94 protein-coding genes (1 of these 94 running past the window's edge) are annotated in these 115,343 nt (G+C 68.2%); 47 read left to right on the top strand and 47 right to left on the bottom strand.

The features are described from left to right. Together IT359_13730 and IT359_13725 are read left to right on the top strand one after the other, a co-directional pair. Window positions 1-216: the end of an RHS repeat-associated core domain-containing protein gene (locus tag IT359_13730; GenBank protein ID MCC6930038.1), read on the top strand. It extends 1,104 nt beyond the left edge of the window; only the last 216 of its 1,320 coding nucleotides appear in the window; the start codon falls outside the window, past its left edge; the stop codon is at window positions 214-216. Between the two features lie 71 nt (window positions 217-287). Next, window positions 288-701, top strand: a complete 414-nt coding sequence (locus tag IT359_13725; protein MCC6930037.1) for a hypothetical protein — start codon at window positions 288-290, stop codon at window positions 699-701. 137 nt (window positions 702-838) lie between these two features. Here IT359_13725 and IT359_13720 read toward each other — a convergent pair whose 3' ends face one another. Continuing rightward, window positions 839-1,438 carry a helix-turn-helix transcriptional regulator gene (locus IT359_13720; GenBank protein ID MCC6930036.1) on the bottom strand — a complete coding sequence of 200 codons (600 nt, stop codon included), beginning with the start codon at window positions 1,436-1,438 and terminating at the stop codon, window positions 839-841. Between the two features lie 222 nt (window positions 1,439-1,660). On the opposite strand from IT359_13720, the gene IT359_13715 reads away from it, so the two are divergent. The 3 genes from IT359_13715 to IT359_13705 all read left to right on the top strand — a co-directional run bounded on the left by IT359_13715 (window position 1,661) and on the right by IT359_13705 (window position 4,585). After that, window positions 1,661-2,164 (top strand): hypothetical protein, encoded by a 504-nt coding sequence (locus tag IT359_13715; GenBank protein ID MCC6930035.1) that lies wholly within the window; start codon window positions 1,661-1,663, stop codon window positions 2,162-2,164. A gap of 4 nt (window positions 2,165-2,168) precedes the next feature. After that, window positions 2,169-2,486, top strand: a complete 318-nt coding sequence (locus IT359_13710; GenBank protein ID MCC6930034.1) for a hypothetical protein — start codon at window positions 2,169-2,171, stop codon at window positions 2,484-2,486. A 290-nt stretch (window positions 2,487-2,776) separates the two neighbouring features. After that, window positions 2,777-4,585: an ABC transporter ATP-binding protein gene (locus tag IT359_13705; protein MCC6930033.1), complete on the top strand. Its 1,809-nt coding sequence runs from the start codon at window positions 2,777-2,779 to the stop codon at window positions 4,583-4,585. A 188-nt stretch (window positions 4,586-4,773) separates the two neighbouring features. Here the strand turns inward: IT359_13705 and IT359_13700 are convergent, their stop codons facing one another. Then, window positions 4,774-6,369 carry a M20/M25/M40 family metallo-hydrolase gene (locus IT359_13700; GenBank protein ID MCC6930032.1) on the bottom strand — a complete coding sequence of 532 codons (1,596 nt, stop codon included), beginning with the start codon at window positions 6,367-6,369 and terminating at the stop codon, window positions 4,774-4,776. A 27-nt stretch (window positions 6,370-6,396) separates the two neighbouring features. On the opposite strand from IT359_13700, the gene IT359_13695 reads away from it, so the two are divergent. After that, the gene (locus tag IT359_13695; GenBank protein MCC6930031.1) at window positions 6,397-8,052 is read left to right on the top strand and encodes an FAD-binding dehydrogenase; all 1,656 of its coding nucleotides are present in this window, start codon (window positions 6,397-6,399) and stop codon (window positions 8,050-8,052) included. On the opposite strand, the gene IT359_13690 is transcribed toward IT359_13695, so the two are convergent. The 3 genes from IT359_13690 to IT359_13680 all read right to left on the bottom strand — a co-directional run bounded on the left by IT359_13690 (window position 8,049) and on the right by IT359_13680 (window position 10,828). After that, entirely contained in the window at window positions 8,049-9,155 is a 1,107-nt protein-coding gene (locus IT359_13690) for a sulfotransferase domain-containing protein (GenBank protein MCC6930030.1), read from the bottom strand. The two genes, IT359_13695 and IT359_13690, sit on opposite strands and share 4 nt — an antisense overlap. Before the next feature lie 193 nt (window positions 9,156-9,348). Beyond that, window positions 9,349-9,843: a DinB family protein gene (locus tag IT359_13685; GenBank protein ID MCC6930029.1), complete on the bottom strand. Its 495-nt coding sequence runs from the start codon at window positions 9,841-9,843 to the stop codon at window positions 9,349-9,351. 97 nt (window positions 9,844-9,940) lie between these two features. Continuing rightward, complete coding sequence (locus IT359_13680; protein MCC6930028.1) at window positions 9,941-10,828, bottom strand: formamidopyrimidine-DNA glycosylase; 888 nt, start codon at window positions 10,826-10,828, stop codon at window positions 9,941-9,943. 188 nt (window positions 10,829-11,016) lie between these two features. On the opposite strand from IT359_13680, the gene IT359_13675 reads away from it, so the two are divergent. Beyond that, the gene (locus IT359_13675) at window positions 11,017-11,346 is read left to right on the top strand and encodes a hypothetical protein (protein ID MCC6930027.1); all 330 of its coding nucleotides are present in this window, start codon (window positions 11,017-11,019) and stop codon (window positions 11,344-11,346) included. Here the strand turns inward: IT359_13675 and IT359_13670 are convergent. Both IT359_13670 and IT359_13665 read right to left on the bottom strand, forming a co-directional pair. Further along, window positions 11,271-12,401: a hypothetical protein gene (locus IT359_13670; protein MCC6930026.1), complete on the bottom strand. Its 1,131-nt coding sequence runs from the start codon at window positions 12,399-12,401 to the stop codon at window positions 11,271-11,273. The genes IT359_13675 and IT359_13670 overlap by 76 nt on opposite strands. Before the next feature lie 35 nt (window positions 12,402-12,436). After that, window positions 12,437-13,123 carry a thioredoxin domain-containing protein gene (locus tag IT359_13665; GenBank protein ID MCC6930025.1) on the bottom strand — a complete coding sequence of 229 codons (687 nt, stop codon included), beginning with the start codon at window positions 13,121-13,123 and terminating at the stop codon, window positions 12,437-12,439. Window positions 13,124-14,573: 1,450 nt separating this feature from the next. On the opposite strand from IT359_13665, the gene hrpB reads away from it, so the two are divergent. Continuing rightward, complete coding sequence (gene hrpB, locus IT359_13660; protein ID MCC6930024.1) at window positions 14,574-17,159, top strand: ATP-dependent helicase HrpB; 2,586 nt, start codon at window positions 14,574-14,576, stop codon at window positions 17,157-17,159. 180 nt (window positions 17,160-17,339) lie between these two features. Here the strand turns inward: hrpB and IT359_13655 are convergent, their stop codons facing one another. Then, window positions 17,340-18,221 carry a response regulator transcription factor gene (locus IT359_13655; GenBank protein MCC6930023.1) on the bottom strand — a complete coding sequence of 294 codons (882 nt, stop codon included), beginning with the start codon at window positions 18,219-18,221 and terminating at the stop codon, window positions 17,340-17,342. 24 nt (window positions 18,222-18,245) lie between these two features. After that, complete coding sequence (locus IT359_13650; GenBank protein MCC6930022.1) at window positions 18,246-19,520, bottom strand: histidine kinase; 1,275 nt, start codon at window positions 19,518-19,520, stop codon at window positions 18,246-18,248. Between the two features lie 362 nt (window positions 19,521-19,882). Here IT359_13650 and IT359_13645 point away from each other — a divergent pair, with 362 nt between their 5' ends. The 5 genes from IT359_13645 to IT359_13625 all read left to right on the top strand — a co-directional run bounded on the left by IT359_13645 (window position 19,883) and on the right by IT359_13625 (window position 25,450). After that, window positions 19,883-21,238, top strand: coding sequence for an efflux RND transporter periplasmic adaptor subunit (locus IT359_13645; protein MCC6930021.1), 1,356 nt, complete (start codon window positions 19,883-19,885; stop codon window positions 21,236-21,238). A gap of 41 nt (window positions 21,239-21,279) precedes the next feature. Further along, entirely contained in the window at window positions 21,280-22,110 is an 831-nt protein-coding gene (locus IT359_13640) for an ABC transporter ATP-binding protein (protein MCC6930020.1), read from the top strand. Next, window positions 22,107-23,321: an ABC transporter permease gene (locus tag IT359_13635; protein MCC6930019.1), complete on the top strand. Its 1,215-nt coding sequence runs from the start codon at window positions 22,107-22,109 to the stop codon at window positions 23,319-23,321. Before IT359_13640 ends, IT359_13635 begins: the two co-directional genes overlap by 4 nt. 108 nt (window positions 23,322-23,429) lie before the next feature. Continuing rightward, entirely contained in the window at window positions 23,430-24,797 is a 1,368-nt protein-coding gene (locus tag IT359_13630) for a TolC family protein (GenBank protein MCC6930018.1), read from the top strand. A gap of 194 nt (window positions 24,798-24,991) precedes the next feature. Then, window positions 24,992-25,450: a hypothetical protein gene (locus tag IT359_13625; protein MCC6930017.1), complete on the top strand. Its 459-nt coding sequence runs from the start codon at window positions 24,992-24,994 to the stop codon at window positions 25,448-25,450. Between the two features lie 58 nt (window positions 25,451-25,508). On the opposite strand, the gene IT359_13620 is transcribed toward IT359_13625, so the two are convergent. Both IT359_13620 and IT359_13615 read right to left on the bottom strand, forming a co-directional pair. Further along, complete coding sequence (locus tag IT359_13620; protein ID MCC6930016.1) at window positions 25,509-26,765, bottom strand: dipeptidase; 1,257 nt, start codon at window positions 26,763-26,765, stop codon at window positions 25,509-25,511. Between the two features lie 187 nt (window positions 26,766-26,952). Further along, entirely contained in the window at window positions 26,953-28,386 is a 1,434-nt protein-coding gene (locus IT359_13615) for a hypothetical protein (protein ID MCC6930015.1), read from the bottom strand. 43 nt (window positions 28,387-28,429) lie between these two features. On the opposite strand from IT359_13615, the gene IT359_13610 reads away from it, so the two are divergent. From IT359_13610 to IT359_13585, 6 genes are all read left to right on the top strand, one after another. Then, window positions 28,430-28,828 carry a TIGR04076 family protein gene (locus tag IT359_13610; protein MCC6930014.1) on the top strand — a complete coding sequence of 133 codons (399 nt, stop codon included), beginning with the start codon at window positions 28,430-28,432 and terminating at the stop codon, window positions 28,826-28,828. Continuing rightward, a complete protein-coding gene (locus tag IT359_13605) occupies window positions 28,825-29,898 on the top strand; it encodes an aldo/keto reductase (protein MCC6930013.1) in 1,074 nt (357 codons plus the stop codon). The genes IT359_13610 and IT359_13605 overlap by 4 nt, the downstream gene beginning before the upstream one ends. Before the next feature lie 110 nt (window positions 29,899-30,008). Next, window positions 30,009-30,503: a hypothetical protein gene (locus IT359_13600; protein ID MCC6930012.1), complete on the top strand. Its 495-nt coding sequence runs from the start codon at window positions 30,009-30,011 to the stop codon at window positions 30,501-30,503. Then, window positions 30,500-31,789 carry a dipeptidase gene (locus IT359_13595; protein MCC6930011.1) on the top strand — a complete coding sequence of 430 codons (1,290 nt, stop codon included), beginning with the start codon at window positions 30,500-30,502 and terminating at the stop codon, window positions 31,787-31,789. The genes IT359_13600 and IT359_13595 overlap by 4 nt, the downstream gene beginning before the upstream one ends. 72 nt (window positions 31,790-31,861) lie before the next feature. Beyond that, window positions 31,862-32,593: a hypothetical protein gene (locus IT359_13590; protein MCC6930010.1), complete on the top strand. Its 732-nt coding sequence runs from the start codon at window positions 31,862-31,864 to the stop codon at window positions 32,591-32,593. Next, window positions 32,590-33,744, top strand: a complete 1,155-nt coding sequence (locus tag IT359_13585; GenBank protein MCC6930009.1) for a beta-lactamase family protein — start codon at window positions 32,590-32,592, stop codon at window positions 33,742-33,744. Before IT359_13590 ends, IT359_13585 begins: the two co-directional genes overlap by 4 nt. A gap of 378 nt (window positions 33,745-34,122) precedes the next feature. Here the strand turns inward: IT359_13585 and IT359_13580 are convergent, their stop codons facing one another. The 8 genes from IT359_13580 to IT359_13545 all read right to left on the bottom strand — a co-directional run bounded on the left by IT359_13580 (window position 34,123) and on the right by IT359_13545 (window position 44,936). Beyond that, window positions 34,123-35,409, bottom strand: coding sequence for a hypothetical protein (locus IT359_13580; GenBank protein MCC6930008.1), 1,287 nt, complete (start codon window positions 35,407-35,409; stop codon window positions 34,123-34,125). A gap of 200 nt (window positions 35,410-35,609) precedes the next feature. Further along, window positions 35,610-36,473, bottom strand: coding sequence for a PEP-CTERM sorting domain-containing protein (locus tag IT359_13575; protein ID MCC6930007.1), 864 nt, complete (start codon window positions 36,471-36,473; stop codon window positions 35,610-35,612). Window positions 36,474-36,823: 350 nt separating this feature from the next. After that, complete coding sequence (locus IT359_13570) at window positions 36,824-37,936, bottom strand: polymer-forming cytoskeletal protein (protein MCC6930006.1); 1,113 nt, start codon at window positions 37,934-37,936, stop codon at window positions 36,824-36,826. Then, the gene (locus IT359_13565; GenBank protein ID MCC6930005.1) at window positions 37,933-39,246 is read right to left on the bottom strand and encodes a glycosyltransferase family 2 protein; all 1,314 of its coding nucleotides are present in this window, start codon (window positions 39,244-39,246) and stop codon (window positions 37,933-37,935) included. The genes IT359_13570 and IT359_13565 overlap by 4 nt, the downstream gene beginning before the upstream one ends. Then, window positions 39,243-40,181: a hypothetical protein gene (locus IT359_13560; GenBank protein MCC6930004.1), complete on the bottom strand. Its 939-nt coding sequence runs from the start codon at window positions 40,179-40,181 to the stop codon at window positions 39,243-39,245. Before IT359_13560 ends, IT359_13565 begins: the two co-directional genes overlap by 4 nt. Next, on the bottom strand, window positions 40,168-41,079 hold the full coding sequence (locus IT359_13555) for a YaiO family outer membrane beta-barrel protein (protein ID MCC6930003.1): 912 nt from the start codon (window positions 41,077-41,079) through the stop codon (window positions 40,168-40,170). The genes IT359_13560 and IT359_13555 overlap by 14 nt, the downstream gene beginning before the upstream one ends. Further along, a complete protein-coding gene (gene wecB / locus IT359_13550) occupies window positions 41,076-42,320 on the bottom strand; it encodes a UDP-N-acetylglucosamine 2-epimerase (non-hydrolyzing) (protein ID MCC6930002.1) in 1,245 nt (414 codons plus the stop codon). The genes IT359_13555 and wecB overlap by 4 nt, the downstream gene beginning before the upstream one ends. A gap of 1,824 nt (window positions 42,321-44,144) precedes the next feature. Continuing rightward, window positions 44,145-44,936 carry a VOC family protein gene (locus IT359_13545; protein ID MCC6930001.1) on the bottom strand — a complete coding sequence of 264 codons (792 nt, stop codon included), beginning with the start codon at window positions 44,934-44,936 and terminating at the stop codon, window positions 44,145-44,147. A gap of 327 nt (window positions 44,937-45,263) precedes the next feature. Here IT359_13545 and IT359_13540 point away from each other — a divergent pair, with 327 nt between their 5' ends. The 3 genes from IT359_13540 (at window position 45,264) to IT359_13530 (ending at window position 50,821) form a co-directional block, all read left to right on the top strand. Beyond that, the gene (locus IT359_13540; GenBank protein ID MCC6930000.1) at window positions 45,264-46,094 is read left to right on the top strand and encodes a cyanophycinase; all 831 of its coding nucleotides are present in this window, start codon (window positions 45,264-45,266) and stop codon (window positions 46,092-46,094) included. Window positions 46,095-46,209: 115 nt separating this feature from the next. After that, entirely contained in the window at window positions 46,210-49,053 is a 2,844-nt protein-coding gene (gene cphA / locus IT359_13535) for a cyanophycin synthetase (GenBank protein ID MCC6929999.1), read from the top strand. 79 nt (window positions 49,054-49,132) lie between these two features. Beyond that, on the top strand, window positions 49,133-50,821 hold the full coding sequence (locus IT359_13530) for a hypothetical protein (protein ID MCC6929998.1): 1,689 nt from the start codon (window positions 49,133-49,135) through the stop codon (window positions 50,819-50,821). Between the two features lie 43 nt (window positions 50,822-50,864). Here the strand turns inward: IT359_13530 and IT359_13525 are convergent, their stop codons facing one another. Next, window positions 50,865-52,757, bottom strand: coding sequence for a DUF885 domain-containing protein (locus IT359_13525; GenBank protein MCC6929997.1), 1,893 nt, complete (start codon window positions 52,755-52,757; stop codon window positions 50,865-50,867). Between the two features lie 222 nt (window positions 52,758-52,979). On the opposite strand from IT359_13525, the gene IT359_13520 reads away from it, so the two are divergent. The 3 genes from IT359_13520 to IT359_13510 all read left to right on the top strand — a co-directional run bounded on the left by IT359_13520 (window position 52,980) and on the right by IT359_13510 (window position 55,608). Continuing rightward, complete coding sequence (locus IT359_13520; protein MCC6929996.1) at window positions 52,980-54,281, top strand: PQQ-dependent sugar dehydrogenase; 1,302 nt, start codon at window positions 52,980-52,982, stop codon at window positions 54,279-54,281. Window positions 54,282-54,344: 63 nt separating this feature from the next. After that, window positions 54,345-54,971 (top strand): nicotinamide mononucleotide transporter, encoded by a 627-nt coding sequence (locus IT359_13515; GenBank protein MCC6929995.1) that lies wholly within the window; start codon window positions 54,345-54,347, stop codon window positions 54,969-54,971. After that, entirely contained in the window at window positions 54,964-55,608 is a 645-nt protein-coding gene (locus IT359_13510; GenBank protein MCC6929994.1) for an ATP-binding protein, read from the top strand. Before IT359_13515 ends, IT359_13510 begins: the two co-directional genes overlap by 8 nt. Before the next feature lie 55 nt (window positions 55,609-55,663). On the opposite strand, the gene IT359_13505 is transcribed toward IT359_13510, so the two are convergent. Next, window positions 55,664-57,796 (bottom strand): DUF2339 domain-containing protein, encoded by a 2,133-nt coding sequence (locus tag IT359_13505; protein MCC6929993.1) that lies wholly within the window; start codon window positions 57,794-57,796, stop codon window positions 55,664-55,666. A 153-nt stretch (window positions 57,797-57,949) separates the two neighbouring features. Here IT359_13505 and IT359_13500 point away from each other — a divergent pair, with 153 nt between their 5' ends. Continuing rightward, on the top strand, window positions 57,950-58,789 hold the full coding sequence (locus tag IT359_13500; protein ID MCC6929992.1) for a hypothetical protein: 840 nt from the start codon (window positions 57,950-57,952) through the stop codon (window positions 58,787-58,789). A gap of 148 nt (window positions 58,790-58,937) precedes the next feature. Here the strand turns inward: IT359_13500 and IT359_13495 are convergent, their stop codons facing one another. Together IT359_13495 and IT359_13490 are read right to left on the bottom strand one after the other, a co-directional pair. Further along, the gene (locus IT359_13495) at window positions 58,938-60,389 is read right to left on the bottom strand and encodes an adenosylhomocysteinase (protein ID MCC6929991.1); all 1,452 of its coding nucleotides are present in this window, start codon (window positions 60,387-60,389) and stop codon (window positions 58,938-58,940) included. Window positions 60,390-60,511: 122 nt separating this feature from the next. Next, entirely contained in the window at window positions 60,512-61,471 is a 960-nt protein-coding gene (locus IT359_13490) for a metalloregulator ArsR/SmtB family transcription factor (GenBank protein MCC6929990.1), read from the bottom strand. Window positions 61,472-61,733: 262 nt separating this feature from the next. Here IT359_13490 and IT359_13485 point away from each other — a divergent pair, with 262 nt between their 5' ends. Beyond that, complete coding sequence (locus IT359_13485) at window positions 61,734-62,669, top strand: hypothetical protein (GenBank protein MCC6929989.1); 936 nt, start codon at window positions 61,734-61,736, stop codon at window positions 62,667-62,669. A 177-nt stretch (window positions 62,670-62,846) separates the two neighbouring features. Then, window positions 62,847-63,659: a phosphodiester glycosidase family protein gene (locus tag IT359_13480; GenBank protein MCC6929988.1), complete on the top strand. Its 813-nt coding sequence runs from the start codon at window positions 62,847-62,849 to the stop codon at window positions 63,657-63,659. A gap of 30 nt (window positions 63,660-63,689) precedes the next feature. Here IT359_13480 and IT359_13475 read toward each other — a convergent pair whose 3' ends face one another. The 3 genes from IT359_13475 to IT359_13465 all read right to left on the bottom strand — a co-directional run bounded on the left by IT359_13475 (window position 63,690) and on the right by IT359_13465 (window position 65,935). Then, window positions 63,690-63,965, bottom strand: a complete 276-nt coding sequence (locus IT359_13475; GenBank protein ID MCC6929987.1) for a hypothetical protein — start codon at window positions 63,963-63,965, stop codon at window positions 63,690-63,692. A 2-nt stretch (window positions 63,966-63,967) separates the two neighbouring features. Continuing rightward, window positions 63,968-64,588, bottom strand: a complete 621-nt coding sequence (locus IT359_13470) for a hypothetical protein (protein ID MCC6929986.1) — start codon at window positions 64,586-64,588, stop codon at window positions 63,968-63,970. 96 nt (window positions 64,589-64,684) lie between these two features. Next, on the bottom strand, window positions 64,685-65,935 hold the full coding sequence (locus IT359_13465; protein MCC6929985.1) for an aminotransferase class I/II-fold pyridoxal phosphate-dependent enzyme: 1,251 nt from the start codon (window positions 65,933-65,935) through the stop codon (window positions 64,685-64,687). Between the two features lie 405 nt (window positions 65,936-66,340). Here IT359_13465 and IT359_13460 point away from each other — a divergent pair, with 405 nt between their 5' ends. After that, on the top strand, window positions 66,341-66,922 hold the full coding sequence (locus tag IT359_13460) for a hypothetical protein (GenBank protein ID MCC6929984.1): 582 nt from the start codon (window positions 66,341-66,343) through the stop codon (window positions 66,920-66,922). Between the two features lie 15 nt (window positions 66,923-66,937). Here the strand turns inward: IT359_13460 and IT359_13455 are convergent, their stop codons facing one another. The 3 genes from IT359_13455 to IT359_13445 form a co-directional block, all read right to left on the bottom strand. Further along, window positions 66,938-67,654, bottom strand: coding sequence for a cysteine hydrolase (locus IT359_13455; GenBank protein MCC6929983.1), 717 nt, complete (start codon window positions 67,652-67,654; stop codon window positions 66,938-66,940). After that, window positions 67,638-68,861, bottom strand: a complete 1,224-nt coding sequence (locus tag IT359_13450) for a hypothetical protein (GenBank protein ID MCC6929982.1) — start codon at window positions 68,859-68,861, stop codon at window positions 67,638-67,640. Before IT359_13450 ends, IT359_13455 begins: the two co-directional genes overlap by 17 nt. A gap of 127 nt (window positions 68,862-68,988) precedes the next feature. After that, a complete protein-coding gene (locus tag IT359_13445) occupies window positions 68,989-70,614 on the bottom strand; it encodes a PLP-dependent aminotransferase family protein (GenBank protein MCC6929981.1) in 1,626 nt (541 codons plus the stop codon). A 263-nt stretch (window positions 70,615-70,877) separates the two neighbouring features. On the opposite strand from IT359_13445, the gene IT359_13440 reads away from it, so the two are divergent. Both IT359_13440 and IT359_13435 read left to right on the top strand, forming a co-directional pair. Beyond that, complete coding sequence (locus IT359_13440; GenBank protein ID MCC6929980.1) at window positions 70,878-71,435, top strand: pyridoxamine 5'-phosphate oxidase family protein; 558 nt, start codon at window positions 70,878-70,880, stop codon at window positions 71,433-71,435. A gap of 139 nt (window positions 71,436-71,574) precedes the next feature. Beyond that, window positions 71,575-72,033 (top strand): OsmC family protein, encoded by a 459-nt coding sequence (locus IT359_13435; protein MCC6929979.1) that lies wholly within the window; start codon window positions 71,575-71,577, stop codon window positions 72,031-72,033. A gap of 132 nt (window positions 72,034-72,165) precedes the next feature. Here the strand turns inward: IT359_13435 and IT359_13430 are convergent, their stop codons facing one another. Together IT359_13430 and IT359_13425 are read right to left on the bottom strand one after the other, a co-directional pair. Continuing rightward, on the bottom strand, window positions 72,166-72,927 hold the full coding sequence (locus tag IT359_13430; protein ID MCC6929978.1) for a class I SAM-dependent methyltransferase: 762 nt from the start codon (window positions 72,925-72,927) through the stop codon (window positions 72,166-72,168). A gap of 12 nt (window positions 72,928-72,939) precedes the next feature. Next, window positions 72,940-74,409 carry a phosphodiester glycosidase family protein gene (locus tag IT359_13425; protein ID MCC6929977.1) on the bottom strand — a complete coding sequence of 490 codons (1,470 nt, stop codon included), beginning with the start codon at window positions 74,407-74,409 and terminating at the stop codon, window positions 72,940-72,942. A gap of 94 nt (window positions 74,410-74,503) precedes the next feature. On the opposite strand from IT359_13425, the gene IT359_13420 reads away from it, so the two are divergent. Next, window positions 74,504-77,299 carry a TonB-dependent receptor gene (locus tag IT359_13420; protein ID MCC6929976.1) on the top strand — a complete coding sequence of 932 codons (2,796 nt, stop codon included), beginning with the start codon at window positions 74,504-74,506 and terminating at the stop codon, window positions 77,297-77,299. Between the two features lie 138 nt (window positions 77,300-77,437). On the opposite strand, the gene IT359_13415 is transcribed toward IT359_13420, so the two are convergent. After that, on the bottom strand, window positions 77,438-77,722 hold the full coding sequence (locus tag IT359_13415; protein ID MCC6929975.1) for a rhodanese-like domain-containing protein: 285 nt from the start codon (window positions 77,720-77,722) through the stop codon (window positions 77,438-77,440). Between the two features lie 194 nt (window positions 77,723-77,916). Between IT359_13415 and IT359_13410 the strand changes: the two genes are divergently transcribed. Together IT359_13410 and IT359_13405 are read left to right on the top strand one after the other, a co-directional pair. Then, window positions 77,917-79,374, top strand: coding sequence for an NAD(P)/FAD-dependent oxidoreductase (locus tag IT359_13410; protein MCC6929974.1), 1,458 nt, complete (start codon window positions 77,917-77,919; stop codon window positions 79,372-79,374). A gap of 11 nt (window positions 79,375-79,385) precedes the next feature. Further along, window positions 79,386-79,568 (top strand): hypothetical protein, encoded by a 183-nt coding sequence (locus IT359_13405; GenBank protein MCC6929973.1) that lies wholly within the window; start codon window positions 79,386-79,388, stop codon window positions 79,566-79,568. Between the two features lie 99 nt (window positions 79,569-79,667). Here IT359_13405 and IT359_13400 read toward each other — a convergent pair whose 3' ends face one another. The 4 genes from IT359_13400 to IT359_13385 all read right to left on the bottom strand — a co-directional run bounded on the left by IT359_13400 (window position 79,668) and on the right by IT359_13385 (window position 85,188). Then, entirely contained in the window at window positions 79,668-80,102 is a 435-nt protein-coding gene (locus IT359_13400) for a hypothetical protein (GenBank protein ID MCC6929972.1), read from the bottom strand. 116 nt (window positions 80,103-80,218) lie between these two features. Then, window positions 80,219-80,983, bottom strand: a complete 765-nt coding sequence (locus IT359_13395) for a DUF481 domain-containing protein (GenBank protein MCC6929971.1) — start codon at window positions 80,981-80,983, stop codon at window positions 80,219-80,221. A gap of 248 nt (window positions 80,984-81,231) precedes the next feature. Continuing rightward, a complete protein-coding gene (locus tag IT359_13390; GenBank protein MCC6929970.1) occupies window positions 81,232-81,981 on the bottom strand; it encodes a hypothetical protein in 750 nt (249 codons plus the stop codon). 9 nt (window positions 81,982-81,990) lie between these two features. Then, window positions 81,991-85,188 carry a hypothetical protein gene (locus IT359_13385; protein ID MCC6929969.1) on the bottom strand — a complete coding sequence of 1,066 codons (3,198 nt, stop codon included), beginning with the start codon at window positions 85,186-85,188 and terminating at the stop codon, window positions 81,991-81,993. Window positions 85,189-85,487: 299 nt separating this feature from the next. On the opposite strand from IT359_13385, the gene IT359_13380 reads away from it, so the two are divergent. From IT359_13380 to IT359_13370, 3 genes are read left to right on the top strand one after another with little or no spacing between them, the layout of a single operon-like run. Beyond that, on the top strand, window positions 85,488-86,585 hold the full coding sequence (locus tag IT359_13380; GenBank protein ID MCC6929968.1) for a proline iminopeptidase-family hydrolase: 1,098 nt from the start codon (window positions 85,488-85,490) through the stop codon (window positions 86,583-86,585). A gap of 48 nt (window positions 86,586-86,633) precedes the next feature. Next, complete coding sequence (locus IT359_13375) at window positions 86,634-87,809, top strand: membrane dipeptidase (protein MCC6929967.1); 1,176 nt, start codon at window positions 86,634-86,636, stop codon at window positions 87,807-87,809. A 37-nt stretch (window positions 87,810-87,846) separates the two neighbouring features. After that, window positions 87,847-88,593, top strand: coding sequence for an enoyl-CoA hydratase (locus tag IT359_13370; protein ID MCC6929966.1), 747 nt, complete (start codon window positions 87,847-87,849; stop codon window positions 88,591-88,593). A 12-nt stretch (window positions 88,594-88,605) separates the two neighbouring features. Here the strand turns inward: IT359_13370 and IT359_13365 are convergent, their stop codons facing one another. From IT359_13365 to IT359_13335, 7 genes are all read right to left on the bottom strand, one after another. Then, window positions 88,606-90,357: a D-aminoacylase gene (locus tag IT359_13365; GenBank protein ID MCC6929965.1), complete on the bottom strand. Its 1,752-nt coding sequence runs from the start codon at window positions 90,355-90,357 to the stop codon at window positions 88,606-88,608. 45 nt (window positions 90,358-90,402) lie between these two features. After that, window positions 90,403-91,065 (bottom strand): hypothetical protein, encoded by a 663-nt coding sequence (locus tag IT359_13360; protein MCC6929964.1) that lies wholly within the window; start codon window positions 91,063-91,065, stop codon window positions 90,403-90,405. Between the two features lie 165 nt (window positions 91,066-91,230). Further along, entirely contained in the window at window positions 91,231-92,649 is a 1,419-nt protein-coding gene (locus IT359_13355) for a TldD/PmbA family protein (GenBank protein MCC6929963.1), read from the bottom strand. Then, window positions 92,646-94,277: a TldD/PmbA family protein gene (locus IT359_13350; GenBank protein ID MCC6929962.1), complete on the bottom strand. Its 1,632-nt coding sequence runs from the start codon at window positions 94,275-94,277 to the stop codon at window positions 92,646-92,648. The genes IT359_13355 and IT359_13350 overlap by 4 nt, the downstream gene beginning before the upstream one ends. Before the next feature lie 198 nt (window positions 94,278-94,475). Continuing rightward, window positions 94,476-94,796 carry a hypothetical protein gene (locus IT359_13345; protein ID MCC6929961.1) on the bottom strand — a complete coding sequence of 107 codons (321 nt, stop codon included), beginning with the start codon at window positions 94,794-94,796 and terminating at the stop codon, window positions 94,476-94,478. Window positions 94,797-94,876: 80 nt separating this feature from the next. Next, window positions 94,877-95,392, bottom strand: a complete 516-nt coding sequence (locus IT359_13340) for a cytochrome c (protein ID MCC6929960.1) — start codon at window positions 95,390-95,392, stop codon at window positions 94,877-94,879. An 81-nt stretch (window positions 95,393-95,473) separates the two neighbouring features. Further along, window positions 95,474-96,085, bottom strand: coding sequence for a DUF3365 domain-containing protein (locus tag IT359_13335; protein ID MCC6929959.1), 612 nt, complete (start codon window positions 96,083-96,085; stop codon window positions 95,474-95,476). A gap of 344 nt (window positions 96,086-96,429) precedes the next feature. On the opposite strand from IT359_13335, the gene IT359_13330 reads away from it, so the two are divergent. The 7 genes from IT359_13330 to IT359_13300 all read left to right on the top strand — a co-directional run bounded on the left by IT359_13330 (window position 96,430) and on the right by IT359_13300 (window position 106,615). Then, complete coding sequence (locus tag IT359_13330) at window positions 96,430-97,509, top strand: phospholipase D family protein (GenBank protein MCC6929958.1); 1,080 nt, start codon at window positions 96,430-96,432, stop codon at window positions 97,507-97,509. Window positions 97,510-97,534: 25 nt separating this feature from the next. Next, window positions 97,535-100,237, top strand: a complete 2,703-nt coding sequence (locus IT359_13325) for a site-specific DNA-methyltransferase (protein MCC6929957.1) — start codon at window positions 97,535-97,537, stop codon at window positions 100,235-100,237. Between the two features lie 60 nt (window positions 100,238-100,297). Next, the gene (locus IT359_13320; GenBank protein ID MCC6929956.1) at window positions 100,298-101,044 is read left to right on the top strand and encodes a TIGR04255 family protein; all 747 of its coding nucleotides are present in this window, start codon (window positions 100,298-100,300) and stop codon (window positions 101,042-101,044) included. Beyond that, the gene (locus IT359_13315; protein MCC6929955.1) at window positions 101,041-101,469 is read left to right on the top strand and encodes a hypothetical protein; all 429 of its coding nucleotides are present in this window, start codon (window positions 101,041-101,043) and stop codon (window positions 101,467-101,469) included. The genes IT359_13320 and IT359_13315 overlap by 4 nt, the downstream gene beginning before the upstream one ends. Next, the gene (locus tag IT359_13310) at window positions 101,466-101,906 is read left to right on the top strand and encodes a hypothetical protein (protein MCC6929954.1); all 441 of its coding nucleotides are present in this window, start codon (window positions 101,466-101,468) and stop codon (window positions 101,904-101,906) included. The genes IT359_13315 and IT359_13310 overlap by 4 nt, the downstream gene beginning before the upstream one ends. Before the next feature lie 381 nt (window positions 101,907-102,287). Continuing rightward, complete coding sequence (locus IT359_13305; protein ID MCC6929953.1) at window positions 102,288-103,301, top strand: Fic family protein; 1,014 nt, start codon at window positions 102,288-102,290, stop codon at window positions 103,299-103,301. 179 nt (window positions 103,302-103,480) lie between these two features. Continuing rightward, on the top strand, window positions 103,481-106,615 hold the full coding sequence (locus IT359_13300) for a hypothetical protein (GenBank protein ID MCC6929952.1): 3,135 nt from the start codon (window positions 103,481-103,483) through the stop codon (window positions 106,613-106,615). Window positions 106,616-106,699: 84 nt separating this feature from the next. Here the strand turns inward: IT359_13300 and IT359_13295 are convergent, their stop codons facing one another. Both IT359_13295 and IT359_13290 read right to left on the bottom strand, forming a co-directional pair. After that, window positions 106,700-107,872: a hypothetical protein gene (locus IT359_13295; GenBank protein ID MCC6929951.1), complete on the bottom strand. Its 1,173-nt coding sequence runs from the start codon at window positions 107,870-107,872 to the stop codon at window positions 106,700-106,702. Continuing rightward, window positions 107,869-109,422: an acetolactate synthase large subunit gene (locus IT359_13290; GenBank protein MCC6929950.1), complete on the bottom strand. Its 1,554-nt coding sequence runs from the start codon at window positions 109,420-109,422 to the stop codon at window positions 107,869-107,871. The genes IT359_13295 and IT359_13290 overlap by 4 nt, the downstream gene beginning before the upstream one ends. A gap of 563 nt (window positions 109,423-109,985) precedes the next feature. Between IT359_13290 and IT359_13285 the strand changes: the two genes are divergently transcribed. From IT359_13285 to IT359_13275, 3 genes are all read left to right on the top strand, one after another. Then, a complete protein-coding gene (locus tag IT359_13285; GenBank protein MCC6929949.1) occupies window positions 109,986-111,272 on the top strand; it encodes a glycosyltransferase family 4 protein in 1,287 nt (428 codons plus the stop codon). After that, a complete protein-coding gene (locus tag IT359_13280) occupies window positions 111,269-111,970 on the top strand; it encodes a polysaccharide deacetylase family protein (GenBank protein ID MCC6929948.1) in 702 nt (233 codons plus the stop codon). Before IT359_13285 ends, IT359_13280 begins: the two co-directional genes overlap by 4 nt. A gap of 69 nt (window positions 111,971-112,039) precedes the next feature. Continuing rightward, window positions 112,040-112,939 carry a polysaccharide deacetylase family protein gene (locus IT359_13275; GenBank protein MCC6929947.1) on the top strand — a complete coding sequence of 300 codons (900 nt, stop codon included), beginning with the start codon at window positions 112,040-112,042 and terminating at the stop codon, window positions 112,937-112,939. A 167-nt stretch (window positions 112,940-113,106) separates the two neighbouring features. On the opposite strand, the gene IT359_13270 is transcribed toward IT359_13275, so the two are convergent. Continuing rightward, window positions 113,107-114,147 (bottom strand): hypothetical protein, encoded by a 1,041-nt coding sequence (locus IT359_13270; GenBank protein MCC6929946.1) that lies wholly within the window; start codon window positions 114,145-114,147, stop codon window positions 113,107-113,109. A gap of 257 nt (window positions 114,148-114,404) precedes the next feature. Beyond that, window positions 114,405-115,112, bottom strand: coding sequence for an Ig-like domain-containing protein (locus IT359_13265; GenBank protein ID MCC6929945.1), 708 nt, complete (start codon window positions 115,110-115,112; stop codon window positions 114,405-114,407). Between the last annotated feature and the right edge of the window lie 231 nt (window positions 115,113-115,343).

The raw sequence follows: 115,343 nt of genomic DNA, 5'->3' as shown, positions 1-115,343 counted from the left end.
ATCGATCGCGCACAGGGTGCGGAGGTTGCCTTCAGCCAGCTCGGAAAGTTCACGCGGGCTACCTCGGACGTGGCGGGCGACAAGGGTGCTGGCCACGTGAGGTGGAACAGAATTCTCGACGAAAAGGGCAGCACCATGCGACTCTTCAAGGATGTCTATGATCAGGGTGGTAACTACCTCCGGCGTGACTGGTATGTGGGAGGACCACCAAAGTGATGGTGCCAGATCGAACGGCCTTCGCACGAGACCTAGGAGCGGCGCTTGTCGCTCCCGAGCCGGCGCGGCGAGTGAACGACTTGCTTCGCGGTGTGCTGACCATAGATCCAGGCGTGTGGGAGTCAGACGATCAGCGGCTTGTTCGGAGCATCAGCGAGCGGGTGGATGTCGCGAGCGGAGACGACACTCGCCTGCTCACCCTCGCTCGGGATGTGCGGTCGCTGCTGGACGAAGCTTCATCGAACGAAGCGGTAGAGCTGCTGCTCGAACTGATCGCGGAGCGTGAGCGAGTGCTGGGGATCATTCGCAAGTATGCCCAAGGCGAAATCACCCGCACGAGTTTTCTGTCGTTTGTTGCCGAACAGCGCTGGCCTGAGAGTGTGCGTCATCGCATGAGCGCGCTCTCAGCAGCTGGCGTCATGAGCCTAGCGACGGCGCTCGAGGCAGGCGACATCACCCAAATCGAAGCCTCGCTCATCCCTTGAAGACGCGGTCCGACAAACAGGTGGCGTGTCCCCTGGTGTATTCACGCGAGGTAGCGCAGGGGACCTGAATGAGCGAGAGCTCGATCGGGAGCGATCCAGGTCGGGCTCTCTCTTTTCGCTGTGCGTCGTGCGCCTGCTCAGCTCGCCTTCTGTCGGCTCGGTTTTGTGCGGCGGTGGGTCTCTAGGAGGCCGTCGACGATCTTGAGGACGGCGCGCTGGTCGGGGAGCGGGAGCTCTTCGATGCGCTGGAGGCGCTTGAGGAGCTTGGCCGTGCCCGGTCGCGTCGTGAGCCGCGCTGGCGCTAGCCCTCGGAGCGTGTCGGCCGGGACGCCGATCGCCTGGGCGAGCACGGCGAGGAGCGGCCCGGGCGGCTCAGCGTCCTCGCGCTCGTAGTAGGCGATCATGCGGCTCGAGATGCCGGTCGCGGCGCCGAGGGTTTCCTGGGTAAGCCCGGCGGCCCGGCGGAGTCGGGCGAGGCGGGGTCCGAAGCCTTCCTCTGCTGGCGGCAGAGCGCTGGGCGTGCGTTTAGTGCGTTTGGCCATCGGGAGCTCGAGGGCAGCGAGCGGCAAAGCGCTGACGCAGGGACTGAGGCGACGATCATCAGAGACTTCGCCGACACGGACACACTCTACATCGAGTTCAAGGCGGGAACGATCGCCGAGACGCGCGACCTCGACCACAACACGCTCCTCGAGCTCGACCCAGAGGGCCAGATCGTCGCGCTCACGATCGAGCACGCCACCGAGCGCACGGGCATCCCGGCCTTCACCTACGAACAGGTCGTCGCTTAGCGCGGCGCAGCTAAGCAGTCACCCCGAAAAGTGCACGTCATGGCTTCAAGGCTCGAAGTACGACGGAAAACCGAGGAGGCGAGCGGCTAAGAGAAGAAACGTCAGCGACTTCGGAAGCTGCCGTCATAACCACACCGCCAAAGGGATCGCTTCACGCAGGAAGATCCCATCGGGCTCGCGGGCGGGCTCAATCTCTATGGCTACGCCAACGGGGATCCGGTCAACTTCGCGGATCCGTTTGGGCTGTGTCCGCCGTACGACAAGAACCTGGAGGACTGCTCGGCCGAAGTCAGGCGGCTCATGGCGCAGGATCAGCCGCTGGTTGATGTTTCAGCAGGCACCTTTGCTGCCGCGACGGGAGTCTACGGCGCTGTCCGAGGGGCCCTCGCGACTGCAGGCCGCGCGCTTTTTGGCAAAGCGGCGACTGCTGCAGTCGAACAGTCCGTCGCTCCGAGCGCTGGCATGCTTCGGCAGTTCGGACGACAGCTCGAGGAACACGGCAGGGGTTCCGTGGAAAAATCAATCCGGCGCCTCGAAGGCAGGCTAACAGAGCACCTCGGCAAGCTTGAGGCAATACGGGCTCGCGGTGGTGATCCAGGATCGGTCGTGCGGGAGATCTCAAACTTCCGACGGCAGATCGAGGCGGCACGTCGGGTGCTGGGAGACCAATAGCAGCATGAGCACATCACGGATGGACCAAACTGAGAAGCTTGCAGACACTCTACTTCGGAGTGACGTACTCCGAGAGTTTGTCACGCGCCGAGGTAGCGGGTCGGCCAAAGAGGATGCGTGGGAGATCGCCACGGGCCTGTCCGACATCCTTGAGTCCGCGGAGCGCCTCAGAGACCTTGTTGCATCGCTCGCCGCCTCTGACGCTGACCACAGTGACATCGAGGATGCCCTTAACGCGATCGGTGAGGAGTACAGGCACATCCTCTACCACATTCGGAGCACGAAGTACTTCGGTTACGTTCAACCCGTCGAAGAGGAGTGATTCCGCAGCCTAACCCTAGCGTCACCTGCACCGCGGTCGCATGCGCCGTCAGGTGCACCCATGGTTAGGCACATGCAAAGCATGTGACACGGAAGCCCGGCCGCGCGGTCGGGCTTTCTGTCCTTAGGCGCCGGAACTTCGCCCTACTCACGCGACCCGGCGGGCCGTCTTGCCGTGATATGCTCTGGCCACACCGAGGAAATCATCCGTGGCGACCCCGCAAGGGACGACGAGCCCGGGGACGAGCACCACCGGGAGCCGGAGCCCGCCGGCACTACTATACTTGCAGCATGCCCCATCCCCCTCGCGTGGTGCCGCCATCCCCGGGGACCCACCCCCTCCGCCGCCTCTTCGCCTTCGCCGGACCGTACCGCCGCAACGCCATCCTCGCGGCATGCTTCTCGGTCCTCAACAAGTTCTTTGACGTCCTCCCCGAACTGCTCATCGGCGTCGCGGTCGACGTCGTGGTCAACAGGAAGGACTCCTTCCTCGCCCGCTCCGGCATCGCCGAGCCCACCACGCAGCTCGCCGTCCTCGTCGCGATCACGGCGCTGGTCTGGGTGCTGGAGTCGACGTTCGAGTACCTCTACGCCATCAAGTGGCGCGGGCTGGCGCAGGATCTCCAGCACGACCTTCGACAAGCGGCGTACACGCACATCCAGGCCCTTCCCCCCGGCTTCATCGAGCGGCAGCGCAGCGGACGCCTGATGGCGCTCCTCAATGAAGACGTGAACCAGGTCGAGCGCTTCCTCAACACGGGCGCCAACGACCTGATCCAGGTCTTCTGTTCGTCGATCCTCGTGGGGGCGGCCTTCTTCGCGGTGACAGCGTCGCTCGCGGTGCTGGCGCTCCTCCCCATCCCGCTCATCCTCTTTGGCGCCTTCTGGTTCCAGCGGCGCCTGGCCCCTCGTTATGCAGCGGTGCGCGAGTCGGCGGCCACGCTCTCGGCGCGGTTGAGCAACAACCTGTACGGGATGGCGACGATCCAGGCGTACACGGCCGAGTCGTTCGAGGCAGCGCACCTGCAAGCGGCGAGCGATGCCTATCGCCAGCGCAACGCCGAGGCGATTCGCGTCTCGGCGGCCATCACCCCGGTGATCCGCATGGCGATCCTGTGCGGCTTCATCGCCACGCTGCTCTACGGCGGGCTGATGGCGCTGCGCGGCGAGATTGGCGTGGGATCCTACTCGGCGCTGGTGTACCTCACGCAGCGGTTGCTGTGGCCGCTGACGCGGCTGGCCGACATGACCGACCTGTACAATCGGGCGATGGCGTCGGTGAACCGGATCATGGAGCTGCTCGACACGCCGCTCCCGCCACGTGCAACGGCGGCGGTGCCAACGGTGGCGCGCGCGCCGCAGGCGCTCTGTTTCGAGCAGGTGCGCTTCGCCTACGACGGACGCCCCGCGTTGCGCGGGATCACGCTGGACGTGGCCGCCGGTTCGACGGTGGCGCTGGTGGGGGCCACGGGGAGCGGGAAGAGCACGCTGCTCAAGCTCCTGATGCGTTACCTGGATGCAGACGGCGGCCGCATCCTCATCGACGGCGTCGACATCACGACCTACGATCCGTCATCGCTGCGACGGCTCATTGGCTACGTGGCGCAGGATCCCTTCCTCACGGACGGCTCGATCGCCGAGAACATCGCGTATGGGGCGGCGACGGTTGATCGCGCGCGCGTGGAGCGCGCGGCGCAGGCGGCGGAGGTCGACGAGTTCGTCGCCGCGCTGCCTAACGGGTACGACGCGCTGGTGGGGGAGCGGGGGACGCAGCTCTCCGGCGGGCAGCGGCAACGCATCGCGCTGGCGCGCGCCTTCTATCGTGAGCCGTCGATCCTGGTGCTCGACGAGGCAACGTCGGCGGTGGACAACGAGACCGAGGCGGCGATCCAGCACTCGCTGGCACGGGTGACGGCGGCGCACGCGCTGACGACGATCGTGGTGGCGCATCGCTTGTCGACGGTGCGACATGCCGACGCGATCCACGTCTTCGAGGATGGGGCGATTGTCGAGTCGGGGACGCACGAGGCGCTGGTGGCGCGCGGCGGGATCTACGCGGCGTTGTGGCGGTTGCAGACGGGGGAGATCGCGCCGGCGTGAAGGCGGCCCGCTGCGCGGACGCAGGCGCACGAGCGCGCCCTCGAGATCGGTGAACTCGATCCAGCGAGGCGTCTACCAGCGCCCGATCACGGCCGCGACCCGCGCCCCTTCCCGGCGGCTCAGGTAGTACGACCCGTGGCTCGTGCGCACGACGACGAACTCGAGGAAGCTGCGCCCCCAAGCGCACGCTACGGCACGACCTGCGGCCTCGGCGCCGGCATGGCCTTGCGCGGCAACTTCTCGTCCCGCTGCGCCGCGTTGTACGCGAACCACGCCACCACGGTCGCCATCTGCACCATGTCGTCGCGTTGCACCCGGTCCACCACGTCCATGTTGGAATGGTGCGTGCGCGAGTTGTACTCGAGGCGCTCCTGCATGAACTGGAAGCCGGGGATCCCCGCCGCGTCGAAGGCCAGGTGATCGGTGCTGGTCACGCTCCGCGGCCCCAGCGTGCTCACGCCAAGGTCGGCGAGCGGGGTGATCCACTGCTGGAAGATGGGCTGCACGCCGAAGTTCTGCTGGAACCAGATGCCGCGAATGCGCCCGGTCCCGTTGTCGATGTTGAAGTACGCCGAGTGCTTGGCATGCTCGGGCTTGAGCGTGGCGCCGTCGGCAATGTGCTGCTTCACGTACTCGCGCGAACCCAGCAGCCCCTGCTCCTCCGCGCCCCACAACCCGATGCGAATGGTGCGGCGCGGTTGCACGCCTAACGTCTTGAGGATGCGCAACGCCTCGAGCATGGCCGCCGAGCCGGTCGCGTTGTCGGTCGCCCCCGTCCCCGCATGCCACGAGTCGAAGTGCCCGCCAATGAGCACGATCTCGTCCTTGAGCTTGGGGTCGGTTCCCGGGATCTCGGCGACGATGTTGAAGCCGTTCGGCGTTGCACCCTCGTCGTGGAACTTCACGCGCAGGTCGAGTTCGACCTTGACCGGCACCCCCTTCTGGAGGATGCGCACCATGCGGTTGTAGTGCTCCACGGCCAGCGTCACCTGCGGCGGCATCACGGCGTTGGCATCACGGCTCCCCGCCAAGCCGACAAAGATCGTCCCGCCGTCGACGCGTTGCGTTTGCCACGACATGTCGCTCCCGCCGGCCGACATGTCGGAGTCGGTGCCGCGATCGAGCACGGCGACGACCCCCTCGTCGACATAGAACTTGTTGAGCTGCTCCGCTGAGACGGCCGGGCGGGTGAAGCGTGGCCCTCCGGCCGCAGCGGCAATGGGGGTCGACTCGGCTTCCTTGATCTCCTTCTCCCCCATCTTGAGGACGATGGGCCCTTCCAGCATGCGCACCACGCGCTCGGCCTGGGGGAGGACGATCTTCCCCTTGAGCTTCCCGCGGTACTTCTCGAAGTCGGCGGGGGTGGCGATGATGGCCATGACCACGTCGCCCTGCACCACGCCGTTAGTCCCCGGCGACCAGGCCTTGGGGTAGCCGATGAGCGGCTGGATCTGCGGCTCTATCATGTGCGCGCTGAAGCGCTCCAGCGACCAGCCGCGCCCGAAGGCCCACGGCTCGTAGTGGACGTTGGACATTCCCCACTTGCGCAGCGTCTCGATGGTCCAGTCGCCGGCGGCCTTGAAGCCGGGGCTGCCCGTTAGGCGCGGCCCCTTCACGTCGGACAGCCAGGAGATGATGTCCATCACCTGCGAGCGTTGCATCCCCTCCTCACGGATGCGTCCGAGCATCTGGTAGTCGAGGCGCTCCGGCTGCTGCGCCGGGAGGCGCAGCGCGCAGAGGAGGGCGAAGATGGTGACGACGCTACGACGTGCGTTCGCGCGCATGCAGGGCTCCCTTGTAGAATTGACGGCATGAAGACATACGATGCGGACGCGATCGTCGTTGGGGGAGGGCTTGCCGGCCTCGCCGCCACGGCCGAACTGGCCGATGCCGGAAAGCGCGTCATCCTCCTGGACCAGGAACCGGAGTGCTCGCTGGGCGGGCAGGCCTTCTGGTCGTTCGGGGGGCTCTTCCTCGTCGACACGCCGGAGCAGCGTCGCCTGGGGATCCGCGACTCGCGCGAGCTGGCCTGGCAGGACTGGTTAGGCTCGGCGGGGTTCGACCGTCCCGAGGACCAGTGGCCCAGGCGATGGGCCGAGGCGTACGTGCACTTTGCGGCTGGCGAGCAGCACGCCTGGCTCAAGGCGATGGGGCACCGGATCTTCCCGGTGGTCGGGTGGGCGGAGCGTGGCGGGAACATCGCCACCGAGCATGGCAACTCCGTGCCGCGCTTTCACGTCACCTGGGGGACCGGGCCAGCGCTCGTGGAGCTGTTCACGCGGCGCGTGCGTGCGGCGGAGCAGGCGGGAAAGGTGACGCTCTGCTTTCGCCATCGCGTCACCAGCCTCTCCAGGAGTGGCGGGGCCGTGGACGGCGTGCATGGTGAGGTGCTGCAGGCGAGCAGCGTCGCGCGCGGGGAGGCGTCATCGCGCATCCCGGCGGGCGACTTCTCGTTCTACGCCCCGGCCGTCATTGTCACGTCGGGCGGGATTGGCGGGAACCATGCACTCGTCAGGCAGGCGTGGCCATCGCGGCTGGGCGACCCGCCGATGGAGATGATCTCCGGGGTGCCGGCGCACGTGGACGGGTTGATGCTGGGTGTCGCCGAGACGGCGGGGGCGCGCCTCATCAACCGCGATCGCATGTGGCACTATGTGGAAGGGGTGAAGAACTGGGACCCGATCTGGCCCATGCACGGGATCCGCATCCTCCCCGGTCCCTCGTCTCTCTGGCTCGACGCGCTGGGGCGCCGTCTCCCGGCGCCGCTCTTTCCCGGTTTCGACACGATGGCGACGCTCACCTACCTGCGCCGCATCGGCTACGACTGGTCCTGGTTCATCCTCACGAGGAAGGTCATCGAGCGCGAGTTCGCGTTGTCGGGGTCGGAGCAGAACCCGGACCTGACCAATCGCGACTGGAAGGCGGTGCTGGGGCGCGTGCGCGGCGGGGTGCCGGGCCCGGTGCAGGCGTTCATGGACAAGGGGAGCGACTTCATCGTCGAGTCGGGCGTGCCGGCGCTGGTGCGGCGCATGAACGAGATGACGGGGGAGAACTTCATCGAGGTGCGCGAGCTGCAACGCGTACTGGAGTCGCGTGACCGTGAGGTAGCGCACGCCTACTCCAAGGATGCGCAGCTGATGGCGATCCATGCGGCGCGCCGCTACATCGGCGACCGCCTGATCCGCACGGCGAAGCCGCACCGTTTCCTCGACCCGTCGGCGGGGCCGCTCATCGCCGTGCGCCTGCGCGTGCTTACGCGCAAGACGTTAGGCGGGCTGGAGACCGACCTGTCGGGGCGGGTGCTGGGGGAGAACGGCGAGCCGTTAGGCGGGCTGTATGCGGCGGGCGAGGCGGCGGGGTTCGGGGGCGGTGGGATGCACGGCTACCGGGCGCTGGAGGGAACGTTTCTCGGCGGGTGCCTGTTCTCGGGGCGGGCGGCGGGGCGGGCGGTGGCGAGAGGTGTCTAGCCCTTCTTTACGTCCGGATACTTCGCCGCCAGCGGAAACCCACTCCCCTCCATCTCCCGCACCACCCACTCCGCCACCCGCGCGCGGATCTCGGCGGGAACGTTCTTGTAGCGGTCCGCACTCCCCGACACGAACAGCTCCGCGTTGGTCTGCAGGATGTGCGGCGGGTGCATCTCGAAGTTGTCCTGGTGTTCCTGCATGTAGGCGAAACCGCACTTGTGCACCACGGCGGCGCGTTCGTCGGCGGTGAGCGGGGCGACGCCGAGGAAGGCGGCGACCTGCTGCACCACCGCCCCCAGGTCCTGCTTCATGTCCTCGAAGTAGACAAAAAGGACGTTGCCGGGCGACGCCTTGGCGCGCTCCCACCATCCCTTCACGTGGTCGGTCCACGTCCCCCACCACATGTGCTCGGGCGACGTGTACCAGGCCTCGAAGGCGCCGAGGTCGGGGGACATCCCGCCGACGTTGGTGTCGACGAAATCGATGCAGCTGGCGAAGCACGACACGGGGTGGCGCGCGACGTAGATGTACCTTGCCCTGGCGTCGAACGGACAGAGCGCGACCGGGAGGTGCGTCTTGATGATGCGCGACGGACGTTCGGTGCCGACGAGCGGCGCCTGTTCGACGGAGACGCTCTTGCGCCCCTCGAGCCACGGCGCGATGGCGTACATCGCCGCGCCGGTCTCGACGAGGTCGCCTTTTCCGCGCTTCAACACCTCGTAGACGACGTTCTGCATCCACGTGGTCCCGCACTTCATCTGCGTGACGACGAAGACATCGTCAGCACGCGGCGTGTAGGCTGCGGCCTTGGCGAACGTGTCGGCGCTGCAGCTCCCGCTCGGCCCGGCTATGCCCTTGTAGGTGATGTGCGACTTGGCGAAGTCGAGCCGGGTGAACCTGGCGTTGAACTGGATGAGCGGGCGCAACCGGCGCGCGTGAGCGCGGAGGCGTTCCTTGAAGGCGTTGCGCCCGGCGAGCGGGAGCCCGTAGTACGCCAGCCCCACCGTCTGCTCATCCTCCCACTTGAGCACCGTGGCGAGGTACATCGTGTAGGCGATGTAGGCAGCGATGAGTGCGGCGGGGAGCCAGAGGAGCTGCAGCATGGACGGGAGACGGGGGAAAGCTTGCCCCAGCGAAGGCTGGGGGGGACGGGAGTTCGACGGCGCGCCGGGGAAGGTTTGCTCCCGTCCTCTGGCTAGAAACGTACCAAGTGGCGGTCGCGTCACGGCGACGTGAGAACCGCCCCCCACGCCCCCGCGTGCGGCTTCGCCGCGCACTCCCCGCCCCCCGCGAGCCCTATTCGTAGCTCATCCCCGCCAACCCCACCTGCCGCCGCAACAGTGAGAGCTGCCCCAGGTGATACGCGTCATGCTGTACGATGAAGGCGAGGACGCCGAGTACTGTCTGGGTGACGCCGGGGATCGGCATCTTGCACTCGGCGGCGAGCTGCGCGGGCGTTGCGGAGGCAAGCGCCGACTGGAAGGCGTCGCTCACCGCGCCCCAGGCGGCGCGTGTGGCCTCGAGTGGGAGCGCGTCCTTCACATCGTCCAGGGTGCGGGCACCGGCCAGGGCGTGGGCGAGCGGGTTGTCGAACTTCACGCCTAACTGCGAGAGCCCCCAGCAGCGGGAGTCGACCATGTGGGCGGCGACGAAGGCGGCGTGATTGGCGCGCTTCGCCTCATCACCAAAGCGCACGTGCGCCTCGTCGTCGGAGAGCCCGGCCAGGCAGTTGGTGAAGAGGCGGGTATTGAGGGCGAGCGTTTCGGCGAGGGGGGCGAGGCGGGGGTCCATTTGAGGACGGGGGACGGGGAAAGCTTGCCCCAGCGAAGGCTGGGGGGGGACGGGAGTGCGCGCGGCTTTGCCGCGCGCGGGGGGCGAGGGGTGGGGGCTACGAGTCGTCGGCCAAGGTGCGGGGGAAGTCTTCCCTCAACAAGCGAGAGAGGGCGCGGTCGGCGAGGATGCGCCCTTCGTTCTGGCAGCGGGCGCAGTAGTTGGTCTCGTTGCTGGCGTATCGGATGCGCTGGACCGGGGCACCGCAGTCGGGACAGGGTTGGCCAAAGCGTCCGTGCACCGCCATCCCGGGGCGAAAGGCCGACACCGTCTCGGGGAAGCCGTCACCCACTTCGTCGCGCGTGCGCTGGATCCACTCTTCCAGCACGGCGACGATCGCCAGGTGCAAGCGCTCCACCTCGTCGTCATCGAGGCGCGACGTGAGCTGCAGCGGCGAGAGGCGGGCCCGGTGGAGGATCTCGTCCGAGAAGGCGTTGCCGATGCCGCTCAAGAGGCGCGGGTCGGTGAGCGCGCGCTTGAGCGTATGGTTCTCCCGGCGGAGCCGCTCGGCGAAGGCGTCGCGCGAGGCGGTGAGTGGTTCGAGTCCGCCGCGGTCGAATTGTTCGAGTGACGCCTCGCCCTGCACCAACGTGAGCGAGGCGCGCCGCTTGGTGCCGGCCTCGGTGAGGATCAGGACGCCGTGCGGAAAGTCGAACCAGGCAATGCCGAGTTTGGCCGGGAGCTTCTTCCCGCCCACCGGGCGCCAGCGTAAGCGCCCGGCAATCATCAAGTGGATGACGAGATAGAGCTCGTCGCCGAAGCCGAGAACGATGCGCTTGCCCATACGCCGCACGTCGTGGACCGTGCGCCCGACGATCGCATCGATGCGTGGGGTGACGGATCGCAGCAGGAACGGGTTGGCCAGGCGCAGGCGCGTGAGCTCGTGACCGACGACATGGCGTCGGAGCGCTTCGCAGTAGACGGCGACGTCGGGGAGTTCAGGCAAGGCCTGCGGAGAGGACGAGAAGACGAGAAGACGAGAGGACGAGAGGCCTGCCCCAGCGAAAGCTGGGGACGAGAGGCCTGCCCCAGCGGAGGCTGGGGACGAGAGGCGTGCCGCAGCGGAGGCTGGAAGCGAGGGGGCGGGTCGGAGAGAGGGCGTCTACCTTTCTCTTCCACTCCCTTCCCCAAACTGTGCGCTCCTTCTCACCGCCACCACTCCCGATTGTCGAGGCGCTTCCGGCGCTGCGCTCGGCGCTGGCGGGGAGCGGGTGCGCGGTGTTGCAGGCGCCGCCGGGGGCGGGGAAGACGACCGTTGTGCCGCTGGCGGCGTCGGTAGGCTATCGCGTGCGGCGCCTCACACCGGTGGGGACGGAGCTGCTCTCGGCGCTGTGGCTCAGATTTCCTCTCGTCGAGGCCTCGAAAGCCCACGGACCAGGCGCCAACGGTTACGGCACCACCGCAAATCGACAGAACCTCAAGTGCGGCGCACCATCGTCATCATACGAAAGCACAACGACGTGATCAGTTGCCGCGCTCACGATCCGCGATGTCACGCGATCCTTGAGTATCGGGAATGCCAGGCGCGCACCAATGCCGTGCTTTGCATCTATGAATGTCCACTTCTCCGTCTCTGTATCGCCTCCCTGTATCCAGTAGCGCCCCAGACTATCCACGAGTACTCTGCCGAACGCAGGCTCGGTGGCCTGAGCAGCGGATGACACTCCGGGGGCCGTGACAGAGAAAGGGGCCCGGCCAGGGCGCGGTCGCGCGAATACCGGCCGTCGATGCGGAGGCGGAGGTTTGGTCAATCGCACAATGCTGCGGAGAGTGCCAGTTGTATCGTACTGGCGCAACTGAAAGGAGCGCGGATCAGCAACAATCAAGCGTCCGTGTGCATAGTACACTTGTACGACGTAGCTCACTTCGGCATCGAGACGCGATCGCGGAAACTCGCCGAGGTTCGCGATGACGGCGCCATCTCGCCGCACCCGATAGTACGCAACACGACTCTGGTCAGTACCACGCTGCGCGCTCATGTCCGAGTCTCCCGGCGCGCCGCCCTCGATCGTCGGGACTATGACAGAGCCGTCAGCGAAGCACGAGTCGATCAATACTGGACCGACGCGTGCATACGTGGCCACGTGACGCCCCGCGCTGTCCCACAGGATAAGCCGCCCATCGTTCTCGCTGATCGCGAGCAATGAGTCGTCGGGAAGCACGCACACTCTGCCGACCTGCTGAAACTCTCCAGGTCCATCTCCCTGCGAGCCTACGCCCTTGATGAACCGGCCGTCGGCGCTAAACAACGCGATACGCTGCATGTCAGCAACGGCGTACCTACCGTCCGACAAGCGGACTGGCTCAAGCCAAGGCGCTTGAGGGCTAAGTTCGGCATCCGGGTTTTCGCTGACGCCGCCGAGGTCAAGAAACGGACGCGTCGACAGCACCACTTTCGCTGTGAACTGTTCGACCGATTCCTGTTCGGCGATGACGATTCCACCGCTATCGCGCAGCGTCAGAGTGCGCTTCAGAGTTCTGGGGTGATCGCCCGTGCATCCTGTGGCGAGCAGTATCACCAACACAGCCGACTGGTGTAGCGCCCTCATATCCTCTACAGGGGCCGTTTGTTCTGAGCAACATTTGCGATGACTCGCTGAAGATCATATGGTGACTGCACGCCCCCATCTATCAGCCACTGATTCACAAGTAGTGTGGGCGTGGCTTTCACGCCAAGCCTCTCGGCATCGCGAACGAGCACTCTCACCTTCTCAGCTACCGAGGGCGTTGACATGCACTTGGAGAACTCCGCTGTGTCCGACACGCCTGCTTCAAGTGCGAATGTAGCCATCGACTTGGACTCTATCATCTCCTGCTGGGCGTACACCGTAGTAAACCACTCGGCTACCTGCGCCTGCCGGGCGAAGCACTCAGTCGCTAGCGCGGCAGTTGTTGCGTGCGGGTGCACACTTAGGGGAAAGGGCAAGTAAACGACACGGAAGCTGCTCGGGCTATTCTTCAGGGCCGAGTCGAGGGATCGATGGAAGGCCATGCAGAACGGACATTGCAGATCGGTGAACACCGCAACGGTTATGGGCGCCGTAGAATCTCCCAAAGAGAGTCCCCTCGCCACGAGTGACTTCCATTCGGGGACCGGCCGGGCCGACATTGGCGGAGGTCCCGATTGGCGCTGCGTAACCGGCGCGAACGTCCTGTACGCGACGCTGATCGCCATCAGCACTGCGGCACCTGTGAGCACATAGGTCTGAAGCGCTCCGGCGTTGCTTGAGCCCTGCGGCATGCAAATGCTCCTGGCAGGCAGTTCACCAACTCGAGTCGATCGGCTCCGAAACGCGGCGAGCCGCTGCGGCTGGCGGCGCGAGTACGAGCATCGTTCGTTGGTTCGTCGAGTTCTCGCAGACACGCCGTGTGTTCACGAATCGCGAGACAAGGAGTCGTGACTATGCTGGTGGGCGAGCGTTGCACCGAATAGTGTAGTTGTACGTTCCGAAGTAGGCGCCATAGCACAAGCCGGAAATGCATTGGCCGCCGCCTCCCCCACAACTTCCCGAGACATTCGAACAGAAGTTGCCTGAAGCCGCCTGGCAATTCGTAATGCACCAGTCGCATCCACCGGACCACTGAACGTCCGCCCGAGAGGGTGAGGGCGTTAGAAGAGTGAGAACTGCGCCTACTGCAACAACTGCTGACGCTAGTGCATCAGCTCGCGACATCTTGCGCATAAGCTCCTCATGGAATGAGTTCTAGAACCTCGCGCTCGCTCGACAACCCTTGTCGCACCTCTCACGGCACGCCACACCAAGCAACGCATGAGCCGATGTCCCAAGCACAACATCCGGCTTGCGTTACGCGCCTCCTAGTAGCGCGCGACTTTCTCGCGTGCGCAACGCGTGCCTAGGTGCGCAATGCGGCGCAACCTCACGCGCAACGCAGTTGCACTACAGCCCCATGGGGTTGTCGGACTGAGCGGTATCTGCGCTCGACCTGTCGACACGTCTTCCCAGGCGGGGTGGCGCGATCACTGTAACGGACATGGCGAAGCGCGTCAAGAGGCTTCTTCCACGAGCGCAATGATTCTGATGTGGCTGCCAATGTGTAGGCTGGCGCGGCAGCCGATATGTACGCCTCGCATCCCAGTGCTGAGCTCGTTCGTCGCCTTGCTGCTGTCGAGACTCTGGAAGCAGAAACGGAAAGGGCGCAGTAACATGAACGAAGCGTCTTTCCCCCTTATCGATGAGGCGATCGTTGCAGCGAGTGATGAACTGCCGACGGATAGTGTGAGCTCTGAGCCAAGCTGAACGCCATCACGAGAGCGCAACGCACCACGGCCAACCTGTCCGGACCATGCAGGAGGCTGGATGCACACGAACGAGTCGCGTACCTACCGATCGGAGCAGGTAGGCGCTGTCGCGTTCCATGACGGGTTTGACGCTGATTGTGGAGTTCAGCCGCTACTTGGGGGCTCGGACCGGGCACGCTGCGCCCGACGATCGCATCGATGGGCGGCGCGACGGAGCGCAGCAGGAACGGGTTGGCCAGGCGCACGCGCGTGAGCTCGTGACCGACGACGTGGCGTCGGAGCGCTTCGCAGTAGACGGCGACGTCGGGGAGTTCAGGCATCGCCTGCGGAGAGGACGAGAGGAGGAGAGGACTGCCGTAGGGAGCTGGGAGCGAGGGGGCGGGTGGGCGAGCGGGCGTCTACCTTTCTCCTCCACTCCCTTCCCCAAACTGTGCGCTCCTTCTCACCGCCACCACTCCCGATTGTCGAGGCGATTCCGGCGCTGCGCTCGGCGCTGGCGGGGAACGGGTGCGCAGTGTTGCAGGCGCCGCCGGGGGCGGGGAAGACGACCGTTGTGCCGCTGGCGCTGCGTGATGAGCCGTGGTTGCGCGGTGCGAAGATCGTGATGCTCGAGCCGCGGCGGCTGGCGGCGCGCGCGGCGGCGCATCGGATGGCGCAACTGTTGGGAGAGCCGATCGCGGCGTCGGTGGGGTATCGCGTGCGGCGTGACACGCGGGTGGGGGTGCGGACGCAGGTGGAGGTCGTCACCGAAGGGGTGCTCACGCGCATGCTCAACAGCGACCCTACGCTGGGCGGGGTCGGGTTGGTGATCTTCGACGAGTTCCACGAGCGATCGCTGCACGCCGACCTCGGTCTCGCGCTCACGCGCCACTCGCAGCTGCTGGTGCGCGACGACCTGCGCATCCTGGTGATGTCGGCGACGCTGGATGGCGAGCCGATTGCCCGCTTGTTAGGCCGTGCGCCGATCGTGAGCAGCGAGGGACGCCTTTTCCCGGTCGAGGTGCGCTGGCTCCCGCGCCGTAGCGACGAGCGCCTCGAGGGGGCGATGGCTGCGGCGGTGCGCCTGGCGTTGCGCGAGACGGAAGGTGACGTGCTCGCCTTCCTCCCCGGGCAGGGGGAGATACACCGCGTGGCCGACCGCCTGGCGGAGTCGCCGTTAGGCAGCGGCATCGCGGTCTGTCCGCTCTACGGCAACCTCTCGTTTGACCAGCAGGACCGGGCCATCGCGCCGTCGCCCCCGGGACAGCGCAAGGTAGTCCTCGCCACGTCGATCGCCGAGTCGTCGCTCACCATCGAGGGGGTGCGCTGCGTGGTGGACAGCGGGCTGGCACGCGTGGCGCGCTTCGCGCCGCAGGTGGGGATGACGCGGCTGGAGACGGTGCGCGTCTCGCGCGCGTCGGCCGAGCAGCGCGCGGGGCGGGCAGGACGCCTGGCGCCGGGTGTGGTCTATCGGTTGTGGGCCATCGAGGAACACGCGGGGCTGGTACCGTATACGGTGCCGGAGATTGCCGAGGCCGACCTGGCGCCGCTGGCGTTGGAGCTTGCAACTGCCGGTGTGCACGACGTAGGAGAGCTGGCGTGGCTCGTCGTTCCGCCTGCGGCGGCGATGGCGTTGGCGCGCGAGCTGTTGCAGTGGCTGGGGGCGATGGACAATGCAGGGCGCATCACGCCACACGGGAAGCGCATGGCGGCGCTCGGCGTGCATCCGCGGGTGGGGCACATGCTGTTAAGGGCGGACGGGGGACGGGGGACGGGGGACGGGAGTGCGAGCCTGCGGCTCGCCTGTGACATCGCGGGGCTCCTGGGTGAGCGGGACATCCTGCGGGGGGAGGGGGCCGGCCACCTCCATGACGCGGATGTTCGGTCGCGGTTGGAGTTGCTGCGGGCGTTGCGGCGGGGGGAGCGGCTGCCGGCGGAGGTGCATGGGATGCGGGTGGTGCGGGAGGCGGCGATGCGCGCGCGTGAGGAGGCGAATGCGTGGTGGCGGGAGATGGGGGGCGGTACGGAGGGGCGCTCGCTGCGCGAGGTGCCTGTCGATAGCGGCGATCTCGCCGAGGCGGGGAGGGTGCTGGCGCTGGCGTATCCGGACCGTGTGGCCCAACGACGCGATGCAGGGAGCGGGCGATATCTCCTGCGCAACGGGACGGGGGCGGTGTTGCGTGACTCGCCGGCGCTGGCGCAGTCGGAGTACCTGGTGGTGGCGGAGTCGGATGGGCGGCGCCCCGAGAGCGCGATATTCCTCGCGGCGCCGCTGTCGCTGGACGACATCCGGCGCGACTTCGCGGACGACATCGCGATCGAGGAGCGCGTGGCGTGGGATGACGCCGCGCTGGCGGTGCGCGCACTTCGCATCGAGCGGCTGGGCGCCATCACGCTGCGCGAAGTCGCGTTGCGCGATCCATCACCGGCACTGGTCGCGCAGGCGATGCTCGAGGCGGTGCGACGGTCGCGGTTGCAGCTGCTGCCCTGGGGCGACGCAGCCGAGCGCCTGCGCGCGCGCCTTGCCTTTGTCCATGCGCACGACGCGGCGTGGCCCGACGTGGGCGACGACGCACTCCTCGCCTCGCTCGACGAGTGGCTTGCGCCGCACCTCGACGGCGTGCGACGCGCCAGCGACCTGGCCGCGCTCGACCTCGCGTCGTTACTGCTGGGGCGCCTCACCTGGCAGCAGCGGGGCGCACTCGATGCGCTGGCGCCGAGCCATCTCCAGGTCCCCACCGGGAGCCGCATCGCGATCGACTATGGCGATCCCGCCGCCCCCGTCCTCGCCGTTCGGCTGCAGGAGATGTTTGGGTGCGAGGACACGCCGCGCGTGCTCGATGGACGCGTCCCGGTCGTGTTGCACCTGCTCTCCCCCGCGCATCGCCCGCTGCAGGTCACGCGCGACCTGGCCGGCTTCTGGCGTACGTCGTACAAGGACGTGCAGAAGGAGATGAAGGGGCGGTATCCGCGGCATCCGTGGCCGGACGATCCGCTGGAGGCGGAGCCGACGAGACGGGCGAAACGGAGACCCTAGACGGGGGACGGGGGAAAGCTTGCCCCAGCGAAGGCTGGGGGGAGACGGGAGTGCCAATGGCGCCGGGGCGCCATTGGCGGGTGGAAGGTCGGCGACTGTCTCGCAACCGCCCCGTCGCACGTTGCGCCCGTGGCGGCGACAATGATCCTCACACTCTCACGCGCTGCGGCGGCCGATAACTCAGGGGGTGAGGCCGAGCAGTTGGGCGAGTTCCTCGTAACGCGATCGGCTCACCTTGAGGCGCACACCTCCCTTGAGCTGCACGGCGTAGTCACCGCCGGCGCCACGTAGCAGAGTCTCGATCAGGTCGAGACGAACGATCGCCGAGCGATGGATGCGGAGAAAGCGCGCGGGGTCGAGTCGCTCCTCGAGCGTTTGCATGCGCTCGCGCACGAGGTAGACCCTATCGCCCACGTGCAGCTCGGCGTACGGCCCGCTCGCCTCGATGAAGTCGATCTGCTTCACGGGGACGACCTTCACCTGCCCCTTCATCTCGACGGCGATGCGCTCCAGGTACGGCGGCGGTGCGGACTGCGCCGGTGATGTCGCGGAATCGGCGCCCGCATCGCGTTGCTCGCGCTGTTCGCGTTGCTCGCGCTGTTCGCGTTGCTCGCGCGACTCGCCGAGTAGCGCCTTCAGCCGCTCGGAGAGACGGTCGACGTCTTCCAGCGCCACGAGGCGGCGCGCCCGCGCCAACGCCTGCTCGAAGCGCTCGTCATCGAACGGCTTCACGAGGTAATCGACGGCGGCCACGTCGAACGCCTTGAGGGCGTACTGGTCGTACGCGGTGACGAAGATCGTCGCCGGCATCTGGTCGATGCCGATGGCGCGCACAACGTCGAGCCCATTCTTGCCCGGCATCTGCACGTCGAGGAAGACGACGTCCGGGTCGAGGCGACGGATGGCGGCAATGGCCTGCTCGCCGTTCTCCGCCGTTCCGACGATGGCGACCCCCGCCTCGCTCGCCAGGAGGTCTTCGAGACGCTGCCGCCCCAGCTCCTCGTCGTCGACGATGAGGACGCGGAGTGGCGCCGCGCGTTGCGAGTGCGAGCCCTGTGCCATGCGCAATAGCCTACAACGCGCGCGCTACGGCGTCGATCCCGGATTCACTTCGGTGACGGTGAGGTCGGCACCGGTGTGATAGGGGAGCGCGACGGTGGCAATCGCGCCGCCTCCCGCCGCGTTCTGCAAGGTGAACGACTGCTCCTCGCCATAGAGCTGCCGCAGTCGATCCCGCGTGTTGCGCAGACCGATCCCCGCGCCGGCACTCACGCTGCCACTCGTTGCGATACCGGGGCCGGTGTCGCGCACGGTGAGCACCACGCGCGTGCCCGATGGATCATTCGTGTCGATGCGCGCGCCGATCTCCAGGCGACTACCAGCCTCCTGGTGCGAGAGGCCGTGCTTGATGGCGTTCTCCACCAGCGGCTGCAACACCAGCGTGGGGACGAGTGCCTCACGCGCCGCCGGCTCGATCTCCATCTCCACCTCGAGCCGCTTCTGGAAGCGGATCTGCATGATGTCCAGATAGCGCGACAGCGACTCGAGCTCGCGGTCGAGCGTCGTCTCCGGCTCGTTGGCCCCTTCGAGGCGCATGCGCAGCAACTCGCTGAGACGCGCGATCATCCGGCGCACCCCCTTGGGGTCGCGCTCGACCAGCGACGACACCGCGTTGAGCGTGTTGAACAGGAAGTGCGGGTCGATCTGCGAGCGCAGCGCCGCCAGTCGCGCCTCGGCCAGTTGCGCCTGCAGCGTGGCTTGCAGCTGCGCGGCGTGCGCCTGCAGCCGCACCGCCTCGTCCTGCCGGGCGCGGAAGCGGCGCGAGTAACTGCGCGCCACGCCGCCGGCGGCGATGGCGATGAAGACGACGAAGTCGTCGAGGAAGAAGAAGTGCTCGAGGGTGAAGAGCGGGCCGTACGGGATGCGACGTCCACCGGAAAAGAAGACGCCGAACCGCAACCAGGCGCCCATGGCATCCATCGCCACGGCGATGCAGAAGCCGGCCAGCGCCGTGAGCAGGACGCTGCTGGCGGTGACGCCACGCTCGATGAGCGCGCGGTCGACGAGGACGAAGATTCCCGGTGTGAGGAGCGCCCACGCATAGGACACGATGAACGCGAGGGCAACCGGTGCCGCCACGATGACGGGCTCCATCATGCGCGCCCGCGGGTCCATCAGCCCGTTGGCCGCGGTGAGCACCGCCATGAAGGTCCAGAAGGCGAAGATGAGGAGCAGCTCGCCGCGGGTGAGCGTCGACGGCGACGTCGACGCGCTCGCGCGCTCGCCCTCGCCGGCGATGCTCCATTCGCCGGTGCGGAGTCGTTGCAGCTCCTGCGTGAGCCCCGTCGTTCGTGTCGTCATGGTGAACGTCTCTCGGACTAACGGCCGCCGGCGCGCATCCCGTTAGGCGCCTGGCGTTGCCGTCGCTCCCTCCTGTCCAAGAGTAGCGGCGCACGGTCCTCCATCGCAAACCCCTGGTCGGTGTCCGGGCACGAGCGGCACGAGCGTGCGCACGAATGGCACGTCGGTGACATGAACGCCGCGCGGGCGGGCTCCCTGCCGTTCGTGTGCCTGCTCGTGCCGTTCGTTACACCCGGGTGCCGTTGGTGACTTCCCCCTGAACATCGCTGCGCCCCTCCCGTCAGACTGCGTGAAGGGCGACGTGGACTCCGGCCGCGCGTCCCCCCTCCCCCAACGATCCCCTGCCGGGTGTGATGGTTGCCATGACTAGAAAGACGCTTCTCTCGCTCGTTGCCACAGTCGCCGTAGCCGGCGCCGCTGGCCTCTGGTGGTACACGCGCGCCGAAGCGCGCGACCTCCCGTCGTTCCGCTTTGCCACGATCGAGCGGGGGACGCTGCAATCCACCGTGTCGGCGACCGGCGCGCTCAACGCCGTGCGCACGGTCCAGGTGGGGACGCAGGTCTCCGGCCAGATCTCGGCGATCCATGCCGACTTCAACGATCGCGTCAAGAAGGGGCAGCTCCTGGCCCGCGTCGATCCCACGTTGCAGGAGCAGGCCGTGCGCGACGCGCAGGCCATACTCGAGCGCAACCAGGCCGATCGCGACGAGGCGCAGCGCAACTTCGACCGCAACAAGCAGCTTTTCGAACGCAAGGTCCTCACGGAGGCCGAGTACAACACGTCGCAGTACCAGCTGCAAGTGGCGACGGCCAACGTGAAGTCGGCGCAGGTCTCGCTCGACCGCGCGCGCCGCAACCTGGGCTACACGGAGATCTACGCCCCCATCGACGGCGTCGTCATCGAGCGCAACGTCGACGTGGGGCAGACGGTCGCCGCCTCGCTGCAGGCGCCGCAGCTCTTCCTCATTGCCAACGATCTCTCGCAGATGGAGATCCTGGCGTCGGTGGACGAGAGCGACATCGGCTCCATCCACGAGGGGCAGGTGGTGCGCTTCACGGTGCAGCCGTATCCCGATGACAAGTTCGAGGGGACGGTGCGGCAGGTGCGCCTGCAGAGCACGACCACCGAGAACGTGGTGCACTACACCGTGGTGGTGCGCGTGGCGAACAAGACGGGAAAGCTCCTCCCCGGCATGACGGCGACGGTGGATTTCATTACCGGGCAGGCCGACTCGGCGCTGGTGGTGCCGAACGCGGCGCTCCGCTTCCGGCCGAGCGCGGAGGTGCTGGCTGCCGCGGGTGTCGACGCGGCGAACATGCCGGCGATGCCGGGAGCGGGCGGTGCCAACGCGCCAGCGGGCGCGGCGGGCGCGGGGAGCGCGGGGAGTGGCGCGACGACGCCGGCACGCACCACCACGCGTGCACCTGACGGCCCAGGGTTCGGTGGCTCGCTGCGTTCCACGAAGTCGGCGCCGAGCGCTGCAGCTGCCGGGCCCACCATGCTCTGGGTCCTGGAGAACGGGCGTACGCTGCGCCCCCTGATGGTCAAGGCGGGGCTCAGCGACGGGCAGCGGACGGTCGTGACGGGTGACGGGGTGAGCGCCGGGATGCAGATCGTGATCGGGACGAGCACCGGCTCGAAGAACTCCAGCACCACCGGGACGACAAACCCGTTCCAGCAGCAATCACAGCAGGGCGGCCCGCCGCGCGGCTTCTGATTTGCCACGTGACGCACCGCATCACACCGCAGGAGCTTTTCATGTCGACCTTGGTCACGCCAGCCACGAACGCCGCGCACGCACGATCGGGAGGTGAGCGCCCGGCGCTCCTCATCCAGACGAGCGCGCTCTCCAAGATCTACGAGTCAGGCGCCAACCGCGTGCACGCGCTGCGCGGCGTCGACCTCGAGGTGTTCGAGGGAGAGATGATCGCCGTCATGGGGGCGTCGGGTTCGGGGAAGTCGACGCTGATGAACATCCTCGGCTGCCTCGACGTCCCCACCACAGGGTCGTTCCGACTCGACGGCGAGACGGTCGAGGGGCTCGACGTGAACGCGCTGGCCGACCTGCGCAATCGCAAGCTCGGCTTCGTCTTCCAGGGGTTCAACCTGCTCGCGCGCACCAGCGCCATCGACAACGTCGAGCTCCCGCTGCTGTACGATCGCACCGGGCGATGGAAGGACACGCGCAAGGCCGCGGAGGAGGCGCTGCGGCGCGTGGGGCTGGGCGACCGCATGCATCACCTCCCCAACGAGCTGTCGGGGGGGCAGCAGCAACGCGTCGCCATTGCCCGCGCCATCGTCACGCGCCCGCGATTGCTGCTGGCGGATGAACCCACGGGGAACCTCGACTCGCGTACGTCGATCGAGATCATGGCGCTCTTCCAGGAACTCAACGACGAGGGGATCACCATCCTTCTCGTCACGCACGAGCACGACATCGCCGACTATGCCCGCCGCATCCTCGAGGTGCGCGACGGGCGCATCATCCGCGACCACGCCGTCGCCGACCGCCACATCGCGCGCGACGACCTGGCCACGCTCGACGCCGCGCCCGGCGACGACCAGCTGCAACCGACGGTGACCGCATGAAGACCACGACGCTGGTCCGGGTGGCTTCGGAAAGCATCCGGAAGAACACGATGCGCACCCTCCTCACGATGCTGGGCATCGTGATCGGCGTGGGGGCGGTGATCATCATGGTCGCCATTGGCCAGGGGGCCACCTCGCGCATCGAGGAGCAGGTGAACGCGCTCGGCACCAACATGATCGTCATCACCCCCGGCGCCTCGCAGCGCGGCGGGGTGAGCGGCGGGGCGCAGTCGTTCAACCGCCTCACGCTCGACGACGCCGAGAAGCTCAAGCGCGAGTCGACGCTGCTGTCGGCCGTGTCGCCCGTGATCTTCACCATGAGCCAGCTTATTGGCGGCTCGGGAAACTGGCGCGCGCGGGTGTGGGGCGTGTCGCTCGACTTCCAGGAGATCCGCGACTGGCCGATGGAGTCTGGGGAGTTCTTCACCGACGCCGACGTGCGCGCCATGCGCAAGGTGGCGATCCTGGGCAAGACGGTGGCCGACAACCTGTTCGCCGGGATCGATCCGGTGGGGCAGCAGGTGCAAATCCGCAACGTCCCGTTCACGATCGTTGGGGTGCTCTCGAAGAAAGGGCAGACGTCCACCGGGACCGACCAGGACGACATCGTCCTCGTCCCCTACACCACGGCGCAGACACGCCTGGCCGGCTTCTCGTTCATCGGGCAGATCCTCGCGGCCACGTCGTCGCCTGACGACATCCCCGCGGCGCAGGAGGAGATGAAGGCGATCATGCGCGAGTCGCACCGCCTGGGTGACGCCGATGACGACTTCACGATCAAGAACCAGAACGAACTCGCCGAGGCGGCGAGCGGGACGGCCGAGGTCATGTCGTACTTGCTGGCGGCCATCGCCTCGGTGTCGCTGTTGGTGGGTGGGATCGGGATCATGAACATCATGCTGGTGAGCGTCACCGAGCGCACGCGCGAGATCGGGATTCGCATGGCCATCGGGGCGCGCGGGAGCGATGTGCTGACGCAGTTCCTGGTGGAGAGCGTGGTGATCTCGGTGGCGGGCGGGATCATTGGCGTCCTGGTCGGCGTGTTAGGCGCCTTCATCGTGGGGCAGGTGACCGGCTGGACGACCAAGACCTCGCCGGAGGCGGTACTGATCGCGGTGCTCTTCTCGGGGGCGGTGGGGGTGTTCTTCGGTTTCTATCCGGCGCGCAAGGCGGCGGCGTTACGGCCGATTCAGGCACTTCGATATGAGTAGGGACGGGGGACGGGGGACGGGAGGGTCGGATGTGCGCGGTGCGGCGGTGGTGTGCGGGGGGGGCGGGGGGATGTGAACAGCAAAACAACTATTCGGAGACGTCCGACGATGGCATACACGAGAGGACTCGAGCGTTTGACGGCGACGGTGATGCTGGCGGGAGTTGCAGCGTTCTCGTTGCCCACACTCGCGGCGGGGCAGCAGGCAACGCAGCGTCAGGTCATCACCTACGAAGAGGCGTTGCGGCTGGCGCAGCAGCGGAACGTCGCCCTGCGCCAGTCGGAGAACGCAGCCGCCGCCGACGCGGTGAGCGTGCGCCAGGCGCGGAGCCAGCTCCTTCCCGACCTGCGCTTCACCACACAAGGCACGCAGAGCTACGGGCGCAACTTCAACCAGAACGACGGGGCGATCGTCAACAACTCGACGCAGAACGTGAACGCCGGGCTGTCGTCGTCGCTCACCCTGTTCGACGGGCAGAAGAACCTCTCCAGCATTCGCGCGTCGCAGGCCTCGCAGGCCGCGAGCGAGCAGACGGTCGTGCGCGCGCGCCAGACGGCCGTCTTCTCCGTGGCGTCCAACTACGTCGCGCTCGTCACGCAGCAGGAACAGCTCCGCGTGCGCGAGGAGGCACTGACGGCACAGCAGGACCAGGAGGCGCTGGTGAAGGCGTATGTCGACGCCGGCAAGCGCCCCATCTCCGACCTCTACACGCAGCAGGCGGCGGTGGCCAGTGCTCGCCTGGACCTCACCAACGCGCGCCGCGCACTCGAACTGGCGCGCATCGACGTGATGTCGACGCTGCAGCTGGACCCGGCGGGCGAGTATGAGTTCGTCACACCTACCATTCCGCAGGAGGCGCCAGGCGTGGCCGCTCCGTCGCTGGACTCGCTCATCACGCTCGCGGCGCGGCAGCGCACCGACCTGCAGGCGCTCGACTCGCGCCTCAAGGCGGCCGACGCCTCGATACAGGCCGCCGCCGCTTCCCGCTGGCCCACGCTCTCGCTCTCCCTGGGGTACAACACCTCGTTCTCCAGCGTCTCCGACTTCTCGTTCACCGACCAGCTCGACCAGCGGCGCGGCGGGTCGATCGCCCTCGGCGTCTCGCTCCCCGTCTTTGACCGCTTCTCCACATCAAACGCGTCGCAGCAGGCGCGCATCCAGGCCGACAACGCGCGCCTTGCCCTCGAGAGCCAGAAGCGCGAGGTGGGGTTGCAGGTGCTGCGGGCCTGGCTCGACGTCACCTCGGCGCGCGAACAGCTCGCCGCCGCCGAGGCGCAGGTGCGGGCCGCCGACCAGGCGCTGCTCACCTCGCGCGAGCGCTACAACGCGGGCACGGCAACACTGGTCGAGCTGGCGCAGGCACGCGCCACGCAAGTGCAAGCGGCGAGCGCGCTGGTCAACGCGCGCTACAACCTCGTGCTGCAGGGGACCGTGATGGACTACTACACGGGCGCCCTCGCGGTCCCGAGGAACTAGTCGCGCGAGGAGCATGGGGGGCACGCCCCGTCGGTGGCCGAGTAGTTCACGGTCGCCGGCGGAGCGTGGTCGCGTTAGGTTGGACACTAGGTCATCGCTGGCAAGCCGTTGGCGTCCCCTGCCCCGTGCCGGGCGCCATTGCACCGGCGAGCATTCATGCGATGGCGTCGTGTCCCTCACCGGCAGGTAGCTCCATGGCCCTCGTCCAGCGCGACTACATCCTGCGAATGATCGAGCAGCTCGCGGCGGCGATTGCACGCGTGCTGCAGCTCAAGACCGACGGCGACCTGGTGGGCGCGCGCCAGGAGGTGCGGCGCGCGACGATGGAGCTCCTTGGCCCCGCCTCGGCCATGGCGATGATGGTCGACACGCGCACCGCGGCGAACCTCGTGAGCGACGCGCGCCGGCTCCGGCTGTGGGCGCGCCTGCTCGAGGAGGAGAGCGCCCTCCTGCGCGAGATGCATCACGACGCCGAGGCCGCGGCGACCGACCTGCGCATCGTGCAGCTGCTGCTGGAGTCGTGGCAGCGCGAGCCCGAGTGGGACGAGGAAACGCGCGCCGTGTTCGCCGCCGTGCGTGCGCGCGGAGGCGAGCGCGCGCTCGACGCCGCCTATCGCGCGCAACTCGCGGAGTGGGACCGCCTGCACGCGTAGCGGCGCGGGCGAACGGCGCACGAACGTGGCTGCATCGTTCGCCCCCGCGCGACAGCGGCTACGACGTCACCTTGTCATTGAAGCGCATCGTGCTCGGCTTGCGCACCTTTTGCAGCCGCTTGGCCACCTGCTCCGTCTTGCGCATCACGCGCAGCAGGTTCCCGCCCATGATCTTCTTCGTGTCGGCGTCGGAGTAGCCGCGGCGCAGGAGTTCGGCGACGACATTGGGGAACATCGAGATGTCGTCGAGCCCCTTGGGGTGTTGCTCGATCGCGCCGAGGTCGGCGCCGATGCCCACGTGCTCGACGCCGATGAGCTTGACGATGTAGTCGATGTGGTCGACGTAGCGCTCGAGCGTAGTGGGGGGGACGCTGTTGATGTAGGCCAAGAACGCCGAGTCGGCACGGGCGGGGTTGTCGGGATACTGCGCGCGCAGCTTGCGCTCGACGCCGAAGACATCGCGCATGAGCCGCGCCCCGGTCGAGTCGACGAAGGCGGGGAAGGCGTTCACCATCACCACGCCGTCCTTCTTCTTCACCAGCATGAGAATCGAGTCGGGAACATTGCGCGGATGATCGGCGAGGGCGCGTGCCGACGAGTGCGAGAAGAAGAGCGGCGCCTCGCTGATGCGCGCCACATCGCTCATGACGCCGTCGGAGACGTGGGAGATGTCGACCATCATCCCGAGGCGATTCATCTCGCGCACGACCTCTTCGCCGAACGGCGAGAGCCCGCCGTGGCGCGGGGCATCGGTGGCGGCATCGGCCCACGCGGTAGTGGAGCCGTGCGTGAGCGTCATGTAGCGCGCTCCCAGGCGGTACACGTCGCGCAGCATCCCTAACGAGTTGTCGATCGCATGCCCTCCCTCGATCCCGATGAGCGAGGCGAGCTTCCCCGTGCGGTGGATGCGCACGATGTCGTCGGCTGTGGTGGCGTAGGCCAGGCGCGGCGAGCGGGCAATCATGCGGTGGATCATGTCGATCTCCTCCAGCACCATCGTCCCAGCCCCCTTCCCTTCGTAGGCCGAGGGGACGTACGCCGCCCAGAACTCCGCCCCCACCTGTCCCTTCATTGCGCGCGGAATGTCGGTGTCGATGTCGGGGAGTGACTTGTCGGGGTCGTAGCGTTCGAGATCGAACCCCGCCTTGAGGCGCGACATCTCGGGGAGGTCGTTGTGCGTGTCGATGAACGGGGCCTCGCGCATGAGGCGGCGCGCGCGTGGGAGAAACGAGTCGCGTGTCGCCTGGGCGCGGAGGTTCGGCGCGCAGAGCGTGATGAGCGCGAGGGCGGGGACGAGCGCGCGGCGAAGACGCATGGGGCCTGGTGGGACGGGGGACGGGGGACGGGAGACGGGGGTGGCGTCGAGGGGCGACGCCGGGCGCCGGGCGCCGGTGAGGGGGAATGTGCGTGGTGGGGGGGCGGGGGGCCATGATGGGAGGGGAGACGGTGCGGCGTTCGGCGCACCGATAGGAGTGGTTCAGTGTGCGCACCCGCACCCACCCTCACCCCCCTACCCCCCAACCCCCGTCCCCCCTTCTCCCCCACCCCGTCACCACCGCCAGCGCCACCGCCCCTACCAGCGCCCACGCATACGTGTTGTGGAGCCCTGCGCTGAACGGCGCCACGCGCGGCATCCCGAAGTCGGCGCCCGACGCGCTCGCGCTCGATGCGAGAATCGTCGGAAGAAAGTACGGGAGGATGAACGGGTATGTGCACACCGTCATGTCGAGCAGGTTGGCGCGTCGATAGGCACTCAGCCCGGCGCGCGCCCCGACCTCACGCGTGAAGGCGCCGACGGTGAGCATCGCCACCACGGAGTGCGTCGTCAGGAGCACCGCGACCGACACGGCTCCCACGATCCACAGCTCGGCGCGCCGCGGCGAGAGCGTGCTGGTGCGCGCCCAGGCGAGCACCCCTTCCACGGCACTCGACGCCTGCAGTGCCCCGACCAATCCGATGAGGAGGATGGTGAAGACCGACACTCCGAGTCCGCGCGATAGGCCGTCGATGATGAGCCCCTTGGCGCCAAAGGCGGCACGGTCGATGTAGAAGACCTGCGCGGGCTCGAGGAGGCCAAGCGCGAGCGCCAGGGCGAGCGTGAGCGCGATGCCGGCAAAGAGCCCCTCCAGCAGGTGCCGCTTGCGCACGAGCATGGTGATGACGACGGCGGGAACGAGGAGCATCGCCAGGCCACGCGCGCCGCCGCTCGCGCTCGCCGCCGCCGCGCCCACGGCCGCCGACTCAGCGGCGGACGACACTCCAGGCGCACTACCTAACACCGGCGTGCTGACCATCGCCAGCAGCACGCTCGTCACCAGCGCCAGCGCCCCGGCGGGGAGGACGTACGTGAGGCGCGCCCGCACGGTCCCGGGCACATCCGTCAGCTGCGACCCCGCGCTGGCGATCGTGGTATCCGAGACCGGCGAGATGGAGTCGCCGAACGTCGCCCCGGCGAGGATCGCCCCCATCAGGACCGCCGGCGGCGCGACGAGTGCACCACCCGCGGGATAGAGCAGCGGCCCCGCGAGCATGATGGTCCCGAACGACGTCCCCGTGGCGGTGGAGACGACGCAGCACGTGAGGAACGCCGCCGCGACATACGCCGCCCCCGTCAGGTGCAGCGCTCGCGCCCCCCACACCAGCGCCTCCACGAAGCCCGAGGCGTTGAGCAACACGGCGAGCACACCGCTCAGGAGCCACGCCATGATCATCAGCATCACGACGGGCTGCGCCATGGCCGCCAGCACCGCCTCGCTGTAGCGCGTGCGATCCTTCGCCAGGGCAAGCCCCAGCGCGAGCGCAGCCAGGAGGATGGGCCAGAACCCCTTCTCGTCGGGCGCCCCCGACAGCGCCAACCACCCCACGCCGGTGAGGAAAAGGAGAAAGGGGGCGAGCGCCCCGGCAAGGCGGCCGTGGAATTCGAGAGGGGATGACACGGGCGTTATCATACCACGCGTCGCACCCACGGGAGAGGACCGGATGTCTGCACCGCACGCCGACGACACGTTCACGCTCTACGACCTGCGCGTCGAAGTCGTCGCCACCGAACGCCCCATGGTGTGCAACCACCGCGCGGGCGACTGGTTCGAACTCTCGGGAGAGAACCTTCGCTTTCCCGACGGGCAGACGTTCCCGCTCTACTCGCTCGCCGGCATCCTCCCCATCCTCCCGGCCAAGCAGCGCGAGACACACCCCGCCGACTGGATGACGACCGACACCGACGTCGCCTGCGTCGACCCGCACTGCGGCGCGCGCTTCCGCATCACGCGCATCGCGCGCCGGACCTTTCGCCACAGCGACGTCACGCTCGTCCCGATGCCGGGCACCACCGGCACGGGACCGCTAGCACGCAGCGCCTCTCCCCCGAACGCGACATGAGCCCCCCCTCCCGGACGCACGTCGACCTGGCTCCCGGCTATCGCATCTCGCGCCTCATCAAGGGCGGCTGGCAGCTGGCGGGCGGGCACGGCACGATCGAGCGCGCGCAGGCGCTGGCCGACATGCGCGCCTTTGCCGAGTCGGGGATTACCACCTTCGACTGCGCCGACATCTACACGGGTGTCGAGGAGCTCATCGGCGACTTCCTGCGCGAGTGGCGCCCCGCGCACAATCACCGCCACGCGCTCGAGCAGGTGCGCGTCCACACCAAGTTCGTCCCCGACCTGGGGGCGCTGGCCTCGCTCACCGCGCACGACATCCGCCGCCTCATCGACCGTTCGCGCGAGCGACTCGGCGTGCGCACGCTCGACCTCGTGCAGTTCCATTGGTGGGACTACGACATTCCCGGTGTGCTCGACGCCGCGCGCTATCTCGACGCGTTGCGGCGCGAGGGAAAGTTCCGCCACCTGGCGGTCACCAACTTCGACACGCCGCACCTCGAGGCGCTGCTGGACGATGGGCTCCCGGTAGTCTCGCACCAGCTGCAATACTCGCTCCTCGACCGCCGCCCCGCCGGCGCCATGGCCGCGCTGTGCAAGGCGCACGGGGTGGAGCTGCTCTGCTACGGCGCGCTCGCCGGCGGCTTCCTCTCCGAGAAGTGGCTGGGGGCCCGCGAACCAACCGAGCCGCTGGAGAACCGCTCGCTCACCAAGTACAAGCTCGTCATCGACGAGTATGGGGGGTGGGAGTCGTTCCAGTCGCTGTTGCAGCTGCTGCGCGGTGTCGCCCAGCGCCACGGCGTACGCATCGGCACGGTGGCCATTCGCTGGGTGCTCGACCAGCCCGGGGTGACGGCGGTCATCGTTGGCGCGCGGCACGCCCGTCACCTCGCGCCGACCCTGGCGGCGCTCACGTTGCAGCTCACGGACGACGACCGGCGCGCCATCGACGCCCTCCTCGAGCAATCGCCCGGTCCCGCCGGCGACATCTATCACCTGGAACGCGACCGCACCGGGCGCCACGGACGCATCATGCGCTACAACCTCAACACCGCCATCCCCGGACACTGACCACCCGGGCGCCAGCGCCCAGCGCCCAGCGCCCAGATCGCCTCTAGCGTCCTGTTCCGTTCGCCCCCGCGCGGGTGTCGCAATCCGCACCCGCCCCGTACAATCAAGCCATGACCAGACGCGCCCTTGCGGTCGCCGTCGCAGGACTCGCCGCCCTCGCGTTCGGCTGCACCCAGGACCCGGTGATCCCCAAGACGGGGGAAGAGCCGATCGTCCTGACCCTCGCCTTCAGCACCACCACGTTCAAGATCGGCAAGGCCGACACCATCAGCGTCATCGCCACCAGCACGCTGACCGATTCGGCCGTCGTCGCGTACGGCACCAGCTGCCGCTTCAACGTCACCATTCGCAACAGCGCCGGCACCACCGTCGTGCCGCCTAACGGGCAGCGCAACTGCATCAACCTGCAGCAGTTCCAGACCGACACCTTCCCGCCCAAGGGACAGATCGTACGCAAGTTCGTCTGGACCGGGCTCACCGACTTCGTTCCAAGCAGCGTGTCCACCACGGCGCTCCCGCCGGGGGCCTATCAGATCTCGGCCACCATCCTCGCGCTCAACTACTCCACCTTCGCCCCGCCGGTGAAGGTCGACCTCGTCCAATGACCACTCGACTTCCCGCCCTCGTCGCCGCCTGCGCCCTCGTCGTTGTCACGCCCCTTCACGCGCAGGGGCCGTCGGGCGCCGACGCCTCGCACTGGGCCAAGGTGCGCCGCGTGCTGCGCACCACGCCGCTCATGGACGGGCACAACGACCTCCCGGGCTACATCCGCTCCGAGGTCGCCGCCAATCGCCGTGACGTGGATGCGTACGACCTCCGCAAGCACACCTCGGGAAACACCGACATCCCGCGCCTGCGGCAGGGAATGGTGGGTGGGCAGTTCTGGTCGGTGTATGTCGACGGCGAGGCGAAGGACTCGGGCTACGCGCGCTTGCAGCTCGAGCAGATCGACATTGCGCGGCGCGTGGTGGAGAAGTATCCGGAGGCCTTCCAGCTCGCCCTCACCGCTGCCGACGTGCGGCGCGCCAAGGCCAGCGGGAAGATCGCCGGGCTCATCGGGATGGAAGGGGGGCACGTCCTCGAGAACTCGTTAGGGACGCTGCGCGCCTACTACGACCTGGGGGCGCGCTACCTCACGCTCACGCACAACGTCACGCTCGACTGGGCCGACGCGGCGCAGGACAAGGCGCGGCACGGCGGGCTCACGCGCTTCGGCGAAGCCGTCGTCCGCGAGATGAACCGCCTCGGGATGCTCGTCGACCTCTCGCACGTCTCGCCGGCCACGATGAGCGATGCGCTCAACGTGTCGGAGTCGCCGGTCATCTTCTCGCACTCGGCGGCGCGCGCCCTCACCGATGTCCCGCGCAACGTCCCCGACTCGATCCTCAAGCGCCTGCCGAAGAATGGCGGCGTAGTGATGGTCGCCTTCGTCCCCGGCTTCGTCTCGCAGCGCGTCGCCACGTGGAAAGCCGAACAGTCGGCGGTCGTCAACGAGTCGCTCAAGAAGCACGGCGGCGACAGCGCCGCCGTGCGGCGTGACAAGGCCGAGTGGGAGCGCGCGCATCCTTTCAAGAACGCGACCGTGGCCGACGTGGCCGATCACATCGAGTACATCCGCAAGGTGGCCGGCGTCGACCACGTGGGGTTGGGGAGCGACTACGACGGCACGGGGAACGAACTTCCCGATGGCCTGGGCGACGTCTCGACCTTTCCCGTCCTGCTCGTCGAGCTCTCCAAGCGCGGCTGGAGCGAGGGCGACCTGCGCAAGCTCGCCGGCGAGAACGTGCTGCGCGTGATGAGTGTGAACGAGAAGAACGCCGCGCGCATCAAGAAGCAGCGTTCCGCCTCGCCGCGCACCATCGAGGAGCTCGACGGGCGCCCCAGGATGTAACACGACGCCATCGGCGCCGGGGAAGCCACGGAGCGGCGCGGAGCGCGCCACGTGCCCGCCCCTCGCACTCGCATGCCCACGCGCTCCGTCGCATCCCCCGCGAGCAACACCGCCATCGTGCAGGCCTCGGTGGGCGGCGCGGTGCTGTCGGCCATTCCCGACTTCCTCCTCGCCGGCGTTTGCCTCTTCACGTGGCTGCGCCCGATGGCGATCGACCCCTTCCTGGTAAAGCGGCTCACGACGCTCACCCTGCTCGAGTTCATCGTCGTGCACTCGGCGCCGTTCACCGGGATCGTTGTCCTCTCCGACATGAAGCGAGTGCGCAAGGTGGGCGCCGTGGCGGGGCTTGGCGCCTTCTACATGTTGTTTGCCTGGGCCTTCTCGGCGGGGACCGACTCCAACTGGCCCATGGTTGCCTTCTTCGCCCTCATGCTCAACCGCGTCCTCCCCGTGCTGGCGGGTGCAATCCCAAGTGAGGCGCAGCGCACCTACATGGCGACCTGCTGGGGGGTGGGTGTGGTCGCCTATCTCGTCACCGTCTTCATGGCCGTCCTCCTTCCCATTCCCGCACTCGGCGTCACCCCCGATGTGATCGCGGCGCAGCGCTTCACCTCTGGTGGGCTGTGGCCCGAGCAACCGTGGCGTCCGCTCTTCATGGGGACGGTGTACTTCACCCTTGTCGGGACGTGGGAGATCGCGGGGATGTCGGCAATCGTGAAGCGAGCCGTGTCGAAGGGCAATGCCGCGACGTGGCGCACCGAAGGCTCGCGCTCTCCATCCACCCGACGAAACGCCCGCTCATGACTCTCCGTCGTTCTCCGCATCGTGCGCGCGGCGCGCGACTGGTCTTCCTGCACGCGCTGTTGGGTGTCACCGCCGCGCTGGCGGCATGCAGCGGGCGTGGTGACGGCGCCGCCACGCCGCGAGACGTTGCGAGCGCAGCCGGTGCCGGACCGGCACGCCCACTCATCGATTCGCTCTTTGCGCGATTCGCGGCGCCGGGGATGCCAGGGGCAAGCATTCTCGTCGTGCGGCACGACACCGTGCTCCTGCGTGAATCGTTCGGGCTCGCCGACGTGGAGGCGAACGTTGCGGCCACTCCCGTCACGAACTATCGCCTCGCCTCGCTCACGAAGCAGTTCACCGCCACGGCGATCCTCCTCCTGGCGCGCGACGGCAAGCTCTCGATCGATGCGCACGCCCGCGACTTCCTCCCCGAACTGCCCGCCTACGCGCGCAACGTCACCATCCGCCACCTGCTCACGCACACCTCGGGGTTGTGGGACTACGAGTCGTTCGTCCCCGATACGCTTGAGCGACAGGTTCATGACCTCGACGCGCTCACGCTCGTGAGCACGCGGGCCGAGTCGCTGTACTTCGCCCCGGGTACGTCGTGGCGCTATTCGAACACGGCGTATGCGCTGCTGGCGCTCATTGTCGAGCGCGTGAGCAAGGAGCGTTTTGGCGACTTCCTGCGCGCACGCATCTTCGTGCCACTGGAGATGCACGACAGCTACGCCCACGAGGAGGGACGCACGCAGGTACCGCGGCGCGCCTGGGGCTACACGGTGCGCGGCGACAGCGTGACGCGCACCGACCAGAGCAGCACCTCGGCGGTGCTTGGTGACGGTGGCGTCTACTCATCGCTGGACGACCTCGCGCGCTGGCATGCGTCACTCTGGCATGCGCCGCTGGTGGGTGACTCGATCTGGCGCGAGGCCACGACGCCCTACGTGCTCGAGGATGGCAAGCCGACAGACTACGGCTTTGGATGGTTCGTCGAGCAGTACCAGGGACATCGGCGCCTGCGCCACCATGGCGAGACACGCGGCTTCACCAACTGGGTGGCGCGTTTTCCCGATGACGGGCTGGTGATCGTGATCCTGACCAACCGGACCGACTCGGCGCCGTGGGACATCGCCGACCGCCTCGCCGATCGCTTTCTCTCCCCCTGAAAGTCCGTCACCTGCAACGCCGGAGCCGGGCGCGTCGTGCATCCCGTCCCGTCGTGTTTGGTGTGGAGCGGAGGCATGTGCGATTCCCCTATCGCGACGCAGAGCGGGGCGGAGTGCGGGGAGGAATGCGGCGGTCGCTGGCGGTCATCGCGGGTGAGGCACGGGGTATCGGCGCGAGCGTGACCGGTTGGCGAAGTTGGCGAGGTGGGCTCGCGCAATGGCGGGAATGGTCTTACAATTACGCAGGCGGGGCAGTCCACCGCCCGAACGAACGTATGCGGCACCAGGATCTCCGGGGATCCTGGTGCCGCGTCGTTTTCGGGATGTCGCGTGGCGATGCGCGCTGCCTAACGCTGATTTCCCCAGTGAAAACGGCCCCTAACGCGATCGTGCGCCACGGCGACTGGGCGCTGCGGGAAGGGGGCGACGCGCCACGCGGCGGGCGGCCTCGCCCCGCCACCACCCCTCGAGCGAGTCCCCGGAAACTCCCAGGAGCGCCGGCATTTCGCGCCAGAACGAGGCGCTGTCGTCCGTGACGCCCAGGTAGCGCCGGATCCCCGAATCGCCGCCGCGCTCGTGGATCGCAGCCGCAATCACTCCCGCGGTGGCGTACATCGCATCGGTCTCCGGCTGCCCCCACACGCCGGCGACGTCACCGTCCACCAGCATGCGCAGCGTCACGCCGGGGTGCGTCGCTTGATAGCGCGCGAGGATCACGGCGAGCGAATCGATCGATGCACCGCGCGAACCGCCGATCCATGTCGCCACCCCTTCCTCTACCATGTGATGTCGTCCGCCTGCGGGAAGCGTGGGCCAGAAGGCGATGTGCGCGAGTTCGTGGATGTACGCCTCGCCCTGCAACGAATCGCCGGCCAGCAGGAGGTGTTGCTCCGCGCTCGCGCGTCCACCGCGCCCGGTACCCGGCCCCGAGGGAGCGACCATGAAGTCGAGTCCCACGATGCGGTACATCTCGCGCGTCGAGCCGCAGGCGTAGTAGTCGAGCGTCGACGTGTCGGCGATCGCGAAGCGAAGCTGCAGGTCATCGAAGAGCTGCGCTGTACGGCGTGCACGCGCCCGGTCGATCCGCTCACCCGGTGGACGATGAAAGGTGATGCGTCCCACGCGCAGCGTGCTCCACCGCGCGGTGAGGTGCGGCAACGCACTCTCCAGCGTCCAGCGATCGCCGGTGCGGCGCGCGTAGAGGCGCTGGACCGCGAGCGGGCGAATGGCGCGACTCGCCGAGTCGTAGCGCGCGAAGAGCGTACGCACCACGTACAGGTCATTGTCGGGCGATTCCGGAACGACCTCGATGATCGTGGCCGGGAATCCCTGGTAGGCCTCGCCCGTCGCATCGTACACACGCCGCCCGCGCTGCTCTTCACCGTTCCACAGTGGCGTGGGCGTGCGCGACGGTTGCGGGAGCGCGAAGTAGTCGCGCAGCGTACGCACGATCCCGCGCACGTCGGCGCTCACCGTGTCCACGCCAAAGCCAAGCGACAGCGACGGGACCGTCTCCTGCGCCGACGCGGGCCGCGCGTGCGCCATCGACAATGCGCTAGTCAGGAGGAGCGCGAGGGCGCGCATGGCGGCGCGATGCATGGCGGCGCGGTGCATGGCGGCGCGGTGCATGGCGGCGCGGTGCAACGCGACTGGTGCAATGGACATGGCGAACCCCTCGTTCGATGACGATGCGCGCATCCTCGCTCCAGCGAGCGTTCATCGCAAGCGCGTCCTTCGTCCTCTCGAACGCGACGCGGGGCCCGAGCCAAAGCCCGGACCCCGCAGTGATACCAGCGTCGACCGCGTCGCCAGCGTTCCGGCGCGTGACGTCGCCGTGTACGAGGCAGTGTAGGGGGCAGCGCGCGCTACACGCCCTTCCGGCGACGACGCGCCATCGCCCCGCCGATCCCGGCCAATCCGCTGCCGAGCAGGAGCATCGTCGCCGGCTCGGGGGTCGTACTCGACTGGAGCTCGAAGTTATCGTGCACCGCGAGCACGGGGTCGTTGTTGAAGCCGAGCGTGACGTTGTCGGCAAAGGCCTTGTAGGCATGCGGCCAGTTGCTGCCGAGCCCCACCCCGATGCCGTAGACGACCGCATCGCCTAACGCGTAGCAGTTGTTCCCGTTCCCCCACGCCGACGGCGACGTGGTCTTGACCGGGATGCCGGGCGTGATGGTGGCGGGGCTGCTGCAATCGTCGATCGTGTATCCCTGCCCCGTCACGAAGCGCCAGAACATTTGGTTGGTCGCGTTCTCGGAGATCCACTGATTGGTGGGCGCGGGCTGCGCCAGCGTGTACCAGCGTTCCCACACCAGCTCACTGTACACCGGCGCGCCAATCGGGCCGCTGCGCACGTACAGGCGAAGCGCCGGCGATTGCGCCTGCCACGGTGCATCGCCCGTGGGCCCCATCGCCACGCGATACCAGTCGAAGCCCACCTGCGTCAACTGCGACAGCTGCCCCCACCCCTGCGTCGTCGCCGGATCGCCCGAGAAGAGGTTGAACCACCCCCAGTCCCGCAGGTCGCCGCTTACTGCCAGCTCCAACGATCCGTTGCCGTTGCGCGGGTTGTTCCCCGTGATCGCGGCCGATCCACCGGAGCCACGAACATCCGAGATCCATGGCCCACCAGGGTACACGGTGCGCTGCGCCTGCGCCCCGGCCGGGAGAACCCCAACCAGGACAGCGCTCGCCAAGGCACCCCGCAGGATGCGCGTCATCGTGCTCATCACTCACTCCGTCTGAGACTTGAAGCCATCTCACGCTACATCGCCCACCCTCGCGCGCGGTGTGCAGAAATCGTGAGAAAGGTCACAAACAAGGTAGGCAAGCCGTGTGCCCGGGGGTGCCAGCGGTATCCCCCCAATCCGTGCCGGGTCCCCCACGGGCACGCGCGCCAGACATTCCCGGTGAGCCGAGCCGTGGAAGTTGTTTCCCTGCAAAGCCTTGACTCGTGAGATCGCGATGCGGATCGGGCGCTGACTGGTGGTCGGATCTTCCGACTCTCGCTCTCCCCGCCCGGCGACAACGCCGAGCCCGGTCTACGATCCAGAAGGCGAAGTCGCCAAAAGCGGAAGAATCAGCCGGTCTGGGCGCCCAAACGTGCCGAGATAGCCCCGAACACCTGCGCCCCGCTGCGGATCGTCACGCGCACGGCGGCGATGGAGGCCGGGGTCGATGGCGACCCGACCCAGCTCCCGCTTCCCACCACGACGTCGCCCTCGGCCACGATCGAGCCCTGCACCAGGCAGCGCGCGCCGAGCGTGACCCCGCGGCGCGACACCAGCGTCCCGTCGATCACCGCGTCGGCGGCGAGCGTGCACTCGCCGTGCACCTTCACGCTCCCGCCAACGCGCGCTCCTTCGCCCACAGAGAGTCGCCCTTGCACGACGAGCGCCCCGGTCACGGTTCCGCCGGCGGGGATGGTGAGGTCGCCGGGGACGCGCGTGTAGCCGCGTTCGCGCAACGTCCCGGCGGGGAGCCTGGCGGTGCCGCTGATGACGGGAGGGAGAGACGGAGCGTCGTCGAGCAGTGCGAGCGCGTCGTCTGCGGTCGGGTCGGGGACAGCGGCGATGTGCGCGGCGCGGATGCGCGAGAAGGCAACGTCGGGTCCGAGGAGGATGCGTGCGGTGGCGGAGGCGCGCCCGTGCACCGTGCACCCTTCCGCCAGCCGCAACGTGCCATCGGCGTGCACCCAGCGCAGGATCTCGGAGCCGGCGCCGAGCGTGAGGTCATCCATGCCAAGGAGCGCCCGGAAGATTGTCCCCTTCCCCGCGCGCAGCGGGCCACGCGCGAGGACCTCGAGCGGGAAGGTCTCGCCGCCGGGGAGGGTGAGCGCGCGCTCGGCGATGACGACGCGCGGGATCGAGCCGTCGGTCAGCGCCACTTCGCGCAGCAGCTCGGCGCTCTCCGCCAGCTGCACGAAGGGGGTCCCGTCCACGAGCGTCCCCACGCGTGACGCGGCGGTGGAGGGGTCGGTGGAGGGGGCGGAGGAGGGGGCGGTGGGCAGCTGGCGCGCGAGGTAGTCGCGAAAGCCATCGGCGAAGACCGTGAGGTCGCCCGCGTCCTGCCCAACGGCCGTCAGCGGCTCGGCGTCGGTGGGTGACAGCAACTCGCGCAGCGCGGGGAGGAGGGGGAGGAGGAACCACGCCACCGCCACCGCGAACAGTGCGAGGAAGGCGACGACGCTCATGCTGCCCCGCCATGGCCCAACTGGCCGCTGCCGCCGCCGTTGCCGCCGTCTTGCGCCTGACGGTAGCGCTCCGTCTTGTCCCAGCGCTTGTTGCTGCGCCATCCCAGCCCGCGTCCCACGAACTGCAGCAGCGTCTCCTGCGACACCGCCATGAGCGAGACCAGGAAGCCGAAGAAGAGAAACGGGAGGAGGCGCACGCGGTTGCGCGACGCGTCGAGCCGCGTGGCCGTTGCCACCTCGAAGAAGGCCGCGAAGTTCCCCAGCGTGCTGAACGCCGAGATGACGAGGACCATCAGGATCCCCGAGGACGGCTGGTAGCCCAGGTAATAGAGGACCAGGGCAAGGATCCAACCCGCGAGAAGGATGGGCCCCACCGCGAAGACCCCTAACAGCAGCGTGCCGTCGAGCGCCTGCAGCCACGACACGTTCCCGCGCCGAGCCAGCACGCGATTCACGTAGCGCCGCAGCGCCTGGTTGTGCCCGTGCGTCCAGCGCCGGATCTGGCGAATGCGGGTCGGCCAGTGCTCGGGTACTTCCTCGTAGCACTCGGAGCGGTTCTGGTACACCACCTCCCACCCGCGCAGGAGCAGGCGGAAGGTCATGTCGGTGTCCTCGGCCAGGGTGTCGGTGCGCCACCCCCCAACGCTCGACAGCGCCTCGCGACGCACGCCGCCCACCGTGCCGCCGTACTGCGGCACCAGTCCCAGGTTCATGCGCGCCTGCTGGTCCACCTGGTAGCCGCCCGCGCGCTCGAGGTCGAGGAGGCGCGTGAGGAGCGAGCGCTTCACGTTCTGCGGCACCACGCGCCCCATCACCGCTCCCACCTCGGGATCGAAGAAGGGGGCCACGAGCTGCTTGAGGAGCTTGGGGCCGGGGATGTAGTCGGCGTCGAAGACGAGGTGGACCTCGCTCCCCACGCGCGCACTCGCCTCGGCCAGCGCCGCTGCCTTTCCCGGCGTCCCCCCAGTGCGCCACACCGGCCTGATGACCTCCGGGTGTCGTGACGCGTAGTCGCGCAGGATTGCCCCGGTGGTGTCGGTCGAGCGATCGTCGATCGGGATGATCGTCAGGCGGTCGCGCGGGTAGTCGGCGGCCAGGAGCGCATCGATCGACCCGTGGATGACCTGCGCCTCGTTATGGCATGGGATGAAGACCGTGACCGGCGGCCAGTCGGCAACGGTGATGTCGACGTACGGCTGCCGGTGGCGCCCAAACAGGCGATTGAAGGTGAAGACGTAGTGGCGCACGGTGTAGATCGCCAGCACCGCGACCACCGACCACAGGAGCGCGACGAGGATCGTGACGATCATCGCGCCCCGCCGCGCTGTGCGGTGTGCGCGCCGCTGGTCGGGCGCACGCGTCCGTCGCCGCGCTCACGCAGCCACGGCGTGGCGCGTGGCGCATCGGGCCAGCTCATCCCCCAGCCGTAGAAGCCGACGAAGACGAAGATCTCCAGCAGCATCCCCCACAGGAAGAACATCGTGGGGAGCGCGAGAAGCGAGAGGTGCTGCACCACGTAGGCGTGCAGCAGCACCTGCAGCGGGAGGAGGACGGCGATGTGCCCCACCGTGAGCACGGTGAGCAGCACCTTGCGCCACAGCGCGATGTCGAACGGGAAGAAGGTCAGCCCGAGGACGAGCGGGATGAGCACGAGGACGGCGCACCCCGCCTGGAGGAAGCCGAGCGTGTACTGCGGCAGTGCGTACGGAAAGAAGCCGGGCCTGATGGCGAAGTAGAGGATGCTCGACAGCTGCACCAGCGTTGCAAAGCGCAGGTAGTAGCGCAGCGGCGTGAAGCGATCCGGCAGGAGCAACGACGCCGCGAGCACCAGCGCGCAGATCCCTCCCACGACCCAGAAGTGCCACACCCCGGGGAGCGGCGCCGGCGTGGTGACGTGCGGGACGTAGAAGGTGAGGTAGTCGCCCAGCGAGACGGCGGCGAAGCCGATGGGCTCGTCCATCCCCAGCAGCGGCGCCAGGCGCTCGAACGCCAGGCGCCACGCCTCGCCTAACGGGCGAAGGAGGACGGTGACCAGCGCGGCGAGCAACGCGGGGATGACCACCATGCTGGACACGCGCGACGGCGTGAGGCGCCCGGTGACCATGGCACGATGCGCGCCGATGATCCCGCCGCGCGACCCGCGCACGCGCAGCTCGCCCAGCAGGCGCGCACGCGCATCGCCCGTGTGCGGGAGCGCGGCCAGGTCGCGCGGCGTGCGCGCGGCGCCGCGGCTACCAGTGGGCAAAGACGCCAAGCGTCACCCCCGTGCGACGGTAGAACGGATTGCGATAGTGCTCGCCTTGCACCAGCACCCCCCCGTGCGCCCCCACCCACTGCCGCACCGATGCGCTCCCCTCCTGGCTCGAGAAGCGCCGCACCGCCGCCCCCGCCCCCAGCAACTGGTACCCCTCGCGCCCCGACGAGCCGCGTACGACGACGACCGTGTGCCCCTGGCTGCCTAACGTCAACGCCCCGTTGCCCCTGGCGGCGTCCACGTCGCCCGGCGTGCTGCGCGTGACACGCACCCCGCCCTCGGCCACCGCCCACGGCGACAGGTAGCCCGTGAGCGCCGCAAAGCCCCCCACGTCGCGGTAGCCGCGCTTGGCGTCGATGAGCGTGGTGCCGAGCGTGGTCACGAGCGCGCGTCGCGCCCCCCACTTGGTGGAGAGCGATGCGTCGAGGCGCAGGTCGGGGAGGACGAAGTCGCCCGAGCCGCCCCCCACACTTGCATAGGTGTAGACGCGCTCACTCCAGACGTGTTGGTTGGCAACGCTGAGGTAGGTCCCCTCGTCGCGGAAGGCGCGGCGCTCGAGCGCCTCGGCGAACCAGGTGTCGCGTTGCCCCACGGGGACCGACAGCCGCAACCCGACGCCACGCCAGTCGCCGTAGCCGCCCGTGACTTGGTGCCGGTCGGCGAAGAGGTCGACGCGCCGGTCGAGCAAGGGGCGGGCGCCGTCGTGGGCGCTGGCGCGCTCCTGCGCGTGCGCGCGTGAGACGGGGAGTGTAGCCGCTCCCATGACTGCGGCGAGCAGCGCGGCGAAGGCTCGTGCGGCGAGGCGCCGCATCGCGGCCGTGCGCGGCGGCTCCGTGCGAGGCGGCTCCGGGCGCGGCCGCTCCGTGCGGCGGCCGCGTCGGGATGTCATGGCTCCACGACTCGCCGCGTCGGGAGGAGCGCCGGCCCCTCGGGGACCGGGTGTCCCCCGGCATGCCGCGGCGCGCGGCGCATCAGCGTCTGTACGATGCGTTGCGCGGCGAGTCCATCGCCAAAGGGATTGTCGCCCGAGGTCATCTTCTCGATCTCGCGATAGTCGTCGAGGAGGAGCGTCGCCGCATCGACGATCGCCAGCGTGTCGGTCCCCACCACGCGCCCGAACCCCGACTCCACCACTTCGGGGCGTTCGGTGTTCTTGCGCAGGATCAGGACCGGCTTTCCCAGCGACGGGCATTCTTCCTGGATTCCCCCGGAGTCCGTCATCGCGAACTCGCACCGCCGCAGCAGTTCGAGCAGGTCCGAGTAGCCTAACGGGTCCAGGAGCTCGACGCGAGGCATCCCCGACAGCTCGTCGAACACCACGTCGCGCACGTGCGGGTTGAGGTGCACCGGGAAGACGAAGTGCGTGTCGGTGTGCATCGTGGCCAGCTCGCCCAGCGCGCGGCAGATGTTGGCCAGCGGCTCGCCCAGGTTCTCACGCCGGTGCATGGTGCACAGGACGAAGCGCCGCTTCTCCCATGGGAGGTCGTTGAGGCGCGCATCGTCAAACTGCGCCTTGCGGGGAATGCGCCGCAGCGCGTCGACGATCGTGTTGCCGGTGACGGTGATGCGGTCGTCAGGGACCCCCTCGCGCAGGAGGTTCTGGCGTGCCGTGTCCGTCGGGGCAAAGTGCAGGTCGGCCACCACCGAGGCCAGGCGGCGATTGAGTTCCTCGGGGAACGGGTTACGCAGGTTTCCCGAGCGCAGCCCCGCCTCGACGTGCCCCACCGGAATGCCCAGGTAGTGCGCGGCGAGCGCGGCGCAGAGCACCGTGGTCGTGTCGCCCTGCACCAGGACAAGGTCTGGGCGCAGCTCGGAGAAGCACGACGAGAGCGCCAGCATCGCGCGGGCGGTGAAGTCGGCCAGCGCCTGCTTGGCCGACATGAGCCCGAGGTCGACGTGCGGCTTGATCCCGAAGGCATCGAGCGCCTGCGACAGCATCTCGCGATGCTGCGCGGTGGTGACCACCATCGTCTCGATCACCTGGCGGTGCTGCGAGAGTTCGAGGATGACCGGCGCCATCTTGATGGCTTCGGGGCGCGTCCCGACAATCACGCAGACGCGATACTTGCCGCCGTATCCCACGGCCGAGAGTTCGCGCGGCGTGAGCCGATCGCCCACGCGCCGATTCATCGGCGGAGTCCGACGATGCGATTCGCCCGTCGCCATGTAGTTGCTTATGCCTCGCTGCTGGTCCCGCGGTCATTCACCGCCCTCACTCCTTGCGCGCCCGCGACGTATGCTCGCGAGTAACGCTGGCGCGCGCTATGGGAGCCGGGCGGGCCCGGTGCTAAACAGACCTCCGATCGATGGACGAGGCAACAAATCGCCCTGCATTTCCGACATGCTGGGCGCAGCCATCACGGGTGCCACGCGCTTGTTGCGGCAATCGCCCGCCGGGCTTGAACCTGGACCGACGCGAACGCGCGGGCCGAGTGCGATCGAGCATCGATGAGATGACCCCGCGCTAGCAGCGTCCGTAATCGCAGGATCGCACCTCAAAGAAGCTGAACGTCATCCGGCGTTGAACATACCAATCGACTCCGATCTGACTCGGCCACCATGAGACCGACTGAGCCGGGAACAGATAGCGAGGAAGCGGGTCCGTTCGGCGCGGCGGGACGAAGACCACCTGCGCGGATGGGGCGCGGCGGACGCCTTCGAGACGGATTGAATACGAGACACTGGAGAGCGAAGAATCGGACTCCGCGATCAAATCGCCGATCAGACCCTGTCCCCCGCGCTTTGGGCAGAAGGAGATTCTGAACCGGTCGTTCTGCCGGCTCAAACCCACGCGGTGTTGATCGATGAAGGCGGGAGATAGCAGGAACGCTAGGAGATACACTTCCAATGGGACCGTTCGCCAGCTTTCCGCCCTTCGAGCGCGCGAGGAAACCAGACCCGTTCGCACCGCATACTCGCCGCGTTCCAATCGATGCCAATCCGCTTCGATCTGGGCGGCGCCCACGAGCCTTCCAGTCGAGTCATCGTGCGCAGTGGAGTAGTCACCGAGATCGCTCGTCGCGACCAGGCTGGAATCGACTACTGCGCGCCATGCAACGCCATGCGCAGGAGGTACCCGCGAGTAAGTGCGTCCCAGGACGCGAAGCATGGCGAGTGCCGAGTCTGGATTCCCTGCCTTGCAGGCGTCGCGCCGGTCTTCCACAACCACGCGCGACAGAGGTACGACAACCGGTCGGAGGACGATCTCGCTATGGACTCGGGTGTCGCCCACCCGCAGGTTCGCTGGTTGGTACGCGATCTTCCTGATCAGAACTCCACGCTCAGGATCCCCATCTCGAATGAATACCCATCCCGAATCATCAGAGAAGGCGATCGATTCGCGAGATGTGCCATTCCAGACTTCGACGCGAGCCCCCGCGATCGGCCTACCGCGATCGTCAACGATTCTTGTCGCCCCTTGTGCGTCCGCTGGCGTGGGTAGCACGGCAGCCGCGGCCAGGGGCAAGAGCAGTAGCAGTAGAGTCATCGCCCGTCGTCGACCGACAGGCCTTGCCGGCAACTTGCGTCGCGGTGGGCGATCGTTGGGCTGGACGTAGTCGGCAAAGGCGCACGCGAAAGTCGTTGTCAACCGCGTCTGCATCACCTGTCGGATTGGTGCCGCGTCGCTCGGCTGAGCTGCATACGAAAGAGTGCGTCCAACGTGCTTGCGTCAACTACGCCAACCAGTCGAAGATCATTCAGAAACAGGTTCGGCGTTGCGTTGACTCCGGCTGAACGGGCGGCGGCAATGTCAGCTTCTGCGATCAGCGCTGTTGTCCGGCGTGCATTCCTGATCCACCTTCTTCTGTGATCGTTTAGGAGATCTCTCCTGCCGTCAGCAGCAAGTTCAGCGCACTGGAAGATCCTGTCAAGTAAACGCACGCAGACGCAACCGACGTCAACACGTGATTACTTCACAGGATCTCCGCCAACATGCTCGCTTCGATTCCCGGATCAGCTCGGATCCCAGTGCGCCGCGAACGTCGCCCCTTGCGGATCGACCGCGATGAAGATCTTTCCCCCCGGAATGTCCATGATCGGCTGCACGATCGTACCGCCAGCCGCAGTCGTCGCCCCCGCCGCCGCGTCGATGTCGGCCACCCGCACGTAGTACAGCCACGACGGCGGCATCGGCATCGCCTCCGTGATGAGGTACATCCCCCCCAGCATCTGGCCATTGCGGTTGACGATCCGGTAGATCCCGTTGGCCCCCATGTCCATGTCACTCCCCAGCGTCCAGCCGAAGAGCTTTCCATAGAAGGCGAGCGCGCCGTCCAGGTCCCTGGTCGCGAGTTCCCGCCACGAGAACTCTCCCACGGCTGCCGGTCCGTCGTGCCCCGGCGCCTCGTTGTCGCTCTGGAAGGCGGAGAAGGTCGCCCCGTACGGGTCCTGCACGATGGCAAAGCGCCCCACAGTGGGAATCGGGGTCGGCGGGAGGAGAACCGCGCCGCCGAGTGCGGGGACCTGGGCCACCGTGGCGTCGAGGTCCGTGGTCGCGATGTGCCCCATCCAGTAGGGGGGAATCCCCTTGGCCTGCTCCTCGGCGGAGAGTGGCCCGATCCCCCCGATGGGACGCCCGTTGGCGGTCCACATGGTGTACGACTTCTCGGGGGGGCCCCAGGGTTCGGTCCCCCACCCGGCGACCTTTGTATAGAAGGCCTGGGCTCCGGCGCTGTCGGTGGTAACGAGGTCGTGCCAGGTGAAGCGGCCGTGGGGGGAGGGGGAGGGGGAGGGGGAGGCGGGCATGGGGGCTCCGGGGAAAGGGGGCGGGACGGGAGACGGGAGACGGGAGTGCGCGCGGCTTTGCCGCGTGCGGGGGGCGGGAAGGTGCAGCGCGTGGTGGGTGGTGTCGATAGCCCGGGGGATGAGTCGCGCTTCTGGCGGTGTGTGCAACGCCTTTCATGCTGCAGAGTGTTTGAACCTCGGACAGACGCGACAGACCGGCGCCCTTCCCCGCGCCTCGCCATCCCCACCCACCCCCGGTACCTTGCCCCCACGCCCCTCCACGCCCCCCGGCGATGCGCAACGCGCGTCGCCACTCCCGTCTCCCCTCCCCCGTCTCCCGTCCCAAGTTTGTCCCCTTCCAAAGTCCCCGCCCACGCCAGCCGCGGCTACATCATCCCCATCGGCGGCCGCATTGGCGATTCGGATATCCTCGAGCACTTCGTCTACCTGTGCGGCGCGCGCTCGGCCACAATCGCCATCCTGCCAACCGCCTCGTCGGATGCATCGACCGGGCGCGACTACGAGACGCTCTTCCTCAAGCTCGGCGCCAAGCGGGCCAAGGCGGTGGCCATCGAACGGCGCAGCGACGCCGACGACGAGGATTACCTCGCCGTGCTGGAGCACGCCGACGGCGTCTTCCTCACCGGCGGCAACCAGCTCAAGCTCTCCACCACGTTAGGCGGGACACCGGTCGCCAAGCTCCTGCGACGGCGCAACGCCAGCGGGCAGCACGTCGCCGGGACGTCGGCCGGCGCGGCGTTCCTCTCCGAGCACATGATCGCCTTCGGCGAGGAAGGGCCGACCCCTAAAGTCGGAATGGCGACGCTGGCCCCCGGGCTCGGCCTCACCAACCGCGTCGTCATCGACCAGCACTTTCGCCAGCGCGACCGGCTGGGGCGCCTGCTGATGGCGCTGGCGCTCAACCCGTTTGCCGTGGGGCTGGGGCTCGACGAGGACACCGCCGCCTTCATCGGCCCGGACGAGGTGATCGAGATCCGCGGCTCGGGCGGCATCACCTGCATCGACCCGTCGCGCGTGGAGTACTCCAGCGCCGACCACACCGACCGCGGACAACCCGTCTCGCTCGTCGGCGTGCAGCTGCACATCCTCACCCACGGCGCCACCTACAACCTCCACACCCGCAAGGCCACCGTCAGCACGTTGCAGCCGGCGGAGTAGCGCCGCCGGCACGAGGCGAGTGTGCAGTATCGCTCGCGCCCAACCACGCGCGACCATACCCCGACGTTCGCACCATCGACCTCGTCTTCCCGTCTTCTCGTCCTCTCGTCTTCTCATGAAGATCTCCGACCGCCGCACCTTCGTCGGCCCCAGCATCTACGCCCACTTCCCGGTCATCCGCCTCGAGGTGGACCTGGGCGAGGTCGAGTACTGGCCCACGATGCGACTGGGGCAGGCGTTCATCGACGCCCTCGTCGATCGCCTCCCCGGGCTCGTGGAGCACGGGTGCAGCTACGGCGAAGCCGGGGGCTTCATTCGCCGCATGTCGGAAGACGAGGGAACATGGCTGGGGCACGTCCTCGAGCACGTCGCGATCGAGTTGCAGAACATCGCCGGCGAGGACGTCACCTTCGGCAAGACGCGCTCGATGGACGATCGCCCCGGCGTGTACGACGTGGTGTTCGAGTACGAGCAGGGCGACGTGGGGAACGAGGCGGCCGACCTGGCGCTCGCCCTCCTCCACTCGCTCCTCCCCCGCGAGTTGCAGCCGGCGGACTGGGACGCCGAGTGGAAGTGGGACGTGGCACGCGACGAGTTCATCCGCTACGCGCAGCGCCGCGCGCTGGGCCCGTCGACGGCGTCGATCGTGCGCGAGGCGGCGCGCCGCGGCATCCCCTGGATCCGGCTCAACGACTTCTCCCTCATCCAGCTCGGCTACGGAAAGTACCAGAAGCGCATCCAGGCCACCGTTACTTCGCTCACCCCGCACATCGCCGTGGAACTGGCGTCGGACAAGGAGGAGACCAACCGGATCCTTTCGTCGTTAGGGTTGCCGGTGCCGCAGCAGCGGCTGGTGCAATCCGAGGATGGCGCGGTACAGGCCGCGCGGCGCATTGGTTACCCGGTGGTGGTGAAACCCTACAACGCGAATCACGGTCGCGGCGTCTCGATCTTCCTCCAGGACGAGCTCGCGGTGCGCGAGGCCTTCCAGAAGGCAAAGGAGCACTCGCGCTCGGTGCTGGTGGAGTCGTTCATCTCCGGCGCCGACCACCGCATGCTGGTCATCGACGGCGAACTGGTCGCCGCCTCCAAGCGTATGCCGGGGCACGTGGTGGGCGACGGCGTCCGCACGATCGAGGCGCTGGTCGCCGAGGTGAACTCCGACCCGCGGCGCGGCATCGGGCATGAAAAGGTCCTGACCCGCATCGAGATCGACCACGAGGCCACGCGCCTCATGGACACCAAGGGCTACTCGCGCTTCACCGTCCCGGCCGAGGGCGAGGTGGTGATGTTGCGCCTGACGGCAAACCTCTCCACCGGCGGCACCGCCGCCGACGTCACCGACGTCGTGCACCCCGACAACGTGGAGATGGCGGTGCGCGCCATCAAGGCCATCGGGCTCGACGTGGGCGGCGTCGACTTCCTCACGCCCGATATCGCCAAGTCGTACAAGGACATCGGCGGCGCCATCTGCGAGGTGAACGCTGCGCCGGGCTACCGCATGCACATGGCCCCTAGCGAGGGAAAGCCGCGCGATGTGGCCGGCAAGACGGTCGACATGCTCTTCCCCCACGGCTCGCCCTCGCTCATCCCCATCGCCGCGGTGACCGGGACCAACGGGAAGACGACCACGGCGCGCATGCTGGCCCACATCCACAAGCTCGCCGGGAAGTGCGTGGGCCTCACCAGCACCGACGGCGTGTACGTGGACGGGCAACGCACCGTGGCCGGCGACATGACGGGGCCGGTGGCCACGCGCATGGTGCTCAGCGACCCCTCGGTCGACGTGGCGGTGCTGGAGATTGCACGTGGCGGACTGCTGCGCGCCGGCATGGGAGTGCGGCGCGTCGATGTCGGCGCCGTCCTCAACGTGCAGAGCGACCACCTGGGAATGCGCGGCGTCGATACGCTCGACGAACTCGCCGAGGTAAAGCGCATCATCGCCGAGGTGGCGCGCGACACCGCGGTGCTCAACGCCGACGACCCGCGCGTGTTGCGCATGGCGGCGTACACCGAGGCCAAGTCGGTCTGCTACGTGACCATGAACCCGCAGCACGAACTCGTGCGCGAGCACATCCGCGCCGGCGGGCGCGCCATCGCCCTCGAGGGGGGCGTCAACGGGCAGATGATCACCATCTACGACCGCGGCGCCCACATCCCGCTCCTCTGGACGCACCTGGTCCCCGCCACCATGGAAGGCAAGGCGACCTTCAACGTGCAGAACGCGATGTTCGCCGCCGCGATGGCCTTCGCGATGGGGGTGCGCCTGGAAGACATCCGCAACGGGCTGCGCACCTTCCACACGACGTTCTACCAGGCCCCCGGCCGCCTCAACGTCTTCGATGAACACCCCTTCAAGGTGATCATGGACTACGGGCACAACGCCGCCGCGGTCGACTCGGTCTGCCAGCTCGTGCGACGCCTCGACGTGAAGGGGAGGCGCATCTGCGTCGTCGCCGGCCCCGGCGATCGGCGCGACGAGGACATCGTGGAGATTGGAGAGGTCGCGGCGCGCGGCAACTTCGACCACTACATCTGCCGCCGCGACGACGACCTGCGCGGTCGCGATGGCGAGGAGGTCCCGCGCCTCATTCGCGATACGCTGCTCCGCTCCGGGATTCCCGCCGAGCGCATCTCGCTCATCCCCGATGAACAGGAGGCGCACGAGGCGGCGCTCGCCATGGCGCGCCCCGGCGACCTGGTTCTCCTCTTTGCCGACGCCCTGGTCCGGAGCTGGAAGCAGGTGGTCTACTTCCGCTCTTCGGCCGACCGGACGGCCGAGGAGGCGACGCGCTCCACCGGGGAATTCCTGGCGTCGCAGGCTACCCAGGGCGCTCCCACCCCAGCCCCGATCCTGTCACGTGATGGCGACGTGACGCCCGTTGCTACGTTAGGGGACGACCTCGTCCTGGTGCGCGACGAACGCGGAGTACACATCGCGCGCGACCAGGAGGACTAGAAGCCCTTTTCCGCCGTCTTCCAAATAGAAGCCGAGGGGTGGGACCCTGACCGACCGCATCTTCGACTCCCGGCGCCTGATGGGGCCCAACCTCTTCTCCCAGCGGGAAGGGGCGGCGCTCGACATCCAGTGCGGCAACGACGAGGCCCCGGCGCTCCTCCTGGCGTGGCGCACGGAGGTTCGCATCCTCGCCGACCACCTCGGCTGGGAGCGCCCCGAGGTGTACGCTCGCCCGTACCCCGGCGGGGGGCATGCCTTTCTGGCCGCCCCCATCGACGCCCTCCTCACCGCCACCGAGGTGAACGAGCAGGCCTTTGCTGTTGCCGAGTCGATCGTCGACGGCCGCCCGGCCCCCGACCGACGCGATCTGGTAGCGCGCCTCAAGGTGCACCAGCAGCACGAGCGCAACCATGCGCTCGTGCAGCTGCAGCGGGAGGCGCGCGCGCGCGGGCTCACCTTCACCTTCGATGACGACTCGGCGTCGATTGGTGGCGGAGCCGGGAGCGTGACCTTTCCGGCGCGCGCCATCCCCGAGCCATCGGTCATCGACTGGGCGCAGGTGCACGACATCCCGGTCGCCCTCATCACCGGTTCCAACGGGAAGACCACGACCACGCGGCTCCTGGCGGCCATGCTGCGCGAGGCGGGGCAGGTGGCGGGACTCACCTCGACAGACGGCGTCTGGTGCGACGGTGCGCTGGTCGATCATGGCGACTACACGGGGCCGGTGGGGGCGCGCATGGTCCTGCGCGACCGTCGGGTGAGCGCCGCGGTGCTGGAGACGGCGCGCGGTGGCCTGTTGCGGCGCGGGCTGGCGATCGATCGCTGCAACGTCGCTGTAGTCACGCGCATCACCGCCGACCACATGGGCGAGTACGGCGTGCACACTTTGGAGCGACTGGCCGACGTCAAGCTCGTCGTCACGCGCGCCCTGGTTCCCCAGGGGACGCTCGTCCTCAACGCCGACGATGAGGTGCTCAGGGGACGCATGGCGCGACCGGGCGCGCTGTCGCATCGCGTCACGCTCTTTGCGCTCAGCGTGCGCAACCCGGTGGTCCTGCCGCACGTGGCGCGTGGCGGGACGGCGTGCGTTCATCGCGAGGGGGAAATGCTCATCCTCACCCCCGACGGCGAGATCCCGTTAGGCATGGCCCCCGACATGCCGATGACGCTGGGCGGCTCGGCGATGCACAACATTGCCAACCTCCTGGCCGCGAGCGCGGCGGCGCTGGCGATGGGAGTCGCGCCGGCGCACATACGTGCCGTGGCGCACCGCTTTGGCGAGCGCCCGGAGGACAATCCCGGGCGGCTCTCGCTCCTGCGCTATCGCGGGGCGCGCGTCGTGGTCGATTTCGTGCACAACCCCGACGGGTGGAACGCGATCTGGGAGGCGCTGTCGCCGATTTTCGCGCGACGCCGCCTGGTGGTCGTGGGGCAGGCGGGCGATCGCGACGAGCATGCCCTGGTGGAGCTGGCGGCGGCGGTGTGGTGCGAGGAGCCGGAGGTCGTGATCCTCAAGGAGATGCCCAGGTATCGCCGCGGGACGGCGGCGTTCGAGACGCGCGAGCGCCTGGCGCAGGCCTTCCTGGGCGAGGGGGCGCGCGAGTCGACGCTGCGCCGCGCCGACTCCGAGGAGGAGGCGTTGCAACTGGCGATGGGCGAGATGCGCGAGGGCGACCTGGTCGTCCTCGCCGTGCACGACGACTACGACAAGGCCATGCGCCTCCTGCTGGACGCCGGCGCGCAGGTCGTCGCCTCGCTCGACTAGCCGGGCTGCTCGCCGCACGCAGGCCAGGCTGCGATGCGAGCGGCTAGCCGGGCTTCTTCTTCGGCGCTGGCACCTGCTTCCCCGCCGCCTGCTTCGCGGCCGCCGCCTTTTCCGCCGCTGCCTTGGCCGCCGCCTGCTCGGCGGCGAGTGCGCTGGCCCGTTGGCGCGCCGTGTCGTAGAGCCACCACTCCAGGTGGCTCCCGACAATGGGGAGCGGGACCTCGCCTAACGAGAGGACCTCGTGGTGCCAGGCCGGTGCGGAGAAGTCCTTTCCCTGCTCTCCCTGCATCCAGGCGCGCATGGCCGCGACCTCGCGCGCGCCCAGCGCCCCCGCCCCCGCACGCCCCGGATCGTTGATCACTCGCTCCGTGACGAGCGAGTCGACGAGGGCGTCGGGAGCAAGCACGTAGCGCCCCAGCACCGCGCGCGCCTGCGGCAACGACCACCCCAGGTAGTGGATTCCCGTATCGATCACCAGGTACGCGATGGACGCTCCCTCGTCGAGCAGGCGCCCGTATGCATCGAGCGGCGCGGCGTACATCCCCATCTCGCCTGCGAGCGACGCCGCATACTGCGCCCATCCGTCGGAGTAGCCGGGAGTCTCGAGGTGCCGGCGAAAGGCGGGGACGGCGGGATTGCCGCGCGTCATGGCGGCCTCGAGGTGGCGGCCGGGAACGAGCGCGCGGTAGGTGCGCGACGCGATCGCCGCCTGGAAGGCGGGGGTGCGCCAGCGATCCGTCAGCAGCAATTCCCCCACCTCGGCGGCCATGCTCGCCGGCAGGTACGTCCCGTCGGGCCAGAGGAGCGCCTCGGCGGGCGAGGCGGCGCGGATGGTCGCATCGCGCGCCGGCGCCTCGGCGAACTGCGCTTCCAGCCCCTTCTCCAGGCGCCGCAGGTGTGCCTCGACCTGGTTGCGCACGGCATCGAGCGACGACGGCGCCACCATCGTCAGGCGCAACGAGTCCTGGAAGGCGCGCGCACCCGGGTTCCAGTGCTCCCGCGCGCGCAGCAGCGCCAGCGTCGAGTCGATGCGGCGCAGCTCACCCAGCCCCACCCGGTGCGCCTCCTCCGGCGGGACGTCGAGCGAGGAGTGCCGGCGCAGGAGATGGCGGTACAGCTCCTTTCCCCCGGGATACTGCCACAGCCCGGCGCGGCTGGATGCAATCGGGAGGTAGGCCGAATCGAGATATGCCACGAAGTCGTCGAGCGCCGGGTACACGCGCTGTGACAGCGTGAGCGACGCCTCGCGCACAATGACCTCGCGGCTCGCGCTGTCGAACGGCGCCAGGCGTTCGGGCGACAGCGCCCACGGTCCGTTGGGCCCTAACGCGCGAAGGGATCGATAGAACGCCAGCGCCGATTCCACCGTCTCGCGCGGCGCCACGTAGCCGCGCACACGACGTTCCTCCAGCGCCAGCTTCATGCGATCGAGGACGAACGCCATCGCCTCCACGAAGTAGAGGTACCGCTCCGCACCGGCCGTCGACGCCATCGGCTGCAAGCGGTAGATCTCCGAGAGCGTTCGCACCGGCGAGGCGGCGGGCGACAGGAAGGAGAAATCGGCGCTGGAGAAGGCGACCGCCTCGGCCTGCGCGTCCATCTCCCAGCGCAGGGCGAGTGACGTGACATAGTCGCCTTGCGAGAGCGCGGCGACGTTGACCCGGTCCAGGGCGTTCGTCACCGACTGCGCCGTGCGCAGGTCGGCCTTGCGTCCCTGCGACGAGACGTCGGGGAGGAGTGACACACCGAGCCCGTTGGCGAGGGCGAGCTCGTGGTTGCGCGGGAGTTCGTGTCGCCAATAGGTGGTCAGCGCCTCATCGAGCAGCGCGCGTGCGAGCGCCGAGTCGGCAGGGGTGGGAACGAGCGGCCGCGGGTTGATGATCGCGCACGCGGAGGAGGCGAGCAGGGCGATGGCACCGAGAATGGTGCCAGCCATGGCACCGGCCGTCGATCTGACGAAGGTGGTGCCGCGCGGGTGGGGGAGCACTCGGAGTACGCGTGGAATGGTCAGGAAGAGCCAGCCGCAGGCGCTTCCGTGTGTGCTGGCGGATGCTGACGGCCCATGGCGTGTGCCCGGTCACCGCTGGCGGCGGAGGCACTGCGGAACTTGTACCCATCAGCCGGTGCTAAGGATGCAGGAGAGTCAGGGAGACGCGAAATGGGTACGGCCGAAAGTCGCGACAAGATCGGGGACGCGCCAACGCGGCGGACGCGATGGACGCGATGGACGCGATGGGCGCGGGGGACGCGCGCCGTAGGCGGCGCCTCCGCGGTCCGGCACTTCGCCGCGCATTCCCGCGACGCGCTGCGTGCGCCTGTCGCCCTCATCGCCACGATCGCGACCGTCGCCGTGCTCGCGGCCACGGCGTGCGGCAGCGACGACCCCACCGATTGTTGTCCCGGCAATGGCACCCCGCCCACCGCCGATCAACTGCTGGTGACCACGGTGGCTGGCGGCTTCGACACCATCTGGGAAGTGGCGTGGGGGCCGGACGGCGCGCTGTGGCTGAGCGAGCGCCCGGGGACGATCACGCGCGTGAATCCCGCAACTGGCGCGGCGACCCGGGCGGGGAGCCTGACGGTGAGCGAGACCGGGGAGGGGGGGTTGATGGGGCTCGCCTTTCACCCGGACTGGGCCACGCAGCCGTACGTGTACGCAGCACACACCTACCAGGGGGCCAATGGGGTGCGCAACCGCGTGGTGCGGATGCGCTGGAACGGTTCGTCGTTAGGCGCGAGCGAAACGTTGCTCGACAACCTCCCGGGAAGCTCGGTGCACAACGGCGCGCGCCTCGCCGTGGGCCCGGACCGCCTGCTGTACGTGACGATGGGCGACGCCTCCAACACCGCCCTGCCGCAGGACCGCACGTCGCTTGGGGGAAAGATCCTGCGCATGACGCTCGACGGCGCGCCGGCGCCGGACAACACGCTTGGCGGCTACGTCTACTCCATGGGGCACCGCAACCCGCAGGGGCTCGCCTTTGCGCCTGGCGGTGCGCTCTACTCCACCGAGCACGGCCCGAGCGACAACGACGAGGTGAACCGCATCGAGGGAGGGCGCAACTACGGCTGGCCCGACGTGCGCGGGATGTGCGACGGCGACGCCGGCCCTAACGAGCGCGCCTTCTGCACCGCCAACAACGTCGCCGAGCCGCTGGCGACGTGGACACCGACCATTGCCCCTGCCGGCGCGGTGTACTACGACGCCGCGCTCATCCCGGCGTGGCGGGGAAGCCTCCTCTTCACCTCGCTCAAGGGGAGCGCGCTCCATCGTCTCACCCTTGCCAGCGACGGGCGCAGCGTCACCGCGCAGGAGACACTGTTCGCGGGGACGTACGGGCGCTTGCGGGGAATCGCCGTCGCCCCGGATGGGCGAGTCTACGTGGGGACGAGCAACCGCGACGGGCGCGGTTCCCCGCAGGCCCAGGACGACCGCCTCCTGCGCATCGAGCCGCGTTAGCCGCGCGGTGCCGGACGGCAGCTTCCGGTCGCCCGTGGTGGTGCGGCACCGTAGCTTGGCGCCATGAACGGCGACCTCATCGGCGACTTCCTTCGCGGCGTCCTGGCCTCGCTCACCCCGCTCGAGGGGACTGCCGTTGTCTTCGGCTTGGTCAGTGTCTGGCTCAGCACGCGCGAGCACATCGCGAGCTGGCCCACGGCCATCGTCAACGTCGGGCTGTACGCGATCCTCTTCTTTCGCGAGAAGCTCTACGCCGACGCGGCGCTGCAGGTGATCTACCTGTGCCTCTCGGTCTACGGCTGGTACGAGTGGAAGTTCGGCGGGGAGAACCGCACCGAGCTGCACGTCTCGCGCCTCACGCCGCGCGTGGCCATCTCGTTAGGCGCAATTGGCCTGGCCGGGGCCGCCGCCCTGGGCACCTTCCTGCATCGCACCACCGACGCCGCCCTCCCCTATCTGGACGCGACGCTCTCCGTCTTCTCGCTCATCGCGCAGTGGATGATGACCCGCAAGATCCTCGAGAACTGGGCGCTCTGGATCGTCCTCGACGTGGTCTACGTCTGGATGTTCCTCTTCCTCAAGCACCTCAACTTCACCGCCTTCCAGTACGGGGTCTTCCTCATCCTGGCGGCGCTGGGGCTGCGTGACTGGAAGCGCTCCTACGACGCTCGGCGCGCGGCGCATGCCTGAGGGGAGGCGCGCGTGGAGCGAGCCGCCGGTCCCGCGCATCGTCGTCACCGGCTCCGAGAGCACCGGGAAGACCACACTCGCACGGCAACTCGCGGAGGCACTGGGAACGGCTTGGCTCCCCGAGTTCGCCCGCACGCATGCCCAGCAGCTGCAACGTGCGCTCACCGCCGACGACGTCTCGCCCATCGCCACCGGGCAGCTGGCGACCGAAGAGGCGGCCATGGCCGAGTGGCGCGAACGGTGGGGCGTTGCGTCTGGCGGTACGGAGGCGCCCCCGCTCATCCTCGACACCGACGTGGTGAGCACCACGGTCTACGCCGAGCACTACTACGGCGAGTGCCCGCCCTGGATCTGGGCGGCAGCGCGGGAGCGCCTGGCGCCGCTCTACCTCCTGTGCACCCCCGACCTTCCCTGGCTCGCCGACGGCGTGCGTGACCGCCCCGCGGCGCGCCGCCAGCTGCACAACGCCTTCTCGGCGCGCCTGGCGGAGCTGGGTGCCCGCGTCCTCCCAGTTGCCGGGACGGGCGCGGCACGACTCGAAGTCGCCCTCGCCGCCGTTCGCGGCTGGCGCGCGGCCGTGGCGCAGGCGCAGGCGCACGAGTACCCGCACCCGCACCCGCACGAGCCCTCGCGCTGACGTCATCGTGACGGTGCGTCGCGCGGGGCGCGCGGGGCGCGCATGGCGAGCGACATCACATCGCGACGCCCTCGGCGGAGCTGTCCGCGGCGCCATTGGCGGAGCCACGGGAGGCGCCGTCACCAGTGGGCGAACTGTGAGGCGCGCCGGAATGCACATCGGCTGTCGCTTCACCGGGCCCTGCACCGCGCCCGCGATACCAGTACGCCACGCCCAGCAGGAAGGCACCCGCGAGGAGATAGCCCCCCACGCGCCACCCGATCCCCAGCGACGACGTCGCCAGCATCGCCTTGATCGCGGCCAGGACCGCCAGCGCCAGCCCAACGTGCCGCAGCGGCGGAATGGCGCGCGCGCGTCCCACGCCGATCGCCGCCACACCGGTCACCGCGTAGTACGCAACGAGGAGAAAGGTGGAGACATCGAGCGAGACGGTGTGCTGCAGCTCGACATGCACCCACGCGAAGGTGACGACGGCGCCGAGGATGCGCGCCAGGTTCCGCCGCAGGTCGAAGGCGGCGGAACCGGCCGCCATTCCCATGCGCGCCCAGTTCCAGGCAAAGACAAACCACGCCGCGCAGACCACCGCCGCGACGCCCGACGCACTGGTGAGGAAGGGCCGCGGGAGCCAGTCGTCACGACGGTCGAGGAGATGGAACGCCAGCGCGGTGGCCACCGACAGCCATCCCCCCGCCGCGAACGCGATCCCGCCTAACGGGACCTGGCGCAGCACCAGAGACACCGCCGCCGCGTACCCCGCGAGAGCGATCGCCGTCGCCTGGTCGTTCCCCTCGAGCAGGATCACCAGCGCCATTCCGCCAATGGCCGTCGCCGTGAAGGCGGTCCACCGCCGCGCGCCATCGCGATCGTACCATGCAGCGACGGCGCAACCAACTGCCCAGAGCAGGGAGGTAATTCCGTCGGGGCGCGCATCCACGCCCTGCAGGGGGGAAATTGCCACCAGCCAGCTCCCCGCGGGGATCACGAGCCCCACGAGGACTCCCATCCAGCGCGTGGCCCCTTGCGCCGTGAGCACGAGGAAGCCCGAGATGGTAACCAGCGCTGCCAGTGGTGGCCGGATCGCTTGCCAGGCGGGGAGCGGATGCATATTGGCGATGGCTCCCAGCGCCGCCAGCAGCGCCGTGACGGCGACACGCTCGCGCGCACGCCCCTGCACGAGGAGGATCGACAACCACGCGACAGCGACGGCAAAGAGCGCCGGCGCCACGGCGCGCACCATCGTCTCCTCATCTGCCAGTTGCCCGCTCGCTGCCGCTGTGTAGGCGGCGACTCCCAGGCCAAGGACAAAGGGCGTCCTGGCCCACGCGCGATCGCGCATTGCGCGCATCCCGGCCGCCAGCACAAACCCGCCGTACAGGAGGAGGAGCACCGGGTCACCGGTGCGCGTCGACGTCACGAAGGGCGCCAACAGCGCACCGCCAAACCCGATGTTGAAGAGCGACTGGTCCTCCTCGCGAATGGCGAGGGTGGAAAGCGCCGCCGACGACGCCGCGGCGACGACGAGCGCCACGGCACCCGGCACCACCTGCAGCAGCGGCCCCGCCCCCCAACACACGACGTGCATGATGGCGAGCGCGAGGGCAAGCAGGACGCTCCCGAAGCGCGGCGAGTCGCCGCGGCGCAATCGCAGCCCGACCATCGCCACGCCGATCGCCGCCACACTCCCCAGCGCCACGCGCACCTCGGGGCCGATGAGCCCGTTGCGGACCGCCCATCCAACAAAGGCGCCGACCCCCATCAGGATCGTGAACGCCGCCAGCGCGAGCGTTCCGTAGCGCCCGATCAAGCTCTCGAGGTTCTCGCGCTCGAGATAGCGAAACGACGGAGACCACGCAGCAGCGCTCGGCGCCGATCCGGCGCGCGGTGATCTCGGTGGCACCGGCGGCAATGGCGCTGGCGGCGCCTGTTGTGCAGACGACGACGGAGCGGATGCCATGCGGCGCAGCTCGTCCGAGACGTACGGCGCATGCCGCGGCGCACCGCTCGCATGCTCGTGCACGGTCGTCTCCACCGGACGAGGCGCAACGTCGTGAGGTGCTACGCCGCGAGGCGCAGATTGGGGGTCCGGGACCGGGCGCGCTGCACGCACCTCCGAGCGCAGCGCTACCAGTTCCCTGGCCAGGCGGGCCACCGCCAGTTCGAGTGCGTCGAGGCGCGAAGTGTCGGACATGTGGTGGTGCGAGCCATGGTTCGAGAAGTCACGCACAATGCATGGGCGACGGCCGCGCCGCCACCCCGGCAACGCACTGGCGGACCTCGGCGGCGACGCGCGATGTTGAATCCCGGTTGGCTGGCCGCTTTACCTCCCCGTGCCAGGTGGATCATGCCACGTCGTGTCACCCGACCTGCGGTCTTCGGCTCGCGAACCGGCACGGCGATCGTTGCACTTGGCGGTGCCCTGGCGCTCTGCTCCGTCCCGGGCCGCGCACATGCGCAGCTCCCCGCGCAGTCCCCCGCACGCCAGCTCACTGTCCAGGTCCTGGTTCGCGACTCCGCGACGCGCAACCCGGTCGCTGGTGCGCGGCTGTTCGCGCGATTGGATAGTACGCGCACGGTGCAGACCGATGGGCGCGGCACGGCACGGCTGGACTTTCCCGTTCGCCCCGGCGATTCCCTGGTGGTGGTGCGACGCGGCTTCCGCCGCTATGCGCGCGCCCTCGACGACAGCGGCATCGACTTCATGGCGCTCGACATCACGCTCGCCCCTGCGGTACAGGAGCTCTCCGAGCTGCGCGTGGAGGACCGCAACAGCAATGGCGTCCCCGAGGGGCGTTGGGCCGACTTCGAGCGCCGCCGCATCTCGGGATCGTTAGGGAAGTTCCTCACGGAGACCGACATCGATCGCCGGCGGCCAGTTCGCATGACCGACCTCTTTCGTGGGATGGCCACCGTCCGCGTCGTCGACTCGGCGTCGACACGGCTGGTCGTCTCGAACCGCGGGGCGAATCCGTCGCTCGTCTCGAAGTCGGCGGGCGGCGGCCCGTGCGTCCTGCGCATCATGGTGGACGGCATCGTGCGCGCCGGGATCTCGAGCCTCGACGACCTCGATCCCAAGGAGATCCACGGCATCGAGATCTACGTCGGCCCAGGCTCCGTTCCACCATCGCTCACGGGGATGCAGCGCGAGTCGTGGTGCGGACTCGTCGCGGTCTGGACGAAGTAGGGGAACGAGTAGCGGGACGGGAGACGGGAGACGGGACACGGGAGACGGGACACGGGAGACGGGGCGCACCCTACAGGACTCGTGCATGAAAAGCAAACGGCGCCGCACGGCGCCGTTTGCACTCCCGTCCCCCGTCCCCCGTCCGCCCTTAGTACCTGTAGTGATCCGGCTTGTACGGCCCCTCCACCGGGACGCCGATGTACGCCGCCTGCTCGGCGCTCAGCGTGGTCAGCTTCACGCCGAGCTTGTCCAGGTGCAACCGCGCCACCTTCTCGTCCAGGTGCTTGGGGAGGACATACACCTTCTTCTCGTACTTCCCCGTGTTCCCGAACAGCTCGATTTGCGCGATCACCTGGTTCGAGAACGACGCCGACATCACGAAGCTGGGGTGGCCGGTGGCGCAGCCGAGGTTGAGCAGGCGCCCTTCGGCCAGCACGAGAACCGAGTGCCCGTCGGGGAAGACGAACTCATCGAACTGCGGCTTGATGTTGATGCGCTCGATGCCACCCTTCTTGAGCCCGGCCATGTCGATCTCGTTGTCGAAGTGGCCGATGTTGCCGACGATCGCCTTGTCCTTCATCCGCTTCATGTGCTCCACGGTGATGATCCCCGTATTGCCCGTGGACGTGATGAAGATGTCCGCCGTCGAAACCACCTCGTCGAGCGTCGTCACCTGGTACCCTTCCATCGCCGCCTGCAGCGCGCAGATGGGGTCGATCTCGGTGATCACCACGCGCGCCCCCTGTCCCTTGAGCGCCTGGGCGCATCCCTTCCCTACATCGCCGTAACCGCAGATCACCGCCACCTTGCCGGCCAGCATCACGTCGCTGGCGCGCAGGATCCCGTCGGTGAGCGAGTGACGGCAGCCATACAGGTTGTCGAACTTCGACTTGGTGACCGAGTCGTTGACGTTGATGGCCGGGAAGAGGAGCGTCCCCGCCTTCATCATCTCGTACAGGCGATGCACGCCCGTCGTCGTTTCTTCGGTGACGCCCTTGATGTCGGCGGCGACCTTCGTCCAACGCCCGGGGTTCTTGGCCAGCTGGTCGCGCAGGAGGTCGAGGATGACTCCCCACTCCTCGGGATCGCTGTCGGCGTTGAAGGCCGGCACGGCGCGCGCCTTCTCGAACTCCACTCCCTTGTGGATGAGGAGCGTCGCATCGCCACCGTCATCGAGCAGCATGTTGGGGCCGTGGCCGTCGGGCCACATGAGCGCCTGCTCCGTGCACCACCAATACTCCTCGAGCGTCTCGCCCTTCCACGCATACACGGGGACGCCGTTCGGTGCGTCGACCGTGCCGTTGCGCCCGACGACGACCGCCGCCGCCGCATGGTCCTGCGTGGAGAAGATGTTGCACGACACCCAGCGCACGTCGGCGCCCAGGTCGACGAGCGTTTCGATCAGCACGGCCGTCTGGACCGTCATGTGCAACGACCCCATGATCCGCGCCCCCTTCAACGGGAACTTCCCCTTGTGCTCCCCACGAATCGCCATCAACCCCGGCATCTCGTGCTCGGCGAGGCGGATCTCCTTGCGCCCCCACTCGGCCAGCGAGAGGTCCTTCACCTTGAAGGCTGGGCGATCGAGCGGCGAGTTCACGCCGAGGGACGGATGCAACGTGGTGGTCATCGGAACTCCGTGAAGATGTGAGAGGACGAGAGGACGAGAAGACGAGAAGACGAGAAGACGAGGATGAGCTGGGAGAGACTAACGGTTTGGAGCTAGTGGTCTGACGGTTGTGCGAGGGGTGGCTTGCGCGCGCTGGCGGTGAAGAGCGTTGGTCCGCGCGCCGATTGGTCGACGGGGAGCGCGGTGTAGCGCCGTTGCTCCAGTCCGGCCGCGGCGAACCACGCGGCCAGCTGCAATTCCGGGAAACCGCGCCACACGTGCCCCATGCGCTGCTGCAGGTCATCCCGCTCGTGCGGCATCATGTCGAGGACGACCAACCGGCCGCCCGGTCGCAGCACGCGCGCCGCCTCGGCGATGGCACCGCCCGGGTCGGCCACGTAGTGCAGCACCAGGGAGTGGATCGCCATGTCCAGCACGCCGTCGCCCAGCGGGAGCGCCTCGAGGTCGCCGAGATGCAACTCCACGTTGGCCATCCCGCTCACGCGCGCGCGCGCCGCGGCGAGCATCTCTTCCGAACCGTCAACCGAGATCACCCTCGCCACGTGCGGGGCAACGAGCGAGGTGAGATGACCGGTCCCGCACCCCAGATCTCCGACCACCGCCTCCGGCTCGAGGAGCGAGAGCGCCAACCGGAGGTCGAGCGAGTCGCCAAACAGTTCGGTGCGCACCGACTCCCACTCCCCCGCCACTGTCGCGAAGAACTCGCGGGCGCGTGTCCGGCGGCTGGCGAGGACCGCCCCCTCCCGCGCCAGGTCCTGCTCCGCGATCGCCGTTCGCTGGACGCTCTCGCGGACGACGGGCCACAGTCGCGCCGCCCATTCGTCGGGGGTGGCGGCAAGCCGGTACACGCGCGACGTCCCCTCGGCGCGGCTCTCCACCCAGCGTTCATCGCCCAGCACCTTGAGGTGGCGCGAGATGGTGGACTGGGGAAGTTGAAGCACGGCACAGAGTTCCGTGACCGCCATCTCGTGGCGTTCGAGCACGAGCAACAGCCGGCTCCGGGTGGAGTCGGCGAGAGTGCTGAGATGGTCGAGGGTCGCAGGTGCCGCCATGTTGATCCGTGAAGCCGGATGAAAGGCTAAAAGCAACCTCGCCGCGCGTCAAGTCCGAGGGCGCGGCAGCTTTCCGTTTCGAGTCTCGGGTCCAGCCTTCGCTCGGGGAGTCTTCATGTCTCCGTTGTTGGTCTGCACATTGCGCGTCCTACAGAGTGGGGCCCCCGCGCCTGCGCGACGTTCTCCGCCATCGCCGCACCGCGTTCCCTTTCGTGAGCGCCTCGGACCACCCACCAACCCGTTCCCTTCACACTCCCCGACCATGCGCATCCGTCCCGTCCGTTCCTCGGCGCGCCAAGCACGCCTCTTGTTCGTCGGGCGCGGATTGGCCGTGCTACTCGCGCTGTCACTGACGCCGCTGTCGGCGCACGCCCAGATCGCGGGGCGGCTCAAGAAGCTCGCCAAGGACGCCGCGAAGAATGCAGCGTCGGGCGGAAAGGACTCGGCCACGACCAAGGCCGCCGCCGCCGCGGGAGTGAGCACCAGTGGCAGCGCGTCCGGCGCCGCGAAGATCGACATCAGCATCACCGCCGATCGCCTGACGATGGTCCTCGCGTCGCTCAAGTCGGCGAGCCAGCAGGCGCAGGCGATCGCGACCGCCGAAGCCGAAAAGCGGGCCTACGAGACCAAGCGTGACGCGGTCAAGTCGTGCGTGGACAAGTCGAGCAACGCTGGAGCCATGCCATCGCAGACCAATGTGGCCGCCGCGCAGAAGCTGATCGCCGGTCAGCAGGCCATGCTCAAGCGCCACAACGACGCACTGGCCGGGACCGACATGCGCAAGCGCGTCTATCTCGAGGATTCCCTCCAGGTCGCGACGTACGCGGCCACGGCCACGATGGTCGGTGCGATGTCCAAGTGCGGACCGATGCCGTACGCCCCCGCAGCGTTCCTCGAGGTGCAGGCGATGAAGAGCGCGGGCGGCGTCGACGACGACTTCCGCACGCTCACCGTTGAGGAGCCGGCGCTGTCGGCCATGACGCGCCATCAGTTTGCGATGGTGCGCGAGCGCGCCGCGCTCTACGCCCTGGGCGAGGCCGGGCTCGTTCCCGCCACCAAGCTGGGGAAGGAAGGGGTCTTTACGGACGAGGAACTCGCCGTGCTTGCGCTCCATCGCGACGAGCTGGTGAAGATGGCGCCGCTGTTCAAGAGCAACGCGCTCACCTGGTCGGGGACTTCGGACCTGCGCGGCTGGTAGTTGGCGCCAGTTATCGTTAGGCTTTCCCGTCCTCGGGCGCCGGCGCGCGCGGTCGCGGCATGGGCCGGGCGCGCCGTGCTGCTGGCGGTGGCGACCGCCGCGACATTCGCGCCTGCCGGCGTCACGTCTGCACAGGCACCGAGGGGTGCGGGTGCGCGGCGCGGGCGCCCCGCAGCCATGGCGCCCGCCACCGCGGTGGAGGCCATCAGCTGCAACCCTGCCGCCGAGCCGGCCTACGGCCTCGCTCCACGGCTCGAATGGCGTGGCGACGAGGTGCAGTGGAGCACGTGGCCCGTGCGTCTCGGCGAGCGCGGCATCCCGGTGCGCCTCGTGGTGGTCACGTTCGATCCCCGGCGGCTGCGCCTCTCGCTCGACCTCGTGCAGAAGGACGGCGTTCTCCAGCCCTGGCATCTCGGCGTCGCGCCCGCGGACGCGCGCGTCGCGCTCAACGCCGGGCAGTTCGGTGACGACGGCCCATGGGGATGGGTCGTGCATCGCGGGCGCGAGTGGCAAGCGCCGGGGAGTGGCACGCTCGCCGGTGCCCTGGTGACAGATACCGCTGGCGCGGTCGACATCATCGCCCCGGGCGACATCGCACAATGGCGCGGCACTCCCGCGCTGCGCGAGGCGCTGCAGTCCTATCCGTTGCTCCTGACGGGTGACGGCGCCCCGCCCGCGGCCCTGTGCCCCGCCACCGCGCAGGTGGATCTCACGCATCGCGACACCCGTCTCGCCATCGGCATCCGTCGCGACGGCCGGGTGGTCATCGCCCTCTCGCGTTATGCGGGCGGCACGCTCCCCGACCGCACCCCCATTGGCCCCACCACGCCGGAGATGGCGGAAGCGATGCGACGACTGGGTGCGGTCCGCGCGCTGATGCTCGATGGCGGCCTCTCGGCGCAACTCCTCGTGCGCGAGCGGGCCGGTGCGGCGCCGCGGAGGTGGCAGGGGCTGCGCAACGTTCCCCTCGCGCTCGTGGCCGGGAAGTAACGCTTCGTTAGGCGCGCGCCATCACCACGGTCACGCGGGATCCTCGTCCTCGGGCTCGTCGAACCCCTCGAGGCCTGGCGGCCGCGCCAGCAGTCGCTGCGCGCGCTCGGCGTACGGCGTCGGCACCTCGACCAGGTGGCCGCGCGCGCTCGCCCCCTGGAAGCCCGGGCCAAAGATCCCCACCAGGTCGTTGCCGCGGCTGCGAGCGGGAATCCCCTCCGCATCGAGGCGTGCAACCACGAGGTCCGCCTCCCATCCCGTCCCCACGTTGGCCACGGCGACCCAGGGAAAGCGCGCGCCGTGCATCGCTACATCGTCGGGGTGAACATGATGTGAGCCTTGGGCGTGCCGGGAAACATGATCCACGGCTGGTTCCCGTTAGGCCTGGTGGAGAGTCCGGTGCTCTCCGCGGTTGCATACGGGATGTAGACCACGTACAGGTGCCTGGCCCCGGGCGCGGTCCCGCTCCTGGCGTCGAAGCTGCCGTCGGTGAGCGAGTAGAGCGCCGCCGGGAACCTGGGCATCGCGATCTTCCCCGACCTCACGTCGCGAAAACGCATCGAGTCGATCTCGGCGGCGTTGGTCACCCCCTTGGCGCGCAGCTCGCGCCCGCGAGCCATGAACGGCTCCATCGATTCGTGATAGCAGGCGACGTGGAAGCGCGGCGCCTTGGGATCGCGCGCCAGGCAGGTCATCATCGTGCCGGCGCGCAACTCGACCAACTCCCCCCTGGCGTTGTACCCCAGCACGCGCGCGGAGGCACGCATCTCGGGGGGAAGCGGGAGGACGGCAGCTGCAACCTGCTCGTCCCTTGGGGGAATCGTCCCCTGCGCGTGGGCAGCCGACGAACGCGCGACGAGCGCGCTGCAGATAACGAGCGCGAGGAGCATGGCGAGGCGAACCGCGGACGTCTGGCGGCGAGGGCGCATGGGAGGGGGCGACGAGGGGTGGGAGATGCGGGCAGTCACCAGGCGAGCGGAATGGATGCGGGGCGCCGTGGCGCCCCGCGAGTTCCGCGCCGTGCCCTAACCAAGCGCAGCGAGTCCGGCGGCCAGGCGCGGCAGCGCCGCCGAGATGTCCTCGACGCTCACCGCGCCCACCGAGAGGCGGCACCAGCCGCTTTCGCCCTCAGCCCCAAAGGCGTGGAAGGGGACGACGGCGAGCCCCGCCTCACGCAGCAGCCAGCCGCGAATGTCCTCGCTCGTCCTCAGGACGTCACCGTGTGGCGTCGTCTTGCCGTACAAGTTGAAGCGGGCGCTGAGGTAGATGGCCCCCTGCGGCGCGATCGCGTCGACGGCAAAGCCCTGCGCCTTGAGCGCCGAGATCCCGCCATAGAGCGCATCGAGCCGCGCCTGCACGCCGGCAATGAGCTGGCGCCGGAAATCGGCGATCGCGTCCTCCGAAAGGAGGAGCGCCGCCGTTGCCACCTGCTCGGCGCGCGGTGCCCAGGTCCCCACGTGACTCAGGAAGTTGTTCATCGACTCCATCACGTCGGTGGGGCCCAGCACCCACCCCACCCGCACCCCGGTGGCGGCAAACGCCTTCGAGATGCCGTCGATGAGGATCGTGTACTTCGCGATCTCGGGACGCAGCGTAACGGGATCCACGTGCACCGTGTCGCCGAAGGTGAGCTGCCAGTACACCTGGTCGTACATGAGGTACAGCGGGCGCTCCGAGCGCGAGCGCCGCGCGTTCTCCTCCAGCACGAGGTCGCAGATGGTGCCTAACGACTCGGCGGTGAACACGGTGCCGCAGGGATTGAGCGGCGAGTTGAGCGCGAGCATCCGCGCCCCGCGCAGGTGCGGCGCCAACACCTCCGCCGACGGCATGAACGACTCCTCGGCGGTCGTCGAGACCGGGTCCGCCACCGCGCCAACCATGTGGCAGTAGTAGTTGTTGTTCCAACTGGGCGCGGGGTACACCACGCGATCGCCCGGGTCTACCAGCGTCGCATACGTCCCGTACACCCCGGGGCGCGACCCCGAGGTGACGATGACCGACTCCGGCGGGTAGCGCAGCCCTAACGAGCGCTCATAGTACGCCAGCACCGCATCGCGCAGCGCGGGAAGGCCGGCCCCCGGCGGATAGTTTGTCTCGCCGCGCGCGAGTGCGTGCGCGATCCCCTGCTCCAGCGAGGCGGGGATGCGGAACTGGCGCGGGTCGAAATCGCCCACCGTCAGGTTGCAGACCTTCTCCCCGGCCGCGACACGCTGGCGGATCTCGCCGGCGATCTTGAGAATCGCCGACCCTTCCAGCGTCCCGACTGGGGTCGACACGCGCCCAGGCCGGCGAGGGACACGGACCAGGGCGGTTACGTCGTTGACGTCGGCGGCATGCGTCATGATCCCCTCCAGATCGGCGACAAGCGCGTTGGTGGTCGGTCCAACACCCTGCGGGCCCTGCACAGTGCGCCTGCCATGACTTTCGTACCATGGCGTGCATACCGTGGCAGCGTAGATGGCCGGTAACGCAACATACCGGAGTCACAGGCTCCCTCCAACCGTGCGCGGCGCCTGTGGCACTGAGCGTGCAACGATCGTCATCCATTCGCTGGGGCCATCCCCTGGACCCGGTCCCTGAGTCGCTCGCCGCCCCCGCGGTGGCGGCAAATGGACCGAAGGCGGGTATACTTCGGGTGTAACGCCCGCGCCGACTTCACCTTGCGCTCCGATGGAGCATCCGTGCGTCTCCTGAACATCGCCCCGGCCGCCGCCCTGCTCGCCGCCCTCGCCCTTCCGGCAGGGGCACAGCAGGCCAGGCCCGCTACGCCAGCCTCTTCCACCGCGCTCCCCGTTACTCCGGGGGCCCGCGTCCGCGTCTCGGCCACAACCCTGGTTGCCCCACTCATCGGCAACTTCCTCGAGATGCGGGGCGACACCGCCGTCTTCATCGAGGCCGGCGCCGGCCGCGGAATCTGGACGCTCACCACCGACCAGATCACCCGGCTCGAGATCAGCAAGGGCGACGAGCGTTACAACCGGAAGCCCATGCTCAAGGGCGCGGCAATCGGCGCTCCCGCGGGCGCCCTCCTCTTCTGGGGCGTCACCGGACTCCTGAAGCCGAGCGACAAGTCCAGGCAGTACGACCGCGGCGTGACCGCCGGCGTGGGGTTGGTGGTGGGCGGCGTGGTTGGAGCGATCGTCGGTTCACGATTCGCCGACGAGGGATGGATGCGACTGCCGCTCCCCGGTCGCGTCTCGTGGTCGCCCACGGTGCGCGACGGACGTCAAGGCGTCGGGCTGCGGGTGGGGCTCACGTTCTAGAAGCCGGCGCGTGGTTCAGGGCCCCGTTGCCGGGTCCGGCGATGCCGCGAGCGTCGCACCGCGCGCCTGCCACGCCCCGAACGTCGCCGCTTCATCCAGAAGGCCGAGCGACCACGTCGCATCGCGCACGACGGTAACCGGGAGCGATCGATCCAGGAGGCCATCGACCGCCTGCTTCACGCAGACGTCGGTGGCCACGCCGCACACGACGAAGCGCGGCTGACCGCCGAGTGCCTGGCGCAACGCCTCCACGAAGGCGTTCGCTCCGTCGTTCCCCTCGAAGACCGAGAACTCGCGCTTCTGCACGAACACCGCGCGCCGTTCGTCGACGGCGCGCTGCGCCACCGATCGCGCCAACGCGTCGTTCGCGTCGCGGGGAAGGATGAGCACCTCGCTCCCCGGATCGATCTCGGGAATGATCGCGGCGCCACTCCGCTCCGACTCGTCTGCGGAGAGTCCCATGCAGTGCGGCGGATACGTCCCCCTGGTGGGATCGGGGGAAACGGGGTCGATCTCACGATCGCCGTAGTCGTGCCAATCGCCCGTGAAGACGACGACGTCGCAATGCGCACGCATCCACGCCACGGTGCGCACGATGGCCGGCGTTGCCTTCGTGGCGCCGGCGTCGCTGGCGTCAAACAGGTCGTGGACGTAGAGCCGCCCGTCGGGACGCATGAAGTCGTGCTGCACGTCGACCACCCAGCCGACGAGGGGCCTAGAGCGCGGCAACATCGACCGGCACCAGGCGCGCGTTGGGGACGAAGCCGCGACCGACCTTGCTCTCGAGGTGGCCATCGACGGTCACGATGTCGGCCGTGAAGTCGAACGAGTTGAGGAGGCCGTCGGCGTCGCCATCGTTGTGACCGAGCAGCGAGGAGCCGACGCCATACCCGGCAACGGGAATGCCTTCGCGCTCGAAGTGGCGGATCTTGGCCGGGGTGAAGCCCCCCGACACGATGATCCCTACCTCGGGAAAGCCAGCGCCATCGAGGGCGGCGCGCAGGCGGCGCACGAGTTCGGGATTCACGCCGGTGAGCCCGTCCCGCCCGCGCGCGGCCGCGTCGGCGGCGAGCGAACTGTCCACCAGGCGCTCGCTGGTGTCGACACGCACCCCCGCCAGCGACCCTGCTCCAAAGGTGGCCTGCATCGCGCGGGCCACCGCCAGCGTGTCGCGCACCACGTCGTTGTGATAGTCGACCAGCGACACGACCTTCACGTCGGGCTCGTGCGCCAGGCAGTAACGCGTGAAGGCAAGCGTTGCCGCCACCACATCGCCGCCAAAGGCCGCAATCATCGCGTGCGGCATGGTCCCGACCCCGGAGGCCCCCCACCAGGCCCCCCCGGCATCGCTCGACACGCTCCCCGCCCCGCCCACGCGCGCCGCGTAGCCATCCGGCGTCTGCACGCGCCAGTCATCGTGGCGCGCCCCCATGAAGATCACCGGCTTGCCGTGCGCCGCGTCCATCACGCGCCGCACGTTGGTCGCCACCAGCGACCGCCGCGCCAGCACCCCGAGGTAGTCGGTCTCGAGATGCGCAAAGGCGATGTAGGGGCCGGTGATGAGGAGCGCCGTCTCGCGCGGAGAGAGCGGATCGCCGTCGATCAGCGTCTCGATGGTGAAGTCGCGGATGGTGTGGCCGCGCCCGCCGTACGGATGCCGCGCCAACTGCGTCTGCAACATGCGGATCACCTCATACACGCCGGCGATGATCCCGTGCTGCTTGGCGAAGACCTGCACCTGCACCACCGGGTCGCGCCCATCGAAGGCGATGGTGTTGGCCGTGCGCTTGAAGTACCGGTCGGTGTACCACCCGTCCTTCATGCGCGGGTCGAACTGGAAGAGCGACGCCGGGAAGGCGCGCAACGCCTCGTGCAACACGCATCTCCGTGCGTCGGGCGAATCGCTCGGCGGGGCGTCGAAGTGCGTCGGCGAGGCCATGGCAGAAGACGGAACGATGAGGAGTGCGGAGCGCGCTGCGTCGACCAGGAGCCGTCGAGCATTTGTGAGTTGGCCTGGTGCGTGCCGACCGGCGGCTTCTCAACCTTAGCGGGTGCCGCTCCCTTGTCTACTGGGCAACCCCTGCCTCGCGCGCCACGCGACCCAGCACGTCGAGCGCGCGCGACATGGCGTCACCATCGAATCCGGCGAATCCAAGGAGGAGTGCACCGCGCGTCAGCGGTGCGAGACTCAACGTGCCAAGCGCCGATGCCACCACGCCGGCGTCCAGCGCGCGTGCCGCGAGTCGCTGGTCGTTGCACGAGGGCGGCAGCCACGCCACCAGGTGCATCCCCGCATCGACCGGCGTCGGTTCGAGCCAGTGGGCGCGTTCCGACAGGAGCGCGAGCAGCGTCTCCTGTCGCTCGGCGTAGAGGGCGCGCATGCGGCGCACATGCCGCGCGAGATGGCCGTCGGCGATGAAGTCGGCCAGGACGAGCTGCTCCAGCGTGGAGGGGTGTCGATCGACCGCGGCGCGGGCGCGGGCGAAGGCGTCCACGAGGGAGCTCGGTGCAATGAGGTAGCCCAGGCGCAACGCGGGAAAGAGCGTCTTGCTGAACGTCCCCACGTAGACCACGCGTCCGTCGCGATCCATGCCCTGCAGCGAAGGGAGCGGGCGCCCGCGAAAGCGGTACTCGCTGTCGAAGTCGTCCTCGACGATCCATGCCGAGTGGCGGCGTGCCCAGTCGAGGAGCGCCAGGCGCCGGGCCGCGCTGAGCGTGACGCCTAACGGGAACTGGTGTGACGGCGTGACGCAGGCGAGGCGCGGCGCCACCGGGAGCGCGTCGAGCGAATCCACGTCGAGGCCGTCGTGGTCGACCGGGACGGGGACGAGGGTGGCACCGGAGGCGACGAGCGCGGCGCGCGCTCCGCGGTAGCCGGGGTCCTCGATGGCGGCGCCGTCGCCCGGGTCGAGGAGAACGCGGGCACAGAGATCGAACGCCTGCTGGGCGCCGCTGACGACGATGACCTGGTCGCCCTCGCAGCGCACCGCGCGCGCGTGCCGCACGTAGCTCGCGATCGCCTCGCGCAACACGGGGGCACCGAACGGTTCGGCATACGCCAGTTGGGGCGCGGTGAGTCGCCGCCACCGCCGCGAGAGGAGGCGCCCCCACAGCTGCAACGGCACCTGCTCGAGCGCCGGCGTCCCGAGCCGGAACGCGCGCGCCCCGGTGAGGGCGTGCATTGGCGACGAGGTGATCGACAACCCCGCCAGCAGCAACCCGCGCCGTGAGAGTGCGGGCGTGGCGGGCGTGCCGTGCTCGGTGCGCGTGGTTGGTGTGGCGGGCGTGGCGAGCAGGGCGGGCGTGGGCGAAGGTGGCGAAGCGCGTCCCGAGCGGTCCATCGGCGCGCTGCGTGAGGCGCGACGGCGGTGCGAGGGGCCGCCCTCGGCGGTCGGGCGTGGGGCGGCCCGCAGGTGGACATCGGGGAGGACGCGCGCCACGAACGTCCCTGAGCGTGCCTCGCCGCGCAGGTATCCCTCGGCCCCCAGCTGCTCGAAGACGAGCGCCACGGTGGTGCGCGAGACTTCGAGCGACTCGGCCAGGGCGCGCGAGCCGGGGAGGCGCGTCCCTGGTGCGAGGCGCCGATCGAGGATCGCATCGCGCAGTGCTTCATAGAGCTGCCGCTGGAGCGGGACCCCGGCGCGCGGATCGAGCGCGACGGCAAGCGGCGTGGTCGATCTGCGCCGAGTCATTCTGGCCGTATCAAGAGTTCGTCTTCTGGCCGTTTGCATAAGCCCAGAGATCAGGTAAAGTCACCCGGGAGCCGAGTGTTCCGCTACCCGCCGCCCTACCCTTCATTCGCAGGCGCATGTCCCAGCCACCGACCGAGGCGACTCCTCTCACCACGCCTCTCGACACCCCGCTCGCCACTCCGCTCGCTACTCCGCTCGCTACTCCGCTCGCTACTCCGCTCGCGACTCCCACCGGATTCGTGCCGACTTCTGACCGGACGCACGTGCGCGTACATCCAGAGAGGACCGCGCCCGACGAGATCGGCGCCATCCTGCGCGACGGGCTGGTGGCGCACGTGGGCATTGCCGACGATGAGGGGCCGGTCGTGATCCCGATGACGTATGCGGTTCACGCCTCGCGCCCGCGGACCATCTACATCCACGGGGCGCACCACTCGCGCCTCATGCAGCACCTGGCGACGGGGAAGGCGGTGTGCGTGTCGGTGACGCTGGTCGACGGGTTGGTCTACTCGCGGACGGCGCTCTATCACTCGGTGAACTACCGCAGCGCGGTCTGTTTCGGGGTGGGGCGCGTGGTGGTCGATCGCGAGGAGCAGCTATTGGCCTCGTACGCGCTCATCGAGCGCTACTTCCCCGGCCGCCGGGAGGGCGTCGACTACGATGCGATCCCCGAGGTGCACCTGACGGGGACGGCCTACGTGGCGATCGACGTGACCGACGCGAGCGCCAAGGTGCGGCGCGGCGGCCCCAAGGGCCCGCGCGACGGCGACCCCACGGCTCCCGGCAGCGCCGGTGTCATTGAATTCTCCCCGGCGCGCTAGCTTAGCGTCGCACCTTTCTCGCCCTCGCTGCGGCACGCCCCTCGTCTCCAGCCTCTCGTCCCCAGCTTTCGCTGGGGCAGGCTTCTCGTCCCCAGCCTTCGCTGGGGCAGGCTTCTCGTCCTCTCGTCTTCTCACGAAAGTGCACCACCACTTCCACCTCAGCCTCCGCTGGACCGGCAACCTCGGCTCCGGCACGGCGACCTATCGCGGCTACAGCCGGGATCACGAGTACTTCGCCGGTGACAAGCCGCTCCTGCCCGGGTCGTCCGATGCCGCGTTTCGCGGCGACGCGACGCGCTACAACCCGGAGGAGCTCCTCGTGGGGTCGCTCGCGTCGTGCCACATGCTCTGGTTCCTGCACCTCTGCGCCGACGCCGGCGTGGTGGTGGAGCGATATGAAGACTCCCCTGAGGCGACGCTGGTCATTGCACCCGACGGCGGGGGGCGATTCACCGACGCGGTCCTGCGTCCCCGCGCCTCGTTCCGCGGCGCCCCCGACGCAGCCCTCATCCGTCAGCTGCACGAGCGGGCGCACGAGCTGTGCTTCCTCGCCAACTCGATGAACTTCCCCGTGCGGGTGGAGCCCGCGGCTCCCTGACGATTGCCGGCGCGGGCGCAGGCGCTGTGCCCGCGCCCAGCGCCTGACACGCCAGCGCCGGCGCCGGCCCCAGCGCCGGCCCCAGCGCCAGCGCGCCAACGCCTAACGCGCCAGCACCCTGCGCCTGGAGGCCTAACGCGCCTCGCGCACCCGCCCCGCCAGCGCGACCACCGGCCACCGCACGAGTCGCCGCTCGTTTGCGTCGGGCCACGCGCTAGCCAGCCGTAGCGCAAACTCCTCCAGCGGGTCCCCACCCTCGCCCTCCCGGGCCCGCGCGAGCGCCGACCAGCTCCCGATGAAGCCGACCAACCCGTCGCGATCGAGCCACGCCTCGATCGGCGGCGCCTCCACGGGGAGCGGGGCAAAGGGGAAGTCGAGCGTGGCGTAGCGCGACTCGACGTGCCGCCGCTCCGGTGGCCAGTAGCGCCCCACGCGCTCGGCGTAGAACCAGCGCACCGCCGCATCGACGGAATCGTCGACCGTGAGCAGGTCGTAGCTCCACGCGGCAATGGCCGCCCCGGGGCGCGCCACGCGTTGCACCTCACGGTAGAAGCCGGCAAGGTCGAACCAGTGCAGCGCCTGCGCCACCGTCACCAGGTCGACCGACGCGTCGGCGAGCGGCGCGTGCTCGGCGGGGGCCACCCGGTACGTCACGCGCGGGTGTGGCACGGCGTGCTCGAGCTGGCGCGCGCTGGCATCGGTCGCCACCACCTCGTCGAAGTGCACCGCCAGCTGCAGCGCCGCCTGCCCATTCCCGGTCCCCACATCCCAGCAGCGTGCGCGCGATGGCGCCAGCGCCGCAATGGACGCGATCATTGCCACCGGGTATTGCGGTCGAAAGGCCGCGTATCCCCCGGCCTGGCGCGCAAAGTGGTCGCTGAATCCGGCGTTCATGCAGCCCCGCGCCTAGCGCCGGGGGCGGGGCGCCGCCCCCACCCCGCCACCTGCAACGCGATCGGGGCGCGTGGCACGCACCACGAGCGCATTCCCCACCGCGCGCTCTCCCGAGGGATCGGAGGGAAAGTTCACCACCTCTCCCGCCAGCCACAGCGCGCTCGACCCCCCGCCGTCGAGGTTCATCGCCTGATACGCCCCCAGCGCGATGAGGTTGTCGGCCAGCTCGGCAAGCGACATCCCCACGCTCCACGCGCGCCGCCCATCCACCACGACCAGCATCAGCTTCGTGGAGTCGCGCGACAGGGCGATGGCGCTGCGCGGGTGTCGCGCCGTCGAGAAGCGCGGAAAAGTCCCCTCCAGCGAGTCGGCGCGCACCCCCACGTTCGCCCCGTCGAGTACCACGCGCGGCCAGCCACCCACCGAGGTACGCGGCGCAAAGGGGGGCGCGCCCAGCCCAGCCACCACGCGCACCAGTGTTCCGCGGCGCGCCAGCGCGCGCACGAAGGCGATGGCCGAGTCGCCGGTGGCGCTCAGCACCGCGCCGCGCGGCGGGATAGGCATCGCCCCGCCCACGTGCGCTGGTGCCGGCGAGACGCGATACAGCAGCGTGTCGCCGCGCGCGCCGGCCCCCGTCAGCGTCACCTCGACCGCGTCGTGCGTGGCGGCGAGCCGCGCGGCACGGGCGCTGTCGGCGCGCAGTTGCGAGACGGAGGGAGGTGGCGCCCCTCGCGCCGGTGTTGCACCCGGCGGCGTCGCGTCCGGGTCGCGCTCGGGCGGCGGCCGCACGCCCGATTGCGCGAGCGACAGCGTGTCACTCAGCGTCACGGCGCCGTACCAGGGGGTGTAGAGGACGAGCCCGCTGGTGCGCGGCGGGCGGTAGTTCACCCCCACCAGTGGCTGCGTACGCCCTGCGGCGCGCACTGCGCCGTGCAGCTCGAAGCGCCCCATCCGCACCCGTCCGCGCCGGTCCACCGCGAACTGGGTGTGCGCGTTGTCAAAATCGTCGTGGGGCGAGTCGGTGATCACGGCGCCCTTCACCCACTCGCCGCGGACCACATGGTTGTTCTCCACCTCGCCGGTGCCGAGGTCGAAGAAGTCGGCATTGATGGCCGCCAGCGCTCGCTCCCCTCGCGCGCGCAGGCGCGCCGCCATGGCACTCACGCGTTCGCGCCCCACCATGCGGTCGTGGGCGCGCACGCCATCCAGCGCGTAGCCGCGCGCGCGCGCGGTGGGGAGGTCGATCGTCGCCACGTGCACGAGCCAGGGTCCCTCGGGGCGCAGGAGGCAGGTATAGGTGATGCCGGGGGCAATGGTGTCGACCGTCTCCCGCGGCACGCTCGCCGGAAGCACCCGGGTCGTGTCATCCACGCAACGCCTGATGGCGCGATCCTGCGCTTCGCCCCTGCCAGACACCACCAGCCCGGCAATGACCGCCGCCAGCGGAATCCGTATTGACGCCCGCAGCGTATTCCCTGACACTTTCGCGCATCGCGAATGCGTCGCCCGTTTTGCAGCTCCTTCGTCGATGCATCGTCCTGCCCTCATGTCTCACACCCCCGGGAGATCCTACCAGATGCGAACTTGGGTTGTCCGAGCCCTTGCCGTCGCGACGCTGGGTTGGCTTGCCACGTCCACGTCGGTCCAGGCGCAAAACACCATCACGCTCGAAGGCAACGTGAGCGGGAAGGAAGGTGAACCGATCGCCGGCGCGCAGATCGTCGTCACCAACATTGCCACAAGTGAACGCCGCAACCTTACCACGCGCCAGAACGGCGAGTTCGTCGTGCTGGGGCTCTACTCCGGAAAGTACGCGATCGACGTCCGCGCGCTGGGCTACAAGCCGGTGCAGGACTCGGTGCAGCTCGTCATTGGGCAGCGCGCCCGCCTGACGATCGTGATGGAGAAGGGAGCCACCGAACTGCAGGCGGTCGCGGTCACGGCCGAGCGGGTGAAGCAGGTGGAAGTGCAGCGCCTGTCCATCTCGGCGCCAGTCCTCAAGGAGGAGATCGAGAACCTCCCGATGAACGCGCGCGGCGTGATGAACCTTGCCGCCATCGCCCCCGGGGTGAAGAGCTACGCGCCGCAGCAGGGGCGCGCCCTCCCCTCGGCGGGTGGAGCACCGGACCTGCGCTTCATCAACCTCTACATGGACGGCGTGGAGATGAAGTCGCTGTACAACGGCAACCTGGTCGGCATTCCGCAGACCGGGTCGCCGTTGCCGCAGGAAGCGCTGGAAGAGTTCCGCGTCTACCTCAATCCGTATGACGCCGAGTACTCGCGCGCCGGGAGCTACGTCATCTCGGCGGTGAGCCGTCGCGGGACCGACAAGTGGGAAGGGTCGGCCTTCGGCTTCTACCAGGGGAAGGACTTCATCGCCCGCACGTTCATCCAGCAGTCGAGCAACGCGCAGCTCCCGAAGTATGGCCGCAACCAGTTCGGCCTCAACCTCCGCGGCCCGATTGCGAAGGGGAAGCTCTACTTCGCCGGCAGCTACGAAGGGACGCTCACCGACAACTACATCGACGTCGTTCCCGCCACGACCTACACCGCGTGGCAGAAGTACAAGGGATCGTTCCTCGCGCCGCAGAAGAACCACACGTTCTTCACGCGCCTCACGGCGACGCCCACGGAGAAGAGCACGTACGACGTCATGTGGTCGACGCGCATTCTCGATGGCGAGGGGAACTACGGCGGGCGCTCATCGCAGGACGCCGGAATCTCGCAGGAGTACCTGATCAACACGGCGCAACTCCGCCACCGCTGGCTCCCGACGACCAACCTCGTGAATGAGTTCTCGCTGCAGTACGTGCAGTGGGATCACACCGAGGCGCCGCTGCTGCCGGGGCCCACGTCGACGTATCCGGGGATCATTACCGGGACCTCGGGCTTTCCGCTCGAACTGCGCGAGAAGCACTTCCGCCTCGTGAACCGCTCCACATACAACCTGGAGAACTGGGGCGGCAACCACCTCGTGAAGTTTGGCGGCGAGCTGTCGAAGATCAACGGAAGCCAGTACCTCCCGTCCAACCGGTTCGGGTCGTTCAACTTCCTCACCGACACCTCGAGCCTCCCGAACTCGGCCTCGATCTCCGTGGGATTCAACGACCCCACTGGAACGGCCGATGCGCGCGCGACGGCGACGGGGTACACCACCGGCTTCTACATCAACGACGAGTGGCGTCCCATCGAGAACCTCACGGTGAACCTCGGGCTGCGCTACGACGCCGAGATCAACACGCTCAACAACGACTACACCGTGCCGTGGGCCAACGACGTGCGCCTCACTTCGCGCGCGGAGCTCAATGACTTCATCAATCGCGGCAACCGCAAGAACGACCTGAACAACTTCTCGCCGCGCCTCTCGTTCTCGTGGGACCCGACCAAGCAGAACCGCACCTTCGTGCGCGGCGGCTTCGCGATCCTCTACGATCGAGTGACGTCGTTCATCGGCTTCCAGGAGCGCCTCAACTCCACCTGGCGATCGTACACCTTCGCCAACCCGGGGACGAAGGATCCGGCGGTGCTGCGCCAGCGCATTGCGGCTGGCGGCGCCACCGCCCCGCTCTCGCCGGTGCTGGTCAAGAACCTCATGCGGACCCCGGAGAACCACCAGTTCTCGCTGGGTGTCGGGCACCAGTTCACCGAGGCCTTCGGCTTCAACGTCGACTACGTCCACCAGGACATCAGCAACCTGTACGTCCGCCTCAACGCCAACTGGTTCAACCGCACGACCAACGCGCGCGTCCTCAGCCCGGCGTACGGCGACATCGTGCTGTGGGACGACTTTGGCAAGGCCAAGTTCGACGGCCTGGTGACGCAGGCGACCTACAGCAAGAACGGCCAGCGCTTCAACCTCGCCTACACGCTCGGCTTCTATAAGTCCGACTTCGACGGCAACCTGGCCAACGTCTTCCCCAACCGGTCGTCGTACCAGATGCAGTACACCACGGGCGACGAGCGCCATCGCCTCGTGCTCTCGACGATCAACAAGCTTCCGCTCGGGATCCAGGCCTCGACCATCACCTCGGTCGCCTCGCCGCGTCCGTACGTGGCCATCGACGGCAAGGACCTGAACAACAACAACGTCACCTTCGACGACTTTGTGGGCCCGGATCGCATCCAGCGCCCCGACAATGCGTGGAAGAACTGGTATCGCACGGTGGACCTGCGTCTGCAGCGCCCGCTCATCCAGCGCGGGTCGCAGAAGATCACGGTCATGGCCGAGGTGTTCAACCTGTTCAACAGCGAGAACATCTCGGCGTTCGGCGGCCAGAAGTTCAGCGGCACGACGCCGATCACCTCGTACGGCGTAGCCACGGGCGCGTTTGCCGCTCGCCAGGCGCAACTGGGCTTCAAGGTCGAGTTCTAGAAGCCGTCGTCCGACGCACGAACCAACGCGGGGTCGCCCACCGGGCGGCCCCGCGTTTCTCGTTTAGGGGGTAAGCCTTACGCCACGGCCACCCGTGGCGCTGCGGCGCCGGCTGGCGTCCGTCGGTGTCCGCTGCGTTCAGTTTTCATCGAAGTGCTGGCGTGCCTCGGCGTAACCGCCCGCGTCCACCACCCGGCGATAGCCCATGCCGCGCAGCGTGCTCGCCGCGCTCGCCGAGCGCGCTCCGCTCGCGCAGTAGACGAGGATGTTGGAGTCGAGCGTGATCTCGGGATGCTGCGTGATGCCGTGATCGATCGATCCCACGGGGATGCACCTGGCGCCGGGCAGGTGTCCCAGCCAGTACTCGATGTGCGAGCGCACGTCGATCACCACGTCGACCGTCTTGTTGCGGTACTTCGCCATCCGTCTCTCTCCTGGTGGGTGCGTGCGGGCGCGTGTGAGCACGGGCGCTCAGCGGCCCGGCACGAGCCGGCGAGCGCCCCTGTTGGACAATCTGCACACTTGCGCGCCGTTAATCAACCATGTAGGAATATAGTTGACAATCGGCCGCCCCTCCGGTCGCTCGCACGCCTACCACTTCTCCCGCGAGGTCCGCCATGAGCCGTACCGTGATTCTGGGAGCCGGCATCTCCGGCCACACCGCGGCCACCCGTCTCCGGCAGCGCCTGGGGCGTGAGCACGAGATCGTGGTCGTTTCCCCCAATTCCCGGTGGAACTGGATTCCCTCCAACATCTGGGTGGGCGTGGGACGCATGACCAGCGAGGACGTGACCTTCCCGCTCGCCCCCGTCTACCAGAAGCTCGGGATCCGTTACCTCCAGGCCAAGGGGACTGAGATCCACCCCGAGGGCGATGCGACCGGCGCGTCGCCGTACGTCGTGGTCGAGCACACGAGCGATTCGCGCCGCGGCGAGGTCGAGCACGTCCCATACGATTACCTCGTCAACGCGACGGGCCCCAGGCTCAACTTCGGCGCGGTCGAGGGGCTGGGCCCCGATGGGCACTCGCTCTCGGTCTGTACCGCCGCGCACGCGGAGCACACGGCCAAGGAACTGGAAGCGGTGATTGCCAGGCTGCGCGCCGGCGAGCGCCAGGTGCTGGTGATTGGCACGAGCCACGGCACCTGCACGTGCGAGGGCGCCGCCTTCGAGTACGTGTTCAACGTGGAGCACGAGCTCCGCACGCGCGGGCTGCGCCACCTGGCCGACATCTACTACCTCTCCAACGAGCACGAGCTGGGTGACTTCGGCGTCGCCGGGTTGCACCTGGAGGTGGGCGGCTTCGTGACGCACAGCAAGACGTGGGCGGAGTCGCTGTACGCAGAACGCGGGATCAAGTGGATCCTGCAGGCGCACGTGGAGCGCGTGGCGCCGGGCGAGGTGTACTACGAGACGCTCGACGGCACGCGGCACTCGCTACGCTTCGACTTCGCCATGCTGCTGCCGCCGTTTGGAGGTGTGGGCCTCAAGTCGTTCGACCGTGCGGGAAACGACACGACGGCCGAGCTGTTCGCGCCGAGCGGCTTCATGCGCGTCGACGCCGACTATGCGGTCAAGCCGTTCGAGGAGTGGGCGCCTGGCGACTGGCCCACGACATACCAGAGCCCCAGCTTCGATAACATCTGGGCGGTGGGCATTGCCTTCGCGCCGCCGCATCAGCTATCCAAGCCGTTCAAGAGTCCCAACGGGACGCTGATTGCCCCGTCGCCACCGCGCACGGGGATGCCCAGCGGGATCATGGGGCGCGCGGTGGCCAACACGATCGCCGATCGCATCCTCAAGGGTGCCGGCGCGCCGGCGCATCGCGCCTCGATGGCCGAGATGGGGGCCGCCTGCGTTGCATCTGCCGGCAAAGGCTTCCTCACCGGCTCGGCGGCGGCCATGACCATGTATCCCGTGGTCCCCGACTACAAGCGCTTTCCCGGCACGGGGCGCGACCTGCGCTTCACCTTTGGCGAGATCGGGCTCGCGGCCCACTGGATCAAGCACTTCCTCCACCACGCCTTCATCTGGAAGGCGAAAGCGAAGCTCGGCTGGCAGTTCATTCCGGAGTAGGAGACCCAGCGATGCCCATCATCCCCACCCCGTCGAGCCGCCAGGCGCCAGCGCCCTACACCGAGGAGTCGTACGTCCCGGTGGCCACGCGGCGCACACGCGCCCTGCGCACCTTTCTCCCGTGGCAACTGCTGCGCTTCATCGCGATCAACCTCAAGATGCTGCGGATGATCGCGAAGTCGCACCAGCACTGACGCGCGCACTCACGCACGCACTGACGCGCGCACTGTGGCGCGCACTGTGGCGCGCACGCACTGACGCGCGCGCGGGGACGCGCGTCAGCGCAAGGGTGCCTACATCTTCTGCTTCGTCAGGTCGCCGCACGCCACGATCTTCCCCAGGTTGCCGGTGGACTCGTGGATGTTGACGAAGTAGGAACCGGTGTCGGGGACGGCGACGGCGAGCGTGGCCGAGGCCGTGGCGTGTCCGCTCGACGACGTGGTGAGCGGTGTGTAGGCCTTTGCATCTCCAAAGATGGGGCCGCCGGTGGCGCAGCTCCCCGTATGGATGTGCCACGGGCGCGTGGTTCCGTTCGCGTCGCCCATGAGCATGACGCTGACCTCGGTTCCCTTCTCGTCCGCGGTCGCCTTCATCGAGGCGTTGCCGCTCAGTTTGGCCTCGTCGGTCGCGCTGATCTTCCCAGACCAGGTGACGTTCGATACGGTGAGGGCGAGCGCCGACGTGGACGCGACGGCGAGCGCGAGTGTGGTGATGGACAAACGACGCATGGCATGTCTCCAGTAGCGAGGGGTACTGGAGAAGCTGCCCCCCGTGCTCCGGGCGCGCCGTTGGGTAGCGCACAAAGCGGGCGTGACGTTGCCTGCCTGTTGGCGCCGTGGTGCGTCTAGAAGCCGGTCTTCACTCCAAACAGGATCTGCGCATCGTTATTGCTGCGTGCGCCTCGCGTGCGCGCCGCACTGTCATACAGCGCCAGGTACGACACGGTGAACGACGTGGACTGCCGCATCGCATACGACAGCTCCGATGTCGAGTTCACGGTGTAGCTCTCGAGGTCGCTCACGCGCGGCTGCCAGAACGTGGTGTGCAGCAGCTTGAGGCGCGCGTCGAACTGATGCTTGAAGCGCGCCCGCCCCGACCATCGTGCCGCCGAGACCGTTTCCGTATCGGGCGAGAGCGCCGTGGGGCGCAGCCGCTCGGCGAGCATCGCCAGCGACAGGTTGGCCTCGGTGGCCCCGCTCTGGAACAGCACCGCCTTGCCGCCCACGCCCACGCCAACGCGATCGAGGACGCGCTTCTCGTACGACGCCTCGTAGTTCACGAACATGAAGGGGGAGAGGTGCTCGTACGGGTGATAGTCCAGGTTGAGCGTTCCCAGCCACGTGCGCTTGGTGACGTCGCGCGGGAGCGAGTCGCGCGCCGCGTCGGCGTAGCCGAACGAGAGCGAGCCTCGCAGCTGCACCGTGCTGTCGGCGCGCCCGAGCTCTGCCTTGGTGAAAAGCGCGCGCTGGTCTGTGTTCCCCTGGTAGAGCGATGCCGCGGCCTCGACGCTTCCCGACCACGGCTTGGGCGGCTGGGCCGCGGGCTTTCCCTGTGCCGCCACGCGCCGCGGAACCGCCATCGCGACGGTGCCCGCGACGGCAACCGCCACCGCGATCGCAGCGACGCTCGCGCACGCAACGACGCTTGCGCACGCAGCGGCGCGGGAAGGGAGGGCAGTCGTCGGCCTGGAGTCGAGTCGGAGGCGCATGGGCGAGGGCGGAAGCGCAGGTTCGAGGAATGGGAGGTCTCCGCGCGTGGCGCACGGGGATCGGCACTGCCGAACGCGACACGCGCGCCGTCGGTGACCGACGGCGCGCGTCCCTACATCCGGAATGTAACGGGTCGTCCCGCCGGGCGTCAGCGCCCGGGGAAACGGGCCGTGACCGCCCCGGCCGCGTCGAGGAACTCCAGCGAGGCCGTCCCTAACGAGTCGACCTTGAGGCGGAGGCGCGTCTTCCCGTTGGGGTCGGAGAGGTTGATCACCGCGTTCTTCGCCGGGTCGCGCCCCACGTAGACGCGTTCGGCCATCAGCGGGACGCCGTTGCGCGGCGCGGCCCACTGCTTCATGGCCTCGTCGCGCACCGCGCCCGCGGGGAGTTTCATGATCGAGTCGCGCTCCGCCACCATGTCGAAGATGTCGGTGCTGGCGCGGTCGGCGATGGTGAGGCCGGTGCGCCGCACGCCGTTCTGCTCGCGATACTGGAAGTAGAGGATCTGGTCCTGGTTGAACTGGTCGAACGAGAAGCCGCTGGAGGCGCTGTACTTCCCGTCGGGGCCGGCCTTCCCCTCGAAGGTGAGCCCGCCGTTCTCCGTCCCTTCATCGTTGAAGAAGATGATCCCCGGGCGCGACCCGCCGGGATAGCCGAACGGCTTCCCCTTGTAGATCGGCCCGATGGAGCGCGGGCGGTTGGAGATGACGAGGCGCAGCTTGCCGTCGGGCTCGACGACGTTGATGCGCTCCACGTCGATCTCGCCGAAGCGCGCCTTCTCCTGCGCCGGCGGTTGCGGCTGGCGGAATGCCGCCACGCTCAGGACGAGGGCAATGGTGGACGAGGCGAGCGCCCAGGCCTTGAGGAGGCGGATGTCGCGGCGCAGGGAGGATGGCATCGGGTTACCTCAGGCGATGGGTTTGAGGAGGGCACTCATCCTGGCATTGAAGGCGGGGAGCTCCTTCTCCATGAGCACCTTGAAGGCTGCCTTGGCGCGCTCGAGGTCGGCCTCCAGTTCCTTCAGCGTCTGCAGCGACGAGTCGGTCGGGCGCCAGTCGGCGCCGCCGGCCACGTCGCCGGCGCCGCTCCCGATCTCGCCCGCCAGCCACAAAAGCGAGAGGTAGGTGCGGTACGTCTCGACGAACCACTTGTCGTCGGAGTGCAGGTCGTGGCGCGAGAGGAGGATGAGCTCGATGTCGAGCATCTTCTGGTCCATCTCCTTGAGCGCCTTCACCGCGGCGGCATTGCTGGCGTTGGCCTTGACCTGGTCCTCGATGTTCTTTCGCAGCACCTCGAGCTGGTTCACCACGTTCGCCGTCTCGGTCAGGCGGTCGCGCACGCGCACCTGGGCGTCGGTCGAGGCCAGGAGGTCGTCGACCGTGGCGGGGACGTCGGTCGCCTTGAGGACGGTGAACGGCTGCGTGAACGACTGAGCGCCGGCGACGAGCGTGACGGAGTACTGCCCCGGCGCGGCGAGCGGCCCCTGCGACTGCGGCTGCTGGATCCCCCAATGGGCAATGGGGCGCGTATCTTTCCCCTTGTAGGGTGGTTCGTCCCAGATGTAGGGGTTGTCGGGGGGCGACGTGCGCAGCGCCACGGGGACCGCCAGGTCGTAGCGCAGGTCCCAGACCACGCGATTGAGGCCGGGGCGTGGCTTCACCTTGAGCGTGCGGGCCAGGCGCCCCGTCGCGTCACGGATCTCCAGCGCCACCACCGTCGTGTCGGCGGCGCGGAAGGTGAGGTCGGCGCGCCCCTCGCGCGCGCGGCGAATACCGGGGTGCGGGGCAAACAGCGCGTTGCCGGCCGCCGCAACGCCCCCCTCCTGCAACGCCTTGAGGTCGCGCAACACCCACAGCCCGCGCCCGTAGGTCGAGACGACCGCATCGTTCCACCCCTTGGGGATCTCGATCCACGTCACCGGCGCTGCCGGAAGCCCCACCTGGTACTGCGTCCACGTCGCGCCATCGTCCAGCGAATAGTGGAACGCGTGCCCGGTGCCGACGAGGAGCATGCCCTTCCGGTCGGGATGCTCGGCCACGCTCAGCACATAGTCGAGCGGATGCGCGCTGGGCAGGTTGCCCACCACGCTCTTCCACGTCTTGCCGTAGTCACTCGTCTTGTAGAGGTACGGACGGCGATCGTCGTTCGTGTGCAGGTCCACGACGACGTAGGCGGTGGCCGCGTCGTGCGGTGACGGCTCGATCTTGCGTACCGTCCCCCACGCCGGCATCCCCGTGATGTTCTTCGTGAGGTCGGTCCACTCGGAGCCGCCGTTGCGCGTGACCCACACCTTTCCGTCGTTTGTCCCGGCCCAGATGAGCCCGCGTTGCACCTTGGACGGTGCGATCGCGAAGACCACCGAGCCGTAGAACTGCCCCAGGTTGTCGCCGATCACGCCGCCGCTCGGCTTGATCTTCGACGGATCCTTCATCGACAGGTCGGGGGAGATGATGTCCCAGCTCTGCCCCTTGTTGCTGGTGCGGAAGATGACCTGGCAGCCGTAGTAGACCGTTTGCGTATCGAACGGATCGATCGCCATCGGCGCCGTCCAGTGACAGCGATACCTGATGTCGTCCGGCGGCGAGTCGAGCGTGATGCGGTACGGCTGCACCGAGCGCGCCGTCTGCATCCGGTGATCGTAGCGTGTGACCTTGTTGCCGTAGCACGTGGCCCAGATCACGTCGGGATCGTTAGGGTCGGGAAGGGTGAAGCCCGACTCGCAACCCCCGATGCCGTGGTCCCAATCGCGGACTCCGTCGGCGGTCATGCCGTAGGGGAGCTCGCGGTTGCCGGCGTTGGGAATCGGCGTCCCGCGCTCCATGCCATCGGAGGGGCCGCGCATCGTCCCGTTGTCCTGCCGGTTGGAGTAGACCCAGTACGGGATCCGGTTGTCGACCGCCACGTGGTACATCTGCCCGTTGTTGAGCGCCACGCGACGCCGTTGCTTCATGTGCGTCGTCGTGATGGTGAAGCCCAGGTCGTCGGTGAGGCCGAAGTGATCCGGGTTGCTCGGCGAGATCCAGATGTCGTGCGTGTCGCCCCCCCAGCGCGAATCCTCGAACGTCTTGCCGCCGTCCATCGAGCGCCAGAATGACGAGTTGGCCACGTACACCTCGTCCTGGTTCCCCGAGTTCACCGCCAGGTGCATGTAGTAGCCGGCGCGCCCGATGAGCGAGCGCTGCCAGCTCACCACCTGCCACGAGGTGCCGCCGTCATCGGAGCGCCAGAGTGAACCCTGGTTGAGCGTCTGGATGAGGGCGAAGATCCGGTTGGAGTTGGTGGGTGCGATGGCGACGCCCACCTTCCCGATCGGTGCCTTGGGGAGCCCCGGGTGCTCGACCTTCTTCCACGTCGTCCCGCCGTTGCGGGTCATCCAGATCCCGCTCCCCGGACCGCCGGACGTGAGCCCCCAGGACTTCATCACCACCTGCCACATTCCCGCCACGAGGACCTCGGGGTCCTTGGCGTCCATCGCAAGGTCCGAACAGCCGGTGTTCACATCGACGAACGCCGAGCGGGTCCAGGTCTTCCCGCCGTCCATCGTCTTGTAGACGCCGCGCTCCTCCTGCGGTCCCGTCGCCCTGCCTAACGCGCAGACGTACACCACGTCGGCGTTCTTCGGATGCACGAGAATGCGCGAGATGCGTCCCGTCTCGCGGAGCCCCATGTGCACCCACGTCTTCCCTTCGTCGGTCGACTTGTAGATCCCGTCGCCCTGGATGTCGGACTCGCGCACCGTCCACCCTTCACCCGTACCGGCCCAGACGATGTTGCGGTTGCCTGGTGCCACCGCCAGCGCGCCAACGGCCTGCACTGGCTGGTCGTCGAAGATCGGGACCCAGTTGGCGCCGCCATCGGTCGTCTTCCAGATGCCGCCGGACGCCGAGCCGGCGTACCAGGTCGCGGTGTCGCCTTCGACGCCGGCCATCGAGGCGAAGCGCCCGCCGGTGGCGGGGCCAAGGAACTCGAAGCGATATGGCTGCGCCGGCACGGGGGCGTTGGGATCGGCGGGGCGGCGGCGCTGTGCGGCCAGCGTGCTCGCAGCCGCCACCGATGCGACGAGCAATGCGGTGACCAGCGCGGTGCGATGTAGCGGTTGGGGCATGGGAAGGGCGGACGGGAGACGGGGGACGGAGACGGGAGACGGGAGACGGGAGTCGAGTCGTCGCGCGCGTCTGAACGGTGTGCACATCAATTGGGGCGCGCGGGGGGCGCGGCGCAAATGATGTTTCGCCTGTCATACGGGGGCGCGGCGCGCGGCGCTGCGATTGGGGGATGGGGTGGGGGCGCGGCTGGGGGCGGGGGCGCGAGTTTCCGACGCGGGGGACGCGGCGTACCTTAGCGCGTCCCCCGCCGTGTGGCTCCGGCCACCGGGCCGCGGTATCCCCCCCAACCCGTGCTGCCATGCGACTTCCACAGCGCCCTCTCGCCGTCGCTGCCTCCCTCGCGGCCGCCACCGCGAGCACGCTCCTCCTGGCCGCGTGCACCACGCAGTCGGCGCCGCCGGCAAGCGCCGACAATGGTGCGCCGGTTTCCACCGCGTCGTACTTCGACACCACCGGGCGCGCCGACATCCTGGCCGGTGGGATTCGCATGATCCCGATCCAGACGCCGAAGGGGACGTTCAAGGTCTGGACCAAGCGCGTGGGCAACAACCCGCGCATCAAGGTCCTCCTGCTGCACGGCGGCCCGGGAATGACCCACGAGTACTTCGAGGCGGTCGACTCGTATTTCCCCAAGGAAGGGATCGAGTACTACTACTACGACCAGCTTGGCTCCTACTACAGCGAACAGCCCAAGGATTCGTCGCTGTGGAACCTGGACCGTTTTGTCGAGGAAGTGGAGCAGGTGCGCGTGGCGTTAGGCCTGGACAAGGGCAACTTCTACATCCTGGGCAACTCGTGGGGCGGGCTGCTGGGGATGGAGTACGCGCTCAAGTACCAGGAGCACCTCAAGGGGCTCATCATCTCGAACATGATGGCGAGCATCCCCGAGTACGTGAAGTACGCCAACGACGTGCTGATGCCGGCAATGGATCCCAAGGTGCTGGCCGAGGTGAAGGCGCTGGAGGCGAAGAAGGACTACGCCAATCCGCGCTACATGGAGCTGCTCATCCCCAACCATTACGAGAAGCACCTCATCCGCATGCCGGCCGCCGAGTGGCCCGACCCGGTGAACCGCGCCTTCAAGCACGTCAACAACGACATCTACATCCCCATGCAGGGGCCCAGCGAGCTGGGGGCGAGCGGAAAGCTGGAGAAGTGGGATCGCGTGGCCGACCTCCCCAAGCTCACGGTCCCCATCCTGTCGGTGGGTGCGCAGTACGACACGATGGACCCCAAGCACATGGAGATGATTGCGAAAACGGTGAAGAACGGGCGCTATCTCTATTGCCCCAAGGGGAGTCATCTCGCGCTCTACGACGACCAGGAGACGTGGTTCACGGGGGTGATGGCGTTCCTGAAGGACGTGGACAGCGGGGCGTTCAAGGCTGTGCGGTAGTGCCTACCCATTACCCGTACCGACACCGTTACCGACACCGTTACCGACATGTCCGACTTCTTCCACGAGCGCTGCACGCGCCGCGGCGCCGTGACGCGACTAGCGGGGGCGGCCGCGCTCCCCGCGCTGGGCGCCGCCATTCCGATCGTTCCAGCGATTGCGCCTGACGGGAAGGCAGCGGCCGACGCGATGCACGCGCCCTGGCCGGGCTACGAGCGCGCCACGGTCATCGACTGCCTCGCCTCGCCCGGCCCCTTCAACTCGGTGCAGCCGCGCACGCCGCTCAGCGACGCCATGGTGCGCAACGCCGCGCAGTCGGGCATCACGGGAATCAACCTCACCGTGAACGGCGGCGACTTCGCCGCCACGATGCGCAGCATCGGGGCGTGGGAACGCGAACTCAACCTGCACGGCGACGTGCTGGTGCGCGTGCGCTCGGTGGCCGACCTCGCCGAGGCTAAACGCACAAAGCGACTCGGCCTCATCTACGGCTTCCAGGGAGTCGAACCCATCGGGAGCGACCTGTCGACGGTCGCGATCTTTGCCGCGTACGGCGTGAAGATCATCCAGCTCACCTACAACACGCGCTCGCTGGTGGGCGATGGAAGCCTGGAGCCGGGCAATGCGGGGCTCAGCACCTTCGGGCGCGACCTCGTGGCCGAAATGGACCGGCAGCGCGTCATGGTCGACCTGTCGCACTGCGGCCAGCGCACCACCGCCGACGGAATTGCCGCGTCGGCGCGTCCGGTCGCGATCACGCACTCCGGGTGCGCCGCGCTGGCCGACGTCCCGCGCAACAAGCGCGACATCGAGTTGAAGGCCATGGCCGACAAGGGCGGCGTGATCGGCATCTACCTCATGCCCTTCCTCACGCCGGGGCGCCAGCCCATGCTCGACGACGTGGTGCGCCACATCGAGCACGCGCTCAACGTCTGCGGCGAGGATCATGTGGGGATCGGGAGCGACCTCTCCATTACCCCGCACGAGGTCACCGATGAGTACAAGCGCGAACACCGAGAGTTCGTGGCGCGACGGCAGAAGGCGGGGATCGCGGCGCCTGGCGAGGACCCCGAGGTCTACTTCTTCGTCCCGGACCTCAACACCCCGCGCCGCCTCGAGCGCATTGCCGACGCCCTCCTGGCCCGCAGGCACTCCGAGGCGCGCGTGGAGAAGATCATCGGCGGCAACTTCGTGCGCCTCATGCGCGACGTCTGGGGCGGTTGACCGGAACGACCGTCATCACCTCCATCCCCAGTCGCTCGTGAGCACTGCGCACATCCTCACCGCCAAGGCCGACGGCGTTTGCACCATCGAGCTTTCACGGCGCGAGAAGAAGAACGCGATCACGCTGGCGATGTACCGCGGCATGAGCGACGCCCTGGACGACGCCGCGCGCGACAGCGAGGTGCGCGCGGTGCTGCTGCGCGGACAGGAGGACCTCTTCACCGCCGGCAACGACGTCGGCGACTTCCTGCACGGCGCCGCTAGTGCCGAGCGCGAGGGGCCCCGTTTTCTCTACGCCATATCGCAGTTCACCAAGCCGATCGTTGCAGCCGTCGGGGGGCTCGCGATCGGCATCGGGACGACGATGCTCCTGCACTGCGACCTGGTCATCGCCGCCGAGGATGCGCGCTTCCAGCTCCCCTTCGTTCCGCTGGGACTCTCCCCCGAGGCGGGGTCGTCGCTCCTCCTCCCGCAACTCGCCGGACATCGGTTGGCCGCCGAGCTCCTCATGCTCGGCGACTACTTCGACGCGCCCACGGCGCAGCGCGCGGGGATCGTGAATCGCGTGGTCCCCGCCGACGCCGTACTCTCGCTCGCCACCGCCATCGCCGAGCGCCTGGCCAGGCAGCCACGCGACGCGCTGATGACGACCAAGGCGCTCCTCAGGCGCCCCCAGGGTCGCACGGTGCGCGAGGCGATCGACGAGGAGCTTCCGCACTTCGATCGCCTGCTGCAAGGCGACGAGGCGCGGTCCATCTTCCGCGCCTTCCTCGACAAGCGGTAGCGCGCCGGGCGCCTAACGCGTTGCAGGCGTCGCGCGGTAGCCGGGCCCGCGAATCACGCGCCCCGGCTTCGCACCGTTGTACTTGCCGTCTTCCAGCACCACGCCGCCGTTCACCAGCACATAGCGCACCCCCTCCGAGGCAAGCGTCGGCTCGGCGAACGTCGCGCGGTCACGGATCGTCGCCGCGTCGAAGATCACCACGTCGGCCACCAGTCCGGGCGCCAGCTTCCCGCGATCGTACGCGCCGATCTCGTTGGCGGCCACGCTGCTCATGCGGTGGACCATGGCCTCCAGCGTCAGCACCCCGAGGTCGCGCGCGTAGCGGCCGAGCAGGCGCGGAAAGGCGCCGTAGCCACGCGGGTGCACGAGCGTCTGCGACGGGTCGAGCGGGCCGGCGTCGGTGTCGAACGAGGTGAACTCCTCGCGCATCGCCTTGATCTTGTTGGCTTCGGACATGGACTGCGGCATGGCGCCCGCCGTCGTTGGCGCCAGCTCGAAGAAGATGTCCCACGGGTCCTTGCCCACGGCGCGCGCGATGTCGCCGATGGACGTGCCCGAGTACTTCGTGTACGGCGCCGCGAGCCCCGACACGATGATGCGGTCCCAGTCCTTTCCGGCGTGAGCATACCAGTTCTCCCATCCGCCGAGCGTTTCCATCTCGCGCCGCATCTCGGCGCGCGCCGCCGGGTCGCCGAGCTTGCGCAGCAGGTCCGCCTCGCCGTCAGCTGCATGCCGGGGATGGATGAGCGCGCGAATGCCGAGCCCGTTGTTGATGTACGGGTAGATGTCGACACCGACCTGCTGACCGGCGGCACGCGCCGCTTTGATGCGCGCCAGCGCGAGATCCATCTTTCCCCAGTTGCCCTGCCCTGCCGTCTTGAGGTGGAAGATGTGCACCGGCGTCGCCGCGGCCTGCCCAATGCGCAGCGCCTCGTCGATGGCCTCCAGCAGGCGATCGCCCTCGTTGCGCATGTGGGTGAAGTAGCGGCCGCCGTACTGGCCGGCCACCTTGGCCAGTTCGGCAATCTCCGACTCGGAGCCGTAGATCGCCGGCGGATAGATGAGTGACGTCGAGACGCCGATGGCACCCGCTTCCATCGCCTCGCGCACGTAGTCGCGCATGCGCTCGAGCTCTTCCGGCGTCGCCTGCCGGTCCTTGTCGCCAATGACGATCTCGCGCAACTGTGTGTGCCCAACGGTCTGCACCATGTTCATCGGCATCCCCGCCGAGTCGAGCCTGGCGAAGAGTTGGCGCATGGTGGACCACCCGGCGCGCCTTGCCTGCTCGGCGTCGAGCGGGGCGCTCGAACCACCCTCGCCGGCGTTGATGGTCGTGATTCCCTGCGAGAGCAGGTTGAAGGCGCTGTTGGGATTGGCAAGGAAGGGAGTCGCCGTCTGCCCCATCATGTCGATGAAGCCCGGCGCGACCACGAGCCCGGTCGCATCGATGGCGCGCCTTGCCTGCGCCGGCGCGATGCGCCCGATAGCGGCAATGCGGCCGTTGGCGATTGCCACGTCGGCGACAAACCACGGAGAGCCGGTGCCGTCGACGATGCGCCCGCCGTGAATGACGACGTCGTAGGGCGGCCCCGCCGGCGCCGTTGCCGCACGGCGTGCGTCCTGCGCCTCGCCATGACGCGCCACGAGCAGTGCCAGCGCGAGTGCCAGCGCGAGCGCGAGCGCCGAGCGCTGTCCCGTTATGCGTCGAGCCCGAAGGTGTCGGTCGTGGTGGTACATCACTCCCTCTGGTGAAAGGTCAGTCATCGGGCGGCGCACCCCTCCCCTGTCACGCCAACGAACGAAAGCAGGTCACGCACGGGCTGCGCCCTCCACCCGCGCGCGCAGCCGGCGGACTGCGCTCTCCACGGTGGTCAGTACCGGCACGCCGGTTTGCGCGTGCACCTCGCTCGCGGCGCGCGCCATGCTGAACTGCGCCAATGCAATGATGGCGCACCCGGCCGTCACGAGCCGCTGGGCCGACTCGGCGACGAGGGCGTCATGGCGCTGGAGGTCGCCTGCGCGCAGCGCCACGAGCGCGCCCACCGCCAGCGACGTGCGCACGTCGACCGCCGCCGGGAACTCCGAAACCATCGACGCCAGCGTGGGGGCGAAGGTTGCCACGAGGCCGACAGGCGCCCCGCTCGCCGCCGCTGTTGCTTCGTCGATCATCGCCTCGTTCGGCTTGAGCACCGGGAGCGATGGATACTGCCGGCGCACGCCATCGATGCAGCGCCCGAACGCCGAGCAGGTAAAGAGGATGCCCGACGCCCCGGTCGACACGGCGTACGCGCCTAACGCCAGGAACCGGGCGTCGAATCGTTCGTCGAGCCCGTGCGGCGACCGCGCGAGGTCCGCCGACAGCGAGTCGTCCATGAGGTGCATCGTCTCGCAGCCAGGCCACGTGCGCGCCAGCTCCGCGTCGAGCGGGGCGAGGGACTCGGGGAGGGCGTGAATGAAGGCGACGCGTGACATGGACGTGGTGGGAGGGCGTAACGTCTGCTTCGGCGCCGGCGTTGTCCAGCACCGGCGGGCGGCGGTGCGCTGGATCGCCACCGCTGCAACGCAAACGCGCCCGGCAGTGCACCGGGCGCGTCTTGCACGAGATCGTTGGAAATGCGCAGCGCTCCCGCCGCGCGCCTACACCGCGTCGCTCAGGCTCGTGAACGAGAAATCGCGCGTGCGGATCGCCGGGACGACGATTGCCTGCCCGGTGTTCCCGCTCTCGCTGGCACTCACCCGCACCGCACGCGACATCGCCTCCAGGTTGTTGAGCATGAAGATGGGCGACTCGTTGAAGCGGAAGTTCTTCACCGACTTGGTGATCTTCCCCTTCTCGATGAGGAAGGTCCCGTCGCGCGTGAGCCCGGTGTAAAGCACCGTTCGCGGATCGACCGGGCGGATGTACCAGAAGCGCGTGACGAGGATGCCGCGTTCGGTTCCCGCAATCAGTGCCTCCAGCGACTGGTCGCTCCCCAGCATCTTGAGCCCGGCGCCGCCACCAAAGCCGCCGCCACCGCCAAACCCGCCACCGCCACCACCGGTGTTTGCCTCCTTCCCCTGCTTCTGCGCCCAGAAGCGGTCATAAGCGAGGTTCTTCACCACGCCGTTCTCGATCCACACCGTGCGACCGGTGGGAAGGCCATCGCCGGAGAAGGTGTTGGTCCCGATGTCGGGGTCGAGCGGGTCGGTGAAGATCGTCACGCGTTCGTCCATGACCTTCATCCCGACCTTGTTGCCGCCGCCGGCCTTGGTGAAGAACGAGCGCCCCTCGTCGGCGCTGCGCGCGTTGAGTGCCCCCTGGATGAGCTGCACCAGGTTGCCGACGGCGGTTGGCTCGAGCACCACGGTGTAGCGCCCCGGCTCGATGGCCACCGGGTTCTGCGACGCCTTGGCTTTCTGGATCGCCGTGGCGCCTAACGCCTTGGCGTCGATCCGGGACCAGTCCCAGTGCGCGGTCCCGCCCCACCCCGACCCCATCCCGTCGGCGGTGCGCACGGTGGTCGTCAGCACGGCCTCGGTGGTTCGCGAATAGGCAAACAATCCCTTGCTGTTGGCGATGGCCAGCGCCGTCCCGCGCGACTCGATGTAGCCGGTGGAGACGAGCCCCGCGGCGCGCGCCGGCTCGGTGACCTGCTGGATCGCCGCCGCGCGCGCCACGGGATCGAGCAGCGCGGTTGCATCGCTCCACCCGTTCGACTCGGCGTACTGCTGGGGGCCGAGTTCGGGCATGGCCTCGGGGTCCTCGGGCGAGAGGCGCGCCAGGTTCTCCGAGTTGGCCACGCATTGTTGCAGCGCCGCGTCGTCGAGCTTGTTGGTCGTGGCGGTTGCCGAGCGTTTGCCAAACGATGAGAGGACCGTGACGACCGTGTCGAAGTTGTCTCCCGCCGTCGAGATCTGGTTCACGGCAAAGCGCGAGTTGGCGCGCGCCGCGCTGCGGATCGTGACGCGCGTGGAGTCGGCCGTGGCGAAGTAGAGGACGCGCTTGGCCAGCGCCTGCGCCTCGTCGCGCGAGAGGATCGGCGCCCCCTCGACAAACAGTGAACGCGGCGCGCTCATCCCTGCCTCCCGGTGTTGATCACGTTGATCTGGCGATGGCGCGTCGGGACGCACCCATGCGATACGGCGTTCGATTGCGAGGGTTGTCCCTTGGCATCGCCAAAGGCGCCGCACAGTTCGTAACTCTTCGGTCCGCCGATCATGTCCATCGCCGCCCAGAACTCCGGCGTGCGAATCTGGTAGGCCACGTCCTTCAGCATGCCAACGACCTTGCCTCCCTTGATCTCATAGAACAGCTGTCCGCCAAACTGCGCGTTGTAGCGCTGCTGGTCGATCGAGAACGACCCGTCGCCCACGATCGCGATCCCCTTGTCGGTGGCCGCGATGATGTCCTCGAACGAGCGCTCGGTCGTCCCCGGCATGAGCGACACGTTGGGCATGCGCTCGAACTGCACGTCGGCCCAGCTCTGCGAGTACGAGCACCCCTGCGACTTGAGCGGCTTCCCGTTCTTCCGGTACCACCAGTCGAGAAAGGGGGCCTGCATGCGGGTAATCGCGTGGTAGTTCACGAGGATCCCCTTCTCGATGATCATGAAGTCGTCGGGCTTCTGCCCTTCGTCGTCCCAGCCGCACGCCGAGAGCGAGCCGGCCTGCGAGCGGTCACCGCGCACGTTCATGAGCGGCGAGCCGAACTTGAGGGTGCCTAACGTCTTCTCCGGCGGCGCGGCGAACGACGTCCCCGCATAGTTGGCCTCATAGCCCAGCGCGCGGTCCAGCTCCGTGGGGTGCGCGCACGCCTCATGCACCGTCAGCCACAAGTGCGTGGGGTGCAGCACCAGGTCGTAACGTCCCACCTCCACCGGCTTGGCCGAGAGCTTCTCCACCGCTTGCTCGGCCCACTTGGTCGCGTTGGTCACCAGGTTGGCGTTGGTGACGTGCTCGTAGCCGAGCCCCTTGGGCTGGATGTCCGTCGACTGGCGCGACTGGAAGTCGGTGAAGTCGGCCGACACCGCCGTCACCGTCAGCGACGGCTGGGCGCGGTAGATCGTCTGGACCGTGTAGCTCCCATCGGTGTTGGCGTAGGTCTTCTCCTCCCGCAGGAAGAACATCGACGAGGTGCAGAAGCGCGCCCCCTTCACCTTGAGCGCCGCCTCATTCGCCGCCAGGAGCAACTGCACCTTCTCCTCGATCGGGACGTCGAAGGGGTCCTTCTGGATCGGCGACTTCCAGGTGCCGTCGGTCACCGGCGCCTGCCCGGGGGCCAGGACGACCGGCTTGAGCTGCGTGGGGCGCGACGCTTGCGCCTGGCGGGCCGCCTGGCGCGCCACGCGCACGATCTCCTCCGGCGTGATCGTGCTGCTGGCGGCAAACCCCCAGGCCCCGTTCACGAGGACGCGCACGCCGAAGCCGAACGTCTCGTTGTCCACGACCCCCTGCACGCGCCGCTCGCGCGTGAAAACGTTCTGCGTCCGGTTGCGCGAGATGCGCACATCGGCGTACGACGCCCCGGCCCCCTTCGCCGCCTCGAGGGCGCGCATCGCCAGTTGCTTGAACGCCGGGTCCTGCAGCGGCAGCGCGTCGGGACCAACCGACATCGCCGCCGCCACGCGCGGGGTAAGGTGCCCAACCCCCAGCGCGGCCGCGGCCGCAGCGGAGGTGGACACGAAATCACGACGGGAGAAGGGCATACGGGACGGGAGACGGGGGACAGGGGACGGGAGTTCGGTGGCGTGCAACTCTGGGGGGGTACGTGCGGGGGCGCGGGGATGTTGGAATCCAGCGCAGCAAATCGCGAGGGGGCGGACGCTCACGCGTCCGCCCCCTCGCACTCCCGTCTCCCCCCAGCCTTCGCTGGGGCAAGCTGTCCCCCGTCCCCCGTCCGCCCTCTATCTCTTCTTCCGCGCCTTGACCACCGCGACGCCCGCCGCGGCGAGCCCCGCGACGACGGCGGCGCCTACGGCCGCCCGCTTGAGCGCCTTCTTCTTCTTGTCCCGCCCGGTGACCTTGTCGGCCACCTTGGTTGCCAGTGCCTTGGCCCCTTTCTCGGCCTTTGCGACACCCTTCGTGACCGCCTTCTTCACCGACTTCTCGACCACCTGCTCCTTCTTGAGCGCAGCCTTCCTGGCCCTCTGTGCCGTCTTCGCGAGCGATGCCATGCAGTCAGCCTCCCGGTAGGTCGTGATTCCCCGCGACATCTCGAACGTCACCACGATACCACGGCGCGGTGGCGCGAGACACACCCTGATTCGTACACCTAACGCGCCCAGCGGTCCCGGCGTTCGTCGTATTATGGCCGCTTGAGCGTGGTGGTGTCCTTCATCTTCGACGTGTCGGCCATGTGCCCATGCTGCATCCCGCGCATGTTCCCCATCCCGCCTCCCATCGTCGAGTCGCCCTCGGAGAGCGACCAGACATAGGCTGCCGCTGCCTGTAGTTGGCTGTCGGGAAGCGGGAGCGGGGCCATGAGTCCGAAGCGCTCGATGGCCATGGCCGGCATCAGCGACTTCTCCTTGGCCGGCGCCTTGATCCAGGCCACGATGCGCGCCAGCGCCTTGTCGCGGTCGCCCTGGTTCAGCATGCGATAGCGCCGCGACACGTGGGAGAGCGGCGGCGCCAGCTTGGGCGGCGGCTGCTCGGTGTGGCACGCGGCGCAGACCGTCGAGACGAGCTGCTTGCCCTGGGCGAGCTGGGCAGCGCGCGCGGCGTCGCCCTGTGCCAACGCATCGGACGCCGTCATCGCGATGGCAACGCCGAGCGCTGCGGCGATACCCCTCGTCGCGCGCGTCGGGATGCGCGTCGTCACGTTCACAACCGACCGAAAGCTCCGGTTCAACCGCATACGTTCGTTCCCTGCGCCGGAGATCCGGCCGGCGCTCCGAGGGTCCTACCGCCGACCGGCGGCCGCGGCCGAGTCGGGGATGAAGACCGAGTACACCCCGCGCAGGTCGCCAGCTGCAAAGCCGTAGGCCCGGTCCGCGGGGTAGTTCTTCTGCACGAAATCGGGACGCCGGTCGCGCGCGCCATGACAGGCGAGGCACGCCGGCTCCACGGTGATGCGTCGAAAGTAACGCGTTCCCGTCTCGCCGCGCATCGTCGCGCGGCGCGTCATGCTCATGAGCGCCGGGTCCTGTTGCATCGCGCGAAATGCGCGGCGCGACTCGGCGTCGAGTGCGTTATCGGGATTCCGGTTGCGTTCGGCGAGCTGCGCAATCGACCATCCTGTCTCCCTGGCCAGCGCCATCGCCTTCCCCTTCACCGGCTTGCACACCTGCGCGAAGGTCGAGTCGGTGGCCGCCATGCCGCCAGCCGCAAAGGACTGCGCCAGCGTCGAGCGCAGGAGATCCAGCGCCTCGACCTCGTGGACCGCGCGCGCGACTGCCGCGCGTGCCGGCGGGAGCGCCGCGGCGGCGCCCTGCCCCTGCGCCTTCTGCGCCCCCTGCGCTTCGAGCGGAGTGACGAAGAAGAAGTGCGCGCTTCCCATCAACAGGAAGATCATTGGCCACACCCGCTGCGAGCGTAGGCGCTGGGCAACCACTGGCATTGTCCCTCTGGGAGCGTCGGTCCATCTATATAACTCTATGGTTATATATGTGCAACTTCAGGGGGCGGGTGTCGGCGATTCCCTCGCGGGGTGTCGCGGGGGCGATGACGAGCGGGGCGCACGGCGGCGCTGGGCGGGCTGGACAGTCGGTTGTTCTGGCCGCAACGTGCCGCGCAGTCGCGACTGGGCACTCGGCTCGGCCATGTCATGTGTGCGGGAGGAGGATCGGGAGGATGATGCAGCTGCTATTGAGGTTCCCGGGGGAAGAGGGGAAGGGAGCGTCGCCGTTCGAGCGGGCGTTGCGCGAGGTCGCGGACGCGGGCGAGTTGGATCTCGCGGCGCCGTACCTGTCCGTTTCCATCCTTCGCGAGTTGGTCAGACGCGCCCCCAAGTTTCGCCTCGTGACCGACGCGGAGGAGTGGTTGCGTGCGTTTGCGCGGCCGGCGAGGACGGAGATTCTCGACTTCATTCACGAGCACGCCCAGCAGGTGCGGCACTGTCGCGACCTGCATGCCAAGGTCGCGCTGTCGCCCACCTTGGCGATGTTTGGGTCGGCGAACTTCACGGAGCGCGGGCTGTTCCAGCGACAGGAGGTGGGAGCGGTAGTCTCAGACGAAGGTCAGGTCCGACAGATTAGGGAGTGGTATGACCTTCTGTGGATGCACGCGAGCCCCATCGTTCGCGAACAGCTGCTCGAGTTCGAAGCCTCCCTTCCTGCGCTCCCTGAAAGCGAGACTACGCCGACGCTCCGAACAATCCCGTTGGCCGCGCCGGAGACTGCCTCTGCGCGTGCAGCTAGCCTCATCGTCGCCGAAGCCGACATCGATCGGAAGGCCGACTCGGAAGACCGGCTGATTGCCTACCTCGCCGGCGCTCCCTCCCGACGCTGGACGGAGTCCTATTTCGAATCCATAGCCACGCTAGTGGAGGCTCTTGGCGTCGAGAACGGCGACAAGCGATTTGTCCTCACCATTCGCGAGGGGACGTTCTTTATCCCAGTCACCATCAACTCACGATGGGTATTGCGGCCCTACATCGCCGACGATCGCACGCTCGGGATCGCCGGCGCCATGCTACTCGTTCGAGCCAACGCCGATGTGGTCGACGCGTCTGCACCCGGGCGCGTCTACGACGACGTTCAATTCCGGGCGCAACGCGGTGAGACCGACGAGCCGCCGATGTCCATCGCGTTCCGGGACTTCTCGTTTCTTTCCGATCGACGTTTTCGCGACGAATGGCTCATCGCCTGTCAGGTCGAACTCCTTAGAAGAGCGGGCTCGCAGAACCAGCGGCACCACTCCCGCATCCTCTTCCGCACCGCCACCGACCGCGCATATCGCCAGCGCCTGTTCGCCCGGGTAAACTGGGCCAACGCCTGACCACGCGAACCCCGAACATTCGCGAATGCCTGCTCGCAAGAAGTCATCCGGCGCCGCCATCAAGCCCAAGGCTCCCAAGCCTGGCAGCGCCGCCGCCACGCAGAACTACTCGCACCCCACCGCCGACTCCCCGCTGCGCCCCGACGTGGGGACGCAGGCACAGTTCCGCAAGAAGAAGGCGCCGGCCACCTATCGCTACGACTCCTCGCTCTCGCCATCGCTCGACTGGGATGCGCAGAACCCGGCGCGCGAACAGGGCGAAGCGCTCATCGCCGCCATCCGCAACGCCACCTCGCTGGAAGAGGCAAGGGCCGCCGCCGACAAGCTCGCCGCGCTAGGACGCCCCTTCCTCAACTGGACCGGCAAGGGCGAGCGCCTCTCGTTCGATGTGCCCACGCTCCCGCTCTTTGTGCACGAGCGGCTGAGCACCAAGGCCATCCTGGAGAGCGTGCAGCGGCATGAACGCACGCAGCAGGCCGAGCTGGACCTGTTCAGCGACCCGCGCCACAGCGTGGTGGACCAGACGCTGCGCGCCTACGAGCATCGCGACCGCTGGGTGAACCGCATGGTGCTCGGCGATTCGCTGGTGGTGATGAACTCGCTGCTGCACTACGAGGGGCTGGGTGGGCAGGTGCAGATGATCTACATCGACCCGCCGTACGGGGTGAAGTTCGGGAGCAACTTCCAGCCGTTTGTGCGCAAGCGGGACGTGAAGCACAACGACGACGGGGACATGACGCGGGAGCCGGAGATGGTGCAGGCGTACCGCGACACGTGGGAGCTGGGGCTGCACTCGTATCTGACGTACCTGCGCGACCGGTTGCTGCTGGCGAGGGAGCTGCTCAGCCCAAGTGGGAGCGTGTTCGTGCAGATCTCGGATGAGAATCTGCACCACGTGCGGGAGTTGATGGATGAGGTGTTTGGGGCGGAGAACAGTTGCATGGTTCTGGCGTTCAAGAAGACGCAAGGCCAGACGAGCCAGCTTCCTGCAACCGTCAATGACTATCTCCTCTGGTACTCCAAGGACTTCGACTCCATCAGGTATCGCTCCGTCTTTGTCGACCGAGACCCATTCGAGAATCCGAACGAACGTTACATCTGTGTGGAGACCACCGATGGTGAGGTTATCGACCTAACGGTTCGACAGAAGCTGAGGCTCGACCCGATTCCCGAAGGCAGAATCCTAAAGTTGAATGACCTGTCTTCACAAACAGGAAGCGAGAACTCTCGCTTCCCGATTGAGTTAGGCGGAAAGACGTTCTATCCGCCCGGTGCTCGAGGTTGGTCGACCTCGAGGGAGGGGATTGAACGATTGCGGGAAGCAGGACGGCTTCATGCGGTCGGCAAGTCCCTGATGTATAAGGCATATCGTGACGAGTTTCCCTTTCGCGAGATCAACTCGTATTGGCCCGACGCGAAACTGACGGGCTTTGGTGAGACGCGCTACTACGTGGTTCAAACGGCGACGTCCATCATTGAGCGCTGCCTCCTGATGACCACCGACCCCGGCGACCTCGTCCTCGACCCCACCTGCGGCTCGGGCACCACCGCCTACGTCGCCGAGCAATGGGGGCGCCGCTGGATCACCATCGACACCTCGCGCGTCCCGCTCGCCCTCGCTCGGCAGCGCCTCCTCACCGCCACCTACCCCTGGTACGAACTCAAGGACGACGCGCGCGGCCCGGCCGGCGGCTTCACCTACAAGCGCAAGCAGAACAGCAAGGGTGAGGAGGTGGGCGGCATCGTTCCGCACATCACCCTCAAGTCCATCGCCAACAACGAACCGCCGGCGCAGGAAGTCCTCGTCGATCGCCCTGAAGAGAAGAAAGGGATCACGCGCGTGAGCGGCCCCTTCGTCTTCGAGGCCACCATCCCCACCCCGGTCGACTGGGAAGGGGATGGCATCGAGGACTCCGGCCTGCCTAACGTGGCCGAGTCGCACGGGTCGTTCGTGGAGCGCATGCTGGAGGTGCTGCGCAAGAGCCCCGTGTTGCGGCTGGCGGGGAACCAGTCGGCCACGCTCACGCAGATCCGGCCGCCCCGTTCCAAGGTCATCTCGGCGGAAGCCAAGGCCGATGGACAGGACGTCGCCATCGTCTTCGGCCCTGAGAGCGGTGCCATCAGTGAGAAGCTCGTGTACGAGGCCGCGCGCGAGGCCAACGCCAAGCACTACACGCACCTCTACGTCATCGGCTTCGCCATCCAGCCGCACGCGCGCGAGCTGGTGGAGCACTGCGAGGACGTCACCGGGATCCCCGCCACCTATGTGCAGGCCACGCCCGACGTGATGATGGGCGACCTGCTCAAGAACATGCGCTCGTCGCAGATCTTCTCCGTCTGCGGGCTCCCCGAGGTGGTGCTGCGCAAAGCCGCCAAGCAGAAGGCCGGCGAGCCCACCCAGTACGAGGTCGAGTTCCGCGGCCTCGACGTCTTCGACCCCGTCACCATGGAGCTCGACCGCCGCGACGGCGACGATGTGCCGGCGTGGCTGCTCGACACCAACTACAACGAGCTGTCATTCCACGTGGACCAGGCCTTCTTCCCGCGCACCAGCGCCTGGGACAACCTCAAGCGCGCGCTCAAGGGGACGTATGACGACGCGGTGTGGGAGCACCTGGCGGGGACGGTGAGCGCGCCCTTTGTGCCGGGGGCGACGGGGAAGGTGGCGGTGAAGGTTATTGATGATCGGGGGAATGAACTGATGGTGGTGCGGGAGGTGGAGAAGTGAGTGTTGCGGCACTCTGCGGCCGAGTTGGCACCACAGCGCCACTCTCGTACGTTTGTTCACATGGCTGATTACGAGACGCTGCCTCACGCTCCGCTGACCGAGGCGCTGATCGACTTCGGCGTGTCGGCGGAATTCCCGATCGACCTGGACGCACTCAGCCAGTTCGGAGAGCGCATCGCGAATCGGTATCCCGGCAGGACGATCATGCACGCCGTCCGCTCAGAGTTCGCACTCACCCCAACCGGGGTCGTTCCACGGCCCGGAGGAACGAGTGCGACTCAAAACGGGTACCGGTTTCAGAGCGCAGACGCAACACAGGTCGTGCAGGCTCGAACGGATGGAATCGCGATCAGTCGCCTTCGACCGTATCGCGACTGGGGGTCCCTGGTTGCCGAAGCGCGCGACATATGGGAAGCGTATGCGGAGGCCACCGGTGTGCCACACGTTTCCCGTCTTGCTCTGCGCTACATCAACCGAATCGAGGTTCCGCTGCCGTTCTCGGACTTCAAGGAGTACTTCCTGACCATTCCCGAGGTCGGGACCGGGATTCCGCAGGGATTGGCCGCCTTCTTCATGCGTTTGACCATCCCGTTCGAGCAAATCGGCGCCGTCGCGATCATCAATCAGACGATCGATGTGAGCGTTGACCCAAGGGACCGCCTACCGGTGATCTTCGACATCGAATTGAATCGCATAGGAAAGGTCGAAGGCGCCGAAATCTGGCGCATGTTGGAATCGCTCCGTGCCGCGAAGAACCAAGTCTTCTTCCGCAGTCTCACCCCCAAGTGTCTCGAGCTCTTTCGATGAGCACTGTCTCGCTCGCCGCCCCGCCTGCCTACGTTGCCTCGTACCCCGACTTCGCCGTTGGACCCGAGTCGGCGCTGATTCGCATGCAGTTGCGGCTAGCCGACGCGCAGTACAACGCAGCGGTGTCGCGGACTCCACTCGATGCACTGTTCGCAGACCTGGCCGCAACGTGGAAGGCGGACACGGTGTGTTCCTCGTCGCTTTCGGACATCGTGCTCCACCCTGCCTATCAGCGCATCATCGGTCTCGGGCCGGCTGTCATCCCGCTGATCGCGGAAGCACTGCGAGACGAGCCGCATTTCTGGTTTGATGCGCTCACGGCCCTCACCGGGGCGGATCCGGTGACGGACGCGCACCGTGGGAGCCTCATCGACATGACCGCTGACTGGCTCGCGTGGCTCGCTCAGCGTGGGTATGGCGCGTGAGTGCGGAGGATGTCAGCAAGACCTTTCCGGGTCTCGCGACGTCGGCCTTCGCGATTACCAGTCCCGCAACTCCTCAGTACAACTGCATCGCCTGGGCAGTAGGCGACAATACCAGATTCTGGTGGCCGGCGCGCTCCGGCTACTGGCCAGAGGGACTTGAGCGCCTGGAGACGGTCGAGGCGTTTTGCGCGATGCTCGCCGCCCATGGATATCAAGAGTGCGCTTCCGACGCGCTGGAACCCGACAGCGAGAAGGTCGCGCTCTTCGTCAACGCGAGGGGGATGCCGACACACGCGGCCAGACAGCTCCGGAGCGGTATGTGGACCAGCAAGCTCGGGCAGCACGTCGACATCGCCCATGAGCTTCGCGGACTCGAGGGCAAGGTGTATGGCCGCGTTCAACTCGTGTTCTCGCGACCACGAGCCGGCACACCGTAGCGCGCGGTGAATGCCAGACCGTTGGATCGAACGCGGCGCCTGTTTCGCCACGATCGAGCGCCTCTGCTGCCGGGGGGGCAGGTGAAGGTGACTGATGATCGGGGGAGTGAATCTGTGGCGGTGCGAGAGATGGAGAAAAATTGAACGCGGGCAGGGTTGATTAAAATTTCGACCGTTGAATTTTAAGATACGCCTCCTGCGTTAAAGATTTCTGCACCTCGCCCTCCTCTGAAAATCAGGCGCCAAGTGATTGCACTGGAAAGGTTTGGCAAATCGAGCCCGGGACAGCTGGTTCCGCTGACGGGGTTTCCTGACCTCAGCGCGGCCTTTCTGCCGGATTTCCTTCCGCCGACATGGGAGTGGCCGGCCGATCTGTGGCCAATGCTCCTCGAAGCCCGGACGGCCCTGGCGCGACTGGATGGCGTGGGTAAGCACCTCCCCAACCCCACGCTCCTGATGCGACCGCTGCAGCGCCGCGAGGCGCTGCGGTCCTCCAGCCTCGAGGGGACCTATACCGAGCCCGAGGAGCAGGTGCTCTTCGACCTGGAGCCAACGATCCCCGCGCGCGAGACCGACCGAGAGAACCCACTGCGGGAGGTCTTCAACTATGCGCGCGCGCTGCAGCTTCGCGGCAGCGGTACCGACCGGCTCCCTCTCTCGCGACACCTCATCCGCCAGCTGCATCACACGCTGATGGACGGCGTGCGCGGTTCGGACCAGAACCCCGGTCAGTTTCGCACCCGACAAAACCAGATCGGGAAGCCCGCTCGCTTCGTTCCCCCGCCACCGCACCAGTTGGGAGATCTGCTCGAGAACTTCGAGCACTTCCTCCAGCAACCGCGCCAGCGCGATCCCCTCGTCGACGCCTTCCTTGCCCACTATCAGTTCGAGACCATCCACCCATTCATGGATGGGAACGGACGAGTGGGGCGACTGCTACTCGCGTTATGCATCGAGGAATGGTGCCAGCTCTCGGGACAGTGGCTCTACATGAGCGCCTACTTCGACCGCAACAAGGACACCTACATGGATCTTTTGCTCCGCGTCAGCACCGATGGCGCGTGGGCAGACTGGATCGGCTTCTGCCTACGCGGGGTGAAGGAACAGGCCGACGATGCCATGCGGCGATGTGATCGATTGCTGGCGCTGCAGAAGGACTTCGCAGAGCGGCTTTCTGCTGCCGCGGCGATGAAGATGCTAGCGCTCGTTGATTCGCTGTTCATCGCGCCGGCGGTGCGCGTAGCCGACGCCCAGCGAATCCTCAACATCTCGTTTCCAACGGCGCAGAAGTACCTGAATCACCTGACCGCGCTCGGCATCCTGACCAAGCGTGCGGGCGTGTCCCCCATGTCGTACATCAGCAAGCCAATCCTCGACGTCACGTACGAAGATTGAGCGGGTACACTGGACAACAAACTGCCCGTCACCGAGGCTAGGCCCGAGTAAACTCGGACACACGGCATGAAGCCGACTTTCGCCTCGATCAACGGGCAGCAGCAGTTGTAGGTACGACTCACTACCTGTGGAAAGCGTAACAGGCGCCGGTTGCGCCGTCAAGCTGAGCAGAAGAGACCATGTCCTTCGAAGTCGCCCAACCCATCCAGAATCCGCCCTACGATGAACCGTCGAAGTACTGGTTCATCCAGGAGGGCGCCACGCCGCAACTCAAGGACGGCCGCCGCCCCGCCATGGTCTTCCAGCCGCGTGACCAGCGCGACCCATGGGAGGACGACGGCATCATCCGCAAGCTGAGCGAGTACGAACGCGGCTACGAACTCGTCCTCGTCAACATCATCCGCGAGAGCGTGCGCCGCTGGCGCGCCGAGGATTACCCGGGGGTCACGCGCACCACGTACGACCTGCTGCAACATTGGCGCTCCCCCGACCGGCGGACACGCCTCTTCTTTGCGCAGTTGGAGGCCGCCGAGACGGTGATCTTCCTCAAGGAGGCACGGTCGGACTTCCTGCAAGGCATCGACGTGCCGCGCGAGGAAGTCTCGGAGGAGCAGCGCGCCAAGGGCATCACCGGCTTCGAGCGCCTGGCCTGCAAGATGGCGACCGGCTCGGGGAAGTCGACGGTGATGGCGATGCTTGCGGCGTGGAGCATCCTCAACAAGGTGAACGACCGCGCCGACGGACGATTCAGCGACGTGGTCCTCATCGTCACTCCCAACCTGACGATCCGCGATCGCCTTCGCGAACTCGATCCGCTCGCCGGCGAGGCATCGCTCTATCGCACGCGCGACCTCGTGCCGGCGCACCTCATGCCGCTCCTGGCCCGCGGCCGCGTGCTGGTGACCAACTGGCACGTGCTGGCAACGCAGGCGCCGGCTGGCACCGGGGGCGTGTCGTCCCGCGTGGTGCGCGCGGGGGTCGCCGAGGTGCGCCAGGAGAAGATCATCATCGGCGAGCGAACGACCACGGCGCGTGGTTCTCGCTACATGACGCTCGAGGCGTTCGAGGCACACGTTGCCTCTGGCGGCGTGGAGGTCATCGGTGAACCGGAGTTGCATCCCGATGGCACGCTCAAGTCGGTTCGCATTCGCTCGACAGAGTACGTCGAGAGTGACACGGCCTTCGTGAAGCGCGTACTGGGGCGCGCCGTGGGCGGGAAGCAGAACATCCTCGTCATGAACGACGAGGCGCACCACGCCTATCGCATCCGACGCCCTGATCCCGACGGTGAGGAACAGGACCTGCTTGGCGAAGGTGACGACGAGGACTTCTTCAAGGAAGCAACGGTCTGGATCGAGGGGCTCGACAAGATCCATAAGCTGCGCGGGATCAACTTCTGCCTCGACCTCTCGGCGACGCCCTACTTCCTGGGGCGCGTGGGGCAGCTGACGGCCCGCCCCTTCCCCTGGGTCGTGAGCGAGTTCGGCTTGATCGACGCCATCGAGAGCGGGCTGGTGAAGATCCCGCAGCTCGCGCTGCGTGACACGAGCGGGCTCGATCGCGCGAAGTATTTCAATCTCTGGCGCTTCATCACCGACCAGCTCACATCCGCCGAGCGGGGGAGCAAGAAGGGAAGCCCCAAGCCGGAGGCGATCCTCAAGCACGCCGACGTACCGCTGACCCTCATGGCGGGGAGCTACGCGGAGGAATGCGACCGGTGGACCACGGCGGGGATCGAGCGCCCGCCGGTCTTCATCCTCGTCTGCAAGAACACGCGGATTGCCGGCGCCGCGTATGAATGGCTCGCCAGCGGCAACGCCCCGCCAGGCGTGCCGCAGTCGTCGTTGGAATTCTTTCGCAACCGCGATGGCGTCGTGAACACGATCCGCGTCGACACCAAGGTGGTGGACGAGGTGGAGATGGACGGCGCCAAGGGCGACGAGGTGCGATGGATGCGCTTCACGCTCGATACCATTGGCAAGCGCGAGTGGCCACGCGACAGCCAGGGGAGGCCGCTGTATCCCGATGGCTTCGAGGCACTCGCGCACAAGCTCGAGCGACCACTCGAAGCGCCTGGACGCGACGTACGCTGCATCGTGAGCGTCGGCATGCTCACCGAAGGGTGGGACGCCAACACCGTGACGCATATCGTGGGATTGCGCCCGTTCATGTCGCAGCTCCTGTGCGAGCAGGTGGTGGGGCGTGGGCTACGGCGCGTGTCGTACGAGCCCGGCGACGATGGACTGCTGCCAGAGGAAGTCGCGCAGGTGCTGGGTGTGCCGTTCGAGGTGATCCCATTCAAGGCGACGGCCGGAGCACCAGCACCTCAACCCACCAGGCGAACGCACGTATACGCACTCCCCGATCGGGCTGCGTTCGAGATTCGGTTCCCGCGCGTGGAGTGGTACCGCCAGGTGATCCAGCGGAAGATCGTCGTCGACTGGGACGCAGTGGCGCCGCTGGTGCTGGACCCGATGCGCATTCCGCCGGCGGCGGTCATGCGAACCTTCATACCAAACACGGCAGGTGTCCCGTCGACGTTTGGCGTGGGCACCGTGAAGGAGATCACGCTCGCGAGCTATCGCGCTTCGCAGCGACTGCAAAGCCGGATGTTCGCGCTTGCCCGCGACCTCACACGCACCTATCTCAGCGCCGACCCCAGCAAGGCCCCCGCACACGAGCTCTTTCCGCAGATGTACCACATCGTGGAGGAGTTCGTGCAGACGCGCATCGAAGCGCAGGGGGAGTACGAGGCGGAAGACGCCTTCCTCGGCTCCTTCTACTCCGACATGCGCTCGCGCCTCCTCGATGGCATTCGTCCCGAAGTCGCGGAGGGTGAGCCAATGGAACTGCCGCGCTATGTCGCGGGGCGCGAGGAGGGATCGACCGCCGATGTGGACTTCTGGAGCAGCAAGCCTACCTTCGCGGTGCAGCACAGCCACGTGAACTTCGTCGTCGCCGACACCACGAAGTGGGAGCAGGCCGCGGCGCAGCGCTTCGACCAGCATCATCTGGTGCGCGCATTCGTGAAGAACTCAGGACTCGGCTTCGCGATTCCGTATCAGCTCGACGGACAGTCGCACGAGTTCTGGCCCGACTTCATCCTGCGGCTCAATACCGATCCCGTTGCGCACCTGATCCTGGAGACCAAGGGCTACGACCCGCTGGACGAGGTGAAGGAGGCCGCCGCGCAACGCTGGGTGAAGGCGGTCAACGCCGACGGGAGGTATGGGCGATGGGCGTTCCGCATGGCGCGGAACCCGAACGACATTCCGCAGGTGCTCGCGTTGGCAGAGTTGGGGGAGCTGGGGTGAGCGATGTTTGATCTCGAGAGTGAGTTGGTGCGGCGTGTTGAACCGACGAGACACTGCGCGCGCCGCGCCCCCGCCACCCTCCCCTCACAGCACCCCCACCCCCGCCAATTCCACCAACGCCCCCGAACATCCCACCCCCACCAGTCGCGAGCGCATGCGCGCCACATCCTGCGGCGAAACTCGTTCGGTGTGCGCCGCCGCGTTGCGAAGCTCACCCACGTCGCGCAGAATCGCCGGGAGCGAGCCGGCAAACCACGAGCCGTTGCGCAGGTGGTCGCGTAGCCACGTCGCACGCGCACCATCGGAGCCTATCGCCTCTGCCAACACGCCAAGTGTCCAGTTGCCGCCGTCGCTCAGGTCGCGTGTGACCCCGTCGACATTGTGCCACCGCAGCGACTCCGGCGCGCGCAGCAACGCCTGACGGAGCACGCGATTGACCTGCAGCTCCAGCGCACGCGCCAGGTTGACGGCCACGGGCGACAGGTCGAACGCCGCGTCTCGATGGTGCGCGCGAAAGATCTGTTCCGCCGAGGCAATGAAGCAGCGCGCTGCGGGATCGGTCGCATTCCACAACACCGCCCCGAACCGATGGTCGCGGAGCTCGCCCTGCATCGCCGCGTTTCCCCCCTGCTCCGCATCGAACTCGGCCCAGAAGCGTCCGTCGGTGTAGCGCTCGCGGAAGTCCGGATCGAACCAGCGCACGTCGTCGTCACGCCACACGAGCAGCGGGAGATCCACCATGCCGCCGTACAGCGACACCGGGCGGTCGTGGTAGCGCGCATTCCGCAACTGCTTGAGTTCACTGATGACGGCCAGCGTGTCCTCGGAGACTACACGACGAATGTCGAACAGCTTGAACCAGCAATCGCACGCGAGCCGATTACGCCGATAGTACTCGGGCACATGTTCCTGCTCGTCGTCCTCCAGCACGTCGTCGGCCGTGATCTCGGCGACGTGGGCCACGTACAACGAGCGATAGTCGGTGAGGTAGAGGTGGAGTTCGCGTGCGCGCTCGTGCTGCAGTGCGGCGTCGAGCGCGAGAATCTGGTCGAGGTGCGCCAGCGGCTGCTGCCGGTTGCTGGAGCGCACCTTTCCCCACCACACGTACACCTCGCCGTCATCACCGGAGGCGCCGCTCGACCGATACGTGCGCGCATGCTGCAACAGCACCTGGAGGTGCTGTGACATGGCATCGGCGTCGTAGCTCGGATTCCAGACGCCGAGCAGGTGCTGCGCGCGCGGAGCCGTGGGTGTCATTCCACGATCATCGCCTCGATCACCTGCGGCCCAGGGGTCGCGTACGACCGTTGCAGCGCCTCGCCCAGCCCCTCCGCCGTCGTCACCTGCACCGCCGGAACGCCGAGTGATCCCGCCAGCTGCACGAAGTCGATGGGCGGCGTGGAGAGGTCGGTGAGGGAACGGGCGCGCGCGGCGTCGGTCAGCTGCAATCGCATCAGCTCGTACTCCAGGATGCGATACCGGCGATTGGCGAGGATGATCGTCGTCACATCGACGCCCTCGCGCGCCAGCGACCACAGCGCCTGCGGCGTGTACATCGCACTACCATCCGCCTGCAGGTTCACCACGCGCCGGCCGGGGCACGCCATGGCGGCGCCCAGCGCCATCGGCATGCCAAGCCCCAGCGACCCGCCAGTGAGGTCGAGCCAGTCGTGCGGCGCCGCCCCGGCGGTGGCGGCCAACGACGGAAAGCGATTCGTGATGGCCTCGTCGCACACGATGGCCCCGGACGGGAGCGTGGCGGCAAGGGTCTGCGCGAAGGTGGCCGGCGTGATGGCGCCGCTGGCCACCGGCGGGACGGCGCGCGCCACTCGCGGCGCGGCGCCCCCTTCGGCGCCACAGGCGACCACCAGCGCATCGAGCGCCGCCACGACGTCGTCGCTCCCGGTGGCCAGCACATGCACGCTGCACCCCTCGGGCACCAGTCGCCCCGGAAGTCCCGGGTAGGCGAAGAAGGCCACCGGCGCCGGTGCGTCCACGAGGATGAGATGCCGCACTCCAGCGAGCAATTGCAGCACCATTTCCGGGAAGTAGGGGAGCCGCTCGGTGGCCACACTCCCGGCGCCGCGCGGGGCGATGGCGGAGAAGGGCGCGCTGCACAACCTGGCCCCGGTTGCGGCAGCCACGCGTCCGGCGCGCTCGGCGTTGGCGGGCGACACCGCGCGTCCACCCAGGAGGATCACCGCCGGTTCACCTGAACGCAGCACCTGCGCCACGCCATCGATCGTTGCGTCTGACGGAGCAGTCCCGGCATAAACAGCCGGTGCCCGGGCTGCCGCGCGCAGCGCCGCCTCTCCCCTCGCATCCTCCACCACGCCCCACGCCGCATCCGCGGGGACGATGAGTGTCGCGATCGCCCCCGGCGGCCCCAGCGACGCCGCCACGGCGCGCGCCCCTGCTCCCGCCATCGCCTCGGCCGTCGCGACCGTCTCCACCCACGCCGACGACGCGCGCGCCAGTGCCGGGAGATCGCTGTGCAGCGGCGGGTCGTTGGCCAGGTGATACGTGGCGTGGTCGCCGACGATGTTCACCACCGGCGTCGCCGAGCGTCGCGCGTTATGCAGGTTGGACAGCGCGTTCGCCAATCCGGGCCCGAGATGAAGCAGCGTACTCGCCGCCCGCCCCGTCATCCGCCCCCATCCATCGGCGGCCCCACTCGCCACACCCTCGTGCAACGTGAGGACCGAGCGCATGGCAGGCGCTGCATCGAGCGCCTTGACCAGGTGCATTTCCGACGTGCCCGGGTTGGCCAGGCACAGCTCCACGCCGGCCTGGGCGAGGGAGCGCATGAGGAGATCGGCGCCTTGCATTTCTTTGAGAAGACGAGAGGACGAGAAGACGAGAAGACGAGGTCCTTTCCCCAGCGGAGGCTGGCGCCCAGCCTCTCCCCAGCGAGAGCTGGGGTCCAGCCTTTCCCCAGCGAAGGCTGGGGTCCAATCCTCTCCCCAGCGAAAGCTGGGGCCCAATCCTCTCCCCAGCGAAAGCTGGGGTCCAGCCTCTCCCCAGCGAAAAAGCTGGCGCCCAATCCTCTCCCCAGCGAAAGCTGGGGCCCAGCCTCTCCCCAGCGAAAGCTGGGGTCCAGCCTTTCCCCAGCGAAAGCTGGGGCCCAGCCTTTCCCCAGCGAAGGCTGGCGCCCAGCCTCTCCCCAGCGAAAGCTGGGGTCCAATCCTCTCCCCAGCGAAGGCTGGGGTCCATTTCGGAATGCTACGGGACGCGGGACCAAGGCGATAGCGGACAACGGCTGACCTTCGGCACGCGGGGCTGTCATCTGCCGTCTAGGCGAGACGCGATAGCGTCGACGCGATCGCGTCACCATCGACTGCCGGTCACGACGCACTGCCGGCACGGGGCGATGGAACGCCTAGCCCTCGACCGCGTGTCCCTTCTCTACGCTTCGCTTCACGACGCTCCGCCTCTCGAAACCTCTCCGCTCGACGCTCCCCTTCCCGTCCCCGACTACGCCTCGCGCGCCGACATCCTGGGACACGCCGAACGTCGTCCGCTGGACCGGCGAGCCGCATCACCGCGCATCGCGATGGTGTCGGAGTACTACTACCCGCACCTGGGCGGCGTGACCGAGCATGTGCACTACCTCTCGCGTGAACTGCGACGCATGGGATGCCACGTCGACGTCGTCACCTCGACCATCGACGCGTCTGACGATCGCTCGCATGTGATTCGCGTGGGGCGCTCGCTCCCCGTCCGCTGCAACGCGTCGATGGCACGACTCACCATGGCGTGGCGGCTGCGCGACCGGTTGCGCGCGCTGTTTCGCGAGCAGCGCTACGACCTCGTGCACGTGCACTGTCCGCTGGCGCCAACGCTTCCCCTGGCCGCCGTCGACGCCGCGCAGGTGCCGGTGGTCGGGACGTTCCACACCTGGTTCCCCAGCTCGCGCGTCTACGAGCGCGGGCGCCCGTTCTTCCAGCGCCGGCTCGACAAACTCGACGTTGCGGTCGCGGTATCGCCAGCTGCAGCGGAAGCGCATGGGCGCTACTTTGACGCCGAGTGGGAGATCATCCCCAACGGCATCGACACGCACGAGTTCCGCCCGGCGCTGCCACGACCGGCATGCTTCGACGCGGACACGCCGACCATCCTCTTCGTCGGGCGCTTCGACCCGCGCAATGAACTGGGGATGCTGATCGACGCGCTCCCGCTGGTGCAGCGCGACATCCCGTCGGCGCGACTGGTGATTGTCGGCGATGGTGCGCTCAGGCGTCATTACCGCGCGCGTGCCGGCGCCAATCCGTCCATTCACTTCGCGGAGTCGCAAGTGGCCGAGCGGGGTGCGTACTACTCGGCGGCCACGGTGTACGCCTGCCCCACCACGCGCGCGTCGTTCGGCGTCACGCTGCTGGAGGCCATGGCCGCGGGGACGCCGATCGTCTGCACCGACCTTCCCGGCTTTCGCAGCGTCGTCACCCCTGGGCGCGAGGCAATCATGCACCCGGCGCACGACGTGAACGCGCTCGCCCAGGCGCTCGTACTCGTCCTGCGCGATGCGTCGCTGCGCGCGCGGCTATCGGCACATGGGCTGCGGCGCGCGCACGACTTCCGCTGGTCGGTGGTCGCCACGCAGGTGCTGGGCGCGTATGCGCGCGCTGGCTGCAACATCGATGTGGAGCAGGTGGCGTGACACCCACGATCGCAATGCTCGCATCGCTCACCCCCATCGCCCTGGCCGGTGCCGGGAGCTACGCCGCCCTGCACCGCAACAGCAACCTCTTTGGCCGCGTTCTGTCGCGCCTTCCCGGCGACGGGCTGCGCGTGGCGCTCACCTTCGACGATGGCCCCAACGTGTGGGCGACCCCTCGCATCCTCGACACGCTCGCCGAGTATGACGTCCCCGCGACCTTCTTCCTCCTGGGGCGTCATGCGGAGCGATGGCCTGCGCTCGTGCGCCGCATTGTCGCCGAGGGACACCAGGTGGCGAACCACGGCTTTGCGCACCGCCGGCTGCATCTCGCCGGCCCCAACCGCGCCACCGCCGACCTTTCGGCCGGGACGCGAGCCATTGTCGATGCCTGTGGCGTGGCGCCGCGCCACTTTCGCGCGCCACACGGCTTCCGCTCGCCATTCGTGGCGCCGGCGGCGCACCGTCTGGGGCAACGCTGCGTGGGATGGTCACTCGGCGTGTGGGACAGCGGCCGCCCCGGCGTGCACGAGATCGCGCGTCGCACCGTGGGCGGAGTGCGAGGCGGGAGCATCGTCCTGCTCCATGACGGTGACGGCTACGACCCCCTGGGTGATCGCACACAGACGGCCGGCGCGCTGGCACGCATCGTTCCCGAACTCCTCGCGCGCGGCTACGCGTTCGAGGGGCTTCCTGTGTAAGATCCCGTCGGTCGAATCTGCGGCCGTTGTTGCGTTCCCTTCGTCGTACTGTCTGTCGTCATCTCTGTCATGATTCCTGCCGTCTTGCCCGTGCTGTTCCCGCTCCTGGCTACCGCTGCGACGGATCCCGATCGCCACTTTGCCCCAGCCGCTGTCACGCACGCCGCGCCAGGCGTGTCGCCCGTTGCGTCGCCATGGTCGACTAACGTCGAGCAGCAGGCGCGGGTCCCCGACTCGCTCCGCGTCCCGATTCTCGTCTATCACAACATCCAGTCGGCGGCCGAAGGGCGCGCGGTGCGCGGCGCCGACCTCACCATGCGTCCCGAGGTGTTCGCGGCGCAGATGCAGTACCTCAAGGCGCACCAGATTCCGGTCGTCTCCTTCACGGCGCTGGTCGAGGCGCTGGAAGGGAAGCGCACGCTCCCGCCAAGGGCGGTCGTGATCACCTTCGACGACGGGCGCGTGAACCAGTTGCAGAACGCCGTTCCCCTCCTCAGGAAGCTAGGCTTCACCGCGACGTTCTTCCCGTTCACCCATGCGATGGACCGGAACCCGCGTTACTTCACCTGGGCGCAGCTCCGCGAGCTGCAAAAGGAGGGGTTCACCATCGGGTCACACACGTCGTTGCACGTGCGCGTGGACAAGATGAAGGACGCCAGGCAGATGCATGAGGAGGTGACCGGCAGCCGCGAGGCGCTGCAGAAGAACCTGGGCACCAGCGCCACCGAATACTTCTCCTATCCCTTCGGCGCCCTGGCCGCCGCCGGCGACTCGGCGACACGGACCGCTGGATACCGCGCGGCGCGCGCCTACACGGGCGGGCCGTGGAACTCGATCCAGAACCGGTGGCGGCTCAAGGCCGTGCCGATGACCGAGAACATGAAGCGCTTCGTCCAGGTCGTGGATCCGGAGAGCGCCGAGGCGCGCGCGGGCGCGACACGCGCCGCCCGGCCGGCCGGTAAGCGTTAGGCACCAGGCGTCACGGGCGCGCGCGAAACGCCCCTCGCCGGAACGGCCGGCGAGGGGCGTCGTGCTGCGCAGGTACCACGGATTCCACGGGTACCACGGGTCCTGGCGGTCCAACAGGCGCTACGCGATCCGGCGGGCGCGCCAGAATTGCACCTGACGAGCGTCGCCTACGGGCAGACCGGGCGGCCGCGCGGGAGCGCCATCGTGCACGTCTTGGTGTCGCCGTTGATCGTGATCACCACCTTGGCCGTGGCGCTGCCGTCGTAGGTGATCACTTCCTTGCGCGAAGCCGTGGTGGCCGCCGAGCCCGCGAAGGTGACCGACGCGTTCATCACGCGGATCACCGTGCCGGCCGTCGGATACGTCGGCTTGCCGTCGACGATCGGGACCTCGACCCCCCGGCTCGTGTCGGCGGCGACGCGCTTGGCGGTGAAGTTCCCCTTGCTCGACGTCCCGGTGGTCGACTCCTCGCCCTGCGACGTGCCGTTCACCGTGCGTTTCGTGCTCCCGGTGGCGAGCCCGGTCACCGTGCGGTCGCTGACGTGGTTGAGCGTCGTGTTCGCGGTGAGCACCGTCGTCGAGTCGCCAATCAGGTGCCCGAAGTGCGGCGGCCCCTTGCGCCCTTCCCACGACGCCCGGGTGGAGTCGCGCACGAACGAGATGGTCCCCGCCACGGTCGACTTCACCTGCACCGAGTTGGTGGTCCCTGTATCCAGCGCCGACTGTACCGTGCCGGCGGCGGTCTTGTACTGGATCTGCTGGTTGAACGTGATGCCGTTGCTGGTGACGGGCGTGCAGACAAACCATCCCGTGCCGGCGTTGAACGCTCCCTCGCACGTCCTGGCGCCGCCGAACTTTCCGCCGAACGGACCACGCCGCCCGCCGCCGCCCATCGAGGCGTTGGCCGCAATGCCGCCCGCGAAGGCATCACCGAGCCCACCCCCCATCAACCCCTCGCGACCAAAGGCTTGTCCCCGCGGACCAGGAAGCCACAGCGACGACATGCCGTCGGTGTCGCCGGCGTAACTCGACGCGTTGTTGCTGAAACCGACCGGAACGGTGCTGAACGCCGCCGTCAGCGACTGGCTGATCGACGTGTCATCCGAACTCGTGCCGAGGAACTCGGCGCACGCCGTTACGCCAAGCAGCACTGCCGCGGCCGCAACGACACGCACCGGTCGTAATGAGAGAACGGTGGAGCGGAACATGAGGTGAAGTCTCCAAGACAGGGTGTCGTACCGGGGTGGGGGATACGCCGGTCCCTACCCAACGGACACGCACCTGGTACAAGACCCCCACAAGCGCTCGGGGGCGCCGCAATCACCGCGGCGCCCCACAGCTTTCCCGCCGCGATACCGCGGATACCACGCGGCTACCCGGCGGCTACCCGGCGGCTACCCCGCGGCTCGTCGCCCCCGTGCTCGCATCACCGGCACGACGCGATGACCGCTCCTGCAACGGGCCGCTAGATCGCCGTGACGGTGAAGGTCGCCGCGGGAAGGCTTCCGCTCGTCGCCTTCACGGTATACGTCCCCGGCGCGGCACCGACGGTGAGTGTGATGGTGGCCAGCCCGGCCGTGTTGCTCGTGCTCGTGGCCGCGCTCAGCGTCCCGCCGGAGCTGGTGACCTCCCACGAGACCGTCGCGTTCGAGACCGCATTCCCATACTGGTCGGTCACCTTCACCACGAGCCCGACCCCGGCGTTCACCAGCGCTGCCGCGTTGTCTCCCGCGAACTTCACCAGCCCCGACGCCGGCCCGGCGACGATGGTCTGCGTAAACTTGAGTCCGGCGAGCGACCCCGCCGTCGCCGTCACCTCCGCCTTTCCCGCCACCTGGCCGGCGTTGAAAACGATCGAGGCCAGCCCATTGGCGTCGGTCAGGCTCGTCGAGGAGGGGAGGGTCCCGCTCGTCCCCGTCTCCAGCGACCAAGTCACCGTCTGCCCCAGCATCGGCGACCCATTCTGCGCCACGACCTTCACCACCATCGGCGCGACGAGCGACGTCCCCGCCGCCACCGACTGCGAGTCACCGCTCACGCGGGTGATCTTGCCGGGGATGGATGGGGAACTGGCGTCGCTCCCATTGCACGCCGCGGCGGCGGCCAGGAGCAGGGCGATGGCGGGAATCCCGCGGAGGGCCCGAGACGGGCGAAGTGCGCGTAGTGCGGTCATGGCAGGAAGATGGTCCGGCAGGCAACGGTGGCGACCCACTCCCCCGTCAGCCCTGCGGGGAATCGAGCCGCCACCACAAACATAAGCCGAGGAGGCGCCTGGGGACGCCAGGGGACGCTACATGATCGTCCCCGGTTTCTTCTTCCCGATGACCCCGTCGACCTTGCTGGCCTGCAGCAGCTTGTTGAACGCCGCGATGTCGACCGTCTCGATCTGGTCCACCTCGCTCCG

Source organism: Gemmatimonadaceae bacterium (assembly GCA_020852815.1).
Lineage (GTDB): Bacteria > Gemmatimonadota > Gemmatimonadetes > Gemmatimonadales > Gemmatimonadaceae > SCN-70-22.
The sequence above is the reverse complement of the archived record's forward strand: the minus strand, read 5'-3'. Positions and strand labels throughout refer to the sequence as shown.

What these genes read in the sequence shown, in the direction of transcription:
- IT359_13450 (MCC6929982.1), bottom strand. Translation starts at nt 68,861, where the DNA reads ATGGCCTCGCCGACGCACTTCGACGCCCCGCCGAGCGATTCGCCCGAC.
- IT359_13580 (MCC6930008.1), bottom strand. Translation starts at nt 35,409, where the DNA reads ATGTCCATTGCACCAGTCGCGTTGCACCGCGCCGCCATGCACCGCGCC.
- IT359_13515 (MCC6929995.1), top strand. Translation starts at nt 54,345, where the DNA reads ATGAACGGCGACCTCATCGGCGACTTCCTTCGCGGCGTCCTGGCCTCG.
- IT359_13640 (MCC6930020.1), top strand. Translation starts at nt 21,280, where the DNA reads ATGTCGACCTTGGTCACGCCAGCCACGAACGCCGCGCACGCACGATCG.
- IT359_13420 (MCC6929976.1), top strand. Translation starts at nt 74,504, where the DNA reads ATGCGAACTTGGGTTGTCCGAGCCCTTGCCGTCGCGACGCTGGGTTGG.
- IT359_13685 (MCC6930029.1), bottom strand. Translation starts at nt 9,843, where the DNA reads ATGGACCCCCGCCTCGCCCCCCTCGCCGAAACGCTCGCCCTCAATACC.
- IT359_13270 (MCC6929946.1), bottom strand. Translation starts at nt 114,147, where the DNA reads ATGTTCCGCTCCACCGTTCTCTCATTACGACCGGTGCGTGTCGTTGCG.
- IT359_13695 (MCC6930031.1), top strand. Translation starts at nt 6,397, where the DNA reads ATGAAGACATACGATGCGGACGCGATCGTCGTTGGGGGAGGGCTTGCC.
- IT359_13290 (MCC6929950.1), bottom strand. Translation starts at nt 109,422, where the DNA reads ATGCGCTCCCTCGCCCAGGCCGGCGTGGAGCTGTGCCTGGCCAACCCG.
- IT359_13595 (MCC6930011.1), top strand. Translation starts at nt 30,500, where the DNA reads ATGACCACTCGACTTCCCGCCCTCGTCGCCGCCTGCGCCCTCGTCGTT.
- IT359_13480 (MCC6929988.1), top strand. Translation starts at nt 62,847, where the DNA reads ATGGCGCCCGCCACCGCGGTGGAGGCCATCAGCTGCAACCCTGCCGCC.
- IT359_13655 (MCC6930023.1), bottom strand. Translation starts at nt 18,221, where the DNA reads ATGGCACAGGGCTCGCACTCGCAACGCGCGGCGCCACTCCGCGTCCTC.
- IT359_13375 (MCC6929967.1), top strand. Translation starts at nt 86,634, where the DNA reads ATGTCCGACTTCTTCCACGAGCGCTGCACGCGCCGCGGCGCCGTGACG.
- IT359_13620 (MCC6930016.1), bottom strand. Translation starts at nt 26,765, where the DNA reads ATGCGTCTTCGCCGCGCGCTCGTCCCCGCCCTCGCGCTCATCACGCTC.
- IT359_13510 (MCC6929994.1), top strand. Translation starts at nt 54,964, where the DNA reads ATGCCTGAGGGGAGGCGCGCGTGGAGCGAGCCGCCGGTCCCGCGCATC.
- IT359_13545 (MCC6930001.1), bottom strand. Translation starts at nt 44,936, where the DNA reads ATGCCCGCCTCCCCCTCCCCCTCCCCCTCCCCCCACGGCCGCTTCACC.
- IT359_13265 (MCC6929945.1), bottom strand. Translation starts at nt 115,112, where the DNA reads ATGACCGCACTACGCGCACTTCGCCCGTCTCGGGCCCTCCGCGGGATT.
- IT359_13390 (MCC6929970.1), bottom strand. Translation starts at nt 81,981, where the DNA reads ATGCCATCCTCCCTGCGCCGCGACATCCGCCTCCTCAAGGCCTGGGCG.
- IT359_13305 (MCC6929953.1), top strand. Translation starts at nt 102,288, where the DNA reads ATGCTCCTCGAAGCCCGGACGGCCCTGGCGCGACTGGATGGCGTGGGT.
- IT359_13445 (MCC6929981.1), bottom strand. Translation starts at nt 70,614, where the DNA reads ATGACTCGGCGCAGATCGACCACGCCGCTTGCCGTCGCGCTCGATCCG.
- IT359_13525 (MCC6929997.1), bottom strand. Translation starts at nt 52,757, where the DNA reads ATGGCTGGCACCATTCTCGGTGCCATCGCCCTGCTCGCCTCCTCCGCG.
- IT359_13485 (MCC6929989.1), top strand. Translation starts at nt 61,734, where the DNA reads ATGCGCATCCGTCCCGTCCGTTCCTCGGCGCGCCAAGCACGCCTCTTG.
- IT359_13430 (MCC6929978.1), bottom strand. Translation starts at nt 72,927, where the DNA reads ATGAACGCCGGATTCAGCGACCACTTTGCGCGCCAGGCCGGGGGATAC.
- IT359_13365 (MCC6929965.1), bottom strand. Translation starts at nt 90,357, where the DNA reads ATGACTGACCTTTCACCAGAGGGAGTGATGTACCACCACGACCGACAC.
- IT359_13690 (MCC6930030.1), bottom strand. Translation starts at nt 9,155, where the DNA reads ATGCTGCAGCTCCTCTGGCTCCCCGCCGCACTCATCGCTGCCTACATC.
- IT359_13505 (MCC6929993.1), bottom strand. Translation starts at nt 57,796, where the DNA reads ATGTCCGACACTTCGCGCCTCGACGCACTCGAACTGGCGGTGGCCCGC.
- IT359_13635 (MCC6930019.1), top strand. Translation starts at nt 22,107, where the DNA reads ATGAAGACCACGACGCTGGTCCGGGTGGCTTCGGAAAGCATCCGGAAG.
- IT359_13380 (MCC6929968.1), top strand. Translation starts at nt 85,488, where the DNA reads ATGCGACTTCCACAGCGCCCTCTCGCCGTCGCTGCCTCCCTCGCGGCC.
- IT359_13350 (MCC6929962.1), bottom strand. Translation starts at nt 94,277, where the DNA reads ATGCCCTTCTCCCGTCGTGATTTCGTGTCCACCTCCGCTGCGGCCGCG.
- IT359_13335 (MCC6929959.1), bottom strand. Translation starts at nt 96,085, where the DNA reads ATGATCTTCCTGTTGATGGGAAGCGCGCACTTCTTCTTCGTCACTCCG.
- IT359_13275 (MCC6929947.1), top strand. Translation starts at nt 112,040, where the DNA reads ATGATTCCTGCCGTCTTGCCCGTGCTGTTCCCGCTCCTGGCTACCGCT.
- IT359_13645 (MCC6930021.1), top strand. Translation starts at nt 19,883, where the DNA reads ATGACTAGAAAGACGCTTCTCTCGCTCGTTGCCACAGTCGCCGTAGCC.
- IT359_13710 (MCC6930034.1), top strand. Translation starts at nt 2,169, where the DNA reads ATGAGCACATCACGGATGGACCAAACTGAGAAGCTTGCAGACACTCTA.
- IT359_13625 (MCC6930017.1), top strand. Translation starts at nt 24,992, where the DNA reads ATGGCCCTCGTCCAGCGCGACTACATCCTGCGAATGATCGAGCAGCTC.
- IT359_13590 (MCC6930010.1), top strand. Translation starts at nt 31,862, where the DNA reads ATGCCCACGCGCTCCGTCGCATCCCCCGCGAGCAACACCGCCATCGTG.
- IT359_13405 (MCC6929973.1), top strand. Translation starts at nt 79,386, where the DNA reads ATGCCCATCATCCCCACCCCGTCGAGCCGCCAGGCGCCAGCGCCCTAC.
- IT359_13520 (MCC6929996.1), top strand. Translation starts at nt 52,980, where the DNA reads ATGGGTACGGCCGAAAGTCGCGACAAGATCGGGGACGCGCCAACGCGG.
- IT359_13565 (MCC6930005.1), bottom strand. Translation starts at nt 39,246, where the DNA reads ATGATCGTCACGATCCTCGTCGCGCTCCTGTGGTCGGTGGTCGCGGTG.
- IT359_13570 (MCC6930006.1), bottom strand. Translation starts at nt 37,936, where the DNA reads ATGAGCGTCGTCGCCTTCCTCGCACTGTTCGCGGTGGCGGTGGCGTGG.
- IT359_13475 (MCC6929987.1), bottom strand. Translation starts at nt 63,965, where the DNA reads ATGCACGGCGCGCGCTTTCCCTGGGTCGCCGTGGCCAACGTGGGGACG.
- IT359_13490 (MCC6929990.1), bottom strand. Translation starts at nt 61,471, where the DNA reads ATGGCGGCACCTGCGACCCTCGACCATCTCAGCACTCTCGCCGACTCC.
- IT359_13555 (MCC6930003.1), bottom strand. Translation starts at nt 41,079, where the DNA reads ATGACATCCCGACGCGGCCGCCGCACGGAGCGGCCGCGCCCGGAGCCG.
- IT359_13530 (MCC6929998.1), top strand. Translation starts at nt 49,133, where the DNA reads ATGGGGCCCAACCTCTTCTCCCAGCGGGAAGGGGCGGCGCTCGACATC.
- IT359_13665 (MCC6930025.1), bottom strand. Translation starts at nt 13,123, where the DNA reads ATGCCGCAGGGCTCAAGCAACGCCGGAGCGCTTCAGACCTATGTGCTC.
- IT359_13325 (MCC6929957.1), top strand. Translation starts at nt 97,535, where the DNA reads ATGCCTGCTCGCAAGAAGTCATCCGGCGCCGCCATCAAGCCCAAGGCT.
- IT359_13605 (MCC6930013.1), top strand. Translation starts at nt 28,825, where the DNA reads ATGAGCCCCCCCTCCCGGACGCACGTCGACCTGGCTCCCGGCTATCGC.
- IT359_13650 (MCC6930022.1), bottom strand. Translation starts at nt 19,520, where the DNA reads ATGACGACACGAACGACGGGGCTCACGCAGGAGCTGCAACGACTCCGC.
- IT359_13360 (MCC6929964.1), bottom strand. Translation starts at nt 91,065, where the DNA reads ATGTCACGCGTCGCCTTCATTCACGCCCTCCCCGAGTCCCTCGCCCCG.
- IT359_13700 (MCC6930032.1), bottom strand. Translation starts at nt 6,369, where the DNA reads ATGCGCGCGAACGCACGTCGTAGCGTCGTCACCATCTTCGCCCTCCTC.
- IT359_13415 (MCC6929975.1), bottom strand. Translation starts at nt 77,722, where the DNA reads ATGGCGAAGTACCGCAACAAGACGGTCGACGTGGTGATCGACGTGCGC.
- IT359_13585 (MCC6930009.1), top strand. Translation starts at nt 32,590, where the DNA reads ATGACTCTCCGTCGTTCTCCGCATCGTGCGCGCGGCGCGCGACTGGTC.
- IT359_13630 (MCC6930018.1), top strand. Translation starts at nt 23,430, where the DNA reads ATGGCATACACGAGAGGACTCGAGCGTTTGACGGCGACGGTGATGCTG.
- IT359_13500 (MCC6929992.1), top strand. Translation starts at nt 57,950, where the DNA reads ATGCCACGTCGTGTCACCCGACCTGCGGTCTTCGGCTCGCGAACCGGC.
- IT359_13410 (MCC6929974.1), top strand. Translation starts at nt 77,917, where the DNA reads ATGAGCCGTACCGTGATTCTGGGAGCCGGCATCTCCGGCCACACCGCG.
- IT359_13400 (MCC6929972.1), bottom strand. Translation starts at nt 80,102, where the DNA reads ATGCGTCGTTTGTCCATCACCACACTCGCGCTCGCCGTCGCGTCCACG.
- IT359_13285 (MCC6929949.1), top strand. Translation starts at nt 109,986, where the DNA reads ATGGAACGCCTAGCCCTCGACCGCGTGTCCCTTCTCTACGCTTCGCTT.
- IT359_13600 (MCC6930012.1), top strand. Translation starts at nt 30,009, where the DNA reads ATGACCAGACGCGCCCTTGCGGTCGCCGTCGCAGGACTCGCCGCCCTC.
- cphA (MCC6929999.1), top strand. Translation starts at nt 46,210, where the DNA reads ATGAAGATCTCCGACCGCCGCACCTTCGTCGGCCCCAGCATCTACGCC.
- IT359_13385 (MCC6929969.1), bottom strand. Translation starts at nt 85,188, where the DNA reads ATGCCCCAACCGCTACATCGCACCGCGCTGGTCACCGCATTGCTCGTC.
- IT359_13320 (MCC6929956.1), top strand. Translation starts at nt 100,298, where the DNA reads ATGGCTGATTACGAGACGCTGCCTCACGCTCCGCTGACCGAGGCGCTG.
- IT359_13355 (MCC6929963.1), bottom strand. Translation starts at nt 92,649, where the DNA reads ATGAGCGCGCCGCGTTCACTGTTTGTCGAGGGGGCGCCGATCCTCTCG.
- IT359_13315 (MCC6929955.1), top strand. Translation starts at nt 101,041, where the DNA reads ATGAGCACTGTCTCGCTCGCCGCCCCGCCTGCCTACGTTGCCTCGTAC.
- IT359_13470 (MCC6929986.1), bottom strand. Translation starts at nt 64,588, where the DNA reads ATGCGCCCTCGCCGCCAGACGTCCGCGGTTCGCCTCGCCATGCTCCTC.
- IT359_13295 (MCC6929951.1), bottom strand. Translation starts at nt 107,872, where the DNA reads ATGACACCCACGGCTCCGCGCGCGCAGCACCTGCTCGGCGTCTGGAAT.
- wecB (MCC6930002.1), bottom strand. Translation starts at nt 42,320, where the DNA reads ATGAATCGGCGCGTGGGCGATCGGCTCACGCCGCGCGAACTCTCGGCC.
- IT359_13455 (MCC6929983.1), bottom strand. Translation starts at nt 67,654, where the DNA reads ATGTTGCCGCGCTCTAGGCCCCTCGTCGGCTGGGTGGTCGACGTGCAG.
- IT359_13705 (MCC6930033.1), top strand. Translation starts at nt 2,777, where the DNA reads ATGCCCCATCCCCCTCGCGTGGTGCCGCCATCCCCGGGGACCCACCCC.
- IT359_13575 (MCC6930007.1), bottom strand. Translation starts at nt 36,473, where the DNA reads ATGAGCACGATGACGCGCATCCTGCGGGGTGCCTTGGCGAGCGCTGTC.
- IT359_13300 (MCC6929952.1), top strand. Translation starts at nt 103,481, where the DNA reads ATGTCCTTCGAAGTCGCCCAACCCATCCAGAATCCGCCCTACGATGAA.
- IT359_13610 (MCC6930014.1), top strand. Translation starts at nt 28,430, where the DNA reads ATGTCTGCACCGCACGCCGACGACACGTTCACGCTCTACGACCTGCGC.